Annotated in this window: 103 protein-coding genes and 1 pseudogene (2 of these 104 only partly in view); 60 read left to right on the forward strand and 44 right to left on the reverse strand. The window is 69.4% G+C overall.

The genetic code is table 11. From position 1 onward, the window contains the following. Positions 1–10,263: pseudogene (locus NC7_RS30050) on the forward strand (non-ribosomal peptide synthase/polyketide synthase) (its annotated part extends 13,167 nt beyond the left edge of the window); the annotation flags it as partial. A gap of 236 nt (positions 10,264–10,499) precedes the next feature. Beyond that, on the forward strand, positions 10,500–11,846 hold the full coding sequence (locus NC7_RS07430) for a M16 family metallopeptidase (protein ID WP_373861229.1): 1,347 nt from the start codon (positions 10,500–10,502) through the stop codon (positions 11,844–11,846). A gap of 14 nt (positions 11,847–11,860) precedes the next feature. On the opposite strand, the gene NC7_RS07435 is transcribed toward NC7_RS07430, so the two are convergent. The 16 genes from NC7_RS07435 to NC7_RS07510 all read right to left on the reverse strand — a co-directional run bounded on the left by NC7_RS07435 (position 11,861) and on the right by NC7_RS07510 (position 28,578). Next, positions 11,861–13,045 carry a sensor histidine kinase gene (locus NC7_RS07435; protein ID WP_067980704.1) on the reverse strand — a complete coding sequence of 395 codons (1,185 nt, stop codon included), beginning with the start codon at positions 13,043–13,045 and terminating at the stop codon, positions 11,861–11,863. Between the two features lie 29 nt (positions 13,046–13,074). Then, positions 13,075–13,914, reverse strand: coding sequence for an ABC transporter permease subunit (locus NC7_RS07440; RefSeq protein WP_067980705.1), 840 nt, complete (start codon positions 13,912–13,914; stop codon positions 13,075–13,077). Continuing rightward, positions 13,911–14,804, reverse strand: coding sequence for an ABC transporter ATP-binding protein (locus tag NC7_RS07445; protein WP_067980707.1), 894 nt, complete (start codon positions 14,802–14,804; stop codon positions 13,911–13,913). The genes NC7_RS07440 and NC7_RS07445 overlap by 4 nt, the downstream gene beginning before the upstream one ends. A 79-nt stretch (positions 14,805–14,883) precedes the next feature. Beyond that, positions 14,884–16,083 (reverse strand): FAD-dependent monooxygenase, encoded by a 1,200-nt coding sequence (locus NC7_RS07450; RefSeq protein ID WP_084458126.1) that lies wholly within the window; start codon positions 16,081–16,083, stop codon positions 14,884–14,886. Beyond that, positions 16,080–17,471, reverse strand: a complete 1,392-nt coding sequence (accC, locus tag NC7_RS07455; RefSeq protein WP_067980710.1) for an acetyl-CoA carboxylase biotin carboxylase subunit — start codon at positions 17,469–17,471, stop codon at positions 16,080–16,082. The genes NC7_RS07450 and accC overlap by 4 nt, the downstream gene beginning before the upstream one ends. Beyond that, positions 17,468–17,938 (reverse strand): acetyl-CoA carboxylase biotin carboxyl carrier protein, encoded by a 471-nt coding sequence (locus NC7_RS07460; protein WP_157101877.1) that lies wholly within the window; start codon positions 17,936–17,938, stop codon positions 17,468–17,470. The genes accC and NC7_RS07460 overlap by 4 nt, the downstream gene beginning before the upstream one ends. A 20-nt stretch (positions 17,939–17,958) precedes the next feature. Then, entirely contained in the window at positions 17,959–19,629 is a 1,671-nt protein-coding gene (accD, locus tag NC7_RS07465) for an acetyl-CoA carboxylase, carboxyltransferase subunit beta (protein WP_067980712.1), read from the reverse strand. Then, entirely contained in the window at positions 19,626–20,402 is a 777-nt protein-coding gene (locus NC7_RS07470; protein ID WP_067980714.1) for an alpha/beta fold hydrolase, read from the reverse strand. Before NC7_RS07470 ends, accD begins: the two co-directional genes overlap by 4 nt. A 15-nt stretch (positions 20,403–20,417) precedes the next feature. Beyond that, positions 20,418–21,509, reverse strand: a complete 1,092-nt coding sequence (locus NC7_RS07475; protein ID WP_067980716.1) for a 3-oxoacyl-ACP synthase III family protein — start codon at positions 21,507–21,509, stop codon at positions 20,418–20,420. A gap of 29 nt (positions 21,510–21,538) precedes the next feature. Then, positions 21,539–23,872, reverse strand: coding sequence for a beta-ketoacyl-[acyl-carrier-protein] synthase family protein (locus NC7_RS07480; protein WP_236573368.1), 2,334 nt, complete (start codon positions 23,870–23,872; stop codon positions 21,539–21,541). Positions 23,873–23,902: 30 nt separating this feature from the next. After that, on the reverse strand, positions 23,903–25,171 hold the full coding sequence (locus tag NC7_RS07485; protein WP_067980719.1) for a beta-ketoacyl-[acyl-carrier-protein] synthase family protein: 1,269 nt from the start codon (positions 25,169–25,171) through the stop codon (positions 23,903–23,905). Then, positions 25,168–25,635: a 3-hydroxyacyl-ACP dehydratase FabZ family protein gene (locus NC7_RS07490; RefSeq protein WP_084458130.1), complete on the reverse strand. Its 468-nt coding sequence runs from the start codon at positions 25,633–25,635 to the stop codon at positions 25,168–25,170. Before NC7_RS07490 ends, NC7_RS07485 begins: the two co-directional genes overlap by 4 nt. Then, complete coding sequence (locus tag NC7_RS07495) at positions 25,632–26,885, reverse strand: beta-ketoacyl-[acyl-carrier-protein] synthase family protein (protein ID WP_067980721.1); 1,254 nt, start codon at positions 26,883–26,885, stop codon at positions 25,632–25,634. The genes NC7_RS07490 and NC7_RS07495 overlap by 4 nt, the downstream gene beginning before the upstream one ends. A 2-nt stretch (positions 26,886–26,887) precedes the next feature. Next, on the reverse strand, positions 26,888–27,328 hold the full coding sequence (locus NC7_RS07500; RefSeq protein WP_067980723.1) for a hotdog family protein: 441 nt from the start codon (positions 27,326–27,328) through the stop codon (positions 26,888–26,890). A gap of 3 nt (positions 27,329–27,331) precedes the next feature. Further along, positions 27,332–27,730, reverse strand: coding sequence for an acyl carrier protein (locus NC7_RS07505; RefSeq protein ID WP_157101878.1), 399 nt, complete (start codon positions 27,728–27,730; stop codon positions 27,332–27,334). Positions 27,731–27,783: 53 nt separating this feature from the next. Beyond that, the gene (locus NC7_RS07510) at positions 27,784–28,578 is read right to left on the reverse strand and encodes an SDR family NAD(P)-dependent oxidoreductase (RefSeq protein WP_067980728.1); all 795 of its coding nucleotides are present in this window, start codon (positions 28,576–28,578) and stop codon (positions 27,784–27,786) included. A gap of 491 nt (positions 28,579–29,069) precedes the next feature. On the opposite strand from NC7_RS07510, the gene fabD reads away from it, so the two are divergent. Next, positions 29,070–30,044: an ACP S-malonyltransferase gene (fabD, locus tag NC7_RS07515; RefSeq protein WP_067980729.1), complete on the forward strand. Its 975-nt coding sequence runs from the start codon at positions 29,070–29,072 to the stop codon at positions 30,042–30,044. On the opposite strand, the gene NC7_RS07520 is transcribed toward fabD, so the two are convergent. From NC7_RS07520 to NC7_RS07535, 4 genes are all read right to left on the reverse strand, one after another. Then, positions 29,963–30,586 (reverse strand): PadR family transcriptional regulator, encoded by a 624-nt coding sequence (locus NC7_RS07520; RefSeq protein ID WP_067980731.1) that lies wholly within the window; start codon positions 30,584–30,586, stop codon positions 29,963–29,965. The two genes, fabD and NC7_RS07520, sit on opposite strands and share 82 nt — an antisense overlap. 170 nt (positions 30,587–30,756) lie before the next feature. Continuing rightward, positions 30,757–31,749 carry an LLM class F420-dependent oxidoreductase gene (locus NC7_RS07525; RefSeq protein ID WP_201449871.1) on the reverse strand — a complete coding sequence of 331 codons (993 nt, stop codon included), beginning with the start codon at positions 31,747–31,749 and terminating at the stop codon, positions 30,757–30,759. A 1-nt stretch (position 31,750) separates the two neighbouring features. Beyond that, positions 31,751–32,557 (reverse strand): ABC-2 transporter permease family protein, encoded by an 807-nt coding sequence (locus NC7_RS28985; protein WP_067980735.1) that lies wholly within the window; start codon positions 32,555–32,557, stop codon positions 31,751–31,753. Next, complete coding sequence (locus tag NC7_RS07535; protein ID WP_067981248.1) at positions 32,554–33,465, reverse strand: ATP-binding cassette domain-containing protein; 912 nt, start codon at positions 33,463–33,465, stop codon at positions 32,554–32,556. Before NC7_RS07535 ends, NC7_RS28985 begins: the two co-directional genes overlap by 4 nt. A gap of 101 nt (positions 33,466–33,566) precedes the next feature. On the opposite strand from NC7_RS07535, the gene NC7_RS07540 reads away from it, so the two are divergent. After that, on the forward strand, positions 33,567–34,340 hold the full coding sequence (locus NC7_RS07540) for a response regulator (protein WP_236573366.1): 774 nt from the start codon (positions 33,567–33,569) through the stop codon (positions 34,338–34,340). A gap of 58 nt (positions 34,341–34,398) precedes the next feature. After that, positions 34,399–35,904, forward strand: coding sequence for a tetratricopeptide repeat protein (locus tag NC7_RS07545; RefSeq protein ID WP_067980736.1), 1,506 nt, complete (start codon positions 34,399–34,401; stop codon positions 35,902–35,904). Positions 35,905–35,991: 87 nt separating this feature from the next. Here the strand turns inward: NC7_RS07545 and NC7_RS07550 are convergent, their stop codons facing one another. Beyond that, entirely contained in the window at positions 35,992–36,324 is a 333-nt protein-coding gene (locus tag NC7_RS07550; protein WP_067980738.1) for an ArsR/SmtB family transcription factor, read from the reverse strand. 92 nt (positions 36,325–36,416) lie between these two features. Here NC7_RS07550 and NC7_RS07555 point away from each other — a divergent pair, with 92 nt between their 5' ends. Then, complete coding sequence (locus tag NC7_RS07555) at positions 36,417–37,616, forward strand: MFS transporter (RefSeq protein WP_067980740.1); 1,200 nt, start codon at positions 36,417–36,419, stop codon at positions 37,614–37,616. A gap of 53 nt (positions 37,617–37,669) precedes the next feature. On the opposite strand, the gene NC7_RS07560 is transcribed toward NC7_RS07555, so the two are convergent. Beyond that, on the reverse strand, positions 37,670–38,065 hold the full coding sequence (locus NC7_RS07560) for a VOC family protein (protein WP_067981250.1): 396 nt from the start codon (positions 38,063–38,065) through the stop codon (positions 37,670–37,672). Between the two features lie 135 nt (positions 38,066–38,200). Between NC7_RS07560 and NC7_RS07565 the strand changes: the two genes are divergently transcribed. The 8 genes from NC7_RS07565 to NC7_RS07600 all read left to right on the forward strand — a co-directional run bounded on the left by NC7_RS07565 (position 38,201) and on the right by NC7_RS07600 (position 45,322). Next, complete coding sequence (locus tag NC7_RS07565) at positions 38,201–39,307, forward strand: zinc-binding dehydrogenase (protein WP_067980741.1); 1,107 nt, start codon at positions 38,201–38,203, stop codon at positions 39,305–39,307. A 70-nt stretch (positions 39,308–39,377) separates the two neighbouring features. Then, positions 39,378–40,124 carry a 4-hydroxy-tetrahydrodipicolinate reductase gene (gene dapB, locus NC7_RS07570; protein WP_067980743.1) on the forward strand — a complete coding sequence of 249 codons (747 nt, stop codon included), beginning with the start codon at positions 39,378–39,380 and terminating at the stop codon, positions 40,122–40,124. A gap of 41 nt (positions 40,125–40,165) precedes the next feature. Further along, positions 40,166–40,621, forward strand: coding sequence for a hypothetical protein (locus NC7_RS07575; RefSeq protein WP_236573363.1), 456 nt, complete (start codon positions 40,166–40,168; stop codon positions 40,619–40,621). A gap of 3 nt (positions 40,622–40,624) precedes the next feature. Then, complete coding sequence (locus NC7_RS07580) at positions 40,625–41,077, forward strand: flavodoxin family protein (RefSeq protein ID WP_067980745.1); 453 nt, start codon at positions 40,625–40,627, stop codon at positions 41,075–41,077. Positions 41,078–41,164: 87 nt separating this feature from the next. Then, positions 41,165–41,857 carry a DNA-binding response regulator gene (locus tag NC7_RS07585; RefSeq protein WP_067980747.1) on the forward strand — a complete coding sequence of 231 codons (693 nt, stop codon included), beginning with the start codon at positions 41,165–41,167 and terminating at the stop codon, positions 41,855–41,857. Then, entirely contained in the window at positions 41,854–43,068 is a 1,215-nt protein-coding gene (locus tag NC7_RS07590; protein WP_067980749.1) for a sensor histidine kinase, read from the forward strand. Before NC7_RS07585 ends, NC7_RS07590 begins: the two co-directional genes overlap by 4 nt. Next, positions 43,061–44,086 (forward strand): DUF8320 family protein, encoded by a 1,026-nt coding sequence (locus tag NC7_RS07595; RefSeq protein ID WP_067980751.1) that lies wholly within the window; start codon positions 43,061–43,063, stop codon positions 44,084–44,086. The genes NC7_RS07590 and NC7_RS07595 overlap by 8 nt, the downstream gene beginning before the upstream one ends. Positions 44,087–44,122: 36 nt before the next feature. Continuing rightward, a complete protein-coding gene (locus NC7_RS07600; RefSeq protein WP_067980753.1) occupies positions 44,123–45,322 on the forward strand; it encodes a winged helix-turn-helix domain-containing protein in 1,200 nt (399 codons plus the stop codon). 11 nt (positions 45,323–45,333) lie between these two features. On the opposite strand, the gene NC7_RS07605 is transcribed toward NC7_RS07600, so the two are convergent. Then, positions 45,334–45,771, reverse strand: coding sequence for a hypothetical protein (locus NC7_RS07605; protein ID WP_067980754.1), 438 nt, complete (start codon positions 45,769–45,771; stop codon positions 45,334–45,336). A 114-nt stretch (positions 45,772–45,885) separates the two neighbouring features. Between NC7_RS07605 and dapA the strand changes: the two genes are divergently transcribed. Next, the gene (gene dapA, locus NC7_RS07610; RefSeq protein ID WP_067980756.1) at positions 45,886–46,794 is read left to right on the forward strand and encodes a 4-hydroxy-tetrahydrodipicolinate synthase; all 909 of its coding nucleotides are present in this window, start codon (positions 45,886–45,888) and stop codon (positions 46,792–46,794) included. After that, positions 46,791–48,839, forward strand: a complete 2,049-nt coding sequence (locus NC7_RS07615; protein WP_067980758.1) for a ribonuclease J — start codon at positions 46,791–46,793, stop codon at positions 48,837–48,839. The genes dapA and NC7_RS07615 overlap by 4 nt, the downstream gene beginning before the upstream one ends. Before the next feature lie 54 nt (positions 48,840–48,893). Here the strand turns inward: NC7_RS07615 and NC7_RS07620 are convergent, their stop codons facing one another. Continuing rightward, entirely contained in the window at positions 48,894–49,442 is a 549-nt protein-coding gene (locus NC7_RS07620; protein WP_067980760.1) for a WKL family lipoprotein, read from the reverse strand. Between the two features lie 33 nt (positions 49,443–49,475). After that, entirely contained in the window at positions 49,476–49,859 is a 384-nt protein-coding gene (locus tag NC7_RS07625; RefSeq protein WP_067980763.1) for a DUF4189 domain-containing protein, read from the reverse strand. Between the two features lie 293 nt (positions 49,860–50,152). On the opposite strand from NC7_RS07625, the gene NC7_RS07630 reads away from it, so the two are divergent. Next, entirely contained in the window at positions 50,153–52,693 is a 2,541-nt protein-coding gene (locus NC7_RS07630) for a DNA translocase FtsK (protein ID WP_067980765.1), read from the forward strand. Positions 52,694–53,105: 412 nt separating this feature from the next. Beyond that, entirely contained in the window at positions 53,106–54,083 is a 978-nt protein-coding gene (locus tag NC7_RS07635; protein WP_067980767.1) for a TerC family protein, read from the forward strand. Positions 54,084–54,138: 55 nt separating this feature from the next. Here NC7_RS07635 and NC7_RS07640 read toward each other — a convergent pair whose 3' ends face one another. Then, on the reverse strand, positions 54,139–54,423 hold the full coding sequence (locus NC7_RS07640; RefSeq protein WP_067980769.1) for a YciI family protein: 285 nt from the start codon (positions 54,421–54,423) through the stop codon (positions 54,139–54,141). A gap of 27 nt (positions 54,424–54,450) precedes the next feature. Next, a complete protein-coding gene (locus NC7_RS07645) occupies positions 54,451–55,017 on the reverse strand; it encodes an amino-acid N-acetyltransferase (RefSeq protein WP_067980771.1) in 567 nt (188 codons plus the stop codon). A 332-nt stretch (positions 55,018–55,349) separates the two neighbouring features. Here NC7_RS07645 and pgsA point away from each other — a divergent pair, with 332 nt between their 5' ends. The 5 genes from pgsA to pspM all read left to right on the forward strand — a co-directional run bounded on the left by pgsA (position 55,350) and on the right by pspM (position 59,020). Further along, on the forward strand, positions 55,350–55,988 hold the full coding sequence (gene pgsA, locus NC7_RS07650) for a CDP-diacylglycerol--glycerol-3-phosphate 3-phosphatidyltransferase (protein WP_084458136.1): 639 nt from the start codon (positions 55,350–55,352) through the stop codon (positions 55,986–55,988). Beyond that, a complete protein-coding gene (locus NC7_RS07655) occupies positions 55,985–56,494 on the forward strand; it encodes a CinA family protein (protein ID WP_067981252.1) in 510 nt (169 codons plus the stop codon). The genes pgsA and NC7_RS07655 overlap by 4 nt, the downstream gene beginning before the upstream one ends. A gap of 92 nt (positions 56,495–56,586) precedes the next feature. After that, the gene (locus tag NC7_RS07660) at positions 56,587–57,012 is read left to right on the forward strand and encodes a helix-turn-helix domain-containing protein (protein ID WP_067981254.1); all 426 of its coding nucleotides are present in this window, start codon (positions 56,587–56,589) and stop codon (positions 57,010–57,012) included. A gap of 183 nt (positions 57,013–57,195) precedes the next feature. Then, positions 57,196–58,017: a PspA/IM30 family protein gene (locus NC7_RS07665; protein WP_067980773.1), complete on the forward strand. Its 822-nt coding sequence runs from the start codon at positions 57,196–57,198 to the stop codon at positions 58,015–58,017. A 136-nt stretch (positions 58,018–58,153) separates the two neighbouring features. Beyond that, positions 58,154–59,020 (forward strand): phage shock envelope stress response protein PspM, encoded by an 867-nt coding sequence (gene pspM, locus NC7_RS07670; protein WP_067981255.1) that lies wholly within the window; start codon positions 58,154–58,156, stop codon positions 59,018–59,020. Positions 59,021–59,084: 64 nt separating this feature from the next. On the opposite strand, the gene NC7_RS07675 is transcribed toward pspM, so the two are convergent. Continuing rightward, positions 59,085–60,575, reverse strand: coding sequence for a carboxylesterase/lipase family protein (locus NC7_RS07675; RefSeq protein WP_067980776.1), 1,491 nt, complete (start codon positions 60,573–60,575; stop codon positions 59,085–59,087). A 194-nt stretch (positions 60,576–60,769) separates the two neighbouring features. Here NC7_RS07675 and NC7_RS29505 point away from each other — a divergent pair, with 194 nt between their 5' ends. From NC7_RS29505 to NC7_RS07700, 5 genes are all read left to right on the forward strand, one after another. After that, on the forward strand, positions 60,770–60,946 hold the full coding sequence (locus NC7_RS29505; protein WP_167352411.1) for a hypothetical protein: 177 nt from the start codon (positions 60,770–60,772) through the stop codon (positions 60,944–60,946). A 17-nt stretch (positions 60,947–60,963) separates the two neighbouring features. Further along, complete coding sequence (locus NC7_RS07685) at positions 60,964–61,671, forward strand: PIG-L deacetylase family protein (RefSeq protein WP_067981256.1); 708 nt, start codon at positions 60,964–60,966, stop codon at positions 61,669–61,671. 132 nt (positions 61,672–61,803) lie between these two features. Further along, positions 61,804–62,955, forward strand: a complete 1,152-nt coding sequence (locus NC7_RS07690; protein WP_067980780.1) for a glycosyltransferase — start codon at positions 61,804–61,806, stop codon at positions 62,953–62,955. A 21-nt stretch (positions 62,956–62,976) separates the two neighbouring features. Further along, complete coding sequence (locus NC7_RS07695) at positions 62,977–63,168, forward strand: DUF3046 domain-containing protein (RefSeq protein WP_067980782.1); 192 nt, start codon at positions 62,977–62,979, stop codon at positions 63,166–63,168. 7 nt (positions 63,169–63,175) lie between these two features. Beyond that, positions 63,176–64,402: a phosphotransferase gene (locus NC7_RS07700; RefSeq protein WP_067980783.1), complete on the forward strand. Its 1,227-nt coding sequence runs from the start codon at positions 63,176–63,178 to the stop codon at positions 64,400–64,402. A 4-nt stretch (positions 64,403–64,406) separates the two neighbouring features. On the opposite strand, the gene NC7_RS07705 is transcribed toward NC7_RS07700, so the two are convergent. Beyond that, on the reverse strand, positions 64,407–64,922 hold the full coding sequence (locus tag NC7_RS07705) for a CGNR zinc finger domain-containing protein (RefSeq protein ID WP_067980785.1): 516 nt from the start codon (positions 64,920–64,922) through the stop codon (positions 64,407–64,409). 127 nt (positions 64,923–65,049) lie between these two features. On the opposite strand from NC7_RS07705, the gene NC7_RS07710 reads away from it, so the two are divergent. The 10 genes from NC7_RS07710 (at position 65,050) to NC7_RS07755 (ending at position 75,432) form a co-directional block, all read left to right on the forward strand. Further along, positions 65,050–65,511 carry a VOC family protein gene (locus tag NC7_RS07710; protein ID WP_067980787.1) on the forward strand — a complete coding sequence of 154 codons (462 nt, stop codon included), beginning with the start codon at positions 65,050–65,052 and terminating at the stop codon, positions 65,509–65,511. Positions 65,512–65,520: 9 nt separating this feature from the next. Beyond that, a complete protein-coding gene (locus NC7_RS07715; RefSeq protein WP_067980788.1) occupies positions 65,521–66,399 on the forward strand; it encodes a pyridoxamine 5'-phosphate oxidase family protein in 879 nt (292 codons plus the stop codon). Between the two features lie 11 nt (positions 66,400–66,410). Next, entirely contained in the window at positions 66,411–66,860 is a 450-nt protein-coding gene (locus tag NC7_RS07720) for a nuclear transport factor 2 family protein (RefSeq protein ID WP_084458264.1), read from the forward strand. A 140-nt stretch (positions 66,861–67,000) separates the two neighbouring features. Further along, positions 67,001–68,038: a recombinase RecA gene (gene recA, locus NC7_RS07725; RefSeq protein ID WP_067980792.1), complete on the forward strand. Its 1,038-nt coding sequence runs from the start codon at positions 67,001–67,003 to the stop codon at positions 68,036–68,038. Between the two features lie 505 nt (positions 68,039–68,543). Continuing rightward, a complete protein-coding gene (locus NC7_RS30485) occupies positions 68,544–69,329 on the forward strand; it encodes a regulatory protein RecX (protein WP_373861230.1) in 786 nt (261 codons plus the stop codon). Positions 69,330–70,232: 903 nt separating this feature from the next. After that, entirely contained in the window at positions 70,233–70,883 is a 651-nt protein-coding gene (locus NC7_RS07735; RefSeq protein ID WP_067981257.1) for an ABC transporter permease, read from the forward strand. Then, positions 70,876–72,045, forward strand: a complete 1,170-nt coding sequence (locus tag NC7_RS07740) for an ABC transporter ATP-binding protein (protein ID WP_067980794.1) — start codon at positions 70,876–70,878, stop codon at positions 72,043–72,045. Before NC7_RS07735 ends, NC7_RS07740 begins: the two co-directional genes overlap by 8 nt. A gap of 655 nt (positions 72,046–72,700) precedes the next feature. Next, positions 72,701–73,504: an ABC transporter permease gene (locus NC7_RS07745; RefSeq protein ID WP_067980796.1), complete on the forward strand. Its 804-nt coding sequence runs from the start codon at positions 72,701–72,703 to the stop codon at positions 73,502–73,504. Continuing rightward, on the forward strand, positions 73,501–74,478 hold the full coding sequence (locus NC7_RS07750) for a glycine betaine ABC transporter substrate-binding protein (protein ID WP_157101882.1): 978 nt from the start codon (positions 73,501–73,503) through the stop codon (positions 74,476–74,478). Before NC7_RS07745 ends, NC7_RS07750 begins: the two co-directional genes overlap by 4 nt. Before the next feature lie 93 nt (positions 74,479–74,571). Further along, the gene (locus tag NC7_RS07755) at positions 74,572–75,432 is read left to right on the forward strand and encodes a 3-hydroxyacyl-CoA dehydrogenase (protein ID WP_067980797.1); all 861 of its coding nucleotides are present in this window, start codon (positions 74,572–74,574) and stop codon (positions 75,430–75,432) included. Positions 75,433–75,478: 46 nt separating this feature from the next. Here the strand turns inward: NC7_RS07755 and NC7_RS07760 are convergent, their stop codons facing one another. The 4 genes from NC7_RS07760 to NC7_RS07775 all read right to left on the reverse strand — a co-directional run bounded on the left by NC7_RS07760 (position 75,479) and on the right by NC7_RS07775 (position 78,730). Next, positions 75,479–76,375 (reverse strand): amino acid ABC transporter permease, encoded by an 897-nt coding sequence (locus NC7_RS07760; protein WP_067980799.1) that lies wholly within the window; start codon positions 76,373–76,375, stop codon positions 75,479–75,481. Next, entirely contained in the window at positions 76,372–77,043 is a 672-nt protein-coding gene (locus NC7_RS07765) for an amino acid ABC transporter permease (RefSeq protein ID WP_067980801.1), read from the reverse strand. Before NC7_RS07765 ends, NC7_RS07760 begins: the two co-directional genes overlap by 4 nt. 85 nt (positions 77,044–77,128) lie before the next feature. Beyond that, positions 77,129–77,965 carry a glutamate ABC transporter substrate-binding protein gene (locus NC7_RS07770; RefSeq protein ID WP_067980802.1) on the reverse strand — a complete coding sequence of 279 codons (837 nt, stop codon included), beginning with the start codon at positions 77,963–77,965 and terminating at the stop codon, positions 77,129–77,131. Positions 77,966–78,001: 36 nt separating this feature from the next. Further along, positions 78,002–78,730, reverse strand: a complete 729-nt coding sequence (locus NC7_RS07775; protein ID WP_167352416.1) for an amino acid ABC transporter ATP-binding protein — start codon at positions 78,728–78,730, stop codon at positions 78,002–78,004. Positions 78,731–78,963: 233 nt separating this feature from the next. Between NC7_RS07775 and miaB the strand changes: the two genes are divergently transcribed. Then, on the forward strand, positions 78,964–80,508 hold the full coding sequence (gene miaB, locus NC7_RS07780) for a tRNA (N6-isopentenyl adenosine(37)-C2)-methylthiotransferase MiaB (RefSeq protein ID WP_084458138.1): 1,545 nt from the start codon (positions 78,964–78,966) through the stop codon (positions 80,506–80,508). Between the two features lie 119 nt (positions 80,509–80,627). Continuing rightward, the gene (locus NC7_RS07785) at positions 80,628–81,206 is read left to right on the forward strand and encodes an Rv2732c family membrane protein (RefSeq protein ID WP_067980807.1); all 579 of its coding nucleotides are present in this window, start codon (positions 80,628–80,630) and stop codon (positions 81,204–81,206) included. 44 nt (positions 81,207–81,250) lie between these two features. On the opposite strand, the gene NC7_RS07790 is transcribed toward NC7_RS07785, so the two are convergent. Beyond that, on the reverse strand, positions 81,251–82,630 hold the full coding sequence (locus NC7_RS07790) for a DUF349 domain-containing protein (protein ID WP_067980808.1): 1,380 nt from the start codon (positions 82,628–82,630) through the stop codon (positions 81,251–81,253). Between the two features lie 263 nt (positions 82,631–82,893). Between NC7_RS07790 and NC7_RS07795 the strand changes: the two genes are divergently transcribed. From NC7_RS07795 to NC7_RS07825, 7 genes are all read left to right on the forward strand, one after another. Beyond that, positions 82,894–83,649, forward strand: coding sequence for a class III extradiol ring-cleavage dioxygenase family protein (locus NC7_RS07795; protein WP_167352412.1), 756 nt, complete (start codon positions 82,894–82,896; stop codon positions 83,647–83,649). Then, positions 83,646–84,572, forward strand: a complete 927-nt coding sequence (miaA, locus tag NC7_RS07800) for a tRNA (adenosine(37)-N6)-dimethylallyltransferase MiaA (RefSeq protein WP_067980812.1) — start codon at positions 83,646–83,648, stop codon at positions 84,570–84,572. Before NC7_RS07795 ends, miaA begins: the two co-directional genes overlap by 4 nt. Next, positions 84,569–85,405, forward strand: a complete 837-nt coding sequence (locus NC7_RS07805; RefSeq protein WP_067980814.1) for a TrmH family RNA methyltransferase — start codon at positions 84,569–84,571, stop codon at positions 85,403–85,405. Before miaA ends, NC7_RS07805 begins: the two co-directional genes overlap by 4 nt. A 44-nt stretch (positions 85,406–85,449) precedes the next feature. Continuing rightward, on the forward strand, positions 85,450–86,340 hold the full coding sequence (dapF, locus tag NC7_RS07810) for a diaminopimelate epimerase (RefSeq protein ID WP_067981260.1): 891 nt from the start codon (positions 85,450–85,452) through the stop codon (positions 86,338–86,340). Positions 86,341–86,503: 163 nt separating this feature from the next. Next, the gene (hflX, locus tag NC7_RS07815; RefSeq protein WP_067981261.1) at positions 86,504–87,934 is read left to right on the forward strand and encodes a GTPase HflX; all 1,431 of its coding nucleotides are present in this window, start codon (positions 86,504–86,506) and stop codon (positions 87,932–87,934) included. An 88-nt stretch (positions 87,935–88,022) separates the two neighbouring features. Continuing rightward, positions 88,023–88,895, forward strand: coding sequence for a lysophospholipid acyltransferase family protein (locus NC7_RS07820; protein WP_236573360.1), 873 nt, complete (start codon positions 88,023–88,025; stop codon positions 88,893–88,895). Positions 88,896–88,979: 84 nt separating this feature from the next. Beyond that, the gene (locus NC7_RS07825; protein WP_067980816.1) at positions 88,980–89,720 is read left to right on the forward strand and encodes a pirin family protein; all 741 of its coding nucleotides are present in this window, start codon (positions 88,980–88,982) and stop codon (positions 89,718–89,720) included. 2 nt (positions 89,721–89,722) lie between these two features. Here NC7_RS07825 and lexA read toward each other — a convergent pair whose 3' ends face one another. Continuing rightward, on the reverse strand, positions 89,723–90,442 hold the full coding sequence (gene lexA, locus NC7_RS07830; protein WP_067980818.1) for a transcriptional repressor LexA: 720 nt from the start codon (positions 90,440–90,442) through the stop codon (positions 89,723–89,725). A gap of 228 nt (positions 90,443–90,670) precedes the next feature. On the opposite strand from lexA, the gene NC7_RS07835 reads away from it, so the two are divergent. The 3 genes from NC7_RS07835 to nrdR all read left to right on the forward strand — a co-directional run bounded on the left by NC7_RS07835 (position 90,671) and on the right by nrdR (position 93,183). Continuing rightward, entirely contained in the window at positions 90,671–91,366 is a 696-nt protein-coding gene (locus NC7_RS07835; protein WP_157101884.1) for a hypothetical protein, read from the forward strand. Between the two features lie 66 nt (positions 91,367–91,432). Beyond that, the gene (locus NC7_RS07840) at positions 91,433–92,650 is read left to right on the forward strand and encodes a hypothetical protein (protein ID WP_084458266.1); all 1,218 of its coding nucleotides are present in this window, start codon (positions 91,433–91,435) and stop codon (positions 92,648–92,650) included. A 65-nt stretch (positions 92,651–92,715) separates the two neighbouring features. Continuing rightward, positions 92,716–93,183, forward strand: coding sequence for a transcriptional regulator NrdR (nrdR, locus tag NC7_RS07845; protein WP_067980826.1), 468 nt, complete (start codon positions 92,716–92,718; stop codon positions 93,181–93,183). 199 nt (positions 93,184–93,382) lie between these two features. On the opposite strand, the gene hrpA is transcribed toward nrdR, so the two are convergent. Next, positions 93,383–97,699 carry an ATP-dependent RNA helicase HrpA gene (hrpA, locus tag NC7_RS07850; RefSeq protein WP_067980829.1) on the reverse strand — a complete coding sequence of 1,439 codons (4,317 nt, stop codon included), beginning with the start codon at positions 97,697–97,699 and terminating at the stop codon, positions 93,383–93,385. 187 nt (positions 97,700–97,886) lie between these two features. Here hrpA and NC7_RS07855 point away from each other — a divergent pair, with 187 nt between their 5' ends. From NC7_RS07855 to NC7_RS07870, 4 genes are all read left to right on the forward strand, one after another. Further along, the gene (locus NC7_RS07855; RefSeq protein ID WP_067980830.1) at positions 97,887–98,528 is read left to right on the forward strand and encodes a Pr6Pr family membrane protein; all 642 of its coding nucleotides are present in this window, start codon (positions 97,887–97,889) and stop codon (positions 98,526–98,528) included. Positions 98,529–98,538: 10 nt separating this feature from the next. Then, entirely contained in the window at positions 98,539–99,762 is a 1,224-nt protein-coding gene (locus NC7_RS07860; protein ID WP_067980832.1) for an aminotransferase family protein, read from the forward strand. A gap of 94 nt (positions 99,763–99,856) precedes the next feature. Beyond that, positions 99,857–100,915: an AAA family ATPase gene (locus NC7_RS07865; protein WP_067980833.1), complete on the forward strand. Its 1,059-nt coding sequence runs from the start codon at positions 99,857–99,859 to the stop codon at positions 100,913–100,915. Between the two features lie 2 nt (positions 100,916–100,917). Next, entirely contained in the window at positions 100,918–102,729 is a 1,812-nt protein-coding gene (locus NC7_RS07870; RefSeq protein ID WP_174550205.1) for a vWA domain-containing protein, read from the forward strand. On the opposite strand, the gene NC7_RS07875 is transcribed toward NC7_RS07870, so the two are convergent. Beyond that, positions 102,695–103,213, reverse strand: coding sequence for a GNAT family N-acetyltransferase (locus NC7_RS07875; RefSeq protein WP_067980837.1), 519 nt, complete (start codon positions 103,211–103,213; stop codon positions 102,695–102,697). The genes NC7_RS07870 and NC7_RS07875 overlap by 35 nt on opposite strands. Positions 103,214–103,315: 102 nt before the next feature. Between NC7_RS07875 and NC7_RS07880 the strand changes: the two genes are divergently transcribed. Further along, positions 103,316–103,894 (forward strand): DUF5134 domain-containing protein, encoded by a 579-nt coding sequence (locus NC7_RS07880; protein WP_067980839.1) that lies wholly within the window; start codon positions 103,316–103,318, stop codon positions 103,892–103,894. A gap of 58 nt (positions 103,895–103,952) precedes the next feature. Then, positions 103,953–105,551 carry an RskA family anti-sigma factor gene (locus NC7_RS07885; RefSeq protein ID WP_157101885.1) on the forward strand — a complete coding sequence of 533 codons (1,599 nt, stop codon included), beginning with the start codon at positions 103,953–103,955 and terminating at the stop codon, positions 105,549–105,551. A gap of 16 nt (positions 105,552–105,567) precedes the next feature. Here NC7_RS07885 and NC7_RS07890 read toward each other — a convergent pair whose 3' ends face one another. From NC7_RS07890 to NC7_RS07900, 3 genes are all read right to left on the reverse strand, one after another. Further along, positions 105,568–106,269, reverse strand: coding sequence for a PhzF family phenazine biosynthesis protein (locus NC7_RS07890; protein WP_067980843.1), 702 nt, complete (start codon positions 106,267–106,269; stop codon positions 105,568–105,570). 111 nt (positions 106,270–106,380) lie between these two features. After that, positions 106,381–106,920, reverse strand: a complete 540-nt coding sequence (gene ahpD, locus NC7_RS07895) for an alkylhydroperoxidase, AhpD family (RefSeq protein WP_067980846.1) — start codon at positions 106,918–106,920, stop codon at positions 106,381–106,383. Positions 106,921–106,965: 45 nt separating this feature from the next. Continuing rightward, complete coding sequence (locus tag NC7_RS07900) at positions 106,966–107,553, reverse strand: peroxiredoxin (RefSeq protein WP_067981263.1); 588 nt, start codon at positions 107,551–107,553, stop codon at positions 106,966–106,968. Positions 107,554–107,662: 109 nt separating this feature from the next. Between NC7_RS07900 and NC7_RS07905 the strand changes: the two genes are divergently transcribed. The 4 genes from NC7_RS07905 to NC7_RS07920 all read left to right on the forward strand — a co-directional run bounded on the left by NC7_RS07905 (position 107,663) and on the right by NC7_RS07920 (position 110,495). Then, positions 107,663–108,571: a hydrogen peroxide-inducible genes activator gene (locus NC7_RS07905; protein WP_067980848.1), complete on the forward strand. Its 909-nt coding sequence runs from the start codon at positions 107,663–107,665 to the stop codon at positions 108,569–108,571. A gap of 63 nt (positions 108,572–108,634) precedes the next feature. Next, on the forward strand, positions 108,635–109,222 hold the full coding sequence (locus tag NC7_RS07910) for a biotin transporter BioY (protein ID WP_174550206.1): 588 nt from the start codon (positions 108,635–108,637) through the stop codon (positions 109,220–109,222). Next, positions 109,219–109,899, forward strand: a complete 681-nt coding sequence (locus NC7_RS07915) for an energy-coupling factor ABC transporter ATP-binding protein (protein ID WP_067980850.1) — start codon at positions 109,219–109,221, stop codon at positions 109,897–109,899. Before NC7_RS07910 ends, NC7_RS07915 begins: the two co-directional genes overlap by 4 nt. Further along, positions 109,896–110,495 carry an energy-coupling factor transporter transmembrane component T family protein gene (locus NC7_RS07920; RefSeq protein WP_067980852.1) on the forward strand — a complete coding sequence of 200 codons (600 nt, stop codon included), beginning with the start codon at positions 109,896–109,898 and terminating at the stop codon, positions 110,493–110,495. Before NC7_RS07915 ends, NC7_RS07920 begins: the two co-directional genes overlap by 4 nt. 211 nt (positions 110,496–110,706) lie before the next feature. On the opposite strand, the gene NC7_RS07925 is transcribed toward NC7_RS07920, so the two are convergent. The 4 genes from NC7_RS07925 to NC7_RS07940 form a co-directional block, all read right to left on the reverse strand. Continuing rightward, positions 110,707–112,260, reverse strand: coding sequence for an RNA-directed DNA polymerase (locus NC7_RS07925; RefSeq protein ID WP_067980854.1), 1,554 nt, complete (start codon positions 112,258–112,260; stop codon positions 110,707–110,709). A 336-nt stretch (positions 112,261–112,596) separates the two neighbouring features. Then, positions 112,597–113,169, reverse strand: a complete 573-nt coding sequence (locus NC7_RS07930) for a hypothetical protein (protein ID WP_157101886.1) — start codon at positions 113,167–113,169, stop codon at positions 112,597–112,599. 99 nt (positions 113,170–113,268) lie between these two features. Beyond that, on the reverse strand, positions 113,269–114,471 hold the full coding sequence (speD, locus tag NC7_RS07935) for an adenosylmethionine decarboxylase (RefSeq protein WP_067981265.1): 1,203 nt from the start codon (positions 114,469–114,471) through the stop codon (positions 113,269–113,271). 8 nt (positions 114,472–114,479) lie between these two features. Further along, positions 114,480–115,343, reverse strand: the 3' portion of a protein-coding gene (locus NC7_RS07940) for a type III PLP-dependent enzyme (RefSeq protein WP_067980858.1). 252 nt of this gene lie beyond the right edge of the window; the window shows 864 of its 1,116 coding nt (coding positions 253–1,116); the start codon falls outside the window, past its right edge — the gene reads right to left on this strand; its stop codon occupies positions 114,480–114,482.

Below are 115,343 nucleotides of genomic sequence, written 5' to 3' on the forward strand. Positions count from 1 at the left end.
CTGGTCGCCGCGTACGCGGCGCGCACGGCGGGCACGGCGCCGCACTGGGAGCCGCTGCCGGTGCAGTACCCGGATTTCACCCTGTGGCAGCGTGCCGTGCTCGGTGAAGCCGACGATCCGCGGTCGCGGTTGGTACGACAGTCGGCGCACTGGCGGGCCGAATTGGCCGGGCTGGCACCGGTGCTGGAACTGGCGACGGACCGGCCGCGTCCCGCTGCCCGCAGGGGCGAGGGCGCCGCTGTCGGGTTCGAGGTGCCCGCCGAGGTCGTCGCCGGGATCGAGGCGCTGGCCCGCAGGCACGCGGTGTCCACCTTCATGGTGGTGCACGCGGCCTTCGCGGTGCTGCTGGCACGGCACGGCGCGGGCGACGACATCGCGATCGGCACGCCGGTCGCGGGACGCGCCGACCCCGCTCTCGACGACCTCGTCGGCATGTTCGTCAACACCCTGGTCCTGCGCACCCCGGTCGACGCGGGCGCGTCGTTCGCCGACCTGCTCACCACGGTGCGCGAGGCGGATCTGCGTGCCTTCGCGCACGCCGACCTGCCGTTCGAACAGCTCGTCGACGACCTCGATCCCGTGCGCTCCACGTCGTACGCGCCGCTCGTGCAGGTGATGCTCGCCTTCGAGCACCGCGACGACACCGTCATCGAACTGCCGGGCCTGCGGATCGGTGAGTTCGCGCTGCCCGCCGCGACCACCCAGTTCGACCTGTCCCTCGCTGTCGACGAAATCGCCGCCGACGGCGTATCCGGGATGCGCGGGTGGTTGCGCTACGCCACCGATCTGTTCGACGCCGACACCGTCACCGCCTTCGGTGCCCGCTTCGTCCGGATACTGCGGGCGGTTGTCGCCGACGACGCGTCCGTCGTCGGTGAGATCGACCTGCTCGACGACACCGACCGGGCCCGGCTCGCGGCCTGGAACTCCACCACCACACCCTTCGATACCGACGCGACCCTCGTGTCGATGTTCGCCGACCAGGCACGGCGCACACCCGACGCGGTCGCCCTCGACTTCGAGGGGCAACGCATCACCTACGGCGAGTTCGCCGATCGCGTCGCACGGCTGGCTCGATGGCTGATCGGGGAACGGGTCGGACCCGGTGCGGTCGTCGGTGTCGGGCTGCGGCGCGGGATCGACCTGCTCGTCGCGCTCTACGCGGTGCAGGCCGCGGGTGCGGCCTACCTGCCGCTCGACCCCGACCACCCGGCCGACCGGATCGCCGACGTGCTCGCCACCGCGACCCCGGTCTGTGTGCTGGCCGCGCCCGGGTTCCCCGAGACCGGCACGCGCACCGTCGATCCCGGCGACCTCGAGCTCGGCGGATTCGACACCTGCCCGGTGACCGATGCCGACCGCCTCCGCCCGGTGCGCGGCGCCGACCTGGCGTACGTGCTGTTCACCTCCGGGTCGACCGGGAAGCCGAAGGGTGTGGCGGTGAGCCACACCGCCATCGTCAACCGACTCGTCTGGATGCAGGACACCTACGGGCTCACCCCGGCCGACACCGTGTTGCAGAAGACGCCGATCACCTTCGACGTGTCGGTGTGGGAACTGTTCTGGCCCTTGCAGATCGGTGCCACCCTGGTGATCGCCCGCCCGGACGGGCACCGTGACCCCGCCTACCTGGCCGAGGTCGTCACCCGCACCGGTGTGCGGGTGGCGCACTTCGTGCCGTCGATGCTCGCCGCGTTCCTCGCCGAATCACGCTCCGCCGAGTGTGTGTCGCTGCGTCAGGTCTTCGCCTCCGGCGAGGCCCTGCCCGCCGCCGACGCCCAGCGGCTGCGCGCGCTGATTCCCGGTGTGGCCGTGCACAACCTGTACGGCCCGACCGAGGCCGCCGTCGACGTCACCTTCCACGAGGTCACCGACGCCGACACCGTCACCGTGCCGATCGGCGCGCCGATCGCGAACACCGCACTGCACGTCCTCGACGCCCGCCTGCGACCCGTGCCCGTCGGCACCCCCGGCGAGCTCTATCTGGCCGGGGTGCAGTTGGCCAGGGGCTACCTCGGCCGCCCCGACCTGTCGGCCGACCGCTTCGTCGCCAACCCCTACGGTGCGCCGGGCGAACGCATGTACCGCACCGGCGACCTCGTCGTCCGTACTCGCTCCGGCGAGCTGGAGTACCTGGGCCGCACCGATTTCCAGGTGAAGGTGCGCGGCCTGCGCATCGAGCTGGGCGAGATCGAGGCCGTGCTCGGGAGCGTCGAGGCTGTCGATCGTGCGGTGGTGACCGTGCGCGACGACGGCACCGGCGCCTACCTCGCGGCCTACCTCGTGCCCGCGCAGGCCGGTTCGTCCGCGACGGACAGCAGCGATGACGCCGCGGTGAGCATCGACCTCGAGCGTGTGAAAACCTCTCTGCGCGAGGCTCTTCCGGCCTACATGGTGCCGAGCGCGTTCGTGATCCTCGCGGCACTGCCCGTGAACGCCTCGGGCAAGCTCGACCGACGGGCACTGCCCGCCCCCGAGCTGACGGCACGGGAGTTCCGTGTTCCCGCGACGGCCACCGAGATGCTGGTGGCCGAGATCGTCGGTGAGGTGCTCGGTGTCGAGCGGGTCGGCGCCGACGACGACTTCTTCGACCTCGGCGGCAACTCGCTGATCGCCACCAGGGTCGCGGCGCGGCTCGGGGCGGCACTGGACCGGCAGGTGCCGGTGGCCCGCGTCTTCGAGGCGCCGATGGTGGCCGCGCTCGCGGCCGCACTCGATGCCGAGATCGGCACCGCGCGCCGCGCGCTGACGGCGGGGGAGCGGCCCGCCGAGGTTCCGCTCTCACCCGCCCAGCAGCGCATGTGGTTCCTCAATCGGTTCGACCCGGACTCGGTGGGCTACAACGTGCCCATCGCCGTCCGGCTGCGCGGCGTGCTCGACACCGAGGCACTGTCCGCCGCTGTCGACGACCTGGTCGACCGCCACGAAGTCCTGCGCACCTACTACCCGGAGACTGCCGACGGCCCCGTGCAGCGCATCCTCGCGGCGGCTGAGGCCGGGGTCGCGCTGGAGATCCGCGACATCGCCGCCGACCAGGTGGCCGACGCGGTGCGGGCCCTGGCCGCGACCACCTTCGATGTCACCGAGGGCGTGCCGTGGCGGGTCGTGCTGTACCGCCTCGACGCCGACGACGCGGTGCTGGCCCTGGTCGTGCACCACATCAGTGCCGACGGGTCGTCGGTGCCGCCGCTGGTGCGCGACCTGATGACCGCCTACCTCGCCCGTCGCGACGGCACCGCCCCCACCTGGGCGCCGCTGCCGGTGCAGTACGCGGACTACGCGCTGTGGCAGCGAGCCGTGCTCGGCGACGAGACCGACCCCGATTCGGTGGCCGCCCGCCAGCTCGACTTCTGGCGCACCGAGCTCGCCGGGGTACCCGACGAACTCGCGCTGCCGCTGGACCGGCCACGCCCGGCCGTGCGGACCCTGGCGGGCGGCACGGTGCCGGTCACCCTGGACGCCGCCACCCACGCCCGGCTCACCGAGCTGGCCCGCGACTGCGGTGCGACGCTGTTCATGGTGGTGCACACCGCCTTCGCCGCCCTGCTCGGACGGCTGTCGAACAGCACCGACATCACCGTCGGCACCCCGGTGGCCGGACGCGGTGAGGCCGCGCTCGAAGACCTCGTGGGCATGTTCGTGAACACGCTGGTGTTCCGCACGCGGCTGCGGTCGGGAGAATCGTTCCGCCAGTTGCTGATCCGCCAGCGCGCCACCGACCTCGCGGTGTTCGCCAACGCCGAGGTCCCGTTCGAACGGCTCGTCGAGGTGCTCGATCCGGCGCGTTCCACGGCCAGGCACCCGCTGTTCCAGGTGGGCTTCTCCTTCCAGAACTTCGAACGCGCCGAACTCGAGCTGCCCGGCATCACCGTGTCGGGCCTGGACACCGACGGCGAGCTGTCGCAGTTCGACCTGCACCTGATCGTCAGCGACGCCTACACCGACGACGGTGCGGCAGCCGGTGTTTCCGGTGTCCTCACCTACGCCGCCGACGTGTTCGATCCCGACACCGCCGCTGCCGTCGCCACCCGCCTCGAACGGTTGCTCACCGCCGTCGCGGCGGCGCCTCGGACCCCCGTGGACTGCATCGACATCCTCGATGCCGAGGAACGCACCCGCATCCTCGACCACTGGAACGACACCGACCACGCGATCGACCGGGCGGCGACACTGCTGACTCCGTACCGCCGCCACGTCGCCACGAGCCCCGAGGCGACGGCCCTGATCGCCGAGGACGAACACCTCACCTACGGCGAGCTCGACACACGGGTCAACCGCCTGGCACGCCACCTCATCGCCGACGGCGTCGCCCCCGACACCCTGGTCGCCCTGGCCATGCGCCGCTCGGTCGACCTGGTCGTCGCGATGTACGCGGTCCTCACCGCGGGCGCCGCCTACGTGCCGATCGACCCCGACCATCCCGCCGACCGCGTCACCCAGATCCTCACCACCGCCCGCCCCCACGTGGTTCTCACCACCACCCTCGACCGCTTCGACATCGGCGCGGTCACCCCGGATACGGCCGTGCCTACGACCACGGTGACTGCCGCGTCCTCGTCGGCCGCCACTCGCACCGGCGATGGCGTCGGTGGTTCCTTGCCAGGTGGCCAGGCCTCGTCCTCGGCTGTCGCCCGGAACGGCGAGGGCCTCGGCGATTTCTCGGTTGCCGACCACGCGGTATCGGCGTCGGCCGCCACCTTGAAGGGCGACGGCCTCGGCGGTTCTGTGCCCGGTGGCCAGGCGTCGTCTGCCGCCACCCTGAACGGCGACGCTCTCGGCGGCTCCTCGCCCGGTGACCATGCAGCGTCGTCGGTGGGGATGCGGGTCGTCCACATCGACCGTCTCGACCTGACGCGCTACCGGGCCCAGACCGTCGACGACGCGGAACGCCGGGCGCCGCTGCGGGACGCACACCTCGCCTATGTCCTGTTCACCTCCGGCTCGACCGGGCGGCCCAAGGGTGTGGCGATGAGCCACGCCGGGGTGCGCAACCAGGTGGCGTGGATGATCGAGCAGTACCGGCTCGGCGCGGGGGATGTCTACCTGCAGAAGTCGGCCGCGACCTTCGACCTGTCGGTGTGGGGGTACTTCGTGCCGCTCGCGGCGGGGGCGACGCTCGTGCTCGCCACGCCCGACGGGCATCGGGACCCGCTGTACCTTGCGGAACTCGTCGCGCGACAGCGCGTCACGGTGGCGGACTTCGTGCCGTCGATGCTGAGTGTGTTCGCCGCGCACGCCGAGGCCGACCAGCTCGCCGGCTTGCGTCTGGTGCTCGCCATCGGCGAAGCGCTCACGCCGGACACGGTCGCCGCGTTCCGGACGAAATCCAATGCGGCACTACACAACCTGTACGGACCGACCGAGGCGGCCGTCTCGGTGACCGCCTGGCCCGCCGACGACGCGACCGGGCCGACCGTGCCGATCGGTGTGCCCGAATGGAACACCCGCGTGTACGTGCTCGACGACCGGCTGCGCCCGGTCGCCCCCGGGGTGGCGGGTGAGCTGTACCTCGCGGGCGATCAGCTGGCCCGGGGCTACCTCGGCCGCGCGGACCTCACCGCCGACCGCTTCGTCGCCGACCCGTTCCGTGCGCCCGGCGAGCGGATGTACCGCACCGGCGACCTCGTCCGCTGGACCCGCGACGGTGTGCTCGTCTACCTCGACCGGCGTGACTTCCAGGTGAAGTTCCGTGGGCAGCGCATCGAACTCGGTGACATCGAAGCGGCGCTGCGTGCGCTGCCCGGGGTACGGCAGGCCGCGGCGGTCGTGTCGCCGAGTCCGACCGGGGACCGTCTCGTCGGTTACACGGTGCCGCAGCCGGGTGCCGAACTCGACCCGGCCGCGCTGCGCACAGCGGTCGGGGGTGTCCTGCCGTCGTACATGGTGCCCTCGGTCGTCGTGGTGCTCGACGCGTTCCCGCTCAACACCTCCGGCAAGCTCGACCGCGCGGCGCTGCCGACCCCGAAGTTCGTGGCCCGCCCGTTCCGGGCACCGGTCACCCCGGTGCAGCTGGCCGTGGCCCAGGTGTTCGCCGAGGTGCTCGGCCGCGAACAGGTCGGCCTCGACGACGACTTCTTCGACCTCGGCGGCAACTCGCTCGTCGCCACCCGCGTCGCCGCCCGCCTCGGCGCGGCACTGTCCACCCGTGTACCGGTGCGCACCCTGTTCGAGGCGACCACCGTCGCGGGGCTGGCCGAGCTGCTCGCCACCCACGTCGGCAGTGGAGCGGGAACCGCTCTGGTGGCAGCCGTTCGCCCGCAACGGATTCCGCTCTCGGCCGCGCAACAGCGCATGTGGCTGCTCAACCGGCTCGATCCGGCCTCGGCCGCCTACAACATCCCGATCGCGGTGCGGCTCACCGGTGACGTCGACGCCAACGCCCTGGCCGCCGCCGTCACCGATGTACTGGACCGGCACGAGGTGCTGCGCACCGCCTACCCGGCCGTGGACGGCATCGGTCACCAGGCCGTGTGGGAGTTCGTACCGACTCCCGTGGTGGAGACCGTCGATCCGATCGCGGTGCCCTCGATCGTGGCCGCCGAGATCGGCCGCGGCTTCGACGTCACCGTCGCCCCGCCGGTGCGGGTGCGCGTATTGCGCTGCGCCGCCGACGAAGTGGTGCTGGTGGTGGTGATCCATCACATCAGTGCCGACGGTTTCTCCGCCGGACCGTTGCTGCGCGACACCGCCGCCGCCTACCTCGCCCGCCGCGCGGGCACCGCACCGGGCTGGGCGCCGCTCGAGATCCAGTACGCCGACTACACCCTGTGGCAGCGCACCGTGCTCGGCGGCGAACACGACCCCGAATCCCCGGCGGCCCGGCAGCTGCGATTCTGGCGCGGCGAACTCGACGGGCTCGCACCGCTGCTCGAGCTGCCGACCGACCGGCCGCGTCCCGCCGTCGCCTCCCAGTGCGGCGCGAGCGTGGAAACGACCGTGCCGCAGGCACTCTGGCAGCGCGTCACCGCCGTGGCGCGGCGCACGGAGGCGACTGAGTTCATGGTCGCGCACGCGGCACTGGCCGTGCTGCTGGCCAGGCTCAGCGGGGCGGGCGACATCGCCATCGGAACGCCCGTCGCCGGTCGCGGTGCCGCCGCGCTCGACGACCTGGTCGGTATGTTCGTCAACACCCTGGTCCTGCGCACCGCGGTGGACCCGGCGGCCTCCTTCGCCACACTGCTGCGCGAAACTCGGCGGGTCGATCTGGACGCGTTCGACAACGCCGACGTGCCCTTCGAACGCCTGGTCGACGTCCTCGACCCGGTGCGCTCGGCCGGGCACAGCCCGCTGTTCCAGGTGATGCTCGCGTTCCAGAACCTCGACGCCACGCCCACCGAGGTGGTGCTGCCCGACCTCACCGTCACCGCTGTCGAGGCCGACGTGCCGGTCGCCAAGTTCGACCTGGACCTCGTCCTGGCGGGCACCGCCGAGGGCGGCTGCTCGGTGCGGCTCACTTACGCCACCGATCTGTTCGACGCCACCACGGCCCACCGGATGACCGAGGCGTACGTGCGCGTCCTCGACGCGGTAACCGGCGACCCGCGGGTCGCCGTCGGTGATGTCGACCTGCTGACCGGGCCCGACCACCGACTCCTCGAAAGCTGGTGCGACACAGCCCGTGTGCTCGTGCCCGAGACGGTGGCCGACGGTTTCTACCGGCAGGTCGCGGCGACACCGACAGCCGTCGCGTTCATCGACGGCACGACGAGCGTCACCTACGGCGACTTCGCGGACCGGGTGAATCGCACGGCCCGGTATCTCCTCTCGCTCGGCGTCGGCCCCGACACCTCGGTGGCGGTGGCGGCGCGTCGCTCGATCGACCTGCTGGTCGGGCTGTACGCGGTGATCGTCGCCGGTGGTACCTACGTGCCGGTCGACCCCGACCACCCGGCCGGACGCATCGATCGCATTCTCGACATCGCCCGCCCCGCCATCCTGCTCACCACGCGGCGCGACCACGCGGACCTGCCGACTTCGGCGGGTCGGGGAATCGACGTGGTCGTGCTCGACGACGTCGAGCTGGCTGGACTGTCCGGCGAACCCGTCGGCGATCGCGAACGCACCCACCCGTTGCGTCCCGAACACACCGCGTACGTGATCTTCACCTCCGGCTCCACCGGGCTGCCCAAGGGTGTCGGGGTGCCGCACCGGGCGATCGTCAACCAACTCGACTGGTTGGCACAGGAATTCGGCTTCGCCGCCGGTGACACGCTGCTGCACAAGACCCCGATCACCTTCGACGCCTCGGTCTGGGAGCTGTTCCTCGGTCCCCGTGTCGGTGCCCGGACGGTCATCGCGCGTCCCGGCGGCCACGGTGACCCGGCGTACCTGTCGGCTCTCATCGCCGAACACCGGATCGACACAGTGCAATTCGCACCGACGCTGCTGGCCGCCTACCTCGCGCAGATCGGCGCTGTCGGGGGCGGCTCGGAGGTCGTGGTCCGCCGGGCGCCCGGTGACGACAGCGCGGAGGTCGTCGTCACCGACTCGTCGGCGGCGCTGTCTCGGTCGCCTGGTGACCGAGGCACCGGAAACACCGTCGCCTCGCTGCGACGGATCTTCGCCGGTGGTGAAGCGCTGCCCGCCGCTCTCGCCCAGCAGGTGCGGGCCGCCACCGGTGCCGAGGTGGTGAACCTCTACGGGCCGACCGAAACCGCCGTACAGGTGAGCACCCATGTCGTCACCGACGGGGACACTGTCACGGTGCCGATCGGCACACCGGTCTGGAACACCGGTCTGTACGTGCTCGACGCCCGACTGCGGCCGGTGCCGCCCGGTGTGGTCGGTGAGTTGTACGTCGGTGGCGCCCAGCTCGCCCACGGTTATGTCGGTGCGGGGGCGTTGACCGCCGAACGGTTCGTCGCCGACCCGTTCGGGGCCTCGGGCGCGCGGATGTACCGCACCGGCGACCTCGTTCGGCTGCGCGGTGGAACCGGCGATGTCGCACTGGAATACGTCGGCCGATCCGATCTGCAGGTGAAGCTCAACGGTCAGCGCATCGAACTCGGCGAGGTCGAAGCTGTGCTGTCCCGGCAACCGGGTGTGGCGCGGGCAGCAGCCGCCGTGGTGCCGGGCGCGGGTGCCGACCGCCTCGTCGGATACATCGTTGCCACCGGCTCGGTCGACACGGCAACCCAGGTGGCCCAAGGTGTCTCGGCGCTCGACAGCGCTACGATCCGGTCGGCGCTGGCCGCCGAACTACCCGGTTACCTCGTGCCGTCGGTGATCGTCGAACTCGACGCGTTCCCCGTGAACACCTCGGGCAAGCTCGATCGGGGCGCCCTCCCGGTCCCGCATCTGCGTCAGACCACCTACCGGGCGCCCGTCACCGACACCGAACAGCGGGTCGCCGCGGAATTCGCCCGGGTCCTCGACCTGGACCGAATCGGGATGGACGACAACTTCTTCGATCTCGGTGGCAACTCCCTGACCGCCGTCCGATTGGCCGCGCGCCTGAGTGAAACCCTCGGTACCCCGGTACCGGTGGCCTGGTTCTTCACCGACCCCACCCCGGCGGTCGTCGTCGAGCGGTTGCGTGGTGACGAGCAGACCGATGCCTTCGCCGTCCTGCTGCCCCTGCGCACCGGCGGCACCGGCGCACCGCTGTTCTGCATCCACCCCGTCGGTGGCCTGTCCTGGTCGTTCGCCGGACTGACCCGACACCTCGACCCGCAACGGCCCGTCTACGGTCTGCAATCACCGGCACTGACCGCCGACGAACCGCTGCCCGACAGCATCGACACCTGGGCTCGGCGCTACATCGACGCCATCCGGTCGGTGCAGCCCGAGGGGCCGTACCACCTGCTCGGCTGGTCGCTCGGTGGACTGCTCGCGCACGCGGTCGCCACCGGTCTGCGCGCCGAGGGCGAACAGGTCGCGCGTCTGGCCATGATGGACAGCTGGCTCGGCGACGGACCGCAGGACACCCCGGCCCCGACGGTCGGCGACCTGCTCGGTGGCCTGGCCGGTGCGGACCTCGACTTCGGCATCGACGGACTCACCGCCGCCGCCGCGAGTCTCGGCGGACCGCTGGCCGCGCTCGACCGCGCCCGCGTCGCCCGCATCATCGACGCCGCGCACGCGTCGATGCGCATGGTCGACGACTATCGCCCCCACCGCTTCGACGGTGACCTGGTGTACTTCGCGGCCACCGTCGACGACCCGACCGGAACACACGGTGCCGCCACCTGGGCACCGGTCGTCGACGGTGCCGTGATCTGTCACCGCATCGACGCCACCCACTGGGCGATGACCGACGAGCACGCGCTCGCCCGCATCGCCCAGGTTCTCGACACACCCGATGCGGGCGGCCCGGCGCCGCACCCGCGCCCGGCGGTGGCGAGGGTCGATGCGGGGGCGGGGGCGGGTGGCGCATAGAATCGCCAGGTCGGCCGTCGTGCCTGCACCCCGCTCGCGGAAGCGGGTATCCGCGCACGTCGCCAGCCCCCGTTTTCGAGAGGTCGAGAAAGCATGCCAGTACAGCCGTCCGGTGGGATCGGGTGACCGAGCGACAGTTGAGTGAACCCGGAACCGACACCGCCGACGACGTGACCACCGAGGGTGGCGTGCGTCGCACCGTGCTGCCCGGTGGACTGCGCGTGGTCACCGAGCACGTGCCCGGTGTGCGTTCGGCCTCGATCGGCGTCTGGGTTGGCGTTGGCTCGCGGGACGAAGGGCCGACCGTGGCCGGGGCGGCACACTTCCTCGAACACCTGCTGTTCAAAGCGACTCCCACCCGCACCGCGCTCGACATCGCCCAGACCATGGACGCCGTCGGCGGCGAACTCAACGCCTTCACGGCCAAGGAACAGACCTGCTACTACGCCCACGTCATCGACGAGGATCTGCCGCTCGCGGTCGAACTCGTCTCCGACGTGGTGCTCAACGGGCTGTGCCGGGCCGTCGACGTCGACGTGGAGCGGCAGGTGGTGCTCGAGGAGATCGCCATGCGCGACGACGACCCCGAGGATCTCGTCGCCGACTGCTACCTCACCGCGCTGTTCGGTGACCACCCCATCGGGCGCCCCGTGATCGGCACCGTCGAATCCATCGAGGGCATGCAGGCCGCCCAGTTGCGTGGTTTCCATCAGCGCCGGTACCGACCCGAGCGCATGGTCGTCGCGGTGGCGGGCAATGTCGAACACGAACGGGTGGTCGAGCTGGTTCGCCACGCCTTCGGCCCGCACCTCGACCCCGCCGCCGAACCGGCACCGCGCCGGGAGGGCAAGTTCCGCGCCCAGAGCGCACCGGGACTGGTACGCATCAACCGCGACAGTGAACAGACCCACCTCACCTTCGGGGTGCGCGCGTTCGGCAGGCACGAAGGCCAGCAGCGTTGGCCGCTGTCGGTGCTCAACACGGTGATCGGTGGCGGGCTGAGTTCGCGGCTGTTCCAGCGCATCCGGGAGGAACGCGGCCTGGCGTACTCGGTGTACTCGAGCGTCGACACCTTCGCCGACACCGGTGCCTTCTCCGTCTCCCTCGGCTGCCAGCCCGAAAACCTCGCCCAGGTGGCGGGTTTGGCGCGCTCGGTGCTCGACGAGGTCGCCGCCGCGGGCATCACCGACGCCGAATGTGCCCGCGCCAAGGGCTCGCTGCGCGGTGGCCTGGTACTCGGCCTCGAGGACTCCGCGTCGCGGATGAACCGCATCGGCCGCAGCGAACTCAGCTACGGCAACCACCGCAGCGTCTCGGCGACCCTGGCCCGCATCGACGCCGTCACCACCGACGAGGTCAACGCCATCGCCCGCACCCTGCTCGCCCGCCCCTACGGTGCCGCCGTCGCGGGCCCCTACCGCCGCACCCGCGACCTACCCACCTCGGTCCGCAAACTCGTCGAGAACTGAGCGCCCTCGGGTAGCTAGGCGCGTGCGGTGTCGACGCGGCCGCTGTGCAGCGGAAGGGACGCGGCGACAACGTATTTCGTGGCGTCGGCGCCCGCGGTGAAGGTGCCGCCGAGCATGGTCGCGCGTTCGCGCATGCCGAGCAGGCCGTGGCCCGCGCCAGTGGCAGGGGTGGGCGTGCACGGATTGGTGACGCGGATATCGATGGCCTCGTCGGTGACCGCGACCGTGACGTCGACCGGGGCGCCCGGTGCGTGGCGGATCGCGTTGCTGAGTGCCTCCTGGACGATCCGGTAGGTCGAGAGGCCGACGGCGTCGGGTGCTGTCGTCGTGTCGCCGGTGAGCGTCATGGTGACCCGGGTACCGCCGCCGCGCACCGTTTCCACGAGTTCGGTGAGGTCGCGCAAGGTTGGTTGGGGCAGCAGTGTGGCGTCGCCGCTGCGCAGCACGCCGAGGATGTGGCGCATCTCGGTGAGCGCGACCGTGGCGCTGGTGCGGATGGTGTCGAGCCGGGCGCTGGTCGTGGCCGCGAGGTCCGGGGCGCTGTGCTGGGCGGCCTCGGCCTGGATGGCGATCACCGTCATGTGGTGGGCGACCACGTCGTGTAGTTCGCGGGCGATGCGGGCGCGTTCCTCCCACAGCGAGGTGAGCTGGCGTTGCCGCTCGGTGCTGTCGCGTTCGCGGCGCAGACTGGTGCTGGTGACGCCGACCGTGCGGATCGCGATCACGGTGGAGAGCACCAGCCCCGAAACCGCGCTCGCACCGAGAATCCCGACCAGCCATTCGGCCGGTCGCAGCCACAGCGCCAACCCGACCCCCGTCGCCACGGTCGCCACCCAGATCCCCGCGGCGGCGCGGGCACCCGCGCGAACCGCGCCCACACCGAGAACGACGAAATAGCTGGTGAGCATCGGATCGACCCACAGTTCGGCCTGCACCCCGGTGAACACCGACGCGGCGGTCAACGCCGCGAGCCCGAGCGCCCACCCGGCCTCCGGAGCACGCATGGCCACCGCGACCGCGATGCCGATGGTCAGCGCGAGCGCGAGGACCTGGAACATCGCCAGTTCGGTATCGGCCACCATGGTCGCCAGCACCGCGACGAACCCGACCACGGCCGCGGCGACGCTCAGCGACAACCGTTGCCACCGGCCGAGTCGAGGTGGCCAGGACTCCAGCACGCGGGCGGCGATCTTCTCCATGCGCTCATCCTTATCGATCGCGGGCACCGTCACACCAGATCGCGACGGCGCACGACGACAACGGCGACGGCGAGGAAGAACACCGGGTACACCGCCAGCGCCACCACGGCGTGCGGCCAGCCCAGAAGATCGAGCACCCCCGGCGTCGCCTCGCCCTGCAACGTTCGCAGCTCACCGGCCAGCGACCCCGCCACCGATCCGGGCAGGTAGTGCGTCACCGTACCGGCACTGCCGAGCATCTCACCGAAGAAGCGGAGCACGTTCTCCAGCACCAGCACCCACACCAGACCGAGCCCGACCGCGAGCGACGGTCCGCGCGCGAGCAGACCGATCAACGCGCCGAGCAACGTCCACATGGTCAGAATCGCGATGCCGCTGCCGACGCCCGCCAGGATCCGGCCAACCGACGGCAGCCGGAGCGGCTGGGATTCGGCCGAGGCGATGACGCACGCGACGCTCAGATCCAGCGCGAACGCGCCGACCACCGCCACGCCCGCCACCGTGAGCAACGCGAGCACCGTGCCGAGCAGCGCGGTGACGCGCGCGGGGCCCTGGGTGAACACCGTCTTCCAAGTGCCCCAGCCGTACCCGCTGCCGGTGGCGAGCGCGCCGAGGATCAGCATCAGCGCGCCACCGAAAAGAACGGTGCCGCCGACGAATTCCTCCGGCACCGCCGCGGGCATCATCTGGGCGAGCACGTATTCGCGTGGCTGCCCCTCGGTGGCGTCGCTGGAACTGTCGGAGCTGTAGCTGATGTAGTTGAGCAGGTACATGAAAGTGAGGTTGAGCGTCAGCCAGACGGCGAGCAGGCTCCACAACACGGGCCAGCGGCGCAGTCGCAGCAGTTCGGCGCGAATACTGTCGATCATGCGACGTTCTCCACATCCGGGGCGGTCATCTCGAAATACGCTTCTTCCAGCGAGCGCTCCGTCGAACGCAATTCGTGCAGTTCTGCGCCCGCGTCGAGCACCGCGCGGGCGATGAGCGGTGCCGCGTCGGGCCCCGCTTCGACCCGGATCCCGGTCTGGGTGGGGGTGGCGTCGCCGACCGCGACCCGGATCGCTTCGACTGCGGCCTGCACCGGTTCGGCGCGCACGAAAAGGGTGCTGCGCCCGCGCATCTCGGCGACGGTGGATTCCGCGATCAGGGTGCCGCCGTTGATCACACCGACCCGGTCGCAGATCTCCTGCACTTCGGCGAGCAGATGACTCGACAGCAGAATGGTGTGCCCGTCGGCGGCGAGATCGGTGATGAGGGTGCGCATTTCGGCCATGCCGCCGGGGTCGAAGCCGTTGGTCGGTTCGTCGAGGATGAGCAGTTCGGGGTTGCCGAGCAGAGCGCAGCCGACGCCGAGCCGTTGTTTCATGCCCTGGGAATAGGTGCGGAAGCGGTCCTCGCCCCGGTCGGCGAGACCGACACGGGCCAGTGCCTCGTCCACGGCCGCATCCGGGATGCGCCGATAGCGGGCCATGACGCGCAGATTGTCGCGTCCGGACAGATAGGGATAGAAGCCGGGACTCTCGATCAGCACGCCGATCCGGGCGAGGGCCTCCGGGTCGCCGGGTGCCTTTCCGAGGACCCGCGCGGTTCCGCTGGTCGGTTCTATGAGCCCGACCAACATGCGCAGTGTCGTGGTTTTCCCCGCGCCGTTCGGACCGAGGAAACCGTAGATTTCCCCGGCGCGAACGGTGAGGTCGACCTTGTCGACGGCGACTTTGTCGTCGTAACTCTTGGTCAGATTCTCCGTGACCACAATCATGATTCAACCGTAGATTTCAGCTGGTCCCGGCACATCCCGCCGCAGAGTGATCACCGGTGGTAGCTCTCAGGAGGGATGGTCATTCCACCAGGTGACCGAGCCGGGGGACGGCCACCTCGAATTCGGTGTGCATTTTCGCGACCTGTGATTTGCCGACCACCGTTTTCATCATCAGATCGCGGACCTTCGTCGCCGCGAAACCGTCCCAGGACGAAATCGTGCCGATTTTCCAGGACGCTTTCTGTAATGCCTCCGCTTCGGGCCTGCGCGCTTTCTCGTACGCCGTCAGCGCCCGCCGCACCGCCGCCCCGTCACCGACGTCGATGGAGCCAAGATGATTGGCCAGCGTGATCGCGTCGACAATGCCTTCGCTGGCGCCACGTCCGAGATTGGGCGTCACCGCATGGGCGGCGTCGCCGAGGAAGACGACGCGTCCCGCGCTCCACGCGGGCATCGGGCCGAGCGCGCGCACGTTGTGGTGCAACATCACCTCCGGCGGGGTGGCCGCGATCAGGTCGCGCACCGCGGCGGGGAAGACGTCGAACCGGCGCAGCAGGTCGTCTTTGACCGTGTGCGCCGGGGCGTCGAGTTCCAGGGTCGGCCTGGCCAGCCCGGCCACCCAGAACACATTGTTGTTGCCGCAGTCCTTGATGGCGACGCGGTTGCCCCGCCCGAAGAGCAGCGTGAACATGTTGGAGCCGAACGGCGGCACGTGGTCGGCCACCGCGTGCACCAATCGGTAACTGGCGGTGCGCAGTTCGACCTCGGGGAAGATCTTCTGCCGGGTCGCGGAGTTGATGCCGTCGGCGGCGACGAGCAGGTCGGCCCGTTCCCGGTGACCGTTGTCGAACGTCACGGTGACACCGGAGGCGTCGTGGGCGATATCGATCGCCCGGTGGTTGAAGTTGATCGGGCCGAGATCCGGTGAGTTGGCCAGGGTGTCTATCACCTCCGCGCGCCGGATCATCACCGGCATCGGCGCGTGGTAGCGCTCGGCCAGTTCGGCCAGCGGTGCGTGGTAGAGCGGGGTGCCGTCCTGGTTGAAGAACTGCTGGCGGTGCACGTCGGCGCCACGCGCCCGGATCTGCTCGGCCAGACCGAGTTCGGCGAAGGCCCGCATGCCCTTCACCCAGATCTGCAACGACGCGCCGACGGTGCCGAACGCGGGCGCCTGCTCGAACAGGGGCGCCTCGATCCCCACCCGACGTAACGCGATGCTGGTGCTGAGACCACCGATCCCGCCGCCGAGAATGATCACACGACCGTTCGCTGTACTCATGGGTGCTCCAAGCGGGTGCGCTGGGTGGCGGCGACGAGATCGAGATCGAAGTCGCCGGAACGGAATTCGGGTGTGGACAGGATGTCGGTGTGGAAGCTCGCGCTGGTGGTGAGGCCGTGGCCCTCCACCACCAGTTCATCGAGCGCGCGGAGCATGCGGTCGATCGCGGCGGGCCGGTCGGCGGCCCAGACGATGACTTTCGCCAGCAGTGCGTCGTAGTACGGCGACACCGTCACCCCCGGTTCGAGGTGGCTGTCGACCCGCACCCAGGGTCCGGCCGGGGGACGATAGCGGCTGACCCGGCCGGTGGTCGGTGCGAAATCACGCGCCGGATCCTCGGCGTTGATGCGGCATTCGATCGCGTGCCCGCGAACGGTGACGTCGGACTGACCGAAGCTCAGCGGCAGGCCCTGCGCGATGCGCAGTTGCTCGGCGACCAGGTCGATTCCGCACACCATCTCGGTGACCGGATGCTCCACCTGCAGGCGCGCGTTCATCTCCATGAACCAGAAGCCACCGTCGCGATCGAGCAGGAACTCCATCGTTCCGGCGCCTTCGTACCCGACCGAGCGGGCACCGGCGACGGCGGCGGCGCCGATCGCGGCACGGGTGGCGTCGTCGAGCGCTGGCGAGGGCGATTCCTCGAGCAGCTTCTGATGGCGACGCTGCACCGAGCAGTCGCGTTCGCCGAGGTGCACGACAGTGCCGTGCCGGTCGCCGAGGATCTGCACCTCGATATGGCGGGCGCCCTCGAGATAGCGCTCGATGTAGAGGCTGCCGTCCCCGAAGGCGAGGGCGGCTTCGGTCTGGGTGCGGCGGTAGGCGTCCGCGATCTCGGCGGGCTCGCGGACCACCCGCATACCGCGTCCGCCGCCACCGGCCGCCGCTTTGAGGATGACCGGGAAACCGATCTCCTCGGCGACCTGTTCGGCCTCCTCGACGCCGGTCAGCACCGACGTGGTCCCCGGGAGCAGGGGCAGACCCGCCGCGCTCATCAGCGCGCGCGTTACCGCCTTGTCGGCCAGGGCGGCCATCGTCTCCGGCGAAGGGCCGACGAAGACCAGGCCCTCCTCGGCGCACACCGAGGCGAAATCGGCGTTCTCCGAGAGGAATCCGTAGCCGGGGTGGACGGCGTCGGCACCCGTGCGCAGGGCCGCGCCGATGACGTTGGGGATGTTGAGGTAGCTGCGACCGGGCTCCGGCGGGCCGATGCACACCGCGTCGTCGGCCAGTCGCAGGGCGAGCGAGTCGGTGTCGGCGGTCGAATAGACCACCACGCTGCGCAATCCGAGTTCCCGGCAGGCCCGCACCACCCGCAGCGCGATCTCGCCACGGTTGGCGACGAGAACGGTTTTGATCGGCCGTTCGGCCTCGGTCACCGGATTCATGACGCGATCTCCATTCGGGCCGACTCGTCGGGCTCGAGCAGGATCAGCTGTTGGCCGTACTCGACGACGTCACCGTCGGCGGGCAGGATTCGCACCACCCGTCCCGGGCCGGGCGCGGTGATGCGGTTCATCAGCTTCATCGCCTCCACGATCGCGACGACCTGGCCCTCCTGCACGACATCGCCGGGGGCCACGAACGGGTCGGCCCCGGGCTCGGGGCTGCGGAAGAAGTGTCCGACCAGGGGTGATTCGATCGCGACGGTGGTGGAATCCGGCGCCGGGCCCGCCGGTTCGACCGCGACGACCTGGGCGGGCGGCAGGCTCGTGGCCTCCGGCTCGTCCGGCCATTCCATCTCCAGGTCGAACTCTCCCGCCCGGACCCGGAGCCGCCGCGGTCGCGGGTGGAGGTCGGCGACGAGGCCGCGCACCTCATCGATCATGTGGCTCAACGATTTGTCTGTGGTCATCGGTTTGTCTCCCAGGTGTGTCACGAGCCGAACTTCCGGAACTTGCGGTACCTGGCCTCGATCAGGTCGGGGCCGGGCACGGTGGACAATGCGGTGAGCGCGTTCGACAGGGCCGCGCGCAGATCGCCCGCCATCCGCACGATGTCGGGTCCGCCCTCGGCGTCCTCGGGGATGACGCCGTCGACAACGCCGAGCGAAAGCAGATCCGCGGCAGTGAGTTTCAGCGCTTCGGCGGCGGTGGTCGCCGCTGCGCGGTCGCCCCACAGGATCGCGGCGCACCCCTCCGGGCTGATGACGGAGTAGTAGGCGTTCTCGAACATCAGCACGATGTCGGCGACACCGAGCGCCAGCGCCCCACCGCTGCCGCCCTCGCCGGTGACCACGGTGACGATCGGCACACCGAGCCTGCTCGATTCCATGATGGCGCGGGCGATGGCCCCGGCCTGCCCGCGTTCCTCGGCCCCGACGCCGGGATAGGCGCCCGGTGTGTCGATCAGGGTGACGATCGGCAGCCCGAACTTCGCCGCGTGCCGCATCAGCCGCAGCGCTTTGCGATACCCCTCCGGTTCGGGCATGCCGAAGTTGCGGGCGATGGATTCCCTGGTGTCGCTGCCCTTTTCGTGGCCGATCAACATCACCGCCCGCCCGCCGAGGGTGGCGAGTCCACCGACCAGCGCCGAGCTGTCGGCGAACATGCGGTCACCGCGCAACTCCGCGAAGGTGTCGAAGGCCACTGCGGCGAAACTCAGGGTGGTCGGGCGGGCCTGATCGCGCGCGATCTTCACCACCGTCCCGGCCGCTCGCGGGGACACCAGCGCAGGGTCGGTGACGGCCACCGGTGGCAGTACCGGACCCAGCGGCGCGTCCGGTGCGTGCGCGACGAGTACCTTGGCCAGCTGGGTGCGCAACTGCGCGCGCGGTACGACCGCATCGATCAGCCCGTGGGCCAGCAGGAATTCGGCGGTCTGGAAGCCGGGCGGCAGGTCCTCGCCGATGGTCTGGCTGATGACGCCCGGCCCGGCGAACCCGATCAGGGCGCCGGGCTCGGCCACCAGCACGTCGCCGAGCATGGCGAACGAGGCGGTGACACCGCCGAAGGTCGGGTCGGTGAGCAGGCACACCACGAGCAGTCCGGCCTCGTGCAGACGAGCGATCGCCTGACTGGTCTTGGCCATCTGCATCAGCGACAAACTGCCCTCCTGCATGCGCGCACCACCGGAGGCACAGCACAGCAGCAGCGGAAGACGGTGCGCTAGTGCGTGTTCGGCCGCGCGGGTGACGACTTCGCCGACGGCCGACCCCATCGAGCCGCCCATGAAGCCGAACTCCATCGCGGCGACGACCAGTTCCCGGCCGTCGACGGTGCCGACACCGAACACGGCCGCGTCGTGCGCGCCGGTCTTGGCGCGGGCCTGCTCGAGCCGCTGCCGGTAGGACTTGTGGTCGCGGAACCCGAGGACGTCGCGGGTTTCGATGTCGTCGTATCCGCCCGGGGTCCAGGAGTTCTCGTCGAGCAGCAGGGCCAGGCGCCGATGCACGTCGATGCGCAGGTGGTGGCCGCAACGGGTGCAGACGCGCAGGTTGCGCTCCAGCTGTGGTTTGTACTGGTATTCGGCGCAGGACGGGCATTTGGTCCAGGTGCTGTCCTGGTCGGTGCCCTGCCTGCCGATGGTGTCGATCACTTCGGTCATCGGAACTCTCCGTTCGGCTCTGACTTGTCGATCTGTGCGGCCAGGAAGGCCCGCAGCGCGTCGGCGACGGGGCCGGGCGCCTCCGCGTGCACGGCATGGCCGGTACCGGGAACGAACACGTGCGAGCCGTCGGCCAGCAGTCCCAACGCGCGGCGCACGTGTTCGTCGGTCATGAGCGCGCCGGTGCGCTCGTCGCCCTGGACGAGCAACACCGGACACCGCAGTCGCGACATCAGCTCGTCGGGGTCTTGTTCGCGCTGGTTGCGCCCCTCCACCCAGCGTTGGTTCAGCTCAGGATCGGCCATGCGCAGCGACACCGCGATCGACCGCATCGCCTGGTTGGGGACGGCGTAGCCGAGCATCGCCGCACGCTGGGCGTCGTTGAGCCGGTACAGCGCCGAGTCGACGATCACCACCGCTCGCACCAGCTCGGGCCGGGCGGCGGCGACCATCGCGGCGATCCAGCCGCCCATCGAATGCCCGAACAGCACCACCGGCGCGCCGATGCGCTCGGTGACGAACTGCTCGACGTCGGCGGCGAAGTCGGCCAGCGCGTACCGACCCGCCACCCAGTCGGATCGGCCGTGCCCGCGCAGGTCCGGTGCGTAGACGTCCCAACCGGGGCCGAGCGAGCGCACGAGTGGCCGGAAGGTCTGCCACCGTGCGCCCAGCCCGTGCAGCATGCACAGCGACGGCCTGATGTCACCGCTGGCGTGGGCGTATTCGAGCGTCGCCGCGCGGGTGCGGAACCGGCCCGTCTCGATCGGACCCACGGCAGGCCGCATGCCTCAGCCCGCCCAGACCAGGGTCATCCCGGCGTACTTCCACTTGCTCGTCTCGATGGCGAGGAGCAGGACGTTGTCACCGGCCGCCAGCCGTCCCGCGCGCGCCGCCTCGTCCAGGGCGAGGGGAACCGCGGCCGAACCGGTGGCCCCGACCCGTTCGATGTTCTCGTAGATCTTGTCGCGCAGGGCGAGCCACTCGTCGGTGAGCAGACCCGCCGCTTCCAGCTCGCTGGTCATATACCCGGCGTTGCCCTCGGGGACGACCCACAGGGCGATGTCCTCGGCTTTCACGCCGCTGATCTCGAGCATCTCGCGCAATGATCGGGTGATCATGTGCGGGATGTACTTTCCCGACTCGACGACGTCGACCTTGAGCTCCATCAGCCGCTTGGCCAGCACCTGCTCGTGCAGCGGGGCGTGCGTCGAGCCGCCGATCACCTGCATGCCCGGCTTCTTGGTGCCGCCCATCGTGACGATGGAGGAACCGAGCACTCCGGCCCTGGTGTGCGGGTCGGCGGGTTCGGCGCGCAGCACGAGCGCGCCCGCGCCGTCGCCGAAGGTGTAGGCCACCAGCCGATCGCGCATGCGGATCCGCTCCGGGTCGGTGTTGCGATACATCGGCACGAGCAGGGGAGAGATGGCCTCGCTGCCGATCACCAGCGCGGTGCGGTGTGTGCCGCGCTCGAGGTAGCCACGCGCCACGTCGGCGGCCTCGACGAAACCGGCACAGCCGGAACGCACTTCGATGGTGGTGCACTCGGCGATCCCGAGGTGCTCCTGCACGAAGGTCACCGCGGGCGGGAGCAGGTACTCGGGACTGGCCGTCGACATCACGATCAGATCCACCTCACCCGCCTCGATGCCCGCCCGTTCGAGCGCGGCGCGCGCGGCGCCCGCGGCCATCTGGGAGTTGGTCACCAGGTGATCGCCGGTGTCGGGGTCGATCATCCAGTGGCGCTCCTTGACCTGGATGCCCTCGAGGATGTCCTCGGGCACCGGCCCGAGCAGCGCCTCGACCTGCTTGTTGTCGATCGGGTCGCCGTGCAGGTAGCTGCCCGTGCCGACCACCTGAGCGGTGAATTCCTGTGTTGCCATAACGCGTGTCGTCCTTCGTGTTTCGATGCTCAGTCGGTCAGCGGCGCGAGCACGATGCTGATGTGGGTACCGCCGAGCGAGGAACTGTTCACCAGGGCCGGGCCCAGGGTCGGGCGGTCGCGGTCGCAGGCGGCCAGCGCGGCCGCGAGCAGGCCACCGGCGCCGAGCTGTTCGCCGAGCGCACGTTTGACGGCGATCCGTTGTGGCCCGTGGTCGCCGAAGAGCCGGTGCAGGGCCTGGTTCTCGGGTTCGTCGAAGGCGGGCAGTCCGACCTCGTTGGTCCACACCTCGGTGATCTCGGCCGGGGTGAGGCCCGCGGCGTCGAGCGCCCCGCGCATGGCGCGTTCGACGGCGGACCCGTTCGGGTCGGTGCGGCCGACGCCCCGCGCGTCCGACGCGGTGGCGTGCCCGAGTACCTCGGCGTACACGGTGGCACCTCGGCGTCGGGCGTTGTCGTACCGTTCGAGCATCACCGCGGCCCCGCCCTCGGCGAGAGCGAACGTGTCGTGCGGGCCCATCGGCAGCCCGAGCCTGCGATAGCCGCGCACGACGAGCGGGGTGAGGGTGTCGGCGGCGGTGGCCAGGATCGCCGTCGCGCGTCCCAGCGACACCATGTCGTAGCCGTAGCAGAGCGCGTTGGCGCCCGCCGCGTGGCCCGAGGTCACCGTCGAGGTGGGACCGAGTGCCCCGAGCAGCGTGGCGACACTGCCCGCCGCCGCGTTGTACACGGTGTTCGGGAACACCGCCGGGTTCGCCGCGGCGACGCCCTCCGCGCGCAGGGGACGCACGAACTGTTCCATCGCCTCCATCGGACCGAGTCCGGTGCCGAAGACCACGCCGACCCGGTCGGGATCGTCGGCGATCAGATCGGCGCCCGCCTCGGCCAGCGCCCGGCTCGCCGCGAACGTCGACAGCAGACCGAGCCGGTCCATCCGCCTGGCCTCTCGCCTGGTCAGATGATCGGTGGGGTCGGTCTCGACCAGCCCGAGCCGCACGCCGTCGTCGACCCGCGTGCAGTCCCGGCCCTCGGTGACCGCGCGCAACGCCGCGCGCACATCGAGCCCGGCGGCACCGACGGCGCCCGTCCCGGTCACCACCACGCGCGAGCGTTCGACGCGGGTCGGTTCGGCGGCACGGTCGGAGAACACCACGCTCGCGTTCGCTCCGGCGAAGGCGAAGTTGTTCGAGATCGCGTGGTCGATCCTGCCGACCCGCGGTGTCACCGGGATGTGGTCGAGCACGCATTCCGGGTCGGCCCGGACGAGATTGGCGGTCGGTGGCAGGACACCGTTGCGCAGCGCGCCGACGGTGATGATCGCCTCGACCGCGCCCGCCGCGCCGAGCAGGTGCCCGATCATCGACTTGGAACTGCTCACCGGCACGGAATCGGCGGCGTCACCGAGCGCCAGCCGGGTGGCCTTGGCCTCGGCGCTGTCGTTGCGCGGGGTGCCGGTGCCGTGGCTGTTCACGTAGCCGATGTCGCTGTCGCGCAGGCCAGCCCATTCGATCGCCGAGCGGATCGCCCGCGCGGCGCCGGTGCCGTCGGGACGCGGGGCGGTCGGGTGGTAGCCGTCGGCGGACAGCCCGTACCCGCGGATCACGCACAGCGGCTCCACCGCGGCGGCGGCCGCCAGTTCGGCGCTGGTCAGGACGAGCATGCCGCTGCCCTCACCGAGCGAGAGTCCGGTTCGCTTGTCCTGGTACGGCGCCGCCGGTGTCGGCGACAGCGAACCGAGTGAGTTGAACCCCGCGTAGGCCACGTCGGAGAGGGCGTCGGTGCCACCGGCCAGCACCATGTCGGCCCGGCCGAGTGCGATCAGATCGGCGGCGTAGCCGATGGCGTTCGCTCCCGCCGCGCAGGCGGTGTTCACCGACAGCACCGGCCCGGCGCATCGGAAATGCGCCGCGAGTGACTCGGCGATGGCTTGCGGCGGACCGAACATGGCCAGTTCGGGGGTACCCGCGCCGATACCGTCGGGACCCAACCACTCGAGGGTGCTGAGCAGACCCGCGTTGCAGGTGCCGAGCACGATGGCCCGCTGATGCGGCGCCACCTCGGCCACCAGCGCCCCCGCCGCCTCCATCGCCTCCGTGGCGGCGGCGAAGGCGAAATCGAAGGCGCGGTCGCGGAATCCGCCGACTTCGTCGGCGATCGGTGAGGGTGCGACGGGGGAGCGGACCTCACCGCCGATCCTGGTGTTGTAGTCCGACATGGGCAGGTGCTCGACCGGGTCGATCGCGACGTGACCGGCGCGCACGCCGTCCCACAGCGCCTTGGCCGTGTCGCCCTGCGAGGTGACGGCGCCGACAGCGACGACGACCACCGTTCGCAGGGACTCGTGCTTGGTTTCTCTGGTCTTCACGGTGCACTCCTGTTCGTGGATCAGCGAGCTCTACAGGCGCCGCAGAGCCAGCGCCGCCGCCTGGCCCGACAGCCCTCGGCCCAGCGCGAGGCTGTGGTCCGCGCGCAGTTCGCGGGCCGTTGCGGGCACCCAGTCCAGGTCGCACTGCGGTGCTGCGGTCGACAGATTCAAGGTCGGCGCCACGGTGCCCTCGCGCAGCGCCATCGCCGCCAGCGCGACGTTCAACGGGCCTGCGGCGGAGAGCAATTGGCCGAGCGCGGGTTGCACACTGCTCGCCGCGACGGTGTCGGCCCCGGCACCGAGCGCGGCGCGCAGTGCCCGCGTCTCGGCCAGATCCGCGCGGACCACCGCCGCGCCGTCGGCGGCCACATAGCCGATGTCGGTGCCTACGACACCCGCCTCGCGCATCGCCGAGGCCAGGGCATTGCGCAGCCCGGTGCCGTCGCCCCAGATCTCGCCGGGTGTGACCGGATCCGAGCCGCCGCCGAAACCGACGATCTCCGCGTACGGTTCGATTCCGCGCGCCACGGCGGTGTCGTAGTTCTCCAGCACGAGCATGCAGGCGCCTTCGCCGAGCACGGTTCCGGTGGCGTCACGGTCGTACGGGCGCACCGCCCCTGGCTCGTTGCGGTCGGTGAGCAGGTCGAGCCGGTCCAGCTTCGACATGCACCACCAGGAGACACCGTCGTCGAAGCCGCCCGCGACAGCGACCGTGGTCTCGCCACGCGCGATGGCCCGATAGGCGTTGCCGAGCGCGCTGATGCCCGCGTCGGCCGCGCCGGACAGGAACGCGCTCGGCCCGGCGAAGCCGAATTCCTCGGAGAGGAAGAACAATTCGGCCGAAGGCAGTCCTTCGACGAAGAACAGCGGGTACATGCGGGCGGCCTCGTGGCCGAGCCGGGTCGGGTCGATCCGGCCGTCGGGACCGCAGGCCTCGACGGTGGCGTCGAGGATGTGCAGCGGGTCGGAGATCTGGTTCTCGCTGGCGAGGAAGACACCGACCGCGTCGTTGCCCGAGGTGGCCGGGTCGATGCGCGCCTCCTCGGTGGCCAGCCGGACCGCGGCGTGCGCGAGCTGGTTGGCGCGCGTCATCAAGCGAAGCGACTTGCGGTTGCGGACAAAGGGTTTCGCGTCGAAATCAGTGATCTCGGCGCCGAACTGGGTGCGCAGGGAGGTGGGGTCGTAGGCGGTGATCCGGTGCACGGCGCTGCGCCCGGCCACCAGTTCCTTCCAGGTCCGGTCGAATCCGGTACCCAGGGGCGACACCACACCGATGCCGCTGATGACAACGCGATTCATGAGATTTCCCTCTCTGGACCCGCGTCACGGGTCATGGTGAGCTCACGCGCGAGGACGACCACCGCGCCCGCCCGCGTGATGCGCCCGGTCAGGCGCGCCGCGGTGCCGTCGAGTTCGCGGATGTCGACCGCGACGTGCAACTGGTCGCCGGGGCGCACGTAGTGGCGGAACTGCACCCGTCGCGCGCCGGTGAGCCGCCACCGGCCGCCGTCGCGGCCGAGCAACAGGTCGGCCAGGTTCGCCATGCCGTGCAGCATGAGCACACCGGGCAGCACCGGGAACCGCTGGAAATGGGTGTCGAACACCGGCAGAGTGTTCGGCACGTTCGCCAGGGCGCTCGCACCGTGGCCCGGCCGCAGCTCGACGACGCGGTCCAGGCGCAGGCCGCCCGCCTCGGCCAGGGCGTCGGGCGGCACCGGCGACCCGGCGACGATGTCCGTGCTCGATACGGTCGGCGAACTCATGGCGCCTGCACAACGAGTGAGGCGTTGGTGCCGCCGAAGGCGAACGAATTGACCAGCGCCACCGACACATCGGCCTTCCTCGCCTCGTTCGGGACGTAGTCCAGATCGAGCTTCGGGTCCGGGTGCGTGTAGTTGATGGTCGGCGAGACCACGCCCTCGGTGATGCCACCGAGGGCGGCGAGCACGTTGAGCGCACCCGCGCCTGCGGTGAGATGCCCGGTCATGGACTTCGGTGAGGTGACCAGCAACTCGTTGGCGTGCGCACCGAAGACCTGCTTGATCGCCGCGGTTTCGGAGACGTCGTTGCCCGGTGTGCTCGTCCCGTGCGCGTAGACACAGTCCACCTCGGTGCCCGCCACCCCGGCGTCGGCCAGCGCGGCGGCCATGGCGGTGATCGATCCGCCGCCGTCGGGCGGTGAATCGGTGATCCGGTAGGCGTTCATCGTCGAGGCGTAGCCGGTGATCCGCGCCAGGATCCGCGCACCGCGCGCCTCGGCCACCCGCCGCTCCTCCAGGACCAGCAGCACCGAGCCCTCACCGAGCACGAAACCGTCGCGGTCGGCGTCGAACGGCTTGGACGCCTGGGTCGGGTTGTCGTTGTAGCGCGTGGTGAGCGCGCCGAGCAGGGAGAATCCGGCGACATCGAGCCAGGTGGTGAGCGAGTCCTGGCCGCCTGCGACGGCCAGGGTGATCTCGCCCGCCTGGATGCGGCGCACCGCCTCCCCGATGGCGTGGGTCGCCGAGGTGCACGCGGTGCTGATCCCGCTGATCGGGCCACGGCAGCGTCCGACCTCGGCGATGGCCATCAGGTCGACACCCTGATCGCAGCGCCACGTGCTGTCGGTGCCGCGGCGATGGATCACCGCACCGTCGCTGGTGCGGCGGGTGAGCCCGATCTCGGCGAACTCCTGTGCCTCGGGCCTGCCGACGTGGCCGCCGACGAAGACGCCGCGTGCCGCCTCGTCGTGGGCGGCGATGGTGCCCGCCTGCGCCAGCGCCTGGGCCGCGGCGACGACGCCGAACCCACCCGAACGGCTGAGCAGATCCCAGCGCTGGGTGGTCAACAGTTCCGGCGCTGGCGTGAAATCTCGGACCATGCCCGCGATCTGGACCTCGAAGGTGCTCGGATCGAAGGTCTCGATCCGGCCCACCCCGCTGCGTCCGGCGGCCAGCGCCGACCAGGTGTCCGGCGCGGTGTTGCCCACCGGGGTGACGGCCCCGATACCGGTGATGACGACCTCGTTGTTCATGATCAGACCCCGCTTCGCAGTAGTTCTTCGCGCAGCCGCACCGATGCCGCGTCCTCGAGCATGTCGGCGTCGACCAGGCCGCACATCAGGTCGTCGACCTCGAAGACGACGCTGTCGTCGACCGACAGTCGGCCCGCGGCCACGATGGTGTCGCCCCTGGACACGATCTCCACCGAGGCGACCACGTCGTCGCCGGGAACGATGGCGGCTCGGGTGGTCATGGAACCAACCGACAGCAGTACCGCCCGATGCTTGCGATCGGTGCTGAGATAGATCAGCCACGCCAAACTCTGGGCGAGTACTTCCAGCTGGATCGGCAACGGCATCAGCTGGCCGAAAGCCGTTGTCGACCAGTAACTCTCACTCGAACTCGTCCGCTTGACCGCCTCGACACGAGCCCAGGGCTCGATGGTGTCGATGCGGTCGACGAGATGGAACCTCATGCCTCAACTCGCCGCGACGGTGTGTTTGGACACCATGTCCGCGAGATTGCGCACGGTGAACAGACCCATCACGTCCTCGGCGCCGAGCTTGCCGCTCAGTTCGGCCGGATCGATCTGGGGCATCACCGTGTGCAACTGTTCGAGCCCGAGATCGGAGACCATTCCGTCGTCGGTGCCGAATTGCTCGTCCGGGATGCCGCCCTGGATTCGCTCGCTCAGCTGGGTGGTCGTGATCTTGACGCCGAGGCGGCGTTCGATTCGGAAAAGAATGTCGAGCAGGTCGATCGACTCGGCGCCGACCTCACCGAACAGGGTGGCATCGGCTTCGACCTCGTCGATGTCCAAAGCGACTGCCTCGGCGACGATTTCGCGGACGGTATCGATAACGCTGATTTCGGACATGCTGGTTCTCTCCATCTGGAAGTGGTCTGATCGGGCTGGAGCGCGGTGTCGGGCTAGCGGCGCGCGGTCTTCTTCAGCGGTTTGCCGGTCAGTAGCGTGCCCGCGACCATGCCGTCGACCGGGACGAGCGCACCGGACAGATGCCGGTTGCCCGGCGCGGCGAGGTAGGAGACCAGGTCGGCTACCTCGTCGACGGTGGTGGCGCCCGAGATGGGCACCTGGCCGATGACCGTGTCGCCGCCGTCACCACTGAGGACGTCGGCGATCATCTCGGTCTCGACGAACCCTGGCAGCACCGCGTTGACGCGGATGCCGAAGCGGGCGAACTCGAGTGCCGACGCCCGGGTGAACGAGTTGATCGCCGCCTTGGACGCCGCGTAACTGGACGCGCCGAACCAGGCCCGTTCGCCCATCACCGAGGAGATGTTGACGATCGCCGCGCCGTCGCTCTGGGCGAGCGCGCCACAGGCCGCCCGCGTGCCGTTGAACACGCCACCGAAGTTGACCCGCATGACCTCGAGCCAATCGCTCTCCGACATTTTCATGATCAATTCATTGCGCGTGATGCCGGAATTGTTGACGAGGATGTCGAGTTTCCCGGCGAATTCCAGAACCTGCTCGACAATCGACTCGGCAGCGCTGTACGAGGAGATATCTCCCTGAATCGAGACGGCCTTTCCACCGTTGTTCTCTATTTCGGTGACCACTTCCTTGGCGGCCTGCTCGCCGCGAAAGTAGTTCACCGCGACAATGGCGCCTTCGGCGGCGAGGCGGTGGCATACCGCGCGCCCTATTCCACCTGATCCGCCGGTCACGAGTGCGACCCGTCCGGTGTGAATTGCTGACATCAAGTACCTCCCCAGGGGTCAGCTCGAAAGGGGCTCGATGGTCCGGTTCGGACGATCTCATCCACACTTTCCGAAACCGATGATCCGGGAGTTAAACCCCAGGTGCAACCGCCGTAGGTGTGATTTGCGCCATAATAGCTGTTGGCTATTGCCGCATTGGTGCCCTCTTAGCACGTGCTGTTGCGCGGCGCTAGCTAGAAATTTCTTGGGCTCGGGTGCAGGCAATATTTGCGCGGGAAAGACAGAATAGATGCGCCGTTAACAATGAATTCATCGTGGCGTGGATCGATGTCGAATACCGACCGGTCGGAGATGTGACCGAGATATGCTTCGCGGTATACCAAACAGGCGCATCTTGAACTCCGGTCCGGCTGCGCGCAGAATCGAGCGACGGGGCTCGCCGTCCGAGCGGAATTCCACGGGTGGTACCGGCAGATGTCTTTGACACCTGTCCAGGTTGCTACCTGTTCTCAATTCAGGAGAAGAATCGCATGACATCCACCGCATTCCTGTTTCCCGGCCAGGGCTCGCAACGGGTCGGAATGGGCCACGACCTGGCGCAGGCCTACCCGGACCTCGTCGCGCCGCTGTTCCGGACCGCCGACGAGGTGCTCGGCTTCGCGCTGTCGGAACTGTGCTGGACCGGGCCGGAGAACCTGCTCGCGCGCACCGACATCACCCAGCCTGCGATCTTCGTCGCCAGCCTGGCCGCCTACCGCGTGCTGGCCGAACTGGTTCCCGCCCCGGTGGTCGTCGCCGGGCACAGCCTGGGTGAGTACACCGCGCTCGTGGCGGCGGGCGTGCTGGACTGGACCGACGCGCTGCGCCTGGTTCGGCGGCGCGGCGAGCTGATGGCCCGCGTCAACGAGACGAATCCCGGTGCGATGGCGGCGGCTCTCGGGTTGTCGAGCGAGACGGTCGAGCGTCTCTGTGCCGAGGTGCGTGACCAGACCGGAGCCGTCGTCGAGGTCGCCAACTACAACGCCGAAGATCAGACCGTGGTGTCCGGAACGGTGGCCGGTGTGACCGAATTCACGGCCAGTGCAACTCGACTCGGCGTCGAGGGGGCGAAGGTGAAGCGGCTCGCGGTCGGGGCGCCCTTCCACAGTTCGTTGATGGCTCCGGTCGAAGCCGAGTTCGCCCTCGACCTCGCTGAGGTCCACTTCGCCGATCCGGTGATCCCGCTCGTGGCGAATGTCACCGCGGCTCGGGTGCACACGGGGGAGCAGGCACGCGCGGGGCTACGGGCACAGCTCGCCGGTTCGGTGCGCTGGAGTCAAAGCCTGCGCGCTGTCCGGGAATTCGGCGTCGACGCGTTCGTGGAGGTCGGCCCTGGCCGGGTGCTCACCGGCCTGTGCAAACGCGCCTACCCCGAGGTGGCGAACTATTCCGCGGGAGACCGGCGCCGCATCCGCGCGGTGGCCGAGGAGGTGGGCGGGGTGTTGCCCGCCGAGGCGGTGGGCTGAACCGCGGCCCGGCGCTGTTCGATCTCACCCCAGAATTCGACCGACAGCGCTTCGTAGCGGATACCGAACTCGAGCACCAGCAGCTCGTGGGAATCGGTGGCCGGATCGCCGGACAGTGAATCATGGGCGGCGAGATAGCGATCGAGCCGTTTCTGATGTGCCTGCTTCTCCCCGGCGGCGACCTCGACCACGTCGTCGGGGGAGGACAGGCTGCCGAAGTACAGCTTGAGCAGTCCGCTGTCGCGCAACTCGTGGGTGCGCTTGTCCTGGCCGGTGGTGAGCCAGTCCTCGAGTTCGGCCCGGCCCGCCTCGGTGATGGAGTAGATCCGCCTGCGTCGACCGGTGGTCTCCTGATAGCCGGACAACAGCCCTTCTTCGACGAGGCGTTCGGGCTCGGCGTAGATCTGGGAATGGGGGAACGACCAGAAGAATCCGATCGAGCGATCGACCTGCTTCTTGATGTCGAACGGCGTGCAGGGTCCGGTGCGGGCGACCAAGCTGAGGACCAGATAGGACGTCGGGCTGAGCTTCCGGTCGGCCAAGCAGCTCACTCCTCTGGTATCGGGTGACAACACCCTGTGTGAGAAACAGGCATGTTTCATTATTGGGGCCGCATATTGCGAACCGCACTATACATTTCGGACTATTGGCTGTCAACGGCTGCGGACAGTCGTCTGCCGTGCGACGAGGCGGTCGCACGGCAGACGAATGCTCAGGAGACCAGCGGTTTCAGCGTCTCACCCGCCAGCTCGAGCACGCCGGGATGATGGCCGTTGGCGACCATGTTGATGATGAGGCCATCGACCCCGTGGACGAGCACGCGCTCGGAGATCTGCTCGGCGACCTGCTTCGGAGTCCCGACGAACAACTTGCCCGCCATCGACGCCCGCACCCGTTCGACCTTCGCCCGTTCGCCCACACGCGCGGCGAACATGTCGTCGATGAGCTGCTCGGCGCGATCGGCGCTCTCGTCCATCACCACGAAGGCGAGGTAGCTCACATCGAGGGTCGAGCGATCACGCCCGGCTTCCTCGCAGCGCTGGGCGAGGGCGACCATCTTGCGCGGCAATTCGTCGGTCTCGCAGCCGATGCTGAGATGGTCCGCGTGACGAGCCGCCAGGGCGAAGGTCTTCTTCTCGCCCGCACCACCGAGCATGATCGGCACGTCGTCACGCAGGCGTGGTTCGTTGATGGCGTTCGCGACGCGGTACCAGCTGCCCTCGAAGGTCGGGCGCTCGCCACGGAACATCGGCGCGATGATCCGCAGCGCTTCGTCGAGCTTGGTGAACCGGTCGGTGAAGGTGCCGAATTCGTAACCGTAGGCGAGGTGTTCGAGCTCGAACCAGCCCGCGCCGATACCGAGCATCGCCCGTCCTCGGCTGATCACGTCGAGCGTGGTCACCATCTTGGCGAGCAGCGCCGGATTGCGGTAGGTGTTGCCGGTCACCATGGTGGACAGACGGATGGTCTCGGTGACGGCGGCGATCGCGCCGAGCAGGGTGTAGGCCTCTAGCGTCGGGCCGTTCGGCGGGCCGAAGCGCTGATAGAAGTGGTCGGTCAGGAACAGGGTGTCGAATCCGGCCTTCTCCGCCGCCTGCGCCTGCGCGACGACGGCGGGGAAGAGCTCCTCGACCGGGGCGCCGAAATTGAAGTCGGGCATCTGGAAACCGAGGCGCACGATGCCCCGACCGGTGGGTACGGACATGTCAGACATCCCTTCGAAGCAGGGCGCGGCGGGCGAGTGCCGACACGCCGAGGGTCACGGTGACGACGATCGCCAGGCGGGGCCAGCCGCCGAGCGCGCCGATGAGTTCGGCCGAGGCGTCGGCGCTCTGGGAGAGCTTGCCGACCACGGCGCTCGGTGCCTGCAGCGTCGCCAGCTTGTGCAGCTCGCCGAACGCCGTCGCCGACGCGGCCTCGGGCAGCACCACGTGCGCGGTCGCCGCGGCGACCGCACCCGCCGAACTCCGCATGAGAATGCCGAGCGCCGCGCCGAACAGCGCCACCGCCGGGAACACGCAGACGATCCCGAGCAGCCCCGGGAACGCGTCGCCCGCGGCGTATTTCGTGCCGTCGATGGCGAGGACGCCGACCAGATAGGTGAGCGCGGTCGCCGAGACGCCGAGCGCGGTGCTCACGGCGGTCACGGTGAGCACCTTGGCCCCGAACACGACATCGCGTTGCGGTGTCGCCGCGAGGACCGAGCGGATGGTGCCCGAGGTGTACTCGGTGGAGGTGACCAGCGCGCCCCACGCCCCGATGAGCGCGATGGGCAAGGTCATGGCGGTGAACGCGCCGCCGATGACGGTGTCGGCGGCTTCCAGGCTGTTGGACAGGCCGACCAGCGCCGCGGACACCGGCCCGATCAGCAATGCCAGCATCGGCAGCAGGAACAGGGCCCGCGACGACCGGATCTTGATCAACTCGGAGATCACCTGGAACCGCATCACCTCCCCCGGCGAGGCCGACCGGTTCGGTGCGACGGAGGTACTGGTCTCGATCGTGGTACTCATGCCGACTCCTGCAGTGTTGCGCTGTCCTGGAAGGTATGCCGACCGGAGACCAGCCGGGTGAAGACCTCTTCGACCGACGCGGTGACCGGCGTCAACTCGTCGAGGGCGATGTCGTGGGTGGCCGCCAGGCGCCAGACCTCGCGCGAGGTCACCCCGCGCACGGTCCCGGTGTCGCCCCGGATCTCGAGGTGATCGCCGAGCAGGGCGGCCAGCCGGTTCAGCTCCGCACCCCGTACCCGCACCCGGGGTTCGGCGTTGCGGGCGACGAAGTCGACGGTCGGTTCGTCGGCGACGATGGTGCCCCGGCTGATCACCAGCAGGTGATCGGCGACCAGCTCGGTCTCGCTCATCATGTGGCTCGACAACAACACCGTGCGGCCCTCGTCGGCCATCGCGCGCAGGGTCTGGCGGATCCAGCGGATGCCCTCGGTGTCCAGACCGTTGACGGGTTCGTCGAGGATCAGCACGGCGGGGTCGCCGAGCAGGGCGGCCGCCACCCCGAGGCGCTGGCGCATGCCGAGCGAGAAGCCCTTCACCCGCATCCCGGCCACATCGGCGAGCCCCACCCGCTCGAGCACCTCGTCGACCCGGCTGCGTGGGATGCCGTTGCTCGCCGCGAGGAAGGCCAGATGGTAAGCGGCGGTGCGCGAGCCGAGTACATCGCTCGCATCGAGCAGGGCGCCGACGGTGTGCAGTGGGAAGCGGAGGTCGCGATAGTCCTGGCCGAGCACCGTCGCCGTCCCGGAGGTCGGGGTGTCGAGGCCGAGTATGCAGCGCATGGCGGTCGACTTACCCGAACCGTTGGGGCCGAGGAACCCTGTGACCCGACCTGGTTCGACGGTGAAGCTCAGGTCGTCGATGGCGCGAGTCCTGCCGTAGAACTTGGTCAAGTTACGTGCTTGGATCATGCTTTCGAGCGTATGGAGCAGGGGTTTCGGCCACATCCATCCCGGGAGCCAACTGCGCGGGTAGTCCTCGAGAGGGATGCGGTGGCGTCGGGTGCGAACGCGTGGCGGCGATTACGCTGATGTCGCAGGGTGATTCGGATCGGTTCGGCGCCTACCGCGCCGTCCGCACAGAGGGGCGAATTCCGTTGTCGGACAACCAAGACCAGGCGCACGGTGCAGTGCCGACGAATATCCGGGTACTGATCGCCGACGACCAGGAGCTGGTGCGCGAGGGGCTGAGCGTGCTGCTGGACGCCCAGCCCGACATCGACGTGGTCGGCCAGGTGGCCGACGGGGAGCAGGCGGTCCGCGAGACCGAGCGGCTGCGCCCCGACGTGGTGCTGATGGATGTGCGGATGCCGGTGTGCGACGGGATCGAGGCCACCCGCGTCATCACCGCCGCCGGGTCGACCAAGGTGATCGTGCTCACCACCTTCGACCTCGACGCCTACGTGTACGCCGCCCTGCGCGCGGGCGCCTCCGGGTTCCTGCTGAAGGAGTCCTCGGCCCGCTCGCTCGGTGACGCGGTGCGGGTGGTCGCCACCGGGGAGGCGCTGCTCGCCCCGTCGGTCACCAGGCGCCTACTGGCGGAATTCGCCAGGCAGGGTCAAGCGGTCCGGTCGGGCGAGAAGGCGGTGGGCCTCACCGCCCGCGAGACCGAGGTGCTGGTGCTGATCGCGCGCGGGCTGTCGAACGCCGAGATCGCCGGGGAGATGGTGATTTCCGAACAGACGGTCAAGACCCACGTCGGGCGGATTCTGGACAAGCTGCAGTTGCGCGACCGGACCCAAGCGGCGATCTACGCCTACGAGACGCGGCTGGTCAGTCCGCTGTGACCGCGGCGGTCGCCGCCAGTAGGGTGCACGGGGGAAACGCTAGGGGAGGGGAATTGTCGTGCCGGTGCGGGCGGCGCTCGAACGCGCGCGGATAGCTCTGGAAATCGGACGGGCCGAGGAGGCGCGCGGCATCCTCGGTGCCGTGCTGGCGCAGGCCCCGGACGATCCGGAACTTCTTGTCGCACTGGGGAACACGGCGTTCGCTCTCGACGACCCGCAGGACGCGTGGCGCTGTGCGGGGCGCGCGATCGGCGCCGACCCGCACCTGCCCGAAGCGCAGATGCTGGCCGCCATGTCCTCGGCGATGCTCGGCGAGTGGACGCGGGCGCGCGAACACAGCGAGACCGTCCTACGGTTGCTGCCCCACGAGCCCGCGGCACTGCTGCTCGCGGCGTGGATGCTCGTCTTCGGCCCGTCCGATGACAGCGGTCGGGCCGTCACACTCCTGAGCGAAGCCGTCGAACTCGCGCCCGACGACGCGGGCGTCCACTGTTCGGCCGCCGAGATCTACGAGCGTCTCGGCGACGCCGAGGGGCTCCGGCGGCATGTCGGCGCGGGGCTGCTGCTCGACCCGACACACACCGACCTGCTCCGCATGCAGGCGCGACTGGAGTTCGGCGGTGTCGACGGTGGCCGGGGGTCGGCGGTGGCGACGCTGCGCGGGCTGCTCGCCCAGGCACCGACCGACCGTGCGGCCGGACGGCTGCTCGCCGAGGTGCACTGGCGCGCGCTGATGCGGCTCGCGGCCTGGGTGTGGTTCTTCGCGGGCTGCTACGCCACCGCCGCGATGTGGGCGCCGCCGCTCTTGCTCCGGATGCTGTCACCGGTGCTGCTGGCGGCGATTCCGCTGGCCTGGTTCGGGGTGTTCCACAAGCTGCGCAGGCAACTACCCGCAGGGTATCTGCGGGCGCGGGTGGTGCGGCCGCGCGTCGTGCTCGCGCTGCTGGTGACGGCCGGTTCGGCGTTCGGTGTCGTCGTCGGTGCTGTCGCGATGCGGTCGGAGTATGTGGGATTCGTCCGGCTCGGGAGCTGGATGCTGGTGCTCGGCGTGGTCGGGGCCGCGCTCGCGCATCTGGTGCTCTACACGGCGTGGTTGCGACCAGGGCGTGACGATCCCGACCCGGAAGACGGTTTCGACTTCGCGTTCTCGCAGGTCCTCGTGCACGGTGCGGTCGTGGTGCCGCTGGTCGTGATCGCCGGTCTCGCGCGGGGATTCGTGCGTCAGCCTGCTGTGTTCGGTGCCGTGCTGGCCGTGGTCGGGGCGATTCTGTTCACGCTCGTGCTGGAGGCCGGAATCGGAATCTGGCGCGGGCGAGCGGGATTTCGCAGACTGCCCGCGATGGCGGCGATCGTGTGTGCGCTGCTGACCGGGACGGGTGCGGCCGTGTGGTGGGGTAGCGGTGAGATCGTCGACGGCGAGATGCGGGGCCGCGAGTTCGTGAATGTGCCCGCACCGCCGACGATCTCGCCGAGGGAGTTCCCGACTATCCCGACGCTGCGAGTTCCGACACTGGTGGTGCCACCGACTGTCACGGTGGCGCCGACCGTGGCCCCGACCCGGTGACAGCGGCAGGCTGTCCGCGGCGCCACACGGCCGCGGAGACAGCTGAGGTTCCGGTGACCGGCCACGAGGAGTGGTGACCGTCGTTCGTCAGTTGTCGGCGGCGCTGTTGGCGGCGGCGACGATCGCGGGGAGCAGGCCGGGGACGGCGGCGTCGACGTCTTCGGTGCGCAGACGCTGATACGTCTGGCCGTCGAGGATGAGGCGTTCGATGAGGCCCGCCTCGCGCAGGATCTTGAAATGGTGGGTCGCGGTGGATTTGTTGATCGCGTCGTAGAGCGCCGCGCAACGCAGGGGGCCGCCCGCGTTGCTCAGGCGGCGCACCATTTCCAGGCGGACGGGGTCGTGCAGCGCGCCGAGGACGGCGGGCAGTTCCGCCACGGGCAGGGTCGGCGCCGCGGGGAGATCCTTAGCCTGCGTCATGATCTACCTCACTCCGGGGTTTGACAGTCATCATACTCGGCGTAGGGTCGGCCCCGTTCGATGGTTATCAAACTCACCTGATGGGGGCTGCGATGGCAGCGACAACGATGGTGCCGACCGAGACCGGTCAGCGGTGGGCGTACGGGCTGGTGCTCGCCGCCACCGGGGTGGCACTCGGTGTCTCCGGGGCGCCCGCTCCGCTGTACGGAATCTACGAAACCGAATGGCACCTCTCGCCGTTCACCACGACGATGGTGTTCGCCGTGTACGCCGTGGCCGCGCTCGGCGCGGTACTGGTGTCGGGTCGCGTCTCGGATGTGGTCGGGCGCAAACCGGTGATCGTCGGCGCCTTCGCGACCATGATCCTCGGGCTGGTGGCCTTCCTGCTCGCCGACTCGGTGCCGATGCTGTTGCTGGCGCGAGCGCTGCACGGCGCGGCGGTCGGTGCCACCGTGGTGGCGGGCGCCGCCGCGCTGCTGGATCTGCGGCCCGAGCGGGGCGCGCGATCCGGTCAGCTCAGTGGTGTGGCGTTCAATGTCGGCATCGCGGTCGCGGTGCTCGGCACCGCCGTGCTCGCGCAGTACGCGCCCTCGCCGCTGCGCACGCCCTATGTGGTGATAGCGGTGGTCTGCCTTGCCGCCGCCGCGGGCATCCTGGCCCTGCGCGAGCCGCACACCGCCCGCGTGAAGGGGCGCATCACGATCGCGAAACCCGCTGTGCCGCAGGAGATCAGGGCCGATTTCTGGTTCTCCGCGATCGGGGTGATGGCGGCCTGGTCGGTCTTGGGTGTGCTGCTGTCGCTGTACCCGTCGCTGGCCGCCGCGGAGACCGGCGTGCACAATCTCGTCTTCGGTGGGGTGGTCGTGGCCTCGACCGCGCTGGCCGCGGCCGTCGTCCAGTTGTTCGCCACCCGCATTCCCGCGCGCAAGGCCGCGATCATGGGTGACCTCGGCATGGCCGCCGCGCTGGTCGCCACCATTCCGGCGCTGGCAACGAAACAGCCTGTGGCCGTGCTGATCGCGGGACTCGTCCTCGGCGGCACCTTCGGGCTCGGCTTCGGCGGTTCGCTGCGCCATCTGTCGGAGGTGGTGCCGCCGCATCGGCGCGGTGAGACGATGTCGGCCTATTACCTGCTCGCCTACTCGTCGATGGCATTGCCGACTCTCGCGGCGGGCTGGGCGGCGACCACGTGGGGAATCGCGACGGTATTCCCGTGGTTCATCGTGATCGTCGCGGTGGCCTGTGTCCTGGCCGCACTGCTCGGATTGCGCGGAAAACGAACACAAGCCTGACGACGTGCCCTGTTCGGCCCGTGCGGAACACGAGCCGAACAGGGTCGCGCGACTTATGTCGGCCAACCGCCGTAGGGCACGGTGATCAGTTCCATGAAATGGCCGTTGGGATCGAGGAAATACACACCTCGGCCCCCGTCGTTGTGATTGATCTCGTTGACGCCGTGCTGCTGCGGGTCGGCCCAATGGTCCAGCTTGTACCGCTGGATCTTGGCGTATGCCGCGTCGAACTCGGCCTCGGTGACGAGGAACGCGTAATGCTGCGGCTGGATCTCGGAAATGAACGGTGGCACCTTCGCGAAATCGAAGGTGACGCCGTTGTCGAGTGGGAGGGGAATGAACGGCCCCCACTCTTTTCCTATGTCCAACCCGAGGATGTCCGCCCAGAATTCGGCGGTTTCCCTATTGTCCTGACATCCGACAATGGTGTGATTGAACTGAACTGACAGGGGATTTCTCCTTGGTTCGTGACGGCGCCGACCCTGGGCTCGGTACAAGGCGGCCGACAGGAGCACCGTCACCGGAAACGACATTAACGCCGAATCCCCGGCCCGGCAATACCGGTGGCGCGGTAGGTTCGCGCCATGAGGATTCGTGGAGCCGTTCTCGACCGTGTCGCCGATCCGGCGCCGTTCGCCGCGTCGCGGCCGATCACCGTGTGCGAACTGGAGCTGACGGGGCCGGGTGACGGCGAGTTGCTGGTGCGGATCGAGGCGGCCGGGCTGTGTCACTCGGACCTGTCGGTGGTCGACGGCAACCGGGTGCGCCCGGTGCCGATGCTGCTCGGGCACGAGGCGGCAGGCATCGTCGAAGCGGTCGGTCCCGGCGTCGACGACGTGGCGGTGGGACAGCGCGTGGTGATGACCTTCCTGCCGCGCTGCGGCGATTGCGCGGGCTGCGCCGGCAACGGTCGCACGCCGTGCGGGCCCGGCAGTGTCGCCAACAACGCGGGCGAGCTGCTCGGCGGTGGTCGGCGGCTGCGTCGCGACGGCGAGGAAGTGCACCACCACCTGGGAGTTTCCGGATTCGCCACACACGCCGTGGTGGATCGACGGTCGGTGGTCCCGGTCGACGACGACGTACCATCGGAGGTCGCCGCCGTGCTCGGCTGCGCGGTCCTCACCGGCGGCGGTGCGCTGCTCAACGCCGCGAAACCGGGTGCGGGCGATCGGATCCTGGTGGTCGGTCTCGGCGGCGTCGGGATGGCGGCGGTGCTGGTCGCGGTGTCGCTCGGTCTCGGCGAGGTGATCGCCGTCGACACGGTGCCCGAAAAGCTCGCGCTGGCACGCGAATTCGGCGCCACCGCCGCCTTCACCCCGGCCGAGATCGCCGACAAGGGGGTGAATGCCGACGTGGTGATCGAGGCGGCGGGCAACGTGCGCGCCTTCGAGACCGCCGTCGCCGCGACGGCACCCGGTGGTGTCACGGTGACGGTCGGCCTGCCCGCACCCGAGGCCACCGCCACGATCTCCCCGCTCGCGTTGGTGGCCCAGGGTCGGACCATCATCGGCAGCTACCTCGGCTCGGCCGTGCCCGCCCGCGACATCCCCGAGTACGTGCGCAGGTGGCGCGCCGGGAAACTGCCGCTGGAACGGCTCGTGTCGGCGCGTATCGGACTCGATGCGGTGAACGAGGCCATGGACGAACTCGCCGCCGGTGCCGCGCTGCGGCAGGTGATCGTCTTCGACTGACCTCGACGCCCCCGGCCGTCCCGTGCTCGTTAGGCTTGCGGACAAGCGGAAACGATGACGAGGAGATGCGGTGACCACACGGGTCGGAGTGCTCGGAGCACGCGGCAAGGTCGGACAGGCCATCTGCGCGGCGGCGGAGGCGGCGGCCGACCTGGAGCTGGTCGCCCAGGTCGACAAGGGTGACGCACTGGAGACGTTCACCGAGACCGGCACCCAGGTCGTCGTCGATTTCACCCACCCCGACGTGGTGATGGGCAACCTGAAGTTCCTGATCGAGAACGGCATCCACGCCGTGGTCGGCACCACCGGCTTCGACGAGGCGCGGCTGGCCGAGGTGCGTGGCTGGTTGGCGCAGCGTCCCGAGGTCGGTGTGCTGATCGCCCCGAACTTCGCCATCGGCGCGGTGCTCTCGATGCGGTTCGCCGAGCAGGCGGCCCGGTTCTTCGAGTCGGTCGAGGTCATCGAACTGCACCACCCGAACAAGGCCGACGCGCCCTCGGGCACCGCCTACCGCACGGCGGCCCTCATCGCCGCCGCCCGCGACGAGGCGGGCGTGGGCCGCAGCCCCGACGCGACGACCGCCGAACTCGCGGGTGCGCGTGGCGCCGACGTCGACGGAGTGCGGGTGCACTCGGTGCGCCTGGCCGGGCTCGTCGCCCACCAGGAGGTGCTCTTCGGTACCCAGGGCGAGACCCTGACCATCCGCCACGACTCCATCGACCGCAGCTCCTTCGCGCCCGGTGTGCTGCTCGGGGTGCGCGAGATCGCCGGGCGGCCGGGCCTCACCGTCGGACTCGACCCGTTCCTCGACTTGTGAGCGCCGATCCGGTGACTCAGGCCGAGCCGAACCGTCAGGTCGTGAAAACCGTTGCGCTGGTTGCCTTCCTGGTGCTGGCGCTGGTGTTCTACTTCGTGCGGCTCGGTGGCCTTGCCATCGCCTACATCGCCGACGGCAAACCGGCGGGCATCGCGATCGGCATCGGCATGCTGCTGCTGCCGATCGTCGGCGTGTGGATCGTGTGGACCACCTTGCGGGCGGCCCTCGATCATCAGCGGCTGGCTCGTCGCATCCACGAGGAGGGGCGCGAGGTCGACACCTCCCGGCTGCCACGCCGCCCGTCCGGCCGCATCGAACGCGACGCGGCCGACGCCCTGTTCGCCGAGATCAAGACCGAATGGGAAGCCGACCCGGACAATTGGCGCAGTTCCTACCGGTTGGCCCGCGCCTACGACTACGCCGGTGACCGCACCCGCGCCCGCGAGACCATGCGTCGCGCGGTGGCACTCGAGAAACTGGAACGCGACGGAAAGTAGCTCATGGCCCGGTTGCTCATCGTCCACCACACCCCCTCGCCGCACACCCAGGCGATGTTCGAAGCGGTCCTGTCCGGGGCGACCGACCCGGAGATCGAGGGCGTGGAAGTGGTGCGCCGAGCCGCACTTGCCGTCACCGCCGTCGACGTGCTGGCGGCCGACGGCTACCTGCTCGGCACTCCAGCCAACCTCGGCTACATGAGCGGCGCCCTCAAACACGCCTTCGACACCATCTACTACCCGTGCCTCGACTCGACGCGCGGTCGCCCCTACGGCCTGTACCTGCACGGCAACGAGGGCACCGAGGGTGCCGAGGCGAGCGTCGAGCGGATCACCACCGGGCTCGGGTGGACGCGGGCGGCCGCGCCGGTGGTGGTGTCGGGGCCGCCGGGCAAGGCCGAACTGGAGCGTTGCTGGGAGCTCGGCGCCACCATCGCCGCAGGTCTGATGGGGTGAGCGGGGTTCGCCCCGAATTCTGGTGGCTGACATCACGGCCGCCGATACGGTAGAACTCGACTCCGACGTGTTGCGGGCTGGCCGCGGATGGGTGTTCGAGATGGGGAGTGGTCGGTGACCGAGGTGCAGACGGTGCGACGGATCGGGCTGGTCGAGGACCACGAATCGGTGGCGATCGGGTTGGCCGCCATGCTCGGCCCGGAACCCGACCTGGAACTGGTCGCCACCGCCGAGACCGTCGCGGGTCTGCTCGCCGATACCGACGACCTCGACCTGGTCGTGCTCGACCTGCGCCTGCCCGACGGGTCGAGCCCCGAGGACAACGTCACCGCGCTGCGCGAGCGCGGTATCGAGGTGCTGGTGTTCACCGGCGCCGACAACGCCTTCCTCGTCCGTTCGGCCGCCAAGGCCGGTGTGCTGGGGGTGCTGCGCAAGTCCGAGGGTGCGGCCACCGTGGTCGACGCCGTTCGCCGCGCCGCCTCCGGCGAACAGGTGGTCACCACCGACTGGGCCGCCGCCATCGACGGCGACCCGCAGCTGTCCGACGTGGGCCTGAGCCCGCGCCAGGAGGAAGTGCTCATGCTCTACGCCTCGGGCGAGAAGGCCTCGCGCGTGGCCAGGCTGACAGGACTGTCCGAACAGACGGTCAACGACTACCTCGGCCGCATCCGACAGAAGTACGCCGACGCCGGCCGCCCCGCGCCGACCAAGACCGACCTGTACAAACGGGCCGTCGAGGACGGGTGGCTGCCCGTGCCGGAGAGGCAGCAGCGCACGTGAGCACCGCGGTCGCCGCCGCGCCCGCACCCGCCGCCGAGATCGACCTCTCGCACGCGGCGACCGAGCAGATCCTGCGCAGACTGGGGGTGGTCATCGGGATCGGTGCGCTGATGGTGATGACCCTCGAACTGCCCGCGGTACTGGTGCAGCCGGTGTACCTCGCCCGCTGGCCCGAGATCCATCTCGTGTCGGCCTATCTGCTGTTCGCGGTACTGGCGATCGTGTCGGCGCGTGGTCCGGTGCGCGCGATCCGGCGCGCGGCCGGGGCGGCCGCGGTGGTCTATCTCGCGGCGGCGGCGGTGACACCGCTGCTGTACTCGGTGACCTACATCGGTTCCTTCGCGTCCTGGCCCTACCGTGGGCTGGCCGTCGGCGCGCTGGCGGCGGGGCTGGCCTGGCCGCGCCGGGTGGCGGCGGTTTTCGTCGCGCTGCTGGCGACGGTGGCGGCGATCTCGAATGTGCTGGTGATCCCGGGGAGTTCGGTATGGACGCTGGTGGGCGACATCACCCGGGCGCTCGGTGTGGCCGCGCTGTTCCTGTGGTGCGTGGTGTACGCGCGGGCCGCCGCCGAACGTGTCGACCGGGAGGCCATCCGGCAACGGGTCCGTGCCGCCACCGTCGCGGCGACCACGGCCCGAGAACGCGAGGGTGCCCGCTTCGCCGCACTCATCCACGACGCGGTGCTGTCGACCCTGCTCGAGGCCTCCCGCAGCGCCGGGTCGACCGCCGTGCTGCGCCGTCAGGCCGCGCGCACCCTCGAACAGCTCGAACAGTCACGCAACGCCCCCGAGGTCGACCACTTCGACGCCGCCGCCACGGTCGAGTTCCTGCGCGACGCGGTGCGCGAGGTGGATCCCGAACTGCCCGTGCGGGTTTCCTCCCGCGGCGCCGACCTGTGCCTGCCCGTGGAGTCGGCGCGGGTGCTCGGCGCGGCTCTCATGGAGGCGGTACGCAACAGCTTGCGCCACGCGGGCGCCCCGGGTCGGCCTGTTCGGCGTGGGTTGTCGGTCACCATCGCGACCGGTGGCATCCGGGTGGTGCTCACCGACGACGGCGTCGGATTCGACCCGGCCCGGGTGCCCGCCGACCGGATGGGCATCGCGGGCAGCATCCTGGCCCGCATGCGCACCCTCGCGGGCGGTGCGGCGTTCGTCGAGTCCGCGCCCGGCGCGGGGACCGTTGTCACCCTGGTGTGGGCCAGCGATGGCTGAGCGGGACCTGCCGTTCGGGATGCGCGACCTGTTCGGCCTCAGCGACGGCACCGCCTGGCTGTTCGTCGTCATCTTCGAAGCGACCATCGTGATGCACCTGCGGGTGAACTTCGGCGTCGCCCCACCGCTGGCCGCCACGGCCGCGCTCCTGCTGATGGCGGCGGCCGCGCTGGTGGTGCTGGTCTTTCCGATGGACCCGCTGCCCTGGCCGCCGACGGTGTTCGTCGCGGCCGCCGGACCGATGGCCATGGCGCTCACCGTGCCGTGGGTACAGAACCCGTCGGGCTTCTCCAATCAGCTGTGGACGGCCTACCCCACGTCGTATCTGCTGGCGATGCTCATCCTGCGCGGGCGGGTGGGCGCGGCCTGGCTCGGGGTCGCCGCGGCCGCGTCGGTGCTCATGACGCTCGGGGTCTTCACCGACTGGCACGCCGAAACGGTGGTGCGCGCGTTGACCCCGGTCGCCACGGTCGGCGCGGTGACGGTGTTCATGGCCATCGTGCGGCCCACCCAGCGTTCGCTGCGCGAACTGGGGTCGCAGGCGAATCTGCGCGCCGCCACCGAGGCGGCGCTGCACGCGGCGACCGCCGAGCGCGACCGTCAGCTGGTCCGGCTCGACCAGGTGGCCGGGCCGATCCTGACCCGCATCGCCGAGGGGCGCGAACTCACCGACGCCGAACGCGAACAGTGCCGCCTGCTGGAAGCCGAACTGCGCGACGGTTTGCGCGCGCCGGAACTGGTCACCGAACGTCTCAGCGCCGCCGCCCGGGGCGCGCGGGCGCGCGGTGTCGAAGTGACTCTGCTCGACGACGGCGGGTTCCGTGGAGTCCCGGAATGGGTGCGGCGCAACGTGATCGAGGCCGCCGTGGAGGCGCTCGACGCGGCCGTGGCCGGCACCGTGACCGTGCGGGTGCTGCCCATCGGCCGACGCTGGGTGGCGACCGTGTTGGCCGCCGGACCCGACGGCGACCGACGGGTCGAGATCGACACCGCCGGTGAGGTGCGGGTTTCCACCTGACCCGAACCTGTCGTACCCCTGTGCCAGGGTGATGGCATGCAGCGGATGAATGCGGCGGCGGCCCGGCGGATCGCGCTGGCCGCCCAGGGTTTCGGCAAACGCCGTCCGGCCAACCCCAAGCGGCGGGCGATTCTCGATGTGGTGGCCAGAACCCGTCTGCTGCAACTGGATTCGGTCTCGGCGGTGGTCCGCGCCCACTACGCGCCGGTGTTCAGCCGGATCGGCCCCTACGACCGCGCCCTGCTCGACGGCGCCGCCTGGAGCGACAGCCCACGGGCCCGGCGTGGTCTCGTCGAGTACTGGGCGCACGAGGCCGCGCTCATCCCCGTCGCCGACTGGCCGCTGATGCGGTGGCGGATGGCCGAATACGAGCACGGCCGCTGGGCGGGCATGCGCAAGGCGGCCGAACGCAACCCGACGCTGGGCAAGGACATCCTCGACGTCGTCACCGAGGTCGGCGCGGCCAGCGCGCGGGAGATCGAACGCCACCTCGAACTCGACAAGCCGAGGGCCAAGGGCAGCTGGTGGAACCTCAGCGACACCAAGCTGGTCTGCGAGCAGCTGTTCGCCGCGGGGGAGTTGTCCACCGCGCGCCGGGTCGGCTTCACCCGCCACTACGACCTCACCGAGCGCGTCGTGCCCGCCGACGTCCGCGCGCGCGAGGTCGCCGAAGCCGATGCGGTGCGCGAACTGGTGCGTCGCGCGAGCCGAGCCCTCGGCGTCGCCACCGAACCCGACCTGCGCGACTACTACCGTCTCAACCGACGCCAGAGCGCACCCGCCATCGCCGAACTCGTCGACGCGGGCGAACTCGTGCCGGTCGATGTCGACGGCTGGGACGCACCGGCCTACCTGCACCCGGAGGCGAGCACCCCGCGCCGGATCACGGGGTCGGCCCTGCTGTGCCCGTTCGACCCGCTGATCTTCTTCCGCCCGCGCACCCAGCGGATCTTCGACTTCCACTACCGCATCGAGATCTACACCCCCGAACCCCAACGGGTGCACGGGTACTACGTGTTCCCGTTCCTGCTCGACGGCAAGCTCGTCGGCCGGGTCGACCTGCGCGCCGAACGCGCGACCGGGCGCCTGCTCGTGCCCGCCGCGTTCGCCGAGCCAGGCCACGCCACCGCCGAGACCGCCCACGCCCTGCGCGGCGCGCTGCGGGAGATGGCGGACTGGCTCGAACTCGACGAGGTGGTGATCGGCGACCGCGGCGACCTGGCCCCGCTGTTATGAACGGGTGCGCGTCACCACTTCTGTCCGCGCATCTGATCGCGCAACGCGCCGGTGACCGCACCCGAGAGCCACGAGTTCAGTGACTGCCCGTTCTGCTGGGCCGCCTCCTCGGCGCGGGACTTGAGCTGTTCGACCAGACGCAGGGTGACCCGGCTGATGTCGCCGGTCATCTCCTCGAAGGTCGGCGGTTCGCTGTCGTCGCCGGACGTGTTCTTGCGCACGTCGGCCACGACGTCGGTGCCGTCGAGCCGCACGTGCACGGTGCGGTCACCGAGCTCGGTGCTGATCTCGGCGGCCAGTTCCGACAGCGCCGACAGCAGCACCAGCCGGTGCGAGCTCTCCACCGCTGCGGCCAGGGCGGCGGCGGTGGCCTGCGTTTTCTCGTCGCCGAGAGCCGCGGCGGCGAGCAGTTCCTCGCGCAGCCGCGCGGTGTGAGCGTTCAGATCCATGACATCATCATGACGTCATGGATGACATCACGCAAGGAAGAAGACCACTACCGGCCGCGACTTCGGCCGCTAGGGTGTCGAGGCGCTCGAGCCGACCGGGTAGCCTTTCTGACCATGACGAACGGTGAATCGACGCCCACGGAGCTGCACGCATCCGGCACGGTAGGTGTCGCGATGGTGACCCCCTTCAGCGCTGCGGGCAAGCTCGACGTGGACGCCGGGGTGGCGCTGGCCGCGCGCCTGGTCGATCGCGGCGTCGATCTGCTCGTCGTCTCGGGCACCACCGGTGAGTCGCCGACCACCACCGAATCGGAGAAGGTCGACCTGCTGCGTGCCGTCGTCGACGCCGTCGGCGACCGCGCCACCGTCATGGCCGGTGCGGGCACCTACGACACCGCGCACTCCATCGAGCTCTCGCGCGCCGCCGAGAACGCGGGCGCGCACGCCCTGCTCGTGGTGACCCCCTACTACTCCCGGCCGACGCAGGAGGGGCTGATCGCGCACTTCACCGCGGTCGCCGACGCCACGTCGCTGCCGGTGACGCTCTACGACATTCCACCGCGGTCGGTGGTGCCGATCGCCATCGACACGATCCGATATCTGTCCGAGCATCCGAACATCGTCGCCGTGAAGGACGCCAAGGGCGACCTCGTCTCCGGTGCCGATCTCATCTCGAGCACCGGACTGGCGTTCTACTCCGGTGACGACGGGCTCAATCTGCCCTGGCTCTCGGTGGGTGCTGTCGGATTCATCAGTGTGATCGGGCATCTGGTGCCCGAACGCCTGCGCGAGATCCACCAGGCCTACACGGCCGGTGAGGTGGCTCGGGCCAGGGAGCTCAACGCGACACTGCTGCCGCTGTACGCGGCCATGACCCGCCTGGGAGGTGTGGCGATGTGTAAGGGAGGACTGCAATTGCTCGGGATCGACGTGGGTGAACCACGGTTGCCGCAGCTGATGCCGACACCGGCTCAGCTCGACGAGCTGGCACTGGATCTGCAAGCCGCGGGGGTGACCTCGTGACCGAACCCACTGGTCGCAAGCCCCGCCGCCGGGCCGCGTCGCGTCCCGCGGGTGCGCCGGAACCCACCCCGGCCGAAACCACGCCGGTCGCCGAGAAGTCGGTGGCGGCTCCGCCCGCGGTCGAGCCGGTCGCCGAGATCGCCGCCGAGGCGGAACTGACGGCCGAGGCCGAGTCGGCGCCCGAGGCGCTCGAGATCGCCCAGGAGCGCACACCCGCCAAGAAGACCACCTCGCGTCGCGCCAAGGCCAAGCCCGCCGAGCAGGCCGCCGCCCAGCAGCCGAACCGCCGCGGTGGCGGCGGTGGCCGGGGCAGGCAGGGTGGCCGAGGTCGCGGTGACGCGCAGGCCGAGCCGCGCGAGAAGGCCGCCCAGGACAAACTGGGTCTGCCGCCCAAGCTGCCCAAGAACGGGCTGCGCGTGTTCGCGCTCGGCGGCATCGGCGAAATCGGCCGCAACATGACCGTTTTCGAATACAACGGCAAGCTGCTGATCGTCGACTGCGGTGTGCTGTTCCCCGAGGACCAGCAGCCCGGCGTCGACCTGATCCTGCCCGATTTCCGGCCCATCGAGGACCGGATGGACGACATCGAGGCGATCGTGCTCACGCACGGCCACGAGGACCACATCGGCGCGGTGCCGTTCCTGCTGCGCATGCGCCCCGACATCCCGGTGATCGGCGCCAAGTTCACCCTGGCCCTGGTCGCGGCCAAGGCCCGCGAGCACCGCCTGCAGCCCCGGCTGCGCGAGGTCGCCGAGGGCGAGACCACCGTGCACGGGCCGTTCGAGCTCGAGTACTTCGCGGTCAACCACTCCATCCCCGACGCGCTGGCCGTGGCCATCCGCACCCCGGCGGGCGTGGTGCTGCACACCGGCGACATCAAGCTCGACCAGCTGCCGCTGGACGGCCGCCTCACCGACCTGGCCGGGTTCTCCCGCCTGGGCGACGAGGGCGTCGACCTGTTCCTGGTCGACTCGACCAATGCCGAGGTCCCCGGCTTCGTCACCCCCGAACGCGAGATCGGCGGGGTGCTCGACAATGTGATCGGCAAGGCCCGCAACCGGGTGATCGTCGCATCGTTCGCCAGCCATGTGCACCGCATCCAGCAGGTGGTCGACGTGGCCCAGAAGCACAACCGCAAGGTGTGTTTCGTCGGTCGCTCGATGGTGCGCAACATGCAGATCGCCCAGGACCTGGGCTACCTCTCGGTGCCCGACAATGTCGTGGTCGAGATGGATCAGGCCGCGAACCTGCCCGGCAACCGCCTGGTGCTGATCTCCACCGGTTCCCAGGGCGAACCGCTCTCGGCGCTGGCACGGATGGCCCGCGGCGACCACCGCCAGATCAACATCCGCGCCGACGACCTCATCGTGCTGGCGTCCTCACTGATCCCCGGCAACGAGAACTCGGTGTTCGCCGTGGTCAACGGCCTGGCCCGGCTCGGCGCCACGGTCATCACCCAGCAGAGCGCCAAGGTGCACGTCTCCGGGCACGCCTCGGCCGGTGAGCTGCTGTACCTGTACAACGCGGTGCGCCCGACCAACGCCATGCCGGTGCACGGCGAATGGCGGCACCTGCGCGCCAATGCCGCGCTCGCGGTGGCGACCGGTGTGCCCGAGGAGCGGGTGGTGCTCGCCGAGGACGGCGTCGTGGTCGACCTGGTCGACGGCATCGCCTCCATCGTCGGCCGGGTCCCGGTCGGGCACGTCTACGTCGACGGCCTCTCCGTCGGTGACGTCGGCGAGTCGACCCTGTCGGACCGTCTGGTCCTCGGCGAGGGCGGTTTCATCTCGATCGCCATCGTCATCGACGCCACCACGGGCAAGGCGGTGAGCACCCCCGAGATCAACGGGCGTGGCTTCTCCGACGACCCCACCGCGCTCGACGGCGCGAACGAACTGGTCGAGGCCGAGCTGCTGCGCCTGGCGGGCGAGGGCATCACCGACACCCACCGCATCGCCCAGGGCGTGCGCCGGGTGGTCGGGCGCTGGGTCGCCGACACCTACCGTCGCCGTCCGATGATCGTGCCCACGGTCATCGGCGTCTGACCCACACACGAAAACCGCCGGGTGACGTTGTCGCCCGGCGGTTTTCGTCGTTTCTCAGGCCTGGCAGGCCGCGGAGTCGAGCTTGGCCGACTTCACGATGTTGCAGGCGAAGGTGTGCGACACCTTCCACGACTCGTCCTCGGCGACGAAGTCGATGAAGGCGTCCTGCACGGGCTGGCCGTCGATGGTGACATCGGCGTCGGCCTTGAGCTTGCCGTCGGTGGGGTCGCCCACCTTGGTGATGGTGACCTTCACATTGTTCTTGTTGGCGGCATCGACGAACTTGTCGACCAGCATCGGGTCCTGGTCGGCGTCCTCGATGTAGGTCTTCTTCTCGTCGCCGGTGAGCTGACCGGCCAGCGCCTTGTTGATGCGCGCGTTGAGTTCCTCGGCGGTCGGCTTGGGCAGGTTCGGCGGGGTGGTCGCGGCGACATCGCCGCCTTCTTCCTTGTCCTGCTTGGCCGTACCGGACTCGAAGGCGGCCGCGGTGGTGGTGGCGCCCGCATTGCTCGACTCGGTGTCCGAGGAAGCGCACGCGCTCAGCCCCAGCGAAGCGACGAGCGCGACGAGGACGGCGGCGGTCTTGATCGGTCGGTTGTTCACTACAACTCCCATGATGGTGTCGAAACGGTCGGGCTAGAGCTGGTAGCCGCTGGTGCAGTTCCAGTGCTTGATCGAGGCATTGCCCGGATTGCGGTTCAGCGCTTCGCGTTTGGCGCCACCGATGGTCGAGGCGGAGCCGTAGCTCCACCAGCCGCGCGAGATCGCGATGGCTCCGCAGCCGTTGCGGTAGGAGACCTTCACGTCGCAACCGCCGCCGCCCCCACCGCGTCGGCAGGCGGCCATGGCGCCCGCCTCGGCGTCGGCATAGCTGCCGTAGTCGGTCGCGTACCCGTACACCCCCGATTTGACCGACGCCGCGATGGCGCCGTAGTAGCCCGACTGCGCCTGGGCCGGTGCGATGTGCCCCGCGAACATGGTCGCGACGGCGGCACCGAGCACGGCGGCGCTGGTGAGCATTCTCTTCACTTGTTCCCCTTCATACGCATGGGTCGACGACCCGATGGAGCGCAGTCAAAGTACCGAGCGGTGTGCTGCCCGCGCCACTGCTGACAGCCCAGAACGGCGGAAATGCTGGAAATCGGCAAGGATTCGGTAAGCGACGGGCCGCGAAACGCCCTCGATCCGGGATTTCCGCGCGTTGACCGGCGGGCCCGCGACCTGCGGGTCCGGCACGTATCGGCGGTCACATCGACCGTGGGACCAGTGTTGCGGATGGTCTCGATGGTGTGCGAGCGGCTAGCCTGATCGTCATGGCAGGTAAGTCCCGCAGCACCACGACCTCTCGTGCGCGGGCGGGATCGAGCAGGGGGCAGACGCCGTCGGCGCGGTCTCGTTCGACGACACCGCGAGCGTCGTCGGCCGCGCGTGGGCGAACCGCCCCCGCCCGCAGACCCGTCAAACGCGCCTCGAACACCGCACCGCTGGCCGTCATCGGCCGGGGCGTCACCAGTGGCTGGACGATGCTGGCCCGGGGCCTCGGCGCCACCACCCGCACGCTGAGCCGCGCGGGCGAACTCGAGCACGGGCACCGTCGCGACGGGATCGGCCTGGCGCTCATCGCCTTGAGCGTGATCATCGCGGCGGCGGTGTGGTTGTCGGCCGGTGGTCCGGTGGGGCGTTTCCTCGAAGACATCGTGCGCGCGATCGCCGGGTCGGCGGCCGCGGTGGCGCCGCTGTTGTTCGTGGCGATCGCGGTGGTGCTGATGCGCACCGAGCCGCATCCGGAGATCCGGCCACGGCTGGTCCTCGGTGGACTGCTGGTGATCCTGCCCGCGCTCGGCATCTGGCATCTGGCGGCCGGGTCGCCCACCGACGCGCACGGACGTTCGCGCGCCGCGGGCGCACTCGGCTACGCCATCGGCGGACCGCTCGGTCAGGGGCTCACCCCGTGGCTGGCGATGCCGATTCTGTTGTTGGCCATGGTGTTCGGTGTGTTGTTGCTCACCGGAACCACCGTGCGGGAGGTGCCGTCGCGGCTGCGCGAATACTTCGGCCTCGGCGAATACGCCGAGGACAGCGACCCGTACGACCCGGCGAACTACGACGCCGAGGGTTTCCCGGTGCACCGCAACCGGTCCCGTCGCGGCGCCGGTTCGACGGCCGACGATTTCGCGGGCTCCGACGCGGTCACCGAATCGCTGGGCGAGCCCCCGCTGCGCGACGCCAAACCCATCGCCGAGGAGGCGCCCGCGCCCGCGCCGAAACCGGCCCGTAAGCGTCCGGCTCCCGCACCGGTCGTCGACCAGACCCCGCCGCCACCGCCGGAGCCGGAGTTCGTCACCGACCGTGTTGTCGACGGTGACTACACGCTGCCGCCGCTGAGCCTGCTGCTCGACGGTGACCCGCCCAAGAAGCGCTCGGCCGCCAACGAATCGATGATCGAGGCGATCACCGAGGTGCTGGTGCAGTTCAAGATCGACGCCGCGGTCACCGGATTCGTGCGCGGGCCGACCGTCACCCGCTACGAGGTGGAGCTCGGCCCCGGCGTGAAGGTCGAGAAGATCACCGCCCTGGCCCGCAACCTCGCCTACGCCGTGGCGACGGAGAACGTGCGCCTGCTCGCGCCCATCCCGGGCAAGTCGGCGGTCGGCATCGAGGTGCCCAACGCCGACCGCGAACTGGTCCGGCTGGCCGACGTGCTCAAGTCGCCGCACACCCGCAACGACCATCATCCGCTGGTGATCGGCCTCGGCAAGAACATCGAGGGCGAGTTCGTCTCGGCGAATCTGGCCAAGATGCCGCACCTGCTGGTGGCGGGTTCCACCGGTTCCGGTAAGTCCAGCTTCGTCAACTCGATGCTGATCTCCCTGCTGCACCGGGCCACCCCCGAGGAGGTCAGGATGATCCTGATCGACCCGAAGATGGTGGAACTCACGCCTTACGAGGGCATTCCGCACCTGATCACGCCCATCATCACCCAGCCCAAGAAGGCCGCCGCCGCGCTGGCCTGGCTGGTGGAGGAGATGGAACAGCGCTATCAGGACATGCAGGCCAACAAGGTCCGCCACATCGACGACTTCAACAAGAACGTGCGCTCGGGCAAGATCACCGCCCCGCTCGGCAGTGAGCGCGTGTACCGGCCCTACCCGTACATCCTGGCCATCGTCGACGAGCTCGCCGACCTGATGATGACCGCGCCACGTGACGTGGAGGACGCGATCGTGCGGATCACCCAGAAGGCGCGCGCGGCGGGCATCCACCTGGTGCTGGCCACCCAGCGCCCCTCGGTGGACGTGGTGACCGGCCTGATCAAGACCAACGTGCCCTCGCGGCTGGCGTTCGCCACGTCCTCGCTCACCGATTCGCGCGTCATTCTCGACCAGCCGGGCGCGGAGAAGCTGATCGGTATGGGTGACGGCTTGTTCCTGCCCATGGGCGCGGGCAAGCCGACGCGTCTGCAGGGTGCCTTCATCTCCGACGAGGAGATCCAGGCGGTCGTCGAGTACAGCAAGACCCAGGCCGAACCGGAGTACCAGGAGGGCGTCACCGCCGCCAAGGCGGGCGAGACCAAGGACGTCGACCCCGACATCGGCGACGACATGGATGTGTTGCTGCAGGCGGTGGAACTGGTCGTCACCTCCCAGTTCGGTTCGACCTCCATGCTGCAGCGCAAACTGCGCGTCGGCTTCGCCAAGGCCGGTCGACTCATGGACCTCATGGAGACCAGGGGCGTCGTCGGCCCGAGCGAGGGCTCCAAGGCCCGCGACGTACTGGTGAAGCCCGACGAACTCGACGGCCTGCTGTGGTCGATCCGCGGCGGTGATCCGGGGGATTCCGGGGACGGCGAATAGCGCACTGCTGGTTTGCTCTGACCGTGCCGTCAGCGAGCGGCGACGAACGAGGAGGGACCGGGGCGCGGGCCGCCGCTCTCGGGGAACGGTCGGAGGCGGGCTCGGATCAGCTGCCGATACCCGCGCGCGACAGGCGCTGCGGGCGGGCGGCGTGATCGGACAGCCGTGGCATCGTGGCGAAGTGGTCGTATTCGGCGGTCACGGCTGGCTCCTCTCGCGGTGCCGGTATGTGGTCGATGAGTCGACGGTAGCAGCGGCGGTGACGAGGCGAAACGGGTTTTCGGCGCGCTACCGGGGTGGTCGGGATCGCGGCTGTGTGTGGAATCATGGCGGGCAATCGCCCCGCAAAGTTGGCTGAAACGGACATATTGGACATGATGGACGGCATGAACCTCATCGATCGGACCACTTCATGGATGTGACCACGCTCGAATGGGTGATCACCGCAGTGGTGATCCTCGGACTGTTCGTCTTCGACTTCTTCGCCCACGTGCGCACGCCGCACGAACCGACCTTCAAGGAATCGGGCATCTGGTCAGCCGTCTACATCGGCCTGGCCCTGCTGTTCGGCGGGTACGTCGCCTGGAAATGGGGCGGCACCTTCGCCGGGGAGTACTACGCCGGTTTCGTCACCGAGAAGGCCCTCTCGGTGGACAACCTGTTCATCTTCCTCATCATCATGACCACCTTCGCGGTGCCTCGGATGTACCAGCAGAAGGTGCTGCTCATCGGCATCGTGCTCGCGCTGGCGATGCGCGGTGTGTTCATCGCGGTCGGTGCGGCCGCGATCAGCGCGTTCAGCTGGGTGTTCTACCTGTTCGGCGCGTTCCTGATCTACACCGCGATCAAGCTGCTGCGCGAGAGCGGGCACGAGGCCGAACACGAGGAACAACGCGACAGCCGCATCGTCAGCCTGGCCAAGCGTGTCCTGCCGACCACCGACCAGTACGACGGCGACAAACTGATCACCAAGATCGACGGCAAACGGGTGGTCACCCCGCTGCTGCTGGCGCTGCTGGCCATCGGTTTCGCCGACCTGCTGTTCGCGCTCGACTCGATTCCGGCCATCTACGGTCTCACCGAACAGCCGTACCTGGTGTTCACCGCCAACGCCTTCGCCCTGATGGGTCTGCGTCAGCTGTACTTCCTCATCGGCGGCTTGCTCGACCGGCTGGTGTACCTGTCCTACGGTCTGGCCGCCATCCTGGCGTTCATCGGTGTGAAGCTGGTGCTGCACGCGCTGCACGAGAACACCCTCGGCTTCATCAACGGCGGCGAGCACGTGAGCGTGCCGGAGATCTCCACGCCGGTATCGCTGAGTGTGATCCTCGGAATCCTGGTCATCGCGACGGTGGCGAGCCTGCTGAAGACGCGTCGCACGGCTGCCTGATCGACGACCGACAGCCCGGGACCCGTGTGGGTTCCGGGCTGTCGGCGTCCGCGGACTACTCGGAGAAGGTGCCCATCACGGGCAGCCACTCGACCACGCGCACGTCCTCGATCAGGCCCAGCTTCGCGAACGGGTCCTCGGTGAGCAGCTGTTCGAGCGAGGACTTGTCCTCGGCCCGGAACAGCAACAGCGCACCCGAACCGTCCGGGTACGGGCCACTGGTGAGCAGGGTTCCCACCTCGACCAGGCCGGTGAGCCAGCCTCGGTGCTCCGGGCGATGGGTGGTCCGGTCGGCGGCGGTGGCCTCGGTGTAGGTGTAGTGGACGGCGAAGATCGGCACGTCGAGCAACTTTCTCGTGGTGGATGTCTACAGGGTGAGCAGCATGCGGGTGTTGCCGAGGGTGTTCGGCTTCACGAAACTCAGGTCGAGGAACTCGGCGACGCCGGTGTCGTAGGAACGGCACATCTCCGCGTACACCTCGGCGGTCACCGGGGTGCCATCGATCTCGACGAAACCGTGCCTGCCGAAGAAGTCGACCTCGAAGGTCAGCACGAACACCCGTTGCAGTTGCAGTTCGCGTGCGACCTCCACCAGCTGTCGCACCACCGCGCCGCCCACCCCGCGTCCCTTGACCACCGGATCGACCGCCACCGTGCGCACCTCGCCCAGATCGGCCCACAGCACGTGCAGCGCGCCGCACCCCACCACGCGGCCGTCGACCTCGGCGACCCAGAACTCCTGCACCGACTCGTACAGGGTGACCAGGTTCTTCTCCAGCAGGATGCGCCCGGCGTACTCGTCGACCAGACGCTTGATCTCGGGGACATCCGAGGTTCGCGCTCGTCGCACGGTGACGTCTCGGACCGGCGCCACGGTGGGCGCGGACGGGTGCGCGTCGCTGGTCGGACCACCTGTTGGTCCCCGTGAAGTCATGGGGTGCACAGTAGTCGGCCCGGTTACCGATAGTCTGAACATGTGCCGCACATCCTGTCGTTCCGCTCAACGCATCGCGCCGGGCCCGGCGACGGGGGAATACGGCACCGCGCGCGTGAGCAAACATCGCGCGACACACCCGATACTCGGCGCAGTGCCGGTGAGTGCCGTGCGGGCGGGGGACACGCGACGTCAGCGCCCGGCGCCGGTGGCTCGTATGACCAGGGAGGGCGTCCGATCATGCCGACACGACCGAGCGCGAAGGATCGGCGCCCGAGAGCGGCCGCGCGTGTGACGACCGCCTTCGTCCGAGTGTGTCGAGCAGACGCGGCATGAGCGTGCGACCGGAAGAGATCGACCGAGGGACGGCTCGACTATCGGGACTGCCGGAGCACCCTGTCCCGCTGCTCAACATCGCCAACGTGCTGACCGTGGCGCGCATCGTGCTGGTGCCATTGTTCGTGCTGGCCCTGTTCGCCGAGGGCGGGCACGACACGCGGTGGCGCGTCATCGCGGCCGCCGTGTTCGGGCTGGCCGCCATCACCGACCGGTTCGACGGGCAACTGGCCCGCAAATACGGTCTGGTCACCGACTTCGGCAAGCTCGCCGACCCGATCGCCGACAAGGCCCTGATCGGCGCCGCCCTGATCGGCCTGTCGGTCCTCGGCGATCTGCCCTGGTGGATCACGCTGGTCATCTGCGGCCGCGAACTCGGCATCACCCTGTTGCGGCTGGTCGTCGTACGGCGCGGGGTGATCCCGGCCGGGCGCGGCGGCAAGCTCAAGACCCTGGTGCAATCGGTGGCCATCGCCCTGCTGGTGCTGCCGTTGTCCGGCGCGTTCGCCACCGCGGGCATGATGCTGATGTACCTGGCCGTGGCACTCACCGTGATCACCGGCCTCGACTACGTCGGCCAGGCCGCGCGGGTGTGGGTGGCGGGTGGTCGCGCGCGCAACGAGTCGCGCGCGTGAACGACCCCCTCGTCGCCGGGGCGCCGGTCGCGGAGCTGGTCGCGGTGCTCACCGCCAGGGGGCAGACCGTCGCCACCGCCGAATCGCTCACCGCGGGGCTGCTCGCCGCGACCATCGCGGGCGTGCCCGGGGCCAGCGCGGTCCTGCGCGGCGGCCTCGTCGTGTACGCCACCGACCTGAAGAACCGGCTCGCGGGCGTCGACGCGGAGGTGCTGCGGGTGGAGGGCGCGGTCGCGGCGTCGACCGCCGAACAGCTCGCCGTCGGCGCGCGTGAACGCTGTGCGGCGGACTGGGGGATCGGACTCACCGGGGTCGCCGGGCCCGATTCCCAGGACGGGCATCCGGTCGGCACGGTATACCTCGGAGTAGCCGGACCCGATCACAGCGCGGTGAGCCGGTTGAAACTGCACGGTGACCGGTGGACCATCAGACTCGGTGCGGTGCACAGCGCGATCGGGGAGTTGGTGCGCTGTGTCAACGGGTACGGCGATGTGACGACGGACTAGCCGCGGCCGGGAACCCTCGGCCGCAGCTCGACGTTGTGCCAGAAAGAGGTGAGCACCGCCCGAGGCGGTGACCCGAGGTGGAGGAGAACGAGATGACGCTGCTGCGGGAGGCAATCGGGGACAGTCTGCGGCGTGCGCGTCTGGCCCAGCATCGGACGCTGCGCGAGGTGTCGACCTCGGCGCGCGTGAGCCTCGGCTATCTGTCGGAAGTGGAGCGCGGCCGCAAGGAAGCCTCCAGCGAACTGCTCGCCGCCATCTGCGAGGCGCTCGACGTGCCTCTGTCGCGGGTGCTGTGGGACGTGAGCACCATCATGGCCGGTGCCGACGGCGCCGCGCCCCGCGAGCCCGCGCTCACCGAGCCGGTGGCCGAACCCGCCGCCGAACCGGTGCCCGCCGAGCCGTCGGCCACCGCGAGCGCGCAGGCCGACGTGGACGCGCGGATCGGGATCGCCGAGGACACCCGCATCGTCATCCCGGCCCCACGGGCCGAGATGCTGGTATTGGTGAAAGGGATGTGACGCGGCGAACCCGCGTGACGCTGCGCACTACCGGAGAGAGCGGATAGATTCTCAGCAGGCGTCGAGTGGGCCGGTCGTATCGGTCCGGGTGCCGCATGGTGAAGGATAACCACATATCTGGTGCGTGACGGTCGCGCACCACCAGTCGCACGAGCGACGCACAGATGGAGGCGGGATCAATCGATGGCTAATCCGTTCGTGAAGGCCTGGAAGTACATGATGGCCCTTTTCGACTCCAAGATCGAAGAGCATGCGGATCCGAAGGTCCAGATCCAGCAGGCGATCGAGGAGGCGCAGCGTCAGCACCAGGCGCTGTCGCAGCAGGCGGCGTCGGTGATCGGCAACCAGCGTCAGCTGGAGATGAAGCTGAACCGTCAGCTCGACGAGGTCGAGAAGCTCAACGCCAATGCCCGGCAGGCCGTCACCCTCGCCGACCAGGCGCAGGCCGCGGGCGACACCGAGAAGGCGATCCAGTACACCAACGCCGCCGAGGCGTTCGCCGCCCAGCTGGTCACCGCCGAGCAGTCGGTGGAGGACCTCAAGGTGCTGCACGACCAGTCCCTGCAGGCCGCCGCCCAGGCCAAGAAGGCGGTCGAGCAGAACGCGATGATGTTGCAGCAGAAGGTCGCCGAGCGCACCAAGCTGCTCAGCCAGCTCGAGCAGGCCAAGATGCAGGAGCAGGTCTCGGCCTCGCTGCAGCAGATGGACTCCACCCTGTCCGCGCCCGGTTCCACCCCCAGCCTCGACGCCGTGCGCGACAAGATCGAACGTCGCTACGCCAACGCGCTCGGTGCCGCCGAGCTGGCGCAGAACACGGTGCAGGGCCGGATGATGGAGGTGCAGCAGGCCAGCATCCAGATGGCCGGGCACAGCAAGCTCGAGCAGATCCGTGCCTCGATGCGCGGCGATGCCCTGCCCACGGGCAACAACGCGGCTATCGACCCGGCCAAGCAGCAGCCCGCGGCACCGCAGATCAACAAGGGTGGCCAGGCGGCCCAGCAGTAGCCGCGTCACCCCGGGCCGTCGGCCGACGCTCGATACCCGCGCTCGTGCGGGCGTCGAGCGTCGCCCGGCGGCCCGGCCCCGTTCCGGGTGAGGTTGTCGTACCCGCGTGGCACTCTGGGGAGGTGGAAGGATCACGATGAGCGGGAGAACGCGGCGCGACCGGATCGAAGTCGCCGATCCGATGGCCGTTGTGCAGTCGACGATGAACGGTGGCATGCCCGCGACCCTGCGCGGAGTGGGGGAGCAGGCGCTGGTCGCGGTGCGCCGCTGGGCCGATCCCCGCGAGCGGGAGCTGCGCCGACGGCGCCGGATGCGCAGGCGCAGCTTCCAACTGGGCACGGCGTCGGGAATCACCACCGTCGGCGCGGTCGGGCTGGCCGTGGTGTCGGCCCCGGCCTGGGCGGTGGTCGTGATCGGCGGTGGCGCCGTGGCTTTCGTGACCGGTGCCGCCGTGAACGCCCGCCGCTATCTGCGCACCCGCGGTCAGCCGTTGCCGCAGGCGACGTTCGTGCCACGCAAGTCGCCGGGTCTGCGCTCCGCCGCCCGGGCGCCGATCCAGCGACTGATCCGGGCCGAACGCGCGCTGCACGGCCTCGGTGCGCAGATCGCGCGCACCCGACGGTTACCCGAGGACGAATTGCGCGACCTGCTCGCCACCGCGAGCTCCGGTGCGGCCGCCCTGCACGCCCTGGCCGCCGATGTCGTGGCCATGGAACAGGCCGTCGACACGGTGGGCCGGGCGAACCCGGAGACGGTATCGGCGTTGAAGACCACGGTCACCGCCGTGCTCGCCCGCCTGGAAACAGGTGTCGTCGAATACGAACAGCTCGTCGCCGCGGCCGCCCGCATCCTGGCCGTCCCGGAGGACACCGTGGTGGCCTACCAGTTCAACGGCATCGTCGCCGATCTGCGTGAAGCCGCTGACCGCCTCGACGGCTGGGCCCAGGCTCTCACCGAGATGGCCGACGGGCCCGGTTTGTCGTCGCCCGATCTGCCCCGCTGAAGGTCTCGCCTGCACGGGCCGCGCACCCGCGCATCAGGTTTCCCCGGGCTCAGCAGAGCGGCTCTCAGGAGCGAATCCCCTGGCGGAGAGCGGCTAGTTCCTCGGCGCGCGGATTGTCGACCGTGGACGATGCGGGGTGGTCGAAGATGCGGACGTTCTTCTCTGCCGGAGTGAATGCCGACCAACCCGTGCTGCCGTCGGTGGCGAAAGAGACCCAGGCCGCGTGGATTTCGTCGGCGAGCGGCTGCGGCGGGGTCGGCCCGGTGAGGGTGTGGGCGTTGTCCACGGCGTCGAAGACGAACGGGACTTCCAGTACGTGGCAGGCGCCGAGACCGGGCAGTGTTGTGGGCCAAGCGAATTCGTAGACGTAGGTCGTCACGGTAGCGGCATTGGTTTCGGCGAGGTCCATGGTGCCCGCGCGGAAGCACCAGTCGGTGAGGATCGCGTTGAAGATCTCGTCCGGTGCGGCATCGGGGCGTTGCCGGATATAGGTGTGTGCCACCGACGGATCGATGCCGTAGCGGGCCAGTACGAACGGCAAGCTGTCGGCATCGATGCCCGCGGTGATCCCGGTGGGTACCGTGAAGAAGCGGAATTCGTCGGCGGTGGTGCCTGCGACGAGCGGGACCCGGCGCTGCGGGTTTGCCGCGAGTACCTCGGTGGGGGTGCCCTCGACGACATCGCCGTCGACCACCGGGAACAGGCTCATGATGCCGAGGCCGCGCTCGACCACCGAGGTGCCCCACCGCTGCGGGTCGGGGTCGGTCATCAGCGCGAGCGCGACGGCGTTCTGCGCCGAGCACAACTCGGCCGGACCGAGTGCGCCGAAATCCGCCGCGGTAGGTGTGATTCCGAGGTGTTCGGCCAGTGCGGCCGAGACCAGGCGTGCGTCGTCGGTCTCGGCGGCGACCGATCCGTTGCCGCTCTGCACGATCGCCCGGCGGAACAGTCCGGCCGACGGCGGCGCCGCCATCAGCGCGGCCACGCTCATGCCGCCCGCGGACTCGCCGAAGATCGTCACATTGTCCGGGTCGCCACCGAACGCGGCGATGTTCTCGCGCACCCACCGCAGCGCGCAGAGCTGGTCGTGCAGCCCACGATTCGACGGTGCGCCGTCGAGCACCGCGAACCCGGAGATGCCCAGGCGGTAGTTGATCGACACCATCACCACGCCGTCGCGCGCGAATGCCGTGCCGTCGTAGATCGCGCGCGCGTTGGACCCGCGCACGAACGCGCCGCCGTGGATCCACACCAGCACCGGCAGGCCCGACCCGCCGACCTCGGGCGTCCAGACGTTCAGGTTGAGGTAGTCGTCGCCGGGGATGCCGTCGCTGCCGATCAGGGCGTGGATCGGCGCGGGATACGGCGACTGCGCACACGTCGCGCCCATACAGGTCGCCTCGCGTACACCCTCCCAGGGCCGCACCGGCTCGGGCAACCGGAACCGGCGCGCCCCTACCGGCGCCGCCGCGTACGGCACGCCGAGGAATCGCGTGACACCGCCTTCGGTCGTGCCGCGAATCGCGCCGCCGGTGACCCTGACGATCGGTTCCATCGGTCCTCCTCACAATCAGGACCCGATTATGGACGCACGTCCTGTTCGGTGCGGCGTTATCGACAAGGGTCTCGGGGTGAACCCTGATCTCTACCCGGATATCGGCGCTGACCTGGTGATTTCTCATGAACGGACTGGCAGCATCGAAGGTGTCGATCGCGGCTGTGCGGTCGCGGACACCGAGGAGTCATATCATGGTTTTCAAGGTCATCGGCATCGTCGTCGTCGCGGTCATCGCGTTCTGGATCATCGGGGCGATCCTCGAGGCGGTGCTGCCGCTGCTGGTGCTCGCCGCGATCGGCACCGGGCTGTACCTGCTGTACAAGGCGGTGACGGGGTCGGGAGACAAGATGCCGCTCAGCAAGATCTAGCCCCTAGCATGGGCGGGGTGGAAGAACTACCCGAGGACTGGCAGCGCGGACTGGTGATCGTCGCGCATCCCGACGACATCGAATACGGTGCCGCCGCGGCCGTCGCGCGATGGACGAAGCAGGGCAAGGACATTCGCTATCTGCTCGTCACCCGAGGGGAAGCCGGGATCGCGGGCGTTCCCCCCGCACAGGCCGCGCCGTTGCGGGAGGCCGAGGAGATCGCGGGCGCACGGGAAGTGGGCGTACACACCGTCGAATTCCTCGACTACCCCGACGGGCGCATCGAGGAGGGCCTGCCGCTGCGGCGCGACCTGGCCGCCGCGATCCGCAGGCACCGTCCCGAGATGGTCGTGCTGTTCAATTTCGGCGACACCTGGGCGCCCGGCTTCGTCAACAGCGCCGATCACCGGGCCGTCGGCCGCTCGGCGCTGGACGCGATCTCCGACGCGGGCAACGAATGGATCTTCCCCGAGATCGCCGATCTCGCACCGTGGTCGGCGCGTTGGGCCGCCGTCGTCGGGCCCGTCGCCACCCACGCGGTGGACGTGAGCGCGCACCTGGACCAGGCCCGCGCGTCGTTGGCCGCGCACCGGCGCTATCTGCAGGCGCTCAGCTCGGTTCCGGTCGAGGAACAGGTGAACGAGATCGTCACCATGGCGACCGGCCCCAAAGCAGGTTTCGCCGCCGCGCACGCGGTCGGCTTCGAGTTGTTCACCTTCGGCTGAGGGGTCCCGACCGGCGCGCTGCCGTCGAAGGGTCGTCCTGCTGTTCTCGACAATGCCTGTCCGCGAGCGCGTTTCGAACGGGAATGGAGCGGTCCGGTCGGCGCTGCCTGCGGATATGGCAGGCTGAGACACATGCGAGTAGCCGTGGTGGCCGGGCCCGATCCAGGGCATGCGTTTCCCGCGATCGCGCTGTGTCTGCGACTGCGGGACGCGGGAGACGAGCCGGTGCTGTTCACCGGCCCGAGATGGTTGGACGCGGCCAGAGCCGCGGGCATCGGGGTGCGCAAACTCCGAGGTCTCGCGCCGCGTCCGGCCGACGACGACGCCGACGCGGGCGCCCGTATCCACGAACGCGCCGCCTACATCGCCACCGAGAATCTGCCAGAACTCAGCGCGATGCTGCCCGACCTGATCGTGTCCGACGTGCTCACCGCCGGTGGCGGTCTGGCCGCCGAACGCCTCGGCGTGCCCTGGCTCGAACTGTCTCCGCACCCGCTGTACCTGCCGTCGAAAGGGCTCCCGCCGGTGGGCAGCGGCCTGGCACCGGGCGAAGGGGTGCGTGGGCGCCTGCGCGACAGCGTGCTGCGCACCATGACCGCGCGCGCGGTCCGCACCGGCGAACGGCAGCGTGCGACGGCCCGGGTGGGTATCGGGCTGCCCGCCGACGATCCCGGTCCCGCCGCCCGCCTCATCGCCACCCTGCCCGCCCTCGAGGTGCCGCGCCCCGACTGGCCCGCCGACACCCACGTCGTCGGCCCGCTGCTGTGGGAACCCACCGACGCCGTGCTCGACCTGCCGCCCGGTGACGAACCGCTCGTGATGGTCGCCCCGTCCACCGCGCACACCGGGGTGGCGGGGATGGCCGAAACCGTGCTCGACGGCCTGGCCGGACTCGGTGTGCGCGCGGCGGTTTCGATGCTCGACACGCCGCCCGCCGACCTGCCCGGCTGGGCGACGGCGGGATTGGGCCGTCAGGACGAACTGCTCACCCACGCCTCGGTGGTCGTCGGTGGCGGCGGACACGGCTTGCTGGCGAAATCCCTGGCCGCCGGGGTGCCCGTGGTGACCGTCCCCGGCGGCGGCGACCAGTGGGAACTGGCCAATCGTGCGGTGCGCCAGGGCAGTTCGCTGCTCGTCCGGCCGCTCACCCCGGACGCCGTCGGCGCGGCCGTGCGGCAGGTGCTCGACGACAAGGCCTTCACCGCCGCCGCCCGCCGCGCGGCCGACGGGCTCGAGCAGGTGGAGGACCCGGTGCGGATCTGTCACCGGGTGATGCACCGCTGACGGACGAGTATCTTGGGCAGGGTGCGGTTGACCGAGTTCCACGAACTGATGCACACCGAGTTCGGCGCGGCGCGCGCCGACGCCATGCTGGCCGATCACGTCATCCCGGCGTTCGGGACGAGCGGTGCGGCCGCGATCGAGGCGGGCGTCGACCCCCGCGAGGTGTGGCGAGCGCTGTGTGCCGACTTCGACGTCCCCAGAAACCGGTGGTGACCAGGCCATGTCCGTGACAGCGCAGAATTCGTCGGCACGTCCGTACCGGTTCGACGAACGGTTGCGGATGATCCCGGTCGACGCCGAATCCCTCGCCGCTCGCGTCGCAGCCGCCGATCCGCACGACTTCGGTGGGCTGCGTCGGCTCGGCATCGCACTGATGCTGCTCGGCCGGTACGCCGAGGCGCTGGACCGGCTGGACCAGGCCCTCGAGCTGGCCGACACCGAGCGCCGCCGCATCACCGTGTGGATCAACCTGGCCGATGTGTATCGCTATCAGGGCGAACCCGGCCGCGCCGAGATCCTGTACCGCCGTGCGCTCGACGCCAGCCGCGCCCTCGATCCCGACCTTGTTTCCTTCGCCGCCCACCACCTGGGTAAATCGCTGGCCGAACAGCACCGGCCCGAGGAGGCGCGCGAGCTGCTCCACGAGGCGATGCGGTTGCGGGTGGCCGACGGTGACTCCGAGCTGATCGAGTCGACCAGGGCGGCGCTCGACCACCTGGACGATCTGGCTCTGCCGCTGCCGCCCGAGGTGATCGCGCTGGTCGGACCGCTGGCCGACTGGTCCGACGAGCACGAGGGCCGCGGCGGCAACGTGCTGCGCGCGGGCGCGCACTGGATCAAACGCGGCCCACGCGCCGCCGCCGAACACGAGCGCCTGATCTGGTTGCGCGACAAGGGAATCACCGTGCCCGAGGTGGCGGCGTTCGCCGAGGACGTGTTGGTTCTCGCCGATGTCGTCGGCGGCTCGGTGTCGTCACAGGCACCCGATCCGGCCGTCGCCGGTGCGTTGCTCGGTTCGCTGCTGCGTGCCCTGCACGAGCTACCGGTCGCGGACTGCCCGTTCGACGCCGGTCTCGACATCAGTCTCGCCCGAGCACGCCGCAACGTGGTCGAGGGTTTCGTCGATGCCGACGACTTCGACCCCGACCACCGCGACCGCAGCCCGGCCGACCTGCTCGCGGAGCTGGTGCGGCGTCGTCCGGCGACCGAGGACCTCGTCGTCGCGCACGGCGACTTCACCCCGGGCAATGTGCTGGCCGGTGGTGTCCTCATCGACGTCGCCGAACTGGGTCGCGCCGACCGCTACCGCGACCTCGCGCTCGCCGAACGCGACCTGGGCGAGGACTTCGGCGCCGCCGCGGTGACGGCGTTCCGCGAGGCCTACGGCCTGACCGCACCCGACGCGGGCAAACTCGACTACTACCGCCTGCTCGACGAACTGTTCTGAACGCTCACCCGCTCTTGGCGTAGTGGCGGGCGGCCTTGGCCCGGTTGCCGCAGGTCGCCATGGAGTGCCAACGGCGGGTGCCGTTCTTGGACGTGTCGTAGAAGAACAACACGCAGTCGGGGTGGGCGCACTGGCGGATCCGCTGCGGCGCTTCGGCGATCAGGCGCAGCAGGTCGTCGGCGGCCAACCAGCCGGGGAGCCAGGCGGGGTCGGCCACGTCGGGGAGGTCGCGTGGTCCGTCGTCGGTGAGTTCGCGGCGGATGCGCCCGTGTTCGAGAACGCGATTGAGCGCGGTGTGGTCGGCGCGGGTGACCGTGTCGTGCACCGCGTCGCGCGCGGTGTGCAGCGCGGTGAGGGTGTGTTCGTCGACGGGTACCCGGTCGACCAGGTCGAGCAGGGTGAGCCAGGTGCGCAGCCCGTCGAGATCCGCGAGCAGATCGCCGGGTTCGGTGCCCGCCCATCGCGTGTTGAGCAGGTCGAGAGCAGGTGGTTCGCCGGTGTGCGGACGGGGATCGCGCATGTCTGAGGCTATCAACTCGCGCTCCTAACCAGCAAAAAGTATTTCAAGGGTTGACGCTGGGTGTTCGGTGGATCTATGTTCTAACTGTCGAAACAAACATCAGTGGTTACTCATTCCTGGAGGACTCATGACGGCCGTCGCCGCTCCCGTGCTCACCACCGGTCACGTCGGGCTCAATGTCACCGACCTGGACCGCTCCGCGACGTTCTACCGCCGAGGCCTCGGCTTCCAGGAACTCGGCCGCGGCGCCGACGGCGACCGCCGGTGGGCCTTCCTCGGTGTCGACGGCGTGCTGATGCTCACGCTGTGGCAGCAGAGCACCGGCGAATTCGCCACCGCCGCACCGGGTCTGCACCATCTCGCCTTCCAGGTGGCCGACGTCGACGCGGTGCGGCTCGTCGAGTCGGTGCTGCGGGAACTGGACGCCGAGTTCTTCCACGAGGGCGTGGTCGCCCACGGCGAGGGCGCGTCCTCGGGCGGGATCTTCTTCGCCGACCCCGACGGCATCCGGCTCGAGGTGTACGCCCCGACCGGCGCCGAAACCGCGCCTGCCCCCGCGGGTAATGCACCGACCTGCGGCTTCTTCTGAGGAGTCACCATGTTCCATCCGGGTGAGCTGGCGGTGCAGCGACGCTTCGGTCAGGCCGAGATCGCCGATCGGGTCGGGCGTTCGATCCGCACCGAGATCCCGGCCGTCGCCGCGGCCTTCCTCGCCGAGCAGCCGATGGTCGTCCTCGCGGCGGCCGACACGGCGGGACGGCTGTGGGCGAGCCCGCTCACCGGCCCCGCCGGATTCGTCGGGGCGATCGACGACACCTCCATCGACATCGCCGCCCGGCCCGAGGACGACGACCCGTTGGCCGAGGCGCTGACCGGCGACGTCGCGGTCGGGATGATCGCGCTGCAGGCGCCGCGGCGGCGCCGGATGCGCGTCAACGGGGCCGCGACGCCGCTGGTCGGTGGGATACGCATCACCACCGAGCAGGTCTACGCCAACTGCCCGAAGTACATCTCCCGCCGAGAGGTTCGTGCCGTGTCGACCGGGATCGCGGGCCCGGCGCGGCACAGCACGGCACTGACCGCCGACCAGGAAGCGATGATCGCCGCCGCCGACACGTTCTTCGTCGCGACCGCCGACGCCGACGGGCACGCCGATGCCTCCCATCGGGGCGGCAACCCCGGCTTCCTCGAGGTGCTGTCGCCGACCCGGCTGCGCTGGCCGGACTATCGCGGCAACTCGATGTTCATGACCCTGGGCAACCTCGCCGTGCAGCCGCGATGTGGGCTGCTGATCGCCGACTGGTCGACCGGTGCGCTGCTACAGCTGACCGGCCGGGCCGAATTGATCTGGGATACCGCAGAATTCACCGTCGGCGCGCAATGTGCCGTCGACTACACCGTCGAGCGGGTGATCGAACGCCCCGGCACGCTCGCGCTGCGCTGGGGTGCGCCCGAACTGTCACCGCACAACCCATGAAAGGTCATCTCATGCGACCACCGCTGCCGCCCTTCGATCTCGATTCCGCCCGCGCCAAGGTGCGCGCCGCCGAAAACGCCTGGAACACCCGGGATCCCGAGCGGGTCGCCGCCGCTTACACCGAGGATTCGGTGTGGCGCAACCGTGACGAGTTCTTCACCGGCCACGCCGCGATCGTGGAGTTCCTCACCGGCAAATGGGCCACCGAGAACGGCTACGCGCTGCGCAAGGACCTGTGGGCCTTCCACGACAACCGCATCGCCGTGCGCTTCCAGTACGAATGGCACGACGCCGCCGGGCAGTGGTGGCGCAGCTACGGCAACGAACAGTGGGAATTCGCGCCCGACGGCCGGATGGCACGCCGCGAGGCGAGCATCAACGATGTGCGCATCGAGGAATCGCAACGGCGGATCTTCGGGCCGCGCGCGGAGGGCGACGAATCGGTGCTGCCCCAGCACTGACGGCGGTCCTGGCGTGTTTGCGGGCGCGTCGCTTGACTCGAAAGAGTGTTCGACTAATCTTGGCGACAGAACTTGTCGGTGCCGCCCTCTACTGTGGGCGCCAACCAGAGAGACACTCACCTCGAGAAGGGGACCACATCATGGCACCGCAGGCCTACGATCGCGACAAAGCGCTGGAACTGGCGCTGGCCCAGGTGGAGAAGAGCTTCGGCAAGGGCGCCGTCATGCGCCTGGGCGAGGAGGCCCGCCAGCCCATCTCCGTCATCCCGACCGGCTCCATCTCCCTCGACGTCGCGCTCGGGATCGGCGGGTTGCCGCGCGGTCGCGTCGTCGAGATCTACGGCCCGGAATCCTCGGGTAAGACCACCGTCGCGCTGCACGCCGTGGCCAACGCCCAGGCCGCGGGCGGTGTCGCCGCCTTCATCGACGCCGAGCACGCGCTCGATCCCGAGTACGCCCGCAAGCTGGGTGTCGACACCGATGCACTGCTCGTCTCCCAGCCCGACACCGGTGAGCAGGCCCTCGAGATCGCCGACATGCTCGTGCGCTCGGGCGCCATCGACATCATCGTCATCGACTCGGTCGCGGCCCTGGTGCCCCGTGCCGAGATCGAGGGCGAGATGGGCGACAGCCACGTCGGCCTGCAGGCCCGCCTGATGAGCCAGGCGCTGCGCAAGATGACCGGTGCGCTGAGCACCTCGGGCACCACCGCCATCTTCATCAACCAGCTGCGCGAGAAGATCGGCGTGATGTTCGGTTCGCCCGAGACCACCACCGGTGGTAAGGCGCTCAAGTTCTACGCCTCGGTGCGCCTGGACGTGCGCCGCATCGAAACCCTCAAGGACGGCAGCGACGCGGTCGGCAACCGCACCCGCGTGAAGGTCGTCAAGAACAAGGTGAGCCCGCCGTTCAAGCAGGCCGAGTTCGACATCCTCTACGGGCAGGGCATCTCCAAGGAGGGCTCGCTCATCGACATGGGTGTCGAGCACGGCTTCATCCGCAAGTCCGGCTCCTGGTACACCTACGAGGGCGACCAGCTGGGCCAGGGCAAGGAGAACGCCCGCAAGTTCCTGCTGGAGAACACCGATGTGCGCGACGAGATCGAGAAGAAGATCAAGGAAAAGCTCGGCATCGGCGCGGATCTGACCGCCGAGGCCGACGCGCCCGCCGACTTCTGAGCCGATGCGCCCGCCGAACCCCGGCCGCGCGCGCCGCGACTCGACCGATCCGGTCGAGGACATGCGACGTCAGCTGGCTCGCCTCGGTATCGAGGTGTCACCGCGGCCGCTGACGTCCGAGGTGCCGCACGCGCCGGGGTCGGCAACCGAACTCGCCCCGGCGGCTCGTGCCGAACGAGCCGCCTCGGGTGCGAAGGGAATTCGGTCGGGTGCGGGCGATCCGCAGCGCGCGCACCCGACCGGATTCACCGATGAACACAATCGGACCGATTCCGCCCCACGAACCGGTGTTGATCATGAAGAGTGGGGGAGCGGGGCGGCGACGCCCCGCCGCGCCCGGCGTTCTCGCCGATCCACGCGGCGCGACACAGACTCCCTGTCGACCGTCGTCGGTGGTGACGACGGGCGGCAGGTGGATCCGGTGGCGGCCGGATCCCCACCGGGAGAGCCCGAGAGGCGGGCCGGCACACGCCGGCTCGCCCCGGGTGACCGGCCCGGAGCCACGGTGGAACAAGCCAAGGACGCCTGCCTGCGATTGCTGGCCGTCCGGGCCCGCAGCCGCGCCGAACTGGAGAAACGGCTCGGCGAGAAGGGCTTCCGACTCGAGATCACCGCAGCGGCTATCGGCCGGCTCACCGAAGTGGGCCTCGTCGACGACAGCTCCTTCGCCGAACAGTGGGTACACGCCCGCCACACCTACTCCGGCAAAGGAAAGAAAGCCCTCCAGCGCGAGCTGCGCGACAAAGGGGTAGCCCCCACCGACGCCGAACAGGCCTTGTCGATGGTCTCCGACGACGCCGAACGCGCCCGCGCCACCGACCTGGTCCGCCGCAAACTGCGCACCCTGCCCCGAGAACTCGACCGCGACAAGGCGGTTCGCCGCCTGGTCGGCATGCTGGCCCGCCGGGGCTACGACCAGTCCACCGCCTTCGCTGTGGTCACCACGGAACTCGATGCCGCAGGTTTCGCCCGAATCTCGGCCACCGGCCCCGATTCCAGCGCGAACCACGACGGCACCGAGCAGTCCAGCACCGACGACGGGCCCGCCGGGCCCGACACTGCCCGAGGACTCTCCCGTGACACCGCCGCACTCGCACGCCGCACCCGTCCGGAGCCCGGCGACGACGAGGCAGCCGCCGACCTGGTCCGCCGCAAACTCCGCACCACACCACCCGACCTCGATCGAACCAAGCTCACCCGCCGACTCGTCGACATGCTCGCGCGCCGCGGCTACGACCCGTCCACCGCCTACGCCGTGGTGAAAGCGGAACTGGCCGAAGCGGGTCGATGAATCAGGACGGTCGACCGCGCGATCTGTCGGCCTGCTGCGGCTCTATCCTTCCAGCGCCTATGCCGTGGTGAATGCGGCACCGGCCACAGCGGGTCGGCGGCTCGTCCTGACTGACCGCTGAGCCCACTTCCGCGTGGTTCTTCATGCGCTGGCGTTGGCTGGCCATCGAGCGCGAGCTGCGCATCGCGGCCTACGGGAGCCGGGGAGGTTCCAGGAGCGGTGGCAGGTGGGGGCAGCGGGCGGGGTCGTCGTCCTGGTAGGTCGTTGTGGAAGATCGGCGTCGGTTCGTCAGAACGGTGAGATGTGGACAGTTGTACCGGCCCGCCATGCTCGAACCGGCCGTACCCGGGCTGCGAGTGAGCGCGTCGAAGCGACTGCCCGACGCTCGGTCGGCGTCGTGGTGAAAGCGGCTGTGCCGAGCCCGGTCGCTGAGCCGACGGCGGTGACCGGACGCGAGGTGCCTTCGCGTACGAATCCGAACCGGCGAAGAGAGCGAACATCCGCACCGTTCACGTCGTGGGCGACCAGTTCCACGAACCGACAGGGTGCGTTTGAGAGCACTGAGCTCGAGCCAGGATTCGGAGATGGTCTGGAATCCCTTGGTGGAAGTGAAGTCGGCCGAAGCTGGTCGGTGAGTCGGTGAGTCGGTGAGTCGGTGCGCGGCGTTGCCGGGCTCAGGTTCGCACGGTGCGCGGTGAACAGCGGGCTGGGATCGGGAAGCCGGAACTACCACGGGTGTCGGAGTGGGGCGTTAGCATGAGGCGGAAGTGAAACACGGTTCCGCGCAGGTGGATTCGGGTTCTCAGGGGTCGTGGGTGCGGGGAGGATAGTTTCACTCGGGTTGTGGGTGGGCATCTTGGGGCAGGGCCTGTTGGGCCGCCGGACGATGGGGAGGTGGGGATCCTGGACGCACTGTGGTCGTTCGTGGTGAACCGGCGTGAGCAATTGCTGGTCGATTCGTACTTGCATGTGTCGGCGGTGGTGCAGTCGTTGCTGCTGGCGACGGTGATCGCGGTGTTGGTCGGGATCGCGGTGTATCGCAGTCCGCTCGGCTCGGCGGCGGCGACCGCGACGGCGGGCGCGATTCTCACCGTGCCGTCGTTCGCGCTGCTCGGGCTGCTGATCCCGTTCCTCGGGCTCGGCGTGGCCCCGACCATCGTCGCGCTGGTGCTCTACGCGCTGCTGCCGATTCTGCGCAACACCGTGCTCGGGTTGTCCACCGTCGACCCGGCCGCCGTCGATGCCGCACGCGGCGTGGGAATGGGCCGGTGGCAGTTGCTCACCCGGATCGAACTGCCGCTGGCCTGGCCGTCGATCCTCACCGGGATGCGAGTGAGTGCCCAGATGATCATGGGCATCCTCGCGCTCGCGGCCTACGCGAAGGGCCCGGGGCTCGGCAACCTGATCTTCTCCGGGCTCGCCCGTCTCGGCAGTCCCAACGCGGTGCCGCAGGCGCTCACCGGCACCATCCTCATCGTCGTGCTCGCACTGGCGCTCGACGGCGTCCTGGTTCTGCTCGGACGGTTCACCATCTCGAGGGGTATTCGTGACTGACACCAGCACCGCCGAAACCGGCGCCGCCACTGCCGTTTCCGGGGTGGAGATCGTCTTGGACCGGGTGACCAAACGGTATTCGGAGCAGCCGGACCCCGCGGTCGAAGAGGTGAGCATGACGATCCCCGCCGGGGAGATCGTCGTGCTCGTCGGCCCGTCCGGCTGCGGCAAGACCACCACCATGCGGATGATCAACCGCCTCATCGAGCCGACCTCGGGCACCATCACCATCGGCGGCCGCGACGCGCTCGCCATCGACGCCGACGAATTGCGCCGTGGCATCGGCTATTCCATCCAGCAGGCCGGGTTGTTCCCGCACATGACCGTCGCCAAGAACATCGCGACCGTGCCCGGCCTGCTCGGCTGGGACCGGCGCCGCGTCGCCACCCGCACCGACGAGATGCTCGCCCTCGTCGGCCTCGCCCCCGATACCTACCGCGACCGCTATCCGCGGCAGCTCTCCGGCGGTCAGCAGCAGCGCGTCGGAGTCGCACGGGCATTGGCGGCCGACCCGCCGGTGCTGCTGATGGACGAACCGTTCGGCGCCGTCGATCCCATCACCCGCGCCCTGCTGCAGGACGAATTGCTGCGCCTGCAGGGCGACCTCGGCAAGACCATCGTGTTCGTCACCCACGATTTCGGTGAGGCGGTGAAGCTGGGCGACCGCATCGCGGTGCTCGGCGACCGCTCCCGCATCCTGCAGTACGACACCCCCGCCGCGATCCTGGCCGCCCCCGCCGACGACACGGTCGCAGGCTTCGTCGGCGCCACCGCCACCATCGACCGCCTCGGCCTCGCGATCCTCGCCGACCTCGACCTCGACCAGGGCGTCGCCGTCACCGACGACACCGATCCCGCGTCGCTGACCACCGCATTGCACGAGGCGAACCGCTCCTGGGCCGTCGTCCTCGATCCACACCGCCGCCCGGTGCGCCGGGTGACCAGAGACGAACTGGCACAAGCGGATTCCCTCACCACCGCAGGCACCCCCATCGGCGCGACCCTCCCCGCCGCCGCCACCCTGCAGGACGCCCTCGCCGCCCTCCTCACCGAACGCACCGCCTCGGCCATCGTTCTCGACGCCACCGGCGGCTACGCGGGCATCGTCACGGTCGACACCCTCATAGACCACCTGGCCACGTCGACAAAGGCGACAGCATGATGCCCGCCCCGCACAATCCCGACCCCGGCCAGCCGACCACCTCCGCCACCGAACACACACCTGCGATACCTGCCGCACCGCGTGGAGTTGTTGTTCGGCCGGTAGCCGCGGCACCATACCGAGCCGCCGGGAAGCCCACAGCCGCAGCACCTGACAGGATGTCCGGACGGCGGATGGCCGCCGAACCGCATACGGCTTCTGCCCCGCACTCGGCTACCGCACCGAGTGGAGTCGCTGTTCGTCGCGCAGTCGCCACAGCGCACGGAGCTATCGAGAGGTGCGTGATTGCGGTGCCGCGCGGGGGTGCCGACCGGCACGCAGTCGCCGTGCCGCGTGGAGTCTCCGTTCAGTGCGTAGGCGTCACGACGCACGGAACCATGGAGCGGTGCGTGATTGCGGTGCCGCGTGGAGTTGCCGAGCGGCGCGCAGTCGCCGCAACGCACGAAGCTGCCGACCGGCACGCAGTCGCGGTGCCGCGTGGGGTCTCCGTTCGGTGCGTAGGCGTCACGACGCAAGGAACTGCGGAGCGGCGCGCGACTACGGTACCGACCGGGGTCTCCGAGCGGTGCGTGGTCGCCGCACGGACGGGCGCCGCGCCGCCCGCACCTCGCGGCGTCCGATCGACCCGAACTCTCGTCGCCGAACGGATGGGCTCATGGTGACCGCTACTCCGTCCACTCGTCCGGTCGTCGATCTCCCCGCCGCCACAGCTGCTCCGGCGACCCAGCGGCGGGCCGAACTGCTGCGATTGCTCGCGCAGCCGGTGATCGTGCTGATCTTGACCGTCGGGGTGTTGGTGTGGGCGTTTCGGCGTGACCTCACCACCATTCAGCAGGCCAGCATCAGCGTGGGCAATATCGCCGAGGTGACATGGCAGCACGTGCTCATCACGGCGGCGGTCGTCGCGATCGTCGTGGCGATCGCGGTGCCGCTCGGTACCCTGCTCACCCGGCGCCGATTCCACCGTCTCGCCCCGTTTTTCGTCGGCATCGCCAATATCGGGGCGGCGGCGCCCGCGATCGGGTTGATCGTGCTCTGCTATCTGCTCACCCGGACCACCGGGTTCTGGGTGGGGGTGGCGCCGATCGCGTTCTGTTCGTTGCTGCCGGTGTTGCGCAACACGATCCTCGGCTATCAGCAGGTGGATCCGGCGGTGGTCGACGCCGGTCGCGGCCAGGGCATGTCGGCGGTGCAGGTGTTGCGACGCATCGAGTTCCCGCTCGCCATTCCGTACATCCTCGCCGGGTTGCGCACCTCGCTGGTGCTGGCCGTCGGCACCGCGACGCTGTCGTTCATGGTGAGCGCGGGTGGACTCGGCATCCTCATCGACACCGGCTACAAACTGCGCGACACCGTCACCCTGACGGTGGGCGCGGTGCTCGCCGTGGCACTGGCCCTGTTCGTCGACTGGCTCGGCGCGCTGGCCGAACAGTTTCTCGGGCCGAGGGGGCTGCGGTGAACAAGAGCAGGTGGTTGCGCGGGCTGGTCCCGGTCCTCGCGGTGGTGCTCGCCGGATGCGGGCTGCAATCGGGCGGTTCGGTGCCGCTGCCGGTGGGACCGGGCAGCATCACCCCGGTCCCCGAACTCGACGGAGTCGCGGTGACGGTGGGGTCCAAGGACTTCACCGAGGCCAACATCCTCGGCTACCTCATCGAATTCGCCCTCACCGCCGCTGGCGCGAACGTGCGTGACCTGACCAACATCCAGGGCTCCAACAGCTTGCGCGACGCGCAACTCAACGGCCAGATCGACATCGCCTACGACTACACCGGCACCGGCTGGATCAACTACCTCGGCAACGAGACCCCCGAACCCGACGAACGCAAGCAGTTCGACCTCGTCCGCGACGCCGACCGCGCCGAGCACGACATGGTGTGGGCGGCGATGGCACCGATGAACAACACCTACGCCCTGGTCACCAGCAGGCGCACCGCCGAGGAGACCGGGGTGCGCACCCTGTCGGACTACGCGAAACTGCTCGCCGCCGACCCGGCCGCGGCCGCCACCTGTGTGGGCACCGAGTTCAACGTCCGCCCCGACGGCTACCCCGGCCTGGCCCAGAAATACGGCATCGACGCGGGCACGGCGCAGAAACAGATCGTGCAGGACGCCCTGGTCTACCAGGCGACCGCCGACGCGAAACAATGCCGCTTCGGCTCCGTCGCCGCCACCGACGGCCGTATACCGGCCCTGGACCTGGTGTTGCTCGAAGACGACAAGGGTTTCTTCCCCAAGTACAACGCGGCCCTGGTGATGCACGGTCCCTTCGCCGACGCCAACCCCCGCGTGGTCGACCTCATGGCCCCGATCTCGGCCCGGCTCACCAACGAGGTCATCACCGAACTCAACCGCCAGGTCGACATCGACGGCCGCGAACCCGCCGACGTCGCCCGCGACTGGATGATCGCCGAAGGCCTCGTCACCGCGGGCTGACCGACCTCGCGCCCACCTCCCCACGATGTCGACCATCCGGGCCATGATGGACGGTGGACACACCGGCACACCGACATCGCTGGGAGGACACGCATGACCATCGCATTCCGCAAGGTGACAGTTCTGGGAACCGGCGTCCTCGGTTCCCAGATCGCGTTCCAGACCGCTTTCCACGGCTTCGACGTGACGTCCTACGACATCGACGACAAGGCGATCACCGCCGCCCGCACCCGGTTCGACGAGTTGGCGAAGATCTACCAGGGGGAGGTGCCCGGCGCCGACACCGCCGCGACCGAGGCGGCGGCCGCGGGCATCACCCTGACCACCGACCTGGCCGCCTCGGTCGCCGATGCCGATCTCGTGATCGAGGCGGTGCCCGAGGTGCTGTCCATCAAGCGTGACCTGTACACGAAGCTGGGCACCCTCGCGCCGGAACGCACGGTCTTCGCGACCAACTCCTCGACGCTGCTGCCCAGTGACATGGCCGGGTTCACCGGGCGCGCTGATCGTTTCCTCGCCCTGCACTTCGCCAACCACGTCTGGAAGTTCAACACCGCCGAGGTGATGGGCACACCGGACACCGACCCGGACGTGTTCGCCTCGGTGGTGGCGTTCGCCTCCGCCATCGGCATGGTGCCCATCGAAGTGCACAAGGAGAAAGCGGGATACGTCCTCAATTCCCTGCTCGTACCGTTCCTCAACGCCGGAATGGGCTTGGTCGCGGGCGGTTACGCCGAACCGAAGGCCGTCGACGAGACCTGGCGCATCGGTACCGGCGCACCGATGGGCCCGATGCAGATCCTCGACGTCGTCGGTCTCACCACGCCCTACAACATCCTGGCCAACGGCGGCCCGCAGGAGCAGAAGCTCGCCGAATGGCTGAAGGAGAACTACATCGACCAGGGCAAGCTCGGCCTGTCGACCGGTGAGGGCTTCTACCGATACACCGAATGACACGAGCGGGCCCGGTCCATGGGACCGGGCCCGCTCGGTGCAGGGCTCACTTCTTGGTGATGTCCACGCCGGGCGCGGCGTCGGTGACGACTGAGTCGGCCGCCAGCACCGCACCGCCGCCCCGCTTGCGCCGCGACCGCAGCCGCTTCTCCAACCGGGTCGCCAGGAACGACAGCGCGATATTGAGCGAGATCATGATGATCGCGACCACCATCAGGGCGGGGATCGTGTTCATCTGCGCCGCGCCCTCCTGCTGACCGGAGCGCACCAGTTCCACATAGGTGATCTGGTAGCCGAGCGCGGTGTCCTTGAGGACGACGACCATCTGCGAGACCAGGGCGGGCAGCATCGCGGTGATCGCCTGCGGCAGCAGCACCAGCCGCATGAGCTGGGACTTGCGCATACCGAGCGCGACGGCGGCCTCGGACTGCCCCTTGGGCAGAGACCGGATACCGGCCCGCACGATCTCGGCGATCACCGACGCGTTGTAGATGGTCAGGGCGATGACCACTGCGGCAAGGGCGAGCTGATCGACCGGGAACACCTTGTAGTCGCCGAACACGGCGAACAGGAAGATCATCAGGATCAGCACCGGAATGGCCCGGGCCAGTTCGACGATCGTGCCCGCGACCCAGCGCACCCACGCGTGATCCGACAGGCGGAGAATGCCGAAGGTCATGCCGAAGATCAGCGCGCCGACGATCGAGAGCGCCGCCGCGGTGAGCGTGCCCTGCAGACCCGGCAGCAGGTAGGTTTCCCAGACCTCGGCCTCGAGGAACGGCTTCCACTTCTCGGCCGCGAACTGCCCCTGCCGCTGGAAGGCCAGGAACATCCACACCGCGATCGCGACGAACGCCGCGGCTACCAGGACCGAGTAGATCCAGTGCCGCACCCGGGCTTTGGGGCCGGGTGCGTCGAACAGAACCGACGCGCCTGCGCTCACCGGACCACCTCGAATCGCTTGGCCAGCCAGCCGAAGAACAGGCCGGTCGGCAGGGTGAGGACGACGAAGCCGAGCGCGAAGATCGCACCGATGGCGAGCACGGCCGCTTCGTTCTCGTTCATCTCGCTCATCAGGAACGCGGCCTCACCGACGCCGATCACCGAGGCGATGGTCGAGTTCTTGGTGAGCGCGATCAGCACGCTGCCCAACGGGGCGATGACCGCCCGGAAGGCCTGTGGCAAGACGATCAGGCGCAGGTTCTGGGCGAACCCGAAACCCAGCGAGCGGCCCGCCTCGGACTGGCCGATGTGGACCGTGTTGATGCCCGCCCGCAGCGACTCGCAGACGAAAGCCGCGGTGTAGACGCTCAATCCGATGATCGCCCACCAGTAGTTGTTGTCCTTGATCGAATCACCGGCCAGCTCCCAGTGCAGCGTGGTGTAGAGGCCGAGCGAGCAGAACACGATGATCAGCGTCAAGGGGGTGTTGCGGAAGATCGACACGTAGGCGGTGCCGACCCACCGGGCGACGGGGATCGGGGACACACGCATTCCGGCGACGAGGGTGCCGAGGAGCAGGGCGCCGATCGCCGAGAAGAACGTCAGCTTGATGGTCACCCAGAAGGCATCGAGGATTCGGGAGTCATACTCCGAGATCAGGTCGAACACGGACGCGCGTCCTCCGATCGGTGAGAAAGGCCAGCAGGACAGACACCGTCGCGGTGGCGCACGGCCACCGCGACGGTGTACGGGATCAGTAGCGGTCGACCTTCGGCGGCTCGGGGACCTTGAAACCGGTGCCGGGGAAGGACTTCTCCAGCGCGGCCTTCCAGGAACCGTCGGCGATCATCGCCTCGATCGCGTCGTTGATCTTGGTGCGGGCCTCGCTGTCGCCCTTCTTCAGGCCGATGCCGTACTTCTCGGTGGTGAAGGTCTTGCCGACCAGCTTGTAGGTGCCAGGTGCCTGCGCGGCGTAACCGGCCAGGATCACGTCGTCGGTGGTCATCGCGTCGATGGCACCGCCACGCAGACCCTCGAGGCACAGCGAGTAGGTGTCGTAGGTCTGCAGCTGGGCCTGCGGGTAGTTCTTCTCGATGTTCTGCGCCGGGGTGGAACCCTTCACCGAGCAGACCTTCTTGCCCGCGAGCGAGTCGGGGCCGGTGATGGAGGTGTTGTCGGCACGCACCAGCAGGTCCTGGCCCGCCACGTAGTACGGGCCCGCGAAGTCGACCTTCTCCTTGCGCTTGTCGTTGATCGAGTAGGTGGCGACGATGAAGTCGACCTGACCGTTCTCGATCATCGTCTCGCGCTGCGCCGACGGGGTTTCCTTGAACGTGATGGCCTCGGGCTTCACACCCAGCTTGTCGGCGACGTACTTGGCCACCTCGACATCGAAGCCGCTGTAGCTGCCGTCGGTGTTGCGCAGACCGAGACCCGGCTGGTCGAACTTGATGCCGATGGTCAGCTTGCCTTCTTTGGCGTGGTCGAGGGCGCTGCCCCCGTCACCACCGCCGCAGGCCGCGGTCACAGTGGCGGCGAGAGCCAGCGCCACGGCACCGATGCCGACGCGCACCGCACGATTGATCCTCATCGAGTTTCCTTCTCCCTCTTGTGGTGTCGCTACAAGTCAGTGGCTGAGAATTTTGCCGAGGAAGTCCTTGGCGCGATCCGAACTCGGTGCGGTGAAGAACGTTTCCGGCGCCGCGTCCTCGACGACCTCGCCGTCGGCCATGAACAGCACCCGGTCGCCCGCGCGGCGGGCGAACCCCATCTCGTGGGTGACCACGAGCATCGTCATGCCCTCCTTGGCGAGGGAGACCATCACCTCGAGCACCTCGTTGACCATCTCCGGGTCGAGCGCCGAGGTCGGCTCGTCGAACAGCATCACCTTCGGATCCATCGCCAGCGACCGCGCGATCGCCACCCGCTGCTGCTGACCGCCGGACAGCTGGGCGGGGTACTTGTCGGCCTGGTTGGCGATGCCGACCCGGTCGAGCAGCGCGAGCGCGTGCTTGCGGGCCTCGTCCTTCTTGATGCCGCGCACCTTCATCGGCGCGAGCATCACGTTCTCGAGAATCGTCTTGTGCGCGAACAAATTGAACGATTGGAAGACCATGCCCACCTCGGCGCGCAACGCGGCCAGCGCCTTGCCCTCGGCGGGCAGATCCACCCCGTCGATGGCGATGCGGCCCGAGTCGATCGGTTCGAGCCGGTTGATGGTGCGGCACAGGGTGGACTTCCCCGAGCCCGAGGGGCCGAGGACGATCACGACCTGCCCGCGGGGCACTTCCAGGTTGATATTGCGCAGAACGTGGAGCTCACCGAAGTGTTTGTCCACGTTGTGCATCGAGATCATCGGCGGCGCGCCTGCAGTGGCAGCGGCGTCGGCTTTCCCGGTCGCGGGTGCGGCGTCGTCGGTCATGCTCAGAAACCTTAGGCGTTCTTCGGAGATTTGCCCTGCTTTCCGTGACTCGCCGTCTCGGCACGCCGAGAAGACATCTGCCGGTAACCGGGCGGCAGCCTCCACGTCGAGGTGGGCCTGTCCGACCGCGACGCAGGTCACCGGGGCGGTGGCCGTACCCTGGACGGGTGGATTCGAACGGACAGAATGCGACGCACGGCTCGGTCACCGAGGCGCGCACCTACGAGGTCCGCACCTTCGGTTGCCAGATGAACGTCCATGATTCCGAACGCTTGTCCGGCCTGCTCGAAGACGCGGGTTATGTGAAGGTCGCGCCGAGCGACACCCCGGATCTGGTGGTGTTCAACACCTGCGCGGTGCGCGAGAACGCCGACAACAAGCTCTACGGCACCCTCGGGCACCTCGCGCCGGTGAAGCAGGGCAGGCCCGGCATGCAGATCGCCGTCGGCGGGTGCCTGGCGCAGAAGGACCGTGACACCGTGGTGCGCAAGGCACCGTGGGTGGATGTGGTGTTCGGAACGCACAACATCGGCTCGCTGCCGGTGCTGCTCGAACGCGCCAGGCACAACGAGCAGGCGCAGGTGGAGATCCTCGAATCGCTCGAGGCCTTTCCTTCGACCCTGCCCGCCAAGCGTGAGTCGGCGTACGCGGGCTGGGTGTCGATTTCGGTGGGCTGCAACAACACCTGCACCTTCTGCATCGTGCCCGCGCTGCGCGGCAAAGAGGTGGACCGCCGCCCCGGTGACGTGCTCGCCGAAGTGCGGGCCCTGGTCGACCAGGGTGTGCTCGAGGTGACCCTGCTCGGCCAGAACGTGAACTCCTACGGCGTGAACTTCGTCGACCCGGAACAGCCGCGCGACCGGGGTGCCTTCGCCCAGTTGCTGCGCGCGACCGGTCGGATCGAGGGGCTCGAACGGGTGCGGTTCACCTCGCCGCATCCGGCGGAGTTCACCGACGACGTCATCGAGGCGATGGCGCAGACCCCCGCCGTGTGCCCGCAGCTGCACATGCCGTTGCAGTCCGGCTCGGACCGGGTGCTCAAGGCGATGCGCCGCTCCTACCGCAAGGAGCGCTTCCTCGGCATCATCGACAAGGTGCGCGCCGCGATGCCGCACGCCTCGATCACCACCGACATCATCGTCGGCTTCCCCGGCGAGACCGAGGAGGACTTCCAGGAAACCCTCGATGTGGTGCGCCGCGCGCGCTTCACCAGCGCGTACACCTTCCAGTACTCCAAGCGTCCCGGCACCCCGGCCGCCGAACTGGCCGATCAGGTGCCCAAGGCAGTGGTGCAGGAACGCTACGACCGGCTGATCGCCCTGCAGGAACAGGTGTCGCTGGAGGAGAACCAGGCGCTGATCGGTACCGAGGTGGAGTTGCTCGTCGCCGAGGGCGCGGGCAAGAAGAACGCGGCGACCGCGCGGATGAGCGGACGCGCCCGCGACGGCAGACTGGTGCACTTCCGGCCCGGAGACGAGTCGGGCATCCGGCCCGGTGACCTCGTCGTCGTCGACATCACCGCCGCCGCACCGCACCACCTGATCGCCGACGGTGTCGTGAAATCGCATCGCCGCACGCGGGCGGGCGACGCCCACGAGCGGGGCGTCACGCCCAAGACCGCCCCGATCGGCGTCGGCCTCGGCCTGCCGCGCATCGGTGCGCCCGTCGTGGAGCCGGTGGACAGCGGTTGTTCGACCGGGTGTCCGGCGTGAGCACCGAGGACCCGGACTCTACTACCGGACGTAGTGGGTCGGCTGACGGGCGCGGTGCCGGGGATGGCAGAGTGGAGCCCGGCGCGCACGAGCCGAGCAACCCTGCGGACAGGAGCGACGTGAACCGGGTGGGCAACGATCAGGAATTCGAGCAGTTCCGCGGCGAACTCGACGCCGTCGAACGGCGCATCGCCGGTGAGATCGACCCCGGCGCACGGGCGATGGTGGTGGCGGGCGCGGTGTTCGCCCTGCTCATCTCGCTGATCCTGCCGCACGCCGGAACCGCGCGCGGCTTCGACGTGCTGCTGAACACCGACGCGGCGCGCCTCGAGCACATCGGGTTGCCCTCGCGCGTCTTCGTCTGGCTGGTGCTCGTGTTCGGCGTCGGCTTCTCGCTGCTGGCCCTGACCACCCGGCGCTGGGTGCTGGCGTGGCTGGCATGCGCGGGGTCGGCGGTCGCGAGCGTGTTCGGGGTGCTGTCGATCTGGCACCGCCAGACACCGGGCCTCGGCAACTACGAGGGTGCGGGACCCGGTATCGGCCTGATCCTGGGCACCCTCGCGGTCATGGTCCTCACCTTCCACTGGATCCGGGTGGTGTGGAGTCGCACCGCCGTGCAGTTGGCCGCCGAGGAACAGCGCCGCAATGCCGCCCGAGAAGCCGAGGAACGCGACCGCAAACGCCTCATGGGTGAGTGAACGAGAAAACCCCGACCATCGCGGTCGGGGTTTTCTCGTTCTCGTCAGAGATTGCTGACGGCGCCTTCGGCGGCCTCGGCCCACTCACGCCACTGCTTGGCCTGCTCGAGCGCCTTCTCCGCGTCGCGCTTCTTGCCCGCTGCCTCGGCCTTGGCGGCCTGCTCCTCGAACTGGGCGACGCGCTCACGGAATTGCGCGGCCCGGGCCACGGCCTCCGGGTCGGTGCGGCGCCACTGCTGGTCGGCCGCGTCGCGCACCCGCTTCTCGATGGCGCGCAACCTGCCCTCGAGCTCCTGCATCCGCTCGCGCGGGACCTTGCCGATGGCGTCCCACTTGTCCTGCAGTTCGCGCAGGGCGGCGCGGGCGGCCTCGAGGCCGGTGGCCGGGTCGATGTGCTCGTAGGCGTCGAGCAGTTCCAGTTTGGCGGTGGCGTTGTGCTCGAACTCCGCGTCGCGTTCGGAGACCGCCGCGTTGCGGGCGGCGAAGAACACGTCCTGGGCGCTCTTGAACCGGCGCCACAGTGCCTCGTCGGCCTCACGTGGCGCGCGGCCCGCCGCCTTCCATTCGGTGAGCAGATCGCGGAACACCGCGGCGGTGCCAGTCCAGTCGGTGGAACCCGACAGTTCCTCGGCGCGTACACACAGCTCTTCCTTGCGCGTCTTGGCTGTGGCGCGTTCGCGGTCGAGCTCGGCGAAATGGGCGCCGCGGCGGCGGTTGAACGCCTCACGCGCCTTGGAGTAGCGCTTCCACAGCGCGTCGTCGACCTTGCGATCCACCCCGCGGATGGACTTCCACTCGTCGAGGATCTCGCGCAACCGGTCGCCCGCGGCCTTCCACTGGGTGGATTCGGCGGCGATCTGCTCGGCCTCGGCGGCCAGGGCTTCCTTGCGCTCGGTGTGCTCGTGGCGGGCGCGTTCCTTCTCCTCCTTGGCGTGCGCGGCGGCTTCCTCGGAGTGTTCGGTGATGGCCTGCAGACGGGTGGCCAGGCTGTCGATATCGCCGATGACGGCGGCGGTCGGCAGCGTCTCGGCCAGCGCCAGCGCGGCGGCCTTGGTCTTGCGCGCGTCGGCGCCCGCGGCCAAACGCGCCTCGAGCAACGCCACCTCGGTGGCCAGATCGTCGAAGCGGCGGCCGAAGTGGGCCAACCCCTCGGCCGCGTCCCCGGCCTGCCAGGAGCCGATCACACGCTCGCCGTCGGCCGTCCGCACCCAGGCGGTGCCGTCCTCGTCGACCCGACCCCATTTGCTCGGGTCGGTGGCGGCGGGCACAACCACGGCGTGCGGATGCGCCTGATCGGGGCCGGGCGCCGGTTTCACGGCATGCGGTTTGGGCGGCTGCGCGGCCTTGCCGCCGGGCTTGGGGGTGCCGGAGGGTCGCGGACCCGGACCGGGGGTGGGCTTCGCGGTTGCGTTGCTGTCGGTCATTGCTCTCCGTCCCTGCCGCGCGTCACGGCTGCCTGGTTACGCCCTAGCACATCCCATTGAACCCGCTTCGAGCCGAGGAAACCATCGATCTCGGGGATCGGATGCCGCGTTTCCTGGGATTTCGTCCCGGACGACGGGGGTGGTCGCATCAGAAAACACTAGCAATCTCGCGGGGCACCACAGCGCCGGACACTCGCGGACCGCCCCGGGCTCCCGCCACGCCGGATGCGGGCGCGCACCGCCGGTGCGGCTACGGTTACCTCGTGTTCTCGATAGCGGCCCTGGTCCCGTCGCCGCCGATGCTGGTGCCCCACCTGTGCGGACATCAGCTGGCCTCCGGCGATGTTCCCGACGAGCCCGTGGTGACGGTGCGCGCGGCCGCGCTCGAGGCCGTCGCCACGCTCGCCGCGCAGGCCGACCAGTGGGTCGTCGTCGGCACCGGCGCCGGGACCGAGACGTTCGATCCCGGTACGCGCGGCACCTTCCGTGGGTTCGGCGCCGATGTCGTGGTCGGTCTCGGACCGGGAGCGGGCGCCGACGCTCCGGCAGACCCCCAGCTTCCGCTGCCCGTCCTGATCGCCGGGTGGTTGCGGGAGCAGGCCGCACCCGGTGTTTCCGTCCACGCGCGGCTGATCGCCGCCGACACCGCACCGGAGGAGTGCGCCCGATTCGGTGCCGACCTGCGCGCCGAACTCGACGCCGATCCGGCGCCCCACGCCGTCCTCGTCGTCGCCGACGGCGCCGCCACCTTGACCGTGAAATCTCCCGGCTACCTCGACGAGCGCGCCGAACCGTTCCAAACGGACCTCGACGCGGCCCTGCGTGCCGGTTCCCGGGCCGGGCTCGCCGCACTCGACCCCGACCTCTGCGCGCGGCTGCGGGTCGACGGTCGCGCCGCCTATCAGGTGCTGGGCGGCCTGTTCGCCGCCGATCCGGCCGACCCACGGGTCCGCACCCTGTACCAGGGCGCGCCCTACGGCGTCGGCTACGACGTGAGCCTGTGGGACGGCCGCCGATGACGATCCGCCCCATCGCGGTCGTCGGCCCGACCGCGACCGGAAAGTCCGATCTGGCCCTTGACCTGGCCGAACGGCTCGACGGCGAGATCGTCAACATCGACGCGATGCAGCTGTATCGCGGCATGGACGTCGGCACCGCGAAGCTGCCGCGCGCGCAGCGGCGCGGCATCCCCCACCACCTTCTCGACGTTCTCGATGTCACCGAGACCGCGACCGTCGCGGCCTACCAGAGCGCGGCCCGCACGGTCGTCGAGGACATCATGGCGCGGGGTCGCACCCCGGTCGTGGTCGGCGGCTCGATGATGTACGTGCAGGCGCTGCTCGATCGGTGGGACTTCCCGGCCACCGACCCGGACGTCCGTGCCCGGTGGGAAGCGGTGCTCGCCGACGGCGGGGTCGCGGCCGTGCACGCCGCGCTGCGGGCGGCCGACCCGGTCGCGGCCGACACGATCCTGCCCACCGACGGACGACGGATGGTCCGCGCGCTGGAAGTCGTCGAGCTGACCGGCAAACCGTTCGCCGCCTCGGCGCCGACCATCGGTGCACCCCACTGGGACACGGTCATCGTCGGCGTCGACCGCGAGACCGCCGCCCTCGACGCCCGCATCGAGGCCCGCACCGCGCACATGTTCGACGCGGGCCTCGTTGACGAGGTCCGCGCCCTGCTCGACGCCGGACTGCGCGAGGGCCAGACCGCCCGCCGCGCGATCGGCTACGCCCAGGTGCTCGCCGCCCTCGACGGCGAATACGACCTCGCGCACGCCCGCGAACGCACGCTCATCGGCACCCGCCGCTACGTGCGGCGACAGCGGTCCTGGTTCCGCCGCGACCCCAGGGTGACCTGGGTCGACGGCGCCGACCCCGACCTCACCGCCACCACGCTCACCCGGCTCGACGAACAGACAGGACGGACCGCGCAGTGACCCGACGAGTGAGTACCCGCAACGCCTCGGTACAGGTGTGGCAGGCCTACCTCAACAACCGGACCAAACGTCACCGCGACGGCCGCTTCCTCGTGCAGGGCGTGCGCCCGATCACCCAGGCGCTGGCCAACGACTGGCCGCTGGAAACGCTGCTCTACCGGCTCGGCACCCCTGATCTGTCCAGCTGGGCGCGGGAACTGCTCGACACCACCGACGTACCGCAGGTGGGTCTGGTTCCCGAGCTGATGGCCGAGCTGGGCGAGAAATCGGGCACGACTCCCGAGGTCGTCGCGGTGGCCCACGCCCGCCATCCCGACCTGGCCGACTACGAACCCGGCGAACCGGGGGAGGACTTCCCGGTGGTCGTGGTGTTCGACCGGCCCAATTCGCCGGGCAACCTCGGCACGCTCATCCGGTCGGCCGACGCGTTCGGTGCCTCGGGGGTGATCGTCACCGGTCACGGCGCCGATCAGTTCGACCCGCAGGCCGTGCGTGCCTCCACCGGCTCGCTGTTCGCCGTGCCGGTCCTTCGCGCGTCGGGCCCGGCCCAGGTCGTGGAGTTCCGCGACCGGCAGGTGGCGCGCGGCATCCCCACCCGCATCGTCGGCACCGACGAACACGCGCCGTCGACCATCTACGACCACGACTTCACCGAGGCGACGATCCTGGTGGTCGGCAACGAGACCACCGGGATGAGTTCGGCCTGGTCGCAGGCCTGCGACGACCTGGTGACCATCCCGATGGGCGGCACCGCCAGCTCGCTGGGCGCACCCTCGGCGGGGGCGATCGGGCTGTACGAGATCGCCCGCCAGCGCCGCACCTTCGCCCGATGACGGGAGCGCCGTCCGCACAGGGGACAATGGCTGGCGTGTCCGACATCGAATTCAGCAAGGGCCACGGCACCCAGAACGACTTCGTCGTGCTGCCCGACCTCGCGGTGCGTCTCGACCTGACCGCCGACCGCGTCGCCGCTCTCTGCGACCGTCGACGCGGTCTCGGGGCCGACGGTGTGCTGCGCGTCGCCAAGGCGGGCGCCCTGCGCGCGGCGGGCGTGCTCGACACCCTGCCCGACGGCGTCACCGCCGAGGACTGGTTCATGGACTACCGCAACGCCGACGGCTCGATCGCCGAGATGTGCGGCAACGGCATCCGCGTGTTCGCCCACTACCTCAACGCCACCGGGCTGGAAACGCGCACCGAGTACCTGATCGGCAGCCGGGCGGGTGGACGTCCCGTGCGGGTCCACGCCGCGGGCCCGGTGGACGGCGACATCACCGTCGACATGGGTGTCGTGCGTGAGCTCGGCGGCTCCACCGCGACCCTGGGCGGCTGGGCGTTGGCCGGTGTCGGCATCGATGTCGGCAATCCGCACCTGGCCTGCGTCGATGAGAGCCTGACCGCCGACGCCCTGGCCAAGCTCGACCTCAGCGTGTCACCCGGTTTCGATCCCGACCTGTTCCCGCACGGCGTCAACGTCGAGATCCTCACCGCGCTCGACGCCGACAACGCCGTCGACATGCGCGTCTACGAGCGCGGGGTCGGCGAGACCCGTTCCTGCGGGACCGGAACCGTCGCCGCCGCGGCCGCCGCGCTCACCGCGGCGGGTGTGTCGGTCGGTTCGGGTCGGGGCGAGGTCACCGTGCGCGTGCCCGGCGGACAGGTACACGTCACCATCGACAACGGCCGCGCCTGGATGCGCGGGCCCTCGGTCCTGCTCGCCGCGGGCACCCTGTCGGTCGACTGGTGGAACGCGCGGGCCCAGGGATAACCGGATGCGCCGTGTCACTGTGACGTGGCAGCATGGAAGGCGTATGACGAAACCAGAAGTACCCTCAGACACCACATCGGACCGCGACACCACCGCGGCCGATGCCGACGTGGCCGCCGAACGCGGCGACGTGGACGACGCGCTGGCCCGCCACGCGGCGCGCATGCAGCGCCCGGGCTGGTCACCCGAACCGACCGTCGGCGAGATGCAGCTCGACGAACGCAGCTCGCTGCGTCGCGTCGCCGGGCTGTCCACCGAGCTCACCGACATCACCGAGGTCGAATACCGCCAGCTACGCCTGGAACGGGTGGTCCTCGTCGGCGTGTGGACCACCGGCAGCGCCGCGCAGGCCGAGGCGAGCATGGTCGAGTTGGCCGCACTGGCCGAGACCGCGGGCTCGGAGGTCCTCGAAGGGCTCATCCAGCGCCGCGACAAGCCCGACCCGGCCACCTACATCGGCTCCGGCAAGGCCGAGGAACTGCGCACCGTGGTTCTCGACACCGGCGCCGACACCGTGATCTGCGACGGTGAACTCACCCCCGCCCAGCTCACCGCGCTGGAGAAGGTCGTGAAGGTGAAGGTCATCGACCGCACCGCGCTGATTCTCGACATCTTCGCCCAGCACGCCACCTCCCGCGAGGGCAAGGCCCAGGTCGCGCTCGCGCAGATGGAATACATGCTGCCGCGACTGCGCGGCTGGGGTGAGTCGATGTCGCGGCAGGCCGGTGGTCGTGCCGGGTCCAACGGCGGTGTCGGTCTGCGTGGTCCCGGTGAGACCAAGATCGAGACAGACCGTCGCCGCATCCGCGAGCGGATGGCCAAGTTGCGCCGCGAGATCCGTGAGATGAAGACCGCGCGCGACACGATGCGCGCGCGCCGCAGCGCCAGCGGGGTGCCCGCGATCGCCATCGTCGGCTACACCAACGCGGGCAAGTCCAGCCTGATGAACGCGCTGACCGGCGCGGGCCTGCTCGTGCAGGACGCCCTGTTCGCCACCCTCGACCCGACCACCCGCCGCGCGGCACTGGAAGACGGTCGCGAGATGGTGTTCACCGACACCGTCGGCTTCGTCCGACACCTGCCCACCCAGCTGGTCGAGGCGTTCCGCTCGACCCTGGAAGAGGTCACCGGCGCCGACCTGCTGCTGCACGTGGTCGACGGATCCGACCCGCTGCCGCTCGAGCAGATCCGCGCGGTGCGCGAGGTCATCACCGACGTGATCAAGGAGCAGGGCACGGCGGCTCCGCCGGAACTGTTGGTGGTCAACAAGATCGACGCCGCCGACCCCGACGAGCTCACCCGTCTGCGCGGGCTGCTGCCTGGTGCCGCGTTCGTCTCCGCTCGCACCGGGAACGGCATCGAGGAGTTGCGGGAACGCCTCTCCGAGGTGCTCGGCGGACTCGATGTCGACATCAGTGTGTTGGTGCCCTACAGCCGGGGCGACCTGCTCGCTCGTATCCACGCCGACGGCCGGATCATCTCCTCCGATCACGAGGAGGGCGGCACCCGCGTGCGCGCCCGCGTGCCGCACGCGCTGGCGGCGGCACTGTCGGAATTCGCCCATTCCGGGCCGGTGGAGTCGTCGGATCGGTAGCCGGGTTTGCCGCCCGGTTGCGGCCGACACCGATGCGACACAGCAATATTCGGACGCTATGGTCGATTGTCGACAGCAGGAGGGTGTTATGTCGAACGACCAGATGAACGATGTCGAGCAGGGCGACCACGTTCTTTCCGACGGCGCGCCGTTGAGTCCGGCGCCGAGCGAGTGGGAGATCCGGGCATTCGAAGCGGTGTTCGCACCGGTGCGGGCCTGGGCGAGTCCACGCTTCTACGGGTTGGACAACATTCCGGCCGAGGGCCCGGTGCTGATCGTGGCCAACCACAATCTGCTCGGCGGTATCGATGCGCCGCTGCTGATGCCCGCGATCCTGCGGGAGCGGGGGCGGCTGGTGCGCGGGCTGGCCGAGCACGTGCTGATGGTGCCCGGTGTGCGCGAGATCCTGCACCGCTTCGGTGCGGTGCGCGGGACCAGGTCGAACTGCCTCACGTTGCTCGAGCGCGGTGAGGCGGTGGTGGTGTTCCCCGGTGGTGGTCGCGAGGCGATCCGCCGCAAGGGGGAGAAGTACGTGCTCAAGTGGGAGGGGCGCACCGGGTTCGCGCGGATGGCGATCCAGGCCGGGGTACCCATCGTGCCGTTGGCGATGATCGGCATCGACGATGCCTTCGACATCGTCTTCGACGGTCAGCATCCGGTGATGTCGCCGCTGCGGTGGACGTGCGAACTGCTCGGCATCAACCCCGAGTTGAACCCGCCGCTGGTGAAGGGTATCGGGCCGACCCCGATTCCCCGCCCCGAACGCTTCTACTACTCGGCGGGCGCACCGATCGATCCCACCCCGTGGCTCGGCGCCGACGACATCGACAGTGCCGCCGCCGATCTGCGTGACGTGGTGCGCAAGAGTTTGGAGGAGGAACTGCGGTTCCTGTTCTCCGAACGCGAGCGCGACACCGGCCGAGGCCTGCTCGGCCGCCTGCGCGGCGCGCTGCCCTTCTGACCGATGCTAGCGGCGGAATACCCGCCGCTCACCTCGCGTTGCGACCTATACGGACCACGGTCCGAATAGTGGGAGGCGAGGGCGATGACGGCACAGGTTCAAGTGATTCCGGCAGCGGATCGCAGGTACTGGCGTAACGAGTGGCTCGTCTCGCGCCAGTCGTTCCCCGCGACCGGGAATTTCGTGCTCGAGGACTACGCGCACGGGCTGCTGCTGGTGCACAACGAGGACACCGTCGACCCCGGCGAGGGCTTCGACACCCATCAGCACCGTGACACCGAGATCCTGACCTGGGTGCTGGAAGGCACCGTGGTGCACCAGGACTCGGCGGGCCATTCCGGGCTGATCCGGCCGGGTCTGGCGCAGCGGATGAGCGCGGGCACGGGCATCCGGCATTCCGAACGCAACGGCGCGGGGCGGGCCGAACGGGAACGGCTGCACGTGGTGCAGATGTGGATCCCGCCGGACACCGTCGGCTCGCCGCCGAGTTATCAGGAAACCGACGTCGAGGCCGCGCTGCGCCGCAACGCGCTGGTGCCGGTGGCCTCCGGAATGCCGAGGTACCGAGGCGAGGCCGCGATCGGCATCGGTAACCGCCACGCCACCTTCCATGTCGCACGGCTGGATCCGGGTCACAGCATCACCGTCCCCGACGCGCCGTTCGGCCATGTCTTCCTCGCCCGTGGTGCCGTGGACTTCGAGAGTCACGGAGCGCTCGGGCAGGGCGACGCCGTGCGCCTCACGGCGACGGGCGGTCACCGGGTGACCGCGACCACCGCCGCGGAGGTGCTGATCTGGGAGATGGACGCGGCGGCCCGCCGCTGACCTCAGACCTTGCGGATGACGGTGACGACTTTCCCCAGGATTTGCGCGTCGTTGCCTGGGATCGGTTCGAAATGTGGATTGTGTGGCATCAGCCACACGTCTTTGCCGGTGCGCTTGAACGTCTTCACGGTCGCTTCGCCGTCGATCATGGCCGCGACGATGTCGCCGCCCTCGGCGACGTTCTGCTGACGTACGACCACCCAGTCGCCGTCGCAGATCGCGGCATCGACCATCGACTGACCGACCACCTTCAGCAGGAACAGTGAGCCGTCGCCGACGAGTTCACGCGGCAGCGGGAACACGTCTTCCACCGCCTGCTCGGCCAGGATCGGTCCACCGGCGGCGATCCGGCCGAGGACCGGAACGAAGGTGGGGGTGGGGCGGCTCGGATCGACCACGTCCTCCACGGGCTCGGTGGGCAGTGTGGTCACGGCGCGCACCGCCTCGTCGAGCCCGCGTACGTTCACCGCGCGCGGCCGGTTCGGGTCGCGGCGCAGGTAGCCCTTGCGCTCCAGGGCACGCAGCTGATGGGCCACCGAGGAGGTGGAGGTGAGCCCGACCGCGTCACCGATCTCGCGGATGCTCGGCGGGTAGCCGCGTTCGGTCACCGAGGTGCGGATGACCTCGAGGACCGTGCGCTGACGCACGGTGAGATCCGCCCCGGATCCCGATGTGACGGTGCCGGTAGCGCTTTCGTCACCCGTGTCGTCTGTGTGGGTCACCGTGTGCCGCCCTTCCGCTGGTCGAATTCGCCTCTCTCACGCTAGTCGGGCCACGCCGAAGTATCAAACATCTGTTCGAGCATGTCGGGCGTTTCGTGCTGACATGCGCGCTGCGGCGTGGTAGAAATCGAACATCAGTTCGTCGCACAGGTGTTCGAACAGGTGCGGTCATCGTCGCCTCACCTGCCCTTTCATCCAGCGGAGCACACCACCCCGGAGGTTCTTCCGATGAGCACAGCGATCAGCGCCCTGCGTTCCTACGATTCCGCCGAACTCCCCGAACCGGTGCTGCGTCGCCGTCGAAGCACCCGCGCCCCACGGCCTTTCACGCTCGTGCGCGGGCTGGGTAGAAATGCCGCGGCGCGGCGTGAGGTCGCCGCCCGTTTCACCGCGCATCCGCCGGTCCCCGCCGAGTCCGCACGGCCAGCGGCAGTGGTCGGCACATCGGCGGTCGCCGAACCCCGAGCCAGGGGTGCGCGGACGTTCGATCTCACCGAAGCCGAGGTCGATCTCGCGTTCGCCACCGTGCCCCGCTGGGAGTCGGTGGGGACCCGATCCGTGACCGGCTCGCTCGCCGCCGAGCCGCCGACGGCGCCGTCGCGTCGGCGGGTACGCGCGGATGTCCAGGCGGCCGATCGCGGCCCGCGATCGCGTGAGCCGCGCCCGGAGTCCGGGCTCTACTCGAGTGTGCGGGTTTCCGGCGCTCGCGGCGCTCATCCGATGGTTCGGGTTCGCCGGGCGCAGGCGGGCTTGGCGGCCCTCGCGCTCACGGCGCTGGCGACCGCGCTGATCGTGGCCACACTCTTAGGTCTGGCGCATCTGCGAGCGGGCAGCTTCGGCGGGTCGACGGACCCGTCTACCGGCATCTCCCAGCAGGGCGACCACCCGCAGATCGGCTTGTTCGAAACGCGATTCCAAAACTAGAACACGTTGCTATCGTGACGATTGTCCGTACCGGGTGGGCCGGTCCGGGCACGGATGCGAGGTCACGTGCGCAGCTCTTGGATCGTCCTGCTGCTGGGAATGCTGCTGGCCACCGTGGTTGTTCCGGTCGCTCGCGCCGATCCCGGCTACACCGCCTACCTGGACCTACCCGCCCGCAACGACGACGGTGAATTCGCGGGCGGTATCCATCCGGCCCTGCCGCTGGGCGTCGAACCCCTGCGCGCGGCACTCGATCAGGCCAGAGCCGACGACATCGCGCCGCGACGATATTCCACACTGCTGCACCAGTACTGGCTCGTCGTCGCCACCGACAACGCGGGCATCGACCTCGCGGACTGGGCGCCGGAGCGTGGCGTGGCGGCCAATACCGACACCTTCACCCGGGTGTACGTCAACTACTTCCGGATCGCGGCGGCCCGCCCGGACTTCTACTGGGCAGGTCTGGCGGGGATCGCCGGTGGCTCTTTCGCGTCCGGGTTCTTCGACGTGGGCGATGTCGGCACCCTGCTGTCGGTGCGCGGAATCCACGAACTCGGCACCGCGGTCGCCGACCTGCTGCGGGCCACCCCGGCGGAGCTGGTCGCCGCCGTACCACCCGACATCGCCGCGCTCGCCCTGCGTGGCCCGCGGCTGACCGCCGACGATCTGGCGTGGTACCAGACCAGGCTGATCATCATGCAGCGCCACATCTTCACGGATCTGGTGCCGATGCACGAGGCCTACCTGGCCGACGGGATGGCGGCGATCGACGAGATGCACGCGGCGGGCCTGCTCGACGACACCATGCGTGCCGCCTGGGCGGGCATCGACGACGGCACCGGACTGGCCGAGGCGCTGGTCACCATGGCCGACCGCGAACAGAACCACATCGTCCCCGAGCAGTGGGACGCCACCGCCGCCGGGCGCGGCGGACTGGGGCGAGTGCTCACCTATGTCACCACGGTCGCGGGTAAACCGGGCCTGGCGGGCGCCCGCGCGCCCGGCGTGTACGCACCGGCCACCGTGCGTTCGCCGATTCCCGGCAGCGGGCTCGGACTGCGGATGCCGCTGCCCGCGTTCAACTGGGCCGACCGCGCCGACCGGTGGGCCTACCTCGCCGCCGACCTGGTGCCCCGCCACCTCGACCTGGCCACCGACCCCGCCCGAGCCGTGGCCGTGTACCGCGAACCGTTCCAGGACAAGCTCGACCGGGGCCGATTGCTGACCCGGCTGCCCGAGGTGATCGCGGACCTGACCACGCAGTGGCAGGTGACCCATACCTGAGCGGTATCCTGTCAAGAGTCATGGAGTAGCGAACTGAACTGCGCACCGACGAAGGAACCCCTCGGATGCATTGCCCGTATTGCCGTCACCCCGACTCGCGTGTCGTCGACTCGCGGGAAGTCGAGGAGGGCACGGCGATTCGACGCCGACGGTCCTGCCCGTCGTGCGGGCGCCGGTTCACCACCGTCGAGACCGCGGTGCTGTCGGTGGTCAAGCGCAGCGGGGTCACCGAACCGTTCAGCCGCGAGAAGGTGATCGTCGGTGTGCGCCGTGCCTGCCAGGGCCGTGAGGTCGACGACGACGCCCTGAACCTGCTGGCCCAGCAGGTCGAGGACGCGGTGCGCGCCAAGGGATCACCGGAAGTTCCCAGCCACGAGGTCGGCCTGGCCATCCTCGGCCCACTGCGCGATCTCGACGAGGTCGCCTACCTGCGCTTCGCCTCGGTCTACCGATCCTTCACCAGCGCGGACGATTTCGAACGCGAGATCACCGAGATGCGCGCCGCCCGCGCGGCCGCCACGTCCGCCGACTGAACCGGCGTCGGCATCACCGCCGCGTTGTGGGCGACTTCGTGACCGTGCGGGGCAAGCGTCGGCGTCGCCCGCGCGTGCGCCTCGGAACGCTGCGGGCTCGAGCGGTAGTCGCGTCCGATGCGGCGCCGTGACGGGGAGTACGCATCGTGCGGTGCGGCACGCCGACTTCTCCGCGCACTGCCGGTCGAGTCGGCTGATGTCATCGCCGGATGGAAGCGATCGCCTTCTCGATGCGCTTGGTAGACACCGGGTACGGAGTTCCCAGTTTCTGGGCGAAGAGGCTGACGCGCAATTCCTCGATCATCCACCAGATCTCGGTGACATCGCGAGCATTGCGGCGGCTTTCGGGAAGGCTGCGGACGAGCTTGTCGTAGGCCGCGAGCATCCGGTCGACCTCGACCATCCCCTGTCGGTCGCGCACCGCGGACCCCGGTAGCGATTCGAGGCGCTGGGCGGCGGCGAGCAGGTAGCGGGGGAGTTCACGCAGCCGGGCGCGTCCCCATTCGGCGACGAAGCCGGGGAACAGCAGGTCGTCGAGTTGGTGGCGGACGTCGTCGGCGATATCGGTCTCGGTGGTCTCGGCCAGCGCGGCGCGGGCCTGGTGCGCGGCCACCAGCACCGGTGCCACCAGTCGGATCAGGTCGCTCACGGTCCCGGCCAGTTTCGGGCGGACGGCGGCGACGAGCTCGTCGAATTCCTTCGGCGTGCGCACCGGACCACCGGCGCGGGCGATGAGTTCATCGGCGGCGGCGACCCGGCAGTCCTCGACGAGCTTGTCGAGCGAACCGTCGGGGTTCTGGCTCAACGCCAACCGGTCGGCGGCCGACAGTCCGGCCGTGACGGCGCGGGTGGAGGTCGCTACGGCGGCCAGCAGCAGGGTCCGCACGCCCGCGCGCATGGCGGCGGCCTGCTCGGCGGGCGAACTCAGCACCCGCACGGCGACGCCGTCCGCCTCGGGGACCAGCGCGGGGTAGCCGGTGACGGTCTGCCCGCCCACCTCACGGCGCACGGTCGGCGCGACGGAACCGAGCGACTCGGAGGTCCACACGGTGGCGGGCGCCCGTTCGGCACCGGCGGTGGCGCGGGCGACGGAGGCTGAAACCTGCTCGGCCAGCCGGGTTTTCAGCTGGGCGAGGTGCTTGCTCTTGGCCAGTACCGTCCCGCGCTGATCGACGGCCGCGAAGGTCATTCGCAGATGATCCGGCAGCGCGGCGGGGGACAGGTCGTCGGCGGTGACCGTCGCCGAGCCGAGCCGAGACAGCTCCCGCGCCAACCCGATCCGCAACGGTTCCGCGCGCGGGGTGAGGCCGCGTAAGGCCGCCGCCGCGAAGTCGGGTGCCGGAACGACCGCACGGCGCAACGTTTTCGGCAGCGTCTTGATGTAGGCGGCCGCCAGTTCCTCCCGCATGCCGGGGACCAGCCAGTCGAAGCCGACCGCGCGCACATGGGCCAGTTGCTCGACCGGGATCCGAACGGTGACACCGTCGTCGTCCTGTCCGGGCTCGAACTGATAGGTCAGCGGGAACGAGAGTTCTCCCTGCCGCCAGGCATCGGGGAAATCGGTGGGGTCGAGCGCGGCGGCACCGGCATTGACCACGGTGTCGGTCGAGAAGTCCAGCAGCGCCGGGTCTTTGCGTTCGGCCTTGCGCCACCAGGAGTCGAAGTGACGCACCGAGACGATGTCGGCGGGGATGCGCTGGTCGTAGAACTCGAACAGCACCTCGTCGTCGACGAGGATGTCGCGGCGGCGGGCCCGGTGCTCGAGGTCGGCGACATCGTCGACGAGCGCTCGGTTGCGGGCGAAGAACCCGTGTCTGGTCTGCCATTCACCCTGCACGAGGGCGTGGCGGATGAACAGTTCACGCGACAGTTCCGCATCGATGCGCCCGTAGTCGACGGGGCGGCCGGTCACCAGCGGCACACCGTAGAGCGTGGCCCGCTCGTAGGCGCGAGCCGCGCCACGCTTGGCCGACCAATGCGGTTCCGAATAGGTGCGTTTCACCAGGTCACCGGCGAGCCGCTCGGCCCACTCCGGTTCGATCCGCGCCGCGATGCGCCCCCACAGCCGCGAGGTCTCCACCAGTTCGGCCGCCATCACCCAGCGCGGCGGCTTCTTGGCCAGCGACGAGCCGGGGAAGATCATGAACTTGGCATTGCGTGCCCCGAGGAACTCCCGTGACTCCGCTTCCCGCACACCGAGATGCGAGAGCATGCCCGCCAGCAAGGACTGATGGATCTGCGCGCTCGGCCACGGCATCGCCGCCTCCGCCGCATCCGAATCCGATGATGTCGCAGCATCTTTCGCGCCATGCTGCGAACGGTCATCGGACGATGGCTGCCCGGCACCACGACCGCGCGCGTTCCGGCCACCTCGCCGCGCTGCGCCGTCGGAGCCGGAGCCAGCCCTTCGCCGGTCGTCCACGGCTTCGGGAGCGCCGCCGTCTCGGCGACCGGATCCGGTCCGCGCCGACCCTGCGCCATGCGCAGTGGTGTCGGAACCGGCTCCCCGGGCGGTCGCCAGGGCGTCGCCGGTACCCGGCGAATCCGCCTGAGCGCGTTGGGGTCTGCCCCGCCCGCGGCGGCCACGGCCACCCTCTTGCGCCTGCTCGCCCGCCGTCGACGGCAGATGCCCGGTGCTGTCCCACCCGAGTCCACGGGTGATGGTGCGCAGCTGACCGTGCAGGTCCTGCCACTCGCGGATCCGCAGGTAGTGCAGGAACTCGTCGCGGCACATGCGGCGAAACTGGTTGGACGACAACGACTTGCGCTGCTCGGTCAGGTAGTCCCACAGGCGCAGGTAGGCCAGGAAGTCCGAACCGTCGACGGTGAAGCGGGCATGCTGGGTGTCGGCGGCCTGTTGATGCTCCACGGGCCGTTCCCGCACGTCCTGGATCGACAGTGCCGCGACGATCACCAGCACCTCGTCGAGACAGCCGTTGCTGTTGGCCTCCACCAGCATGCGGGCCATGCGCGGGTCGACCGGCAACTGTGCCATCTCCCGGCCGACCGGGGTCAGTGTGAGATGCCCACCCGACTGTTCTTCGCTACCAACAGCTTTGGAGCTGCCGTGGGCCAGCGCGCCCAGTTCTTCGAGCAGGGCGATGCCGTCGCGGATGGCCCGGCGGTCGGGGGCTTCCACGAACGGGAAGCTCTCGATGTCACCGAGGCCGAGCGCGGTCATCTGCAGGATGACGGCCGCCAGGTTGGTGCGCAGGATCTCCGGCTCGGTGAACGCGGGCCGCGACTCGAAGTCGTCCTCGGAGTACAGGCGGATGCAGATGCCGTCGGCGACACGACCACATCGGCCCGAACGCTGTCGTGCCGAAGCCTGCGACACCGGTTCGATCGGCAGCCGCTGCACCTTGGTCCGCATCGAGTAGCGCGAGATGCGCGCCGTACCCGGGTCGATCACGTACCGGATACCCGGCACGGTCAGCGACGTCTCGGCCACATTGGTGGCGAGAACCACCCGACGACCGGTGTGTGGTGCGAACACCTTGTGCTGTTCGGCGGCCGACAGACGCGCGTACAGCGGGACGATCTCGGTGCGCGGCAGTCTGAGGTCGCGCAGCGAATCGGCGGTGTCGCGGATCTCGCGTTCACCGGAAAGGAACACCAGCACGTCACCGTCGCCCTCGGCGAACAGTTCGGTGACCGCGTCGCCGATGGCATCGGTGGGGTCGCGGTCGACGACGCGGGTGTCGTCCTCGGCGTCGGTGCCCGGCAGCTCCAAAGACAGGGGGCGATAACGAAGTTCGACCGGATAGGACCGACCCGACACCTCGACGATCGGGGCCGGGGTGCCGTCGGCGGTGGCGAAATGGCGGGCGAACAGTTCGGGGTCGATGGTCGCCGAGGTGATGATCACCTTGAGATCGGGCCGCTTCGGCAGCAACTGCTTCAGGTAGCCGAGCAGGAAGTCGATATTGAGGCTGCGCTCGTGTGCCTCATCGATGATGATCGTGTCGTAGCGGCGCAGCAGCCGGTCGCGCTGGATCTCGGCGAGCAGGATGCCGTCGGTCATGAGCTTGACCAGGGTGCGATCCGAGGCCTGATCGGTGAAGCGCACCGTGTACCCGACCACGTCGCCGAGTTTGGTGCCCAACTCCTCGGCGATGCGTTCGGCGACCGTGCGCGCGGCCAACCGGCGCGGCTGGGTGTGTCCGATGGTGCCCCGGATGCCGCGACCCAGTTCCAGGCAGATCTTGGGGATCTGGGTGGTCTTGCCCGAGCCGGTCTCACCGGCGACGATGACGACCTGATGGGCGGCGATCGCGGCGGCGATGTCGTCGCGGCGCGCGGAGACCGGCAACTGTTCGGGGTAGGTGATCGACGGCACCGCCGCGCGGCGATTCGCCACGCGGGTCTCGGCGGTGGCGATCTCGGCGTCCAACGCGGGTAGATCCTCGGGGCGCGCCCGGTCCAGTTTGCGCCGGAGCCGATGTTCGTCGCGCAGCGAGACCTCCGCCAGGCGGGTGCGCAGCGCGCGGGTTCCGGTGCTAGCTGTCCTGGTCATTGCGCCTACCAGCCTAGCGAAGCACGCCACCGGTTTTCCCGGCGCGCCCATCGTCGTCGGCGTGCTGCACCCGGATCACCGACATCTCATGCGAAGATGCGGCATGACCAAGCACCGGTCTCGGCGCGTCCCCGCCTCTGGACTGACCGGAGGGTGCGACGAAGGCGTGCCCGGGAGGAGGGGTTCGGTGCGCACGGCGTGGTGGATCAGGGCATACCGGATCGGCATCGGAGTGCTCGGTCTCGTCGCCCTGCTGTGGATTCCCCTGCGCAACCTGGACTCGCCGACATTCTCGATCGCGAACTACCTCAGCTACTTCACCATCGAGTCGAACATCCTGGCCGTGCTCGTGCTGCTCGTCGGTGGCCTGCTCGCGCCGCAGGGACCCGGCTGGCAGGTGGTGCGCGGCGCGGTGACGCTGTACATGCTCATCACGATGGTGGTGTACGCGGTGCTGCTCGCGGGCATCGACGTGATGCTCACCGACAAATGGATCAACGACATCATGCACCGATACCTGCCGCTGGTCCTGGTGGCGGACTGGCTGCTGGTCGCGATGGACCGCCGACTGGCGGTGACACCGTCGCTGATCGGGAAGTGGCTGATCTTCCCGTCGCTCTACGGCACCTACACGCTGATCCGCGGCCCGATCGTCGACTGGTACCCGTACCCGTTCATCGACCCGCGCCAGCAGGGTTACCTGTCGATGGCCCTCGGCTTGCTCGTGTTGAGCATCGTGTTCGCGGTGCTCGCGGTAGCCATGGCGTCGCTGGGTGACCTGCCCGCGTGGTGGAGGGCCCGACGAGCGCGCCCGGGCGAGTCGGTGTAAGTGTGGAGCCATGAATGCGCTCTGGCATGGATTCGCCGATATGGGTGCCGTCGCTCGGGACGGTGCGTTCGTTGTCGCCCGAGGTGAGGGAGCCCACGTCTACGACACCGAGGGCAACCGGTACCTCGACGCCACCGCGGGCCTGTGGTTCGCCAATGTCGGCCACGGTCGCGGGGAGATCGCCGACGCGGTCGCCGAGCAGTTGCGCACCATCGCCCACTACTCGAACTTCGGTGACCTCACCGAGCCCGCCACCCAGGAGCTCGCCGAGAAGCTGTCGGGCATCGCGCCCGTGCCCGGCAGCAAGATCTTCTTCACCTCCGGTGGCTCGGACTCGGTGGAGACCGCCGCGAAGCTGGCCCGGCGGTACTGGCACGAACAGGGCCGCGCCGACAAGAAGATCCTGGTCGGGCGGCGCCTGGCCTATCACGGCATGCACTACGCCAGCACCTCGCTCGGCGGGCTCACCCCGAACAAGGAGGGCTACGGCGTCCTCGTGGAGGACACCCGCACCGTCGAATGGAACGACGCCAAGGCGTTGCTCGCGCTGATCGAGGACGTCGGCGCCGAGCGGATCGCGGCGTTCTTCTGTGAACCGATCATCGGCGCCGGTGGGGTGTACCTGCCGCCCGAGGGCTACCTGGCCGAGGTGCGTCAGATCTGCCGCGACCACGACATCCTGTTCGTCGCCGACGAGGTGGTCACCGGCTTCGGGCGGATCGGTGGCTCCTGGTTCGCCTCCACCCGTTTCGATCTGCGGCCCGACCTGATGACCACCGCCAAGGGCCTCACCTCCGGCTACCTGCCGATGGGCGCGGTGTTCATCGCGCCGCACCTGGCCGAGCCGTTCTACTCCGGCGGGGTGTGGTTCCGGCACGGGTACACCTACGGTGGCCACGCCGGTGCGGCGGCCGCGGCCCTGGCCAACCTCGCCATCGTCGAACGCGAGGGTCTGCTCGAGGAAGCGGCGCGGCTGGAGCAGACGCTGCACACCGCCCTCGCCCCGCTGGCCGATCACCCGCGCGTGGCGGAGGTCCGCAGCGGTCTCGGCGCGGTCGCGGCGGTTCAACTGGCCGATCCGTCCGAAGGTCCCTCCTTGGTGAAGGCCCTTCGCGCACAAGGGATCTCGGGTCGTGCCGCCGGTGCGGGCGCCATGCAGATCTCCCCGTCGTTCGTGATGACCGACGCGCAGGTGGCCGAACTCGCCGAGGGATTCGCGCGCGCCCTCGGCTGACCCCCGCGGGCGGCCCGTCGGCGAAACTCGCTGGCGGGCCACCCGACCCGCCCGCTACTGTCCTGCTCCGACGAGGACAGGGGAGGGGACCCGCGTGCAGGCATCCGTCACGGTGACACCGGACCAGCTACCGGAACTACTGCTGCATGTCGCCGTGGTGCGACCCGTATTCCTCTGGGGCGCACCGGGAATCGGGAAGAGTTCGCTGGTGCGCACCTTCGCCGACTCGCTCGGCCTCGAGTGCGTCACGCTGCTCGGTACCCAGCTCGCGCCCGAGGACCTCATCGGGGTGCCCCAGATCGTGGATGGTCGCAGCCGCTTCGCGCCGCCGGAACTGATCGCCCGCGCCCAGCCCTACTGCCTGTTCCTCGACGAGCTCAACGCCGCCTCGCCGGAGGTGCAGAAGTCGTTCTACTCGCTGATCCTCGATCGACGCATCGGCACCTACGAACTGCCCGCGGGCTCGGTGGTGATCGGTGCGGGCAACCGCGCCACCGACAACGCGCTGGCCCGCCCGATGGCCTCGGCGCTGGTCAACCGCATGGTGCACCTGCATCTGCGCGCCGACGTGGACGACTGGCTGAAGTGGGCCGCCGTCAACGACATCCATCCGTGGGTGATCCGCTACCTCACCCAGCGCCCCGACCATCTCTGGTCGGCACCGCCCAAGACCGAGGCGCCCTTCTCCACCCCGCGCGGCTGGCACATGCTCTCCGACGCGCTGCACTCCCGCGGCGACGACATCGACGACACCACCCTGCAGGTGCTGGCCACCGGCACTCTGACCCTCGGCCACGCCTCGGGCTTTCGCGCGTTCGTCAAGACCGTGCGCCACGCCTTCGACCTCGACGCCGTCTTCAAGGGCGAGGCCGCATGGCCGCGCGATCCGGTCGACCGCGACCTGCTGTACTTCCTGGCCGAGACGATGCGCGCCCGCCTGGTGAAGGAACTGCCCGGCGACCGCGAGCACACCTCCGCCTCGGTGCGCCGGTTCGTCCTGCGCGCGAAATCGCTGCTGGTGGAGCTGGCCGAGATCTCGGTGGAATGCGCGCAACTGGTCATCGCCGCCGACGCCGACGGCGTCCCGGTGCTGCCGTCGTGGTTCCTCATCGAGGTCTCGCGTGACCTGCCGCGACTGGCCGCGCGGCGCTGAGCATGGCCGCGCGAAAGACAAGCCGGGTCGACCCGTGGTACCAGGCAGTGCGGGACGGCCTGGCGATCGTGCGTGCGCATCCGGCGTTGCGTCCGCTCGCCGGTGAGCTCTACCAGCTGGACAAACGCACTCCGCCCGAGGTGTGGGCGCGGTTGGCTGGCAGCCGTCTCGAGTACCACCCGAATCGGCGTGCCACGGCGCAGGAATGGGCGTGGACGTTCGCCCACTGCCTGTTGCACGCGGGGTTCGGACACCTGGATCCGGGGAATACCGTGCCCACCAACATCATCGAGCTGGCGGGTGAGGACGCGCGCTTGTTCGCCAGGTTGCGTGCGCCGCACCCGGTGTACCGGGCCGCATGCTGCGCCGCCGTCGACACCTATCTCGCGACCATGAAGATCGGCACCCCGCCCGAGCCCGTGCCTCCGGCCCTGGCCGACGAGCACGCCGCCGCCGCGCGCTGGCACGACACGGCGGTGCCGCACGCGTACACGCGCACCGGACCCGCCGACTTCCTGCTCACCGACGCCGAGACCGCCGCCCGCATCGACGCACCCGCCCGGTTCGCGGCGGGGGTGTCCGACGCCGCCCGCGCCGCCCTGGCCACGGCCGGTGGCGACCACACCCCGGACGGCAAGCGGCCATGCACCAGGTGGGACGCTGCCCTCGGCTGGTTCGTCTCGTCGTTTCCCCTGCTCGGTGCGCTCGCCGCCGGAATGACCGTGGTCGCCGACGTGGACGTGGTCCGGGCCGCCGACATCGCGATCGCCGCCGTGAACGCCGAGGCCGCCGAGATCTACGTGAATCCGTATGCCGGACTTGGCGAGGAGGAATGGCGATTCGTGCTCGCGCACGAGATGCTGCACGCCGCCCTGCGTCACGGCGAGCGCGCGGAGTGGCGCGACCACTACCTGTTCAATGTCGCCTGCGACTACGTCGTGAACGGCTGGCTGGTGGAGATGAACGTCGGACAGATGCCCGAGGGTTCGCTCTACGATCCTGAGCTGAAGGGGTGTTCGGCCGAGGAGATCTACGATCGCATCGCCGGGGATCTGCGCCGCCTGCGCAAGCTCGCCACGCTGGGCGGTCGCGGACGCGGTGACGTGCTGGGTGAGCCCCTCACCCAGCCCGGCAGCGCGGGCCGCTATGTCGACCTCGACGAGTACTACCGCAGCGCGCTGATGACCGGTCTGGCCTACCACACCAACAGCGGTCGCGGCCGTGTCCCGGCCGCGCTGGAGCAGGCGATCCGCGCCCTCGATCAGCCGCCGCTGCCGTGGGACGCGCGGCTGGCCCAGTGGTTCGACGAGCACATCCCGACCGTCGACAAGCGCCGCAGCTACGCGCGCGCCTCCCGCAGACAGGCCGCCACCCCCGACATTCCGCGCCCGGCCTGGGTGCGCCCGGAGGAGAACGTGCGTCTGCCGACCTTCGGTGTCGTCCTCGACACCTCGCTGTCGATGGACGCCACCCTGCTCGGCAAGGGCCTCGGTGCCATCGCCTCGTACGCGCTGGCCCGCGACGTGCCACGCGCCCGCGTCGTCTACTGCGACGCCGCGCCCTACGACGCGGGCTACGTCCCGGTGGAGGACATCGCCGCCGGAATGCGGGTGCGCGGCCGAGGCGGCACCCTCCTGCAACCTGCCGTCCGGCTCCTCGAACGCGCCGAGGACTTTCCCGCCGATGGCCCGATTCTCGTGATCACCGACGGTGCGTGCGACCCGCTGCGCATCCGCCGCGAACACGCCTTCCTCATCCCCGCGGGCGCGTCTCTGCCGTTCAGACCGAGGGGTCCGGTCTTCCGGCTCCGGTGACGGTCAGATCGAGGGTGAAGAACTGGCTGTACGGGTCGAGGGTGTAGTCGCCGAACGGCCCGCACTCGACGAACCCGTGCCGTAGATACAGGCGCCGGGCAGGGGCGAAGAAGTCGCTCGCCCCCGTCTCCAAGCTCAGGCGCCGGTACCCGCGCCGCCGGGCCTCCTCGATCAGGTGCGCGAGGACGGCGGCGGCGACACCGCGACCGGTGTACCCGGTGGCGGTCCGCATGGACTTGATCTCGCCGTGTCCGGGATCGAGTTCCTTGACGGCGCCACAGCCGACCAGCACCGGGCCCGACCACGCGCTCCACACCGTGACGGCGGGATCACGCAATCCCGTCAGGTCGAGGGCGTGCATGCTGCACGCGGGGGAGTTGCCCGCCATCTCGGTGTGGTGCTCGGTGAGCAGGGCGGTGATCCGCTCGCCGGTGAGGTCGTCGACGGCGAGGGTGAACCGCTCCACGCGGGTGACGTCGTGCATCTGCCCATTGTGCCCGGGTCGGACGTGACGCCGGAAAACGGCACACAGCCGGGCGGGGCGGTGCGACGATGAGGGCGAGGGGCGAGCCGAAGGTGGTGGGGCGTGGCCGAATTCATGCAGGACTATGCGGGGGTGCGGTGGATCGTGGTGTCGGCGTTCGTGCTGGCGGCCGGGATCGTGGTCGTGCGACTGAGCAGGCGGACGGGGCGAGTGGACGCGGCCTCCGACGGCGCGCACCTGCTGATGTGCCTGGTGATGCTGGCCATGCTGGTGTTCCCGGCCGCCACCGATCCGCACGCGATGCGCGGTGTGCTGACCGCGCTCACCGTCGCCTTCGCCGTGCTGCTCGCCGAACGGGTCGTGCAGTGGCGCACCCGGGTGGTGCCGACGGTCGACGGGGTCCTGGCGCTGGCGTATCACACGGTGGCGGCGGCGGTGATGCTCTACGCCATGGCCGGGCACGGAGCCGGGCACACCGGGATCCCGATGGGGCCCGCGCTGGTGCTGGCGGCGCTGTTCGTGCTCGACGCACTCGTCGCGCTCGGCACCGTCGGTCACCGGCCGCGTTGGCACCGCTTCGCCCATCAGCCGGGAACACACCCCTTGACCTCGGCTTTGGTGCCCCATGTGGTGATGGATATCGGGACGGCGTTCATGTTGGTCGCCGCTGTCGGCGGGTGAATACCGATCCACAACCGTCCGGGCTGCGAATCGCCTTTGTGCGGACAGGAATTGGACTATGAGTGGACAACGCGGTTCAGGAATGTCACCGGGCCGTCGTGGATTCGGCACGGCCCCACCGGAAATCCGGCCCGGGCCCGCCGACCGCGAGGCGGTGCGCGAGCTCTACCGCGACACCGCGCCCGCCGCCTACGGACTCGCCCTGCGCATCCTGCGCCGTCGTGGCTCGGCCGAAGAGGTTGTCCGCGAAGGATTTCAGCGCCTCGCCGCGAGTCAGTGGATCACCGCGGGCACCGACAACGCCCCGGTCCGCGTCCCGCGCCATGACCTCGCCACCCCGTGGGGCCGTTCGGCCTTCGTCGCGAACGAACCACGCACCGACCTCGGTGTTCACCCGGGCGGGACCGATCGTGCCGGAGGGTTCGACGAGGACCGCGCGGGCAGCGTCGATCGGCGTGACGACGACGGCCGATGGGTTCACTCGGTCGAAGGGGATCGCACCGGCGGCCCGGCCCGTTCGAGCGGATTCGACAGTTCGGGTGCCGTGAACCGCTCGAACGGGCCGGGTAGTGCGGACCGGTGGGGTCGCGTCGACGATTCGGATCGCTACGGGAACGCGGATGGCCGGGGCCACGGGCGGCGATTCGACGAGACGGGACAGCACGACCAGCCGAGTCGGCTCGACGACGAAGGCCGACCGGATCGAGCGGGCCGCCCCGACCGTCCCGAGTACCCGCGCCGACCCGACCATGCGGGCGGGCGCCCCGACTACGCGTCGCTGCACGATCCTCGGCTCGGTTTCGCCCGCCGCGACGCGGAAACGGGCCACCACAGTCGAGCGGGCCGGATGGACCGCTCGGGTCGCGGGGACTATCCGGACAGCTGTCTGCCGGGCGGCGCCAGCCTGTTCGACGGCACCGAACCGATGCCGGGCGCGGGCCGACTCGTCCACGCCGGACTCCTCGATGTCGCAGGTCACCCCGACACCGCGGCACCGGTCGGTTTCACCGACCCGCGCGCCGAGGCGGACGCCGTCGACACGCCCGCCGCGACGGGCACCCGATACGCACCGACCCTGCACACCCGGCTCCTGGCCCAGGTCCATCGCCTCGCCATCCAGCGCCTGCGCCTGGACCGCAACGACCGCATCGACATCCCCTGGCTGGCGGCCTCGGCCCGGCTCGGCTTCGACCCGCTCGACAGCCGCTGCGAAGTCTTCGTCCTCGCCTACTACGGTGGCCGCACCTACCGCTCGATCGCGCGGGAACTCGGCATGCGCGTCCCGGCCGTCACCCGCCTGCTGGCCGAGGGCATCGAACGCCTCGCCCACCAGCGCCTGGTCCGCGTGGCCGCGCGCCGACCCTGGACCCCGCCCGGATCGGTGCTCGCCCTCGCCGACGCCTACGCCCTCGACGCCGTCGCCGAACTGGAACACCACCACATCGAGAACAAACTGGCCACCACGACCACCACCGGCCTGGCCCAGTTCGACGCCAGAGTCGGCGGGGTGCACGAGCTCCTGGCTCAACTGGCCGCCGACGATCGACAGCCCCCGCCGCGCACCCTCGAACAGCGCGTCCTCGCCGCTGTCGACAGCCAGGGCCGTCGCGGTGCCCGAGCCGGTCGACCACCGTGGTTGCCCCGCTTCGGGGTCTAGCGGAGGGGAAAGGGAGTCAGAGCACCACCACGTGGTCTTCGACGACGCGTCCGCCCAGGCGCACCCAACCGTCGGAATCCCATTCGGTGTAGAGCTGGGAACCCTGGCCCTGGGTGATGACGAGCCCGCGCCGCAACTTGGCGGTGAGAGCGACGGCGGCCGCACCGGTCGCCTCGTCCTCGGCGATGCCCATCGCGGGCGCGAACATCCGGGAGCGGACGGAGCCGCGCGACTCGTCGATCCACGTCCACACGTAGTGCTGGCCCTCGCGGTAGTCGGCGGCACTGATCATGGCCAGTTCGTCGAGTGAGTCCGCCTGGTGGAAGGCGAAATCCGGGGCCCATTCGGCACGGGCGGTGATCCAGGTGAGACCGTCGGTCTCGGTCACCCGCACCGGACCGGCAGGCACGTTCAGGGTGTGCACGGGGGTGCCGCGCGCGGCCATCCACCATCCGGTGCCGACCGTCGGATGTCCGGCGAAGGGCAGTTCGACGGCCGGGGTGTAGATCCGCACCTCCGCCGCGCCGTCGACGGGCTCCCCGACCACCGTGGTCTCGCTGTAGCCCAGGCGCGCGGCGAGTTCCTGTTTGTCGAGTGCGACGACGTCGCTCGCGCGGGCGATGCCGAGCGCGTTGCCGAGCTTGCCCGCCGGATCGGTGAACACGCGGACGACCTCGACCTGGATGTCAGGGGCTTCCGGCACATCGTGTGCGTTCATGGTGGCGAGCCTACCGCCCATGATCGGTACGGCCGTCCGAGCGGCTCGCGCGCCGTGTCACGCGAAACGACCCCGACCCGGCGAGCGGATCGGGGTCGTGCGTCGAGCGGATCAGACGGCGGCCGCGGCCAGCGCCTCGGTGGCGGCGACGGCCTGGCCGACACCGGCCACGATCGCCGCCGCGCGCAGCGCCTCGAAGATCACCTCGCGCGAGACACCGGCCTCGCGCAGCGTCTTCTCGTGCGAATCGAGGCAGTGCGCGCAACCGTTGATCGAGGAGACCGCGAACGACCACAGTTCGAAGTCGGCCTTGTCAACGCCCGGGTTGCCGATGATGTTCATCCGCAGACCCGCGCGCAGGTCGTCGTACTTGCCGTCCAGGAACGCCTTGCCGCGGTAGAACACGTTGTTCATGCCCATGATCGACGCGGCGCCGAGCGCGGCCTCGTAGGCCTGCGCGGACAGCGTGTCGGCGGCTTCCTCGGCGATCTCACGCAGCGTGGTGGCCGACCGGGTCGCGGCCGCCGACGCCAGCAGGGTGCCCCACAGCTGCTGTTCGTTCAGCACGGTGGTGCGCGAGAGCGAGGACAAGTTGAGCTTGAGGTCCTTGGCGTACTCGGGAAGGGAGTTCTTCAGGTTCTCGATGCTCATGGAAAAGGCGCTCCTATAAGGGGGATCGGGGTGGAGAAGGGTGGATCAGACGCTGGCGGAGAGCAACTCGCCCGCGTTGATGGTCGGGTCGCCCTTCTTCCAGTTGCAGGCGCACAGCTCGTCGGACTGCAGCGCGTCGAGCACGCGCAGCACCTCGTCGACGTTGCGGCCGACCGAACCGGCGGTCACCGAGACGAACTGGATCTCGTTGTTCGGGTCGACGATGAAGGTGGCGCGGTCGGCGACACCGTCGGCGTTGAGCACGCCGGTGGCGGCGGCCAGTTCACGCTTGAGGTCCGACAGCATCGGGAAGGGGAGGGTCTTGAGGTCCTCGTGCTGGGCCCGCCACTGGAAGTGCACGAACTCGTTGTCCACCGAGGCGCCGAGGACCTGGGTGTCGCGGTCGGCGAACTCGTCGTTCAGCTTGCCGAACGCCGCGATCTCGGTGGGGCAGACGAAGGTGAAGTCCTTCGGCCAGAAGAACACCACGCGCCACTTGCCCGCGTGGTCGTCGCTGGTGATCTGGGTGAAGTAATCGTCGGGCTGCTGCGCGTCGACCTTCGACAGGTCACCTCCGATGACGGCCTTGAGGTTGTATGCCGGGAACTGGTCGCCGATGGTCAGCAGAGCCATGCTCATCTCCTCGTTGATGGTGTGGTCGTGCTCGTCGTGTGAGCCCGCAAAGATCTTGCCGAAAGCCTACTGAAAGGTAAAGCCGATCGCTCGTTCTAGACTGATAGGCGTGACTGATCAGACTTATCAGCCAACCCTCTCGCAGCTGCGTGCGTTCGTCGCCGTCGCCGAATACCGGCATTTCGGCACTGCCGCAGCGCGTTTGGCTGTGAGCCAACCCACGTTATCGCAGGCACTGGCATCACTGGAAAACGGCCTCGGCCTGCAGCTGATCGAGCGCAGCACGCGCCGGGTGCTGGTCACCGCCGCGGGCATGCGGCTGCTGCCGCAGGCGATGGCCACCCTCGAGGCGGCCGACCGTTTCGTCGCCTCGGCGACCGGCGACAGCCTCGGTGGCGTGCTGCGGTTGGGCATCATCCCGACCGTCGCCCCGTACGTGCTGCCGGGTCTGCTGCCCGAGCTGCGCCGCAAACTGCCCAACCTGGTGCCCCAGGTCGTGGAGGACCAGACCGCCCGCCTGCTCGACGGTCTGCGCACCGGTGTGCTCGACGTGGCAGTGCTCGCGCTGCCGAGCGAGGCGCCCGGTCTGGTCGAAATCCCGCTCTACTCCGAGGAATTCGTGCTCGTGACGCCGCGTGGGCACGAGCTGGCCGGGCGCACCGACCTGGGCGCCCCGGTCCTCGCAGACCTGCCCCTTTTGCTGCTCGACGAGGGGCACTGCCTGCGCGATCAGACGCTCGAACTGTGCCGAACCGCCGAGGTGCATCCCGGTTCGGTCGGTGACACCCGAGCCGCCTCGCTGACCACCGTGGTGCAGTGTGTGGCGGGCGGGCTCGGGGTGACACTCATCCCGGAGATGGCGGTACCGGCCGAAACCGCGCGCGGCACCCTCGAGACCGCGCGCTTCGCCGATCCCGCGCCGGGCCGCACGATCGGCCTGGCCTACCGCGCGTCCTCGGCCCGGGCCGACGACTACGAATACCTGGCGGCGGTGATCCGTTCGAAGCGGCCCTTCTGAGCTGCCCAGCTCGACTGCTATTTTGAACGTCGTTCAATTGCTTGTGCGAAGGAAGTCCGAACAGTGCCCGACCCTCAGAACGCCCCCACGCGCACCGGCCGCTTCGCCGCCCGCGACCTGGCGCAGATCGCGGTGTTCGCCGCGCTGATCGCCGCCCTCGGATTGCCCGGCGCGATCACGGTCGGCTTCAGCGGCGTGCCGATCACTCTGCAGACGCTCGGGGTGATCCTGACCGGTGCCGTCCTCGGTGCGCGCAAGGGGGTCGCGGCGGTGGCGGTGTTCATCGCGCTCACCCTGATCGGTCTGCCGTTGCTCTCGGGCGGACGCACCGGCCTGGCCGCCCTGGCCTCGCCGACGGCGGGCTACCTGATCGGCTGGATCCCGGCGACCCTGCTCATCGGCTGGCTCACCGCGCGCATCCTGCCCAAGTATCCCCTCGTGCTCGGCCTGCTGGTGAACGCGCTCGGCGGCATCGTGGTCATCTACCTGTTCGGCACGGCGGGTCTGCTGGTGCGCACCGATCTGGGGCTGTGGAAGGCGGTGTCGACCAACTTCGCCTTCATTCCCGGCGACCTCGCCAAGGTGGTGATCGCCACGGTGGTCGCCAAGGGCGTGCACCGCGCGTACCCGGGACTGATCCCCACCCGATGAGTGAGATCCTCGTCGACTCGGTGAGTCACCGCTTCCGTGACCGAGAGGTGTTGCGCGACATCGACTTACGGATCACCGAGCGACGTGTCGGCTTCATCGGCGCCAACGGTTCGGGTAAGTCGACCCTGGCGCGCATGCTCAACGGCCTGCTCAAGCCCACCGAGGGCACGGTCACCGTCGACGGGATCGACGCGGCCCGCAAAGGTGCCGAGGTGCGGCGCAAGGTCGGGTTCGTCTTCACCGATCCCGACACCCAGATCGTGATGCCGACTGTTGGTGAGGACCTGGCCTTCTCCTTGCGCCGCAGCGGGCTGGGCCGCACCGAGATCGCGCGGCGGGTGGCGGCGATGCTCGATCGGTTCGGCTTGGCCGGGCATGCCGATCATCCCTCCCACCTGCTCTCCGGTGGGCAGAAACAACTGCTCGCGCTCGGGTCGGCCCTCATCCGCGAACCGGCGGTGATCATCGCCGACGAACCGACCACGCTGCTCGATCTGCGCAATGCGCGGCTGGTATCGCGGGCGCTGAATTCCCTCGATCAGCAGGTGATCGTGGTGACCCATCACCTCGCGCTGCTCGACGGCTTCGATCGGGTGGTGGTCCTCGACGACGGATCGGTCGCCTTCGACGGCACCCCGGCCGACGCGGTCGACACCTACCGGCGCCTGGTCGAATGATCGGCCTGTACTCACCCGGAGACTCGGTGGTGCACCGGTTGCCCGCCGGTCCCAAACTCGCCGTGCTGGTCGTCGCGATCGTCGCCATGACCGTCCTCGCCCGCACGCCGCTCGCCGTGGCGGTCGCGGCGGTGCTGGTCGCGGGCCTGTTCGCGCTCGCGCGGGTGTCCTGGCGGGTCGCCTCGGCGCAGATCCGTCCGGTGCTCTTGATGACGCTCGTCATCGGCGTCTTCCAGGTCCTCACCACCACACCTGCGCGGGCGGTCGTCGTCTGCGGCATCCTGCTCGTCTCGGTGGCGCTCGCCGCCCTCGTCACGGTGACCACGCGCGTCACCGCGATGCTCGACGCCCTGACCCGCGCCCTCGGCCCGCTGCGCCGGGTCGGTGTCGACCCCGAGCGGGTGAGTCTGCTGCTGGCCCTGGCGATCCGGTGCGTCCCGCTGCTGGCGGGCATCGTGCACGATGTCGCCCAGGCGCGGCGGGCGCGCGGAGTCTCCTGGTCGGCCACCGCCCTCGTGACGCCGGTCGTGGTGCGTGCCCTGCGCACGGCCGATGCGATGGGTGACGCGCTCGCCGCGCGCGGGGTCGACGACTGAGACCGCGTGTGCGGATAGTTGAAGGATGCGCGACTTTACACCAGCATGCTGGAAACAGCCCCTATGGCAACTTTCGCGAAGCGAACCCGTACGGCTGGCCACGGGGCAATGCCTGGCGTCGATCGTACCGGGGCACGTCCAGCTAGGTAAGGACGGAACCGCCTCCGGCTTGAGCGGATCGCGATTGGGTGGGCCGGAGACGACAAGCGCTCTAGGTCAATTGCGAATATATGACTCCAGCCTTAACTAATACGGCCATCCAGCTGCGCTCAGACGAATCGAGATCAGAATCCGAGAGTAGCCCCACCCGATGCATTTCGTACCGCACAAGCCAGTGCTGGTCGAAGTCGGCTTCGCATGCGTAGTCGAGGTTGCGTACCTGTCGTACTGCGGCCGGGCGTGCCCTCGGACACCAGGCCGCTACCGCAAGGAGAACGAGGTCGTCATTCATTTCGATCAGCGGTTGCCAGTCGGCCTTACGGACGGGTTCATTGAGGACCCGCCGCAGGATGTGGAGGTGCCAGAGGACCACATCTGTTTCGGCTCGCCGAGCAGCTTCGTGCATCAGTCTAGTCAGGACGACTCCAATGCGGGCAGCATCTGGGTCCCGGAGCTCGCCGCCCATCGCCGCAAGCTCGCTTGCCAAGAAGGGAGCCAAATGTGGGTGAAAAGCGCATAGCCGAACGAGTTCATCCGTGACCAGAAGTGAAGGCTTCTGCTCCATGGCCCGCCGTTGCCCGATCGTCGCCTTGACGGCGAACTTGAGGACTGAGTGGAACGGGTATTTAGCCGCTAGAAGTTCAGCCTGACGCAGGAACCGGGCGGTTGCCAGTGGTGTCCACGCGGCTGGCAGGTGAGATTGCACCTCCGCGATCCAAGGCTCGCCAGCCCCGTTACGAAGGTCGACGATCCGAGTCTTGCGCGTATTGAGATCCAATCTATATTCCGCCAACGCATGCTGGAGATCGACGACGAAGGTCTCCGCGACTGAACGATCAGTGCAGTATGACGTGTAGTCGTCGACATACCGAAGGAAGTTGTGACCCCGTCTGACCAATTCCTCGTCGACTCGTTGAAGTACTAGTTCGGCGAGAAGATTTGAGACTGCCGGGCCGATCATGACGCCTTTGGTCTCGCGGTCGTGACAGTTCCTGACGAACTTGTCGAGGTCCGCCTGCCACGACCCGTCATTGCCTCCCATGCGCTTCGCCAGGTTCTTGCCACGAGTCGCCCAGTCGATGGCATGGCTGTATACGCTCGGGAAGCAGTTGCTGATGTCGGCCTTCACCATGAAGCGTTGCCCTTGAGCCAACCGCGTGTCGCGGGACAGCGAATCGTGTGACGTTTCGTAATCCATTTGGACCAGGCGCCCATCAGTATGGAAAGCGGGCTTGATCTGAGAATTCAAACTCTGAAGGAGGGGCTCGATACTGGACCAATGGTTACCGATGTGGAGAACCAGAACTGAGTAGGGGATGGGATGAGGTATGCCCAGACGCCGCACCAAGCCGTCGAACCGCCGCGTTCGCAGCTCAGTCCATGCTGCTGACGCTTTCGTCTTCGATTTTGGTGCGGGGACAAGGGCTAGGGCACATTCCTCTGTGAAGGTCTCGCTTGTCAACAACGCCGGGAACTCCTCGCCCGCAGCTTTGACATGGGGGAAGTACTGTTTCTGGAGGAGCGCAGCCTTGGCGGCAACGTCCCGGGGGGGCATCAACAACTCCAGCCCCTCGACCGCGTTTCCCGTTGTTGCCACCTGCACCACAAGCCTTCCTGCACCAGCCAATGCAAACCTCGGGTAGAGGGTAGCTGTGGCAACTCTCTCGGGCCGAATTTTCCAGTGCAGCAATAGCAATGGTCGTGCGCCGTGCACACTCGCGGAGGCACAAGAGCCGAAGTGGTTTGCAGCTGGCTGGCTAGGGTTCCGGTCCACAGCCGCAAGAGGATCGTCGGCGAGGTCGCCGAAGCGCGTCCTGCACGCGGCGTCTCGTGGTCGGCGACCGCTCTGGTGACGCCGATCGTCGTGCGTGCCCTGCGCACGGCCGACGCGCTGGCTGCTCGCGGCGTCGACGACAGGGACGACTCCGCCGCCCATAGTGCCCTAACCCGTTGCGCGTAAACCGATCTCGGTGAACGGCACGGAACGATCGAGCGCGAACCAGCCCATCGACTGACGCTTTCGGCCCGCCAGCAGGAAGCTGGGGCCGAGCCAGAGGTCCGGTTCGACCTCGCGCAGTTCGTCGTAGATCCGGCGTGCGGGTCTGCGGCTGCCTACGCGGGTGTCGTTGTAGTCCAGTCGCACCGCTGGTCTGGCATCGACCACCGAATCACCGACAGTGGCGACGAAGTTCAGGGCACGCAGGCCACCGAGGAGTTGGAAGAAGTTGTGGCCGAAGGCGGTTCGGTCGTCGGTGTGCCGAAACGACTTACCGGTCCAGAAGTACGAAGGGCGGGCCATCAGACGGCCGAGGTAGGCGCCCGCCGCGGGGAACGTCCGCATCACCAGGTCGCCGTCGAGCCGGGCGAAGGTCGCGGCTGTCGCGGCGGGTGCCTCGGTGAACATCCGGTGCAGGTCGGCGGGCGTAGCGGTGGAGAGGCGGTCCAGGCGAGGGCGGCTGGCCGACGGGCGGGGCGGGGGCATCAGGGCGCGCGCGGGGAGGGATGTCTGCGTCACGCCTCGTATGGTGCCAAGGCGGGCGTCGGCACGACACCGGTTTCGAGAACGACGAAGGCGGTGACCCGGACATCCGGGTCACCGCCTTCGGTGGTGCGTTCAGCGACGCAAGGCGTACGGCTCGATCGCGCCGCGCTCGAGGGCGCGGGCGTCGATGGTCTCGGCCTTGTAGGGGAGCAGGGCCAGGCGGTCGGTCATGCCGCGCACCGGGTCATCGATCTTCTCGTTCAGGCCGAACAGGAAGGTCCATTCGTGCTCGTCGCTGCCGTAGGGCACCACGGTGGCGAACTGCTCGTGGAACCGGCCCCACGACCGCTTGAGGGTCTCGTTGCGCCACATGGTCGCGCAGCCCGCCTGGGCCGACAGCACACCACCGGGCGCGAGCAGTGCCTTACATCGCGACAGGAACTCAGACTCGTAGAGGCGGTTGTGCTGGGCGTCCTCCACGCGCTCGTCGGGCAGGTCGATGACGATCACGTCGTAACGGGTGCCCGCCTCCTGCGCCTTGGCCAGGAAGTCCCAGCCGTCGGCGTAGTGCACGTGCACCGGCCCCTCGCCACGCACGGCGGCGGCAAGTTCCTCGGGGGTGTACCCGTAGGGCAGGTGCCGGGCGCACAGCTCGACCTCGCGCTGGTCGATGTCGACGTGGTCGACGTGGGTCGCCCCGGCCGCCACCGACATCTGCGAGGCCACACCCTCACCGGAACCGATGATGAGCACCCGGTCCAGCTTCTCGGCCAGCACGAACGCCGGGACCATCATGGCCTCGTGGTAGGTGACCTGGGAGAACTCGGTGGACTGGCGGTCGTCGTCGGAGAACAGGGAGATGCCCTGATCGGTCCGCGCGATCACCATGTGCTGATACGGGGTGTCGGTGTCGACGATCACCTCGTGCAGATCCCAGATCCGGGTGAGGCCGTCGCCCACCGGTTCGTAGATCTTCTCGGCGCCGTGGCCGCGCTGCACGACCTTCATACGAACTTCCTTGGGAGACAATTTGTCTCGCAGGAGTTCCACGGCCTTCGTCGCGCCAGCACCGATGCTGCCGCAGGTGAAGACGTCGACGAAGATCTCGCCGGACTCCGGATAGGTGTGAATCGAGGCGTGGGACTCCGACAACAGCGCGAGGACGGTCACCCCCTGCGGTTCGAACTTTTTGTGAACGACATCGCAGATGGTGACGCCCGCCGCGATCAGAGACTCACGCAACGCCGATTCGAGTCGTTCGAGATCGTCACACAGGTCTGTGTCGACACCACCGAACTCGGCCAGCACATGCCAGCCGGTGAATTCCGCCGTCATGGGCAAACTCACTCTCGCTCAGCGCCCGAGACATGAACGGTCAAGGGCGGAAAACCATTGAAGGACACCGACGAATAACTCGCGGTATAGGCGCCGGTGTCGAGAATCTGGATCTGATCACCGGCTCGCAACGTGGTCGGCAGAAGGACCTTCGTGCGTTGATACAGTACATCGTCGCCGTCGCAGGTCGGACCCGCGACCACCGCCTCGCCCACCGGATCGCCGTCGCGATCGGTGCGGAAACGGTAGGCGATGTACTCGTTCTCCGTCTCGGCCATACCGTTGTATCGGCCGATGTCGAGATACACCCAGCGCCGCCCGTCCGGCGCGAAACGCACGCCGACGACCTCGGCGTGGATGGTGCCCGCGTTACCGACCAGGGCACGCCCCGGTTCGACGATCAGCTCGACCGACGCGGGCAGGAATTCGGCCGCGGCCTGTGCCGCGGCGGCCGCGATCGTGCCCGGTTCGGGCGCGGACTCGGCGTAGGAGAGCGGCAGGCCGCCGCCGATGTTCACCGCGGCCACGTGAATGTCCTTGTCCGCCAAGGCGTTCACGATCTCACCGGCCTGCTCGATACCGATCCGCCAGGCGGCCGGGTCGAGCTGCTGGGAGCCCACATGGAAGTACGGGCCACCGACACGCAGACTCAGATCGCGCGCCCGTACGAGCAACCGCAGGGCCTCGCCGGGCGCGCACCCGAACTTGGTGCCGAACGGGGTGCGCGACTCCGGTGCCGAGGACAGGAACCGGCACTCCACCTCCGCGCCGGGCGCGTGCTCGGCGAGGCGCTCGAGGTCGTCCTCGGTGTCGAAGGCGAACCGGCGCACACCCGCCGCGAAGGCGTAGGCGATGTGGGTGGCCTTCTTGAT

The sequence above is a fragment of the Nocardia caishijiensis NBRC 108228 genome (assembly GCF_001612825.1).
In the GTDB taxonomy this organism is placed as follows: Bacteria; Actinomycetota; Actinomycetes; order Mycobacteriales; family Mycobacteriaceae; genus Nocardia; species Nocardia caishijiensis.

Excerpts from the sequence above, each read along its gene's own strand:
- NC7_RS07860 (WP_067980832.1), top strand. The coding sequence starts at position 98,539 with ATGAATGCGCTCTGGCATGGATTCGCCGATATGGGTGCCGTCGCTCGG.
- speD (WP_067981265.1), bottom strand. The coding sequence starts at position 114,471 with ATGACGGCGGAATTCACCGGCTGGCATGTGCTGGCCGAGTTCGGTGGT.
- NC7_RS07475 (WP_067980716.1), bottom strand. The coding sequence starts at position 21,509 with ATGGCAACACAGGAATTCACCGCTCAGGTGGTCGGCACGGGCAGCTAC.
- NC7_RS07585 (WP_067980747.1), top strand. The coding sequence starts at position 41,165 with ATGGGTGTTCGAGATGGGGAGTGGTCGGTGACCGAGGTGCAGACGGTG.
- hrpA (WP_067980829.1), bottom strand. The coding sequence starts at position 97,699 with ATGACCAGGACAGCTAGCACCGGAACCCGCGCGCTGCGCACCCGCCTG.
- dapA (WP_067980756.1), top strand. The coding sequence starts at position 45,886 with ATGACGAACGGTGAATCGACGCCCACGGAGCTGCACGCATCCGGCACG.
- NC7_RS07790 (WP_067980808.1), bottom strand. The coding sequence starts at position 82,630 with ATGACCGACAGCAACGCAACCGCGAAGCCCACCCCCGGTCCGGGTCCG.
- NC7_RS07675 (WP_067980776.1), bottom strand. The coding sequence starts at position 60,575 with ATGGAACCGATCGTCAGGGTCACCGGCGGCGCGATTCGCGGCACGACC.
- NC7_RS07915 (WP_067980850.1), top strand. The coding sequence starts at position 109,219 with ATGAGTGAGATCCTCGTCGACTCGGTGAGTCACCGCTTCCGTGACCGA.
- miaA (WP_067980812.1), top strand. The coding sequence starts at position 83,646 with ATGACGATCCGCCCCATCGCGGTCGTCGGCCCGACCGCGACCGGAAAG.
- NC7_RS07550 (WP_067980738.1), bottom strand. The coding sequence starts at position 36,324 with ATGACGCAGGCTAAGGATCTCCCCGCGGCGCCGACCCTGCCCGTGGCG.
- NC7_RS07720 (WP_084458264.1), top strand. The coding sequence starts at position 66,411 with ATGCGACCACCGCTGCCGCCCTTCGATCTCGATTCCGCCCGCGCCAAG.
- NC7_RS07775 (WP_167352416.1), bottom strand. The coding sequence starts at position 78,730 with ATGATCTCGATGCACAACGTGGACAAACACTTCGGTGAGCTCCACGTT.
- NC7_RS07485 (WP_067980719.1), bottom strand. The coding sequence starts at position 25,171 with ATGAATCGCGTTGTCATCAGCGGCATCGGTGTGGTGTCGCCCCTGGGT.
- NC7_RS07745 (WP_067980796.1), top strand. The coding sequence starts at position 72,701 with ATGGTGACCGCTACTCCGTCCACTCGTCCGGTCGTCGATCTCCCCGCC.
- NC7_RS07755 (WP_067980797.1), top strand. The coding sequence starts at position 74,572 with ATGACCATCGCATTCCGCAAGGTGACAGTTCTGGGAACCGGCGTCCTC.
- NC7_RS07460 (WP_157101877.1), bottom strand. The coding sequence starts at position 17,938 with ATGACCACAGACAAATCGTTGAGCCACATGATCGATGAGGTGCGCGGC.
- NC7_RS07500 (WP_067980723.1), bottom strand. The coding sequence starts at position 27,328 with ATGAGGTTCCATCTCGTCGACCGCATCGACACCATCGAGCCCTGGGCT.
- NC7_RS07660 (WP_067981254.1), top strand. The coding sequence starts at position 56,587 with ATGACGCTGCTGCGGGAGGCAATCGGGGACAGTCTGCGGCGTGCGCGT.
- pspM (WP_067981255.1), top strand. The coding sequence starts at position 58,154 with ATGAGCGGGAGAACGCGGCGCGACCGGATCGAAGTCGCCGATCCGATG.
- NC7_RS07635 (WP_067980767.1), top strand. The coding sequence starts at position 53,106 with ATGGATGTGACCACGCTCGAATGGGTGATCACCGCAGTGGTGATCCTC.
- NC7_RS07445 (WP_067980707.1), bottom strand. The coding sequence starts at position 14,804 with ATGATTGTGGTCACGGAGAATCTGACCAAGAGTTACGACGACAAAGTC.
- NC7_RS07645 (WP_067980771.1), bottom strand. The coding sequence starts at position 55,017 with ATGACTTCACGGGGACCAACAGGTGGTCCGACCAGCGACGCGCACCCG.
- NC7_RS07710 (WP_067980787.1), top strand. The coding sequence starts at position 65,050 with ATGACGGCCGTCGCCGCTCCCGTGCTCACCACCGGTCACGTCGGGCTC.
- accC (WP_067980710.1), bottom strand. The coding sequence starts at position 17,471 with ATGAATCCGGTGACCGAGGCCGAACGGCCGATCAAAACCGTTCTCGTC.
- NC7_RS07890 (WP_067980843.1), bottom strand. The coding sequence starts at position 106,269 with ATGAACGCACACGATGTGCCGGAAGCCCCTGACATCCAGGTCGAGGTC.
- NC7_RS07700 (WP_067980783.1), top strand. The coding sequence starts at position 63,176 with ATGTCCGTGACAGCGCAGAATTCGTCGGCACGTCCGTACCGGTTCGAC.
- NC7_RS07825 (WP_067980816.1), top strand. The coding sequence starts at position 88,980 with ATGACGGCACAGGTTCAAGTGATTCCGGCAGCGGATCGCAGGTACTGG.
- NC7_RS07715 (WP_067980788.1), top strand. The coding sequence starts at position 65,521 with ATGTTCCATCCGGGTGAGCTGGCGGTGCAGCGACGCTTCGGTCAGGCC.
- NC7_RS07555 (WP_067980740.1), top strand. The coding sequence starts at position 36,417 with ATGGCAGCGACAACGATGGTGCCGACCGAGACCGGTCAGCGGTGGGCG.
- NC7_RS29505 (WP_167352411.1), top strand. The coding sequence starts at position 60,770 with ATGGTTTTCAAGGTCATCGGCATCGTCGTCGTCGCGGTCATCGCGTTC.
- NC7_RS07495 (WP_067980721.1), bottom strand. The coding sequence starts at position 26,885 with ATGAACAACGAGGTCGTCATCACCGGTATCGGGGCCGTCACCCCGGTG.
- ahpD (WP_067980846.1), bottom strand. The coding sequence starts at position 106,920 with ATGAGCATCGAGAACCTGAAGAACTCCCTTCCCGAGTACGCCAAGGAC.
- NC7_RS07630 (WP_067980765.1), top strand. The coding sequence starts at position 50,153 with ATGGCAGGTAAGTCCCGCAGCACCACGACCTCTCGTGCGCGGGCGGGA.
- NC7_RS07665 (WP_067980773.1), top strand. The coding sequence starts at position 57,196 with ATGGCTAATCCGTTCGTGAAGGCCTGGAAGTACATGATGGCCCTTTTC.
- NC7_RS07885 (WP_157101885.1), top strand. The coding sequence starts at position 103,953 with ATGAGTGGACAACGCGGTTCAGGAATGTCACCGGGCCGTCGTGGATTC.
- accD (WP_067980712.1), bottom strand. The coding sequence starts at position 19,629 with ATGACCGAAGTGATCGACACCATCGGCAGGCAGGGCACCGACCAGGAC.
- nrdR (WP_067980826.1), top strand. The coding sequence starts at position 92,716 with ATGCATTGCCCGTATTGCCGTCACCCCGACTCGCGTGTCGTCGACTCG.
- NC7_RS07525 (WP_201449871.1), bottom strand. The coding sequence starts at position 31,749 with ATGTCCGTACCCACCGGTCGGGGCATCGTGCGCCTCGGTTTCCAGATG.
- NC7_RS07605 (WP_067980754.1), bottom strand. The coding sequence starts at position 45,771 with ATGGATCTGAACGCTCACACCGCGCGGCTGCGCGAGGAACTGCTCGCC.
- fabD (WP_067980729.1), top strand. The coding sequence starts at position 29,070 with ATGACATCCACCGCATTCCTGTTTCCCGGCCAGGGCTCGCAACGGGTC.
- NC7_RS07770 (WP_067980802.1), bottom strand. The coding sequence starts at position 77,965 with ATGAGGATCAATCGTGCGGTGCGCGTCGGCATCGGTGCCGTGGCGCTG.
- NC7_RS07920 (WP_067980852.1), top strand. The coding sequence starts at position 109,896 with ATGATCGGCCTGTACTCACCCGGAGACTCGGTGGTGCACCGGTTGCCC.
- NC7_RS07875 (WP_067980837.1), bottom strand. The coding sequence starts at position 103,213 with ATGCACGACGTCACCCGCGTGGAGCGGTTCACCCTCGCCGTCGACGAC.
- hflX (WP_067981261.1), top strand. The coding sequence starts at position 86,504 with ATGCAGCGCCCGGGCTGGTCACCCGAACCGACCGTCGGCGAGATGCAG.
- NC7_RS07595 (WP_067980751.1), top strand. The coding sequence starts at position 43,061 with ATGGCTGAGCGGGACCTGCCGTTCGGGATGCGCGACCTGTTCGGCCTC.
- NC7_RS07580 (WP_067980745.1), top strand. The coding sequence starts at position 40,625 with ATGGCCCGGTTGCTCATCGTCCACCACACCCCCTCGCCGCACACCCAG.
- NC7_RS28985 (WP_067980735.1), bottom strand. The coding sequence starts at position 32,557 with ATGAGTACCACGATCGAGACCAGTACCTCCGTCGCACCGAACCGGTCG.
- NC7_RS07690 (WP_067980780.1), top strand. The coding sequence starts at position 61,804 with ATGCGAGTAGCCGTGGTGGCCGGGCCCGATCCAGGGCATGCGTTTCCC.
- NC7_RS07900 (WP_067981263.1), bottom strand. The coding sequence starts at position 107,553 with ATGGCTCTGCTGACCATCGGCGACCAGTTCCCGGCATACAACCTCAAG.
- NC7_RS07435 (WP_067980704.1), bottom strand. The coding sequence starts at position 13,045 with ATGGAGAAGATCGCCGCCCGCGTGCTGGAGTCCTGGCCACCTCGACTC.
- NC7_RS07835 (WP_157101884.1), top strand. The coding sequence starts at position 90,671 with ATGAGCACAGCGATCAGCGCCCTGCGTTCCTACGATTCCGCCGAACTC.
- NC7_RS07535 (WP_067981248.1), bottom strand. The coding sequence starts at position 33,465 with ATGATCCAAGCACGTAACTTGACCAAGTTCTACGGCAGGACTCGCGCC.
- NC7_RS07450 (WP_084458126.1), bottom strand. The coding sequence starts at position 16,083 with ATGAGTACAGCGAACGGTCGTGTGATCATTCTCGGCGGCGGGATCGGT.
- NC7_RS07565 (WP_067980741.1), top strand. The coding sequence starts at position 38,201 with ATGAGGATTCGTGGAGCCGTTCTCGACCGTGTCGCCGATCCGGCGCCG.
- NC7_RS07510 (WP_067980728.1), bottom strand. The coding sequence starts at position 28,578 with ATGTCAGCAATTCACACCGGACGGGTCGCACTCGTGACCGGCGGATCA.
- NC7_RS07705 (WP_067980785.1), bottom strand. The coding sequence starts at position 64,922 with ATGCGCGATCCCCGTCCGCACACCGGCGAACCACCTGCTCTCGACCTG.
- NC7_RS07870 (WP_174550205.1), top strand. The coding sequence starts at position 100,918 with ATGGCCGCGCGAAAGACAAGCCGGGTCGACCCGTGGTACCAGGCAGTG.
- NC7_RS07440 (WP_067980705.1), bottom strand. The coding sequence starts at position 13,914 with ATGATCGACAGTATTCGCGCCGAACTGCTGCGACTGCGCCGCTGGCCC.
- NC7_RS07625 (WP_067980763.1), bottom strand. The coding sequence starts at position 49,859 with ATGCTCACCAGCGCCGCCGTGCTCGGTGCCGCCGTCGCGACCATGTTC.
- NC7_RS07490 (WP_084458130.1), bottom strand. The coding sequence starts at position 25,635 with ATGAGTTCGCCGACCGTATCGAGCACGGACATCGTCGCCGGGTCGCCG.
- recA (WP_067980792.1), top strand. The coding sequence starts at position 67,001 with ATGGCACCGCAGGCCTACGATCGCGACAAAGCGCTGGAACTGGCGCTG.
- pgsA (WP_084458136.1), top strand. The coding sequence starts at position 55,350 with ATGAGCGTGCGACCGGAAGAGATCGACCGAGGGACGGCTCGACTATCG.
- NC7_RS07820 (WP_236573360.1), top strand. The coding sequence starts at position 88,023 with ATGTCGAACGACCAGATGAACGATGTCGAGCAGGGCGACCACGTTCTT.
- NC7_RS07600 (WP_067980753.1), top strand. The coding sequence starts at position 44,123 with ATGCAGCGGATGAATGCGGCGGCGGCCCGGCGGATCGCGCTGGCCGCC.
- NC7_RS07505 (WP_157101878.1), bottom strand. The coding sequence starts at position 27,730 with ATGTCCGAAATCAGCGTTATCGATACCGTCCGCGAAATCGTCGCCGAG.